80 protein-coding genes and 8 pseudogenes (1 of these 88 running past the window's edge) are annotated in these 115,343 nt (G+C 39.8%); 45 read left to right on the top strand and 43 right to left on the bottom strand.

The window, feature by feature from the left end:
* The 11 genes from V7L20_RS01420 to V7L20_RS01370 form a co-directional block, all read left to right on the top strand.
* A protein-coding gene (locus tag V7L20_RS01420) for a pentapeptide repeat-containing protein (RefSeq protein WP_334742346.1) crosses the window boundary here: on the top strand, positions 1 to 308 show its final stretch. It extends 361 nt beyond the left edge of the window; 308 of the gene's 669 nt are visible here — the last part of the coding sequence; the start codon falls outside the window, past its left edge; it ends in the stop codon at positions 306 to 308.
* Between the two features lie 642 nt (positions 309 to 950).
* Positions 951 to 2,063, top strand: a complete 1,113-nt coding sequence (gene iolE / locus V7L20_RS01415; RefSeq protein WP_334742345.1) for a myo-inosose-2 dehydratase — start codon at positions 951 to 953, stop codon at positions 2,061 to 2,063.
* 218 nt (positions 2,064 to 2,281) lie between these two features.
* Entirely contained in the window at positions 2,282 to 2,671 is a 390-nt protein-coding gene (locus V7L20_RS01410) for a YybH family protein (protein WP_334742344.1), read from the top strand.
* A gap of 198 nt (positions 2,672 to 2,869) precedes the next feature.
* On the top strand, positions 2,870 to 3,877 hold the full coding sequence (locus V7L20_RS01405; RefSeq protein ID WP_334742343.1) for a sugar phosphate isomerase/epimerase family protein: 1,008 nt from the start codon (positions 2,870 to 2,872) through the stop codon (positions 3,875 to 3,877).
* Positions 3,878 to 4,139: 262 nt separating this feature from the next.
* Entirely contained in the window at positions 4,140 to 6,071 is a 1,932-nt protein-coding gene (locus V7L20_RS01400; RefSeq protein WP_334742342.1) for a galactose oxidase early set domain-containing protein, read from the top strand.
* A gap of 82 nt (positions 6,072 to 6,153) precedes the next feature.
* The gene (locus V7L20_RS01395; protein WP_334742341.1) at positions 6,154 to 7,587 is read left to right on the top strand and encodes a Dyp-type peroxidase; all 1,434 of its coding nucleotides are present in this window, start codon (positions 6,154 to 6,156) and stop codon (positions 7,585 to 7,587) included.
* A gap of 176 nt (positions 7,588 to 7,763) precedes the next feature.
* A complete protein-coding gene (locus V7L20_RS01390; protein WP_334742340.1) occupies positions 7,764 to 9,752 on the top strand; it encodes an amylo-alpha-1,6-glucosidase in 1,989 nt (662 codons plus the stop codon).
* 178 nt (positions 9,753 to 9,930) lie between these two features.
* A complete protein-coding gene (locus tag V7L20_RS01385; protein WP_334742339.1) occupies positions 9,931 to 12,711 on the top strand; it encodes an MGH1-like glycoside hydrolase domain-containing protein in 2,781 nt (926 codons plus the stop codon).
* Positions 12,712 to 13,485: 774 nt separating this feature from the next.
* Positions 13,486 to 14,301: a peptidoglycan-binding protein gene (locus V7L20_RS01380; protein WP_334742338.1), complete on the top strand. Its 816-nt coding sequence runs from the start codon at positions 13,486 to 13,488 to the stop codon at positions 14,299 to 14,301.
* Positions 14,302 to 14,451: 150 nt separating this feature from the next.
* Positions 14,452 to 14,883 carry a nucleoside deaminase gene (locus tag V7L20_RS01375; protein ID WP_334742337.1) on the top strand — a complete coding sequence of 144 codons (432 nt, stop codon included), beginning with the start codon at positions 14,452 to 14,454 and terminating at the stop codon, positions 14,881 to 14,883.
* Positions 14,864 to 14,989: a hypothetical protein gene (locus V7L20_RS01370; RefSeq protein WP_334742336.1), complete on the top strand. Its 126-nt coding sequence runs from the start codon at positions 14,864 to 14,866 to the stop codon at positions 14,987 to 14,989. Before V7L20_RS01375 ends, V7L20_RS01370 begins: the two co-directional genes overlap by 20 nt.
* Before the next feature lie 41 nt (positions 14,990 to 15,030).
* Here the strand turns inward: V7L20_RS01370 and V7L20_RS01365 are convergent, their stop codons facing one another.
* Positions 15,031 to 16,155, bottom strand: coding sequence for a metallophosphoesterase family protein (locus V7L20_RS01365; RefSeq protein WP_334742335.1), 1,125 nt, complete (start codon positions 16,153 to 16,155; stop codon positions 15,031 to 15,033).
* Positions 16,156 to 16,500: 345 nt separating this feature from the next.
* Positions 16,501 to 17,808 (bottom strand): right-handed parallel beta-helix repeat-containing protein, encoded by a 1,308-nt coding sequence (locus V7L20_RS01360; protein WP_334742334.1) that lies wholly within the window; start codon positions 17,806 to 17,808, stop codon positions 16,501 to 16,503.
* Between the two features lie 336 nt (positions 17,809 to 18,144).
* On the opposite strand from V7L20_RS01360, the gene V7L20_RS01355 reads away from it, so the two are divergent.
* Both V7L20_RS01355 and V7L20_RS01350 read left to right on the top strand, forming a co-directional pair.
* Positions 18,145 to 19,017, top strand: coding sequence for an S-methyl-5'-thioadenosine phosphorylase (locus V7L20_RS01355; protein ID WP_334742333.1), 873 nt, complete (start codon positions 18,145 to 18,147; stop codon positions 19,015 to 19,017).
* Positions 19,018 to 19,322: 305 nt separating this feature from the next.
* The gene (locus V7L20_RS01350) at positions 19,323 to 20,039 is read left to right on the top strand and encodes a hypothetical protein (RefSeq protein WP_334742332.1); all 717 of its coding nucleotides are present in this window, start codon (positions 19,323 to 19,325) and stop codon (positions 20,037 to 20,039) included.
* Positions 20,040 to 20,334: 295 nt separating this feature from the next.
* On the opposite strand, the gene msrA is transcribed toward V7L20_RS01350, so the two are convergent.
* The 4 genes from msrA to V7L20_RS01330 form a co-directional block, all read right to left on the bottom strand.
* On the bottom strand, positions 20,335 to 21,012 hold the full coding sequence (gene msrA / locus V7L20_RS01345) for a peptide-methionine (S)-S-oxide reductase MsrA (RefSeq protein WP_334742331.1): 678 nt from the start codon (positions 21,010 to 21,012) through the stop codon (positions 20,335 to 20,337).
* A 121-nt stretch (positions 21,013 to 21,133) separates the two neighbouring features.
* Entirely contained in the window at positions 21,134 to 22,150 is a 1,017-nt protein-coding gene (gene egtD, locus V7L20_RS01340; protein WP_334742330.1) for an L-histidine N(alpha)-methyltransferase, read from the bottom strand.
* Positions 22,151 to 22,375: 225 nt separating this feature from the next.
* Positions 22,376 to 23,695 carry a 2Fe-2S iron-sulfur cluster-binding protein gene (locus V7L20_RS01335; RefSeq protein WP_334742329.1) on the bottom strand — a complete coding sequence of 440 codons (1,320 nt, stop codon included), beginning with the start codon at positions 23,693 to 23,695 and terminating at the stop codon, positions 22,376 to 22,378.
* 225 nt (positions 23,696 to 23,920) lie between these two features.
* Positions 23,921 to 24,505: an NADPH-dependent FMN reductase gene (locus tag V7L20_RS01330; RefSeq protein WP_334742328.1), complete on the bottom strand. Its 585-nt coding sequence runs from the start codon at positions 24,503 to 24,505 to the stop codon at positions 23,921 to 23,923.
* 546 nt (positions 24,506 to 25,051) lie between these two features.
* Between V7L20_RS01330 and V7L20_RS01325 the strand changes: the two genes are divergently transcribed.
* On the top strand, positions 25,052 to 25,912 hold the full coding sequence (locus V7L20_RS01325; protein ID WP_334742327.1) for a sulfurtransferase: 861 nt from the start codon (positions 25,052 to 25,054) through the stop codon (positions 25,910 to 25,912).
* A 106-nt stretch (positions 25,913 to 26,018) separates the two neighbouring features.
* On the opposite strand, the gene V7L20_RS01320 is transcribed toward V7L20_RS01325, so the two are convergent.
* The 6 genes from V7L20_RS01320 to V7L20_RS01295 form a co-directional block, all read right to left on the bottom strand.
* Positions 26,019 to 26,477 carry a cupin domain-containing protein gene (locus V7L20_RS01320; RefSeq protein ID WP_334742326.1) on the bottom strand — a complete coding sequence of 153 codons (459 nt, stop codon included), beginning with the start codon at positions 26,475 to 26,477 and terminating at the stop codon, positions 26,019 to 26,021.
* Positions 26,478 to 26,577: 100 nt separating this feature from the next.
* Positions 26,578 to 28,974 carry a glycoside hydrolase family 15 protein gene (locus V7L20_RS01315; protein ID WP_334742325.1) on the bottom strand — a complete coding sequence of 799 codons (2,397 nt, stop codon included), beginning with the start codon at positions 28,972 to 28,974 and terminating at the stop codon, positions 26,578 to 26,580.
* Positions 28,975 to 29,044: 70 nt separating this feature from the next.
* Positions 29,045 to 29,980 carry a cation diffusion facilitator family transporter gene (locus V7L20_RS01310; RefSeq protein WP_334742324.1) on the bottom strand — a complete coding sequence of 312 codons (936 nt, stop codon included), beginning with the start codon at positions 29,978 to 29,980 and terminating at the stop codon, positions 29,045 to 29,047.
* Positions 29,981 to 29,998: 18 nt separating this feature from the next.
* Entirely contained in the window at positions 29,999 to 31,240 is a 1,242-nt protein-coding gene (locus tag V7L20_RS01305) for a permease (protein ID WP_334742323.1), read from the bottom strand.
* A gap of 35 nt (positions 31,241 to 31,275) precedes the next feature.
* Entirely contained in the window at positions 31,276 to 33,402 is a 2,127-nt protein-coding gene (locus V7L20_RS01300; RefSeq protein ID WP_334742322.1) for an amylo-alpha-1,6-glucosidase, read from the bottom strand.
* Positions 33,403 to 33,408: 6 nt separating this feature from the next.
* Positions 33,409 to 34,221, bottom strand: a complete 813-nt coding sequence (locus V7L20_RS01295) for an SDR family oxidoreductase (protein ID WP_334742321.1) — start codon at positions 34,219 to 34,221, stop codon at positions 33,409 to 33,411.
* Positions 34,222 to 34,771: 550 nt separating this feature from the next.
* Between V7L20_RS01295 and V7L20_RS01290 the strand changes: the two genes are divergently transcribed.
* Positions 34,772 to 35,734 (top strand): VOC family protein, encoded by a 963-nt coding sequence (locus V7L20_RS01290; RefSeq protein ID WP_334742320.1) that lies wholly within the window; start codon positions 34,772 to 34,774, stop codon positions 35,732 to 35,734.
* 189 nt (positions 35,735 to 35,923) lie between these two features.
* Here V7L20_RS01290 and V7L20_RS01285 read toward each other — a convergent pair whose 3' ends face one another.
* The 5 genes from V7L20_RS01285 to V7L20_RS01265 all read right to left on the bottom strand — a co-directional run bounded on the left by V7L20_RS01285 (position 35,924) and on the right by V7L20_RS01265 (position 40,413).
* Positions 35,924 to 36,133 carry an SDR family NAD(P)-dependent oxidoreductase gene (locus tag V7L20_RS01285; protein ID WP_334742426.1) on the bottom strand — a complete coding sequence of 70 codons (210 nt, stop codon included), beginning with the start codon at positions 36,131 to 36,133 and terminating at the stop codon, positions 35,924 to 35,926.
* Positions 36,134 to 36,532: 399 nt separating this feature from the next.
* Positions 36,533 to 38,824 (bottom strand): 1,4-alpha-glucan branching enzyme, encoded by a 2,292-nt coding sequence (gene glgB, locus V7L20_RS01280; RefSeq protein ID WP_334742319.1) that lies wholly within the window; start codon positions 38,822 to 38,824, stop codon positions 36,533 to 36,535.
* A gap of 208 nt (positions 38,825 to 39,032) precedes the next feature.
* Complete coding sequence (locus V7L20_RS01275) at positions 39,033 to 39,365, bottom strand: hypothetical protein (RefSeq protein WP_334742318.1); 333 nt, start codon at positions 39,363 to 39,365, stop codon at positions 39,033 to 39,035.
* 14 nt (positions 39,366 to 39,379) lie between these two features.
* Positions 39,380 to 39,592, bottom strand: a complete 213-nt coding sequence (locus tag V7L20_RS01270) for a hypothetical protein (RefSeq protein ID WP_334742317.1) — start codon at positions 39,590 to 39,592, stop codon at positions 39,380 to 39,382.
* A 590-nt stretch (positions 39,593 to 40,182) separates the two neighbouring features.
* Complete coding sequence (locus tag V7L20_RS01265) at positions 40,183 to 40,413, bottom strand: hypothetical protein (protein ID WP_334742316.1); 231 nt, start codon at positions 40,411 to 40,413, stop codon at positions 40,183 to 40,185.
* A gap of 516 nt (positions 40,414 to 40,929) precedes the next feature.
* On the opposite strand from V7L20_RS01265, the gene V7L20_RS01260 reads away from it, so the two are divergent.
* From V7L20_RS01260 to V7L20_RS01245, 4 genes and pseudogenes are all read left to right on the top strand, one after another.
* Positions 40,930 to 41,628, top strand: a complete 699-nt coding sequence (locus tag V7L20_RS01260; RefSeq protein ID WP_334742315.1) for a hypothetical protein — start codon at positions 40,930 to 40,932, stop codon at positions 41,626 to 41,628.
* Between the two features lie 101 nt (positions 41,629 to 41,729).
* Positions 41,730 to 43,562, top strand: a complete 1,833-nt coding sequence (locus tag V7L20_RS01255) for a peptidoglycan D,D-transpeptidase FtsI family protein (RefSeq protein ID WP_334742314.1) — start codon at positions 41,730 to 41,732, stop codon at positions 43,560 to 43,562.
* A 213-nt stretch (positions 43,563 to 43,775) separates the two neighbouring features.
* A pseudogene (locus tag V7L20_RS01250) lies at positions 43,776 to 44,882 on the top strand (iron-containing redox enzyme family protein).
* Positions 44,883 to 45,102: 220 nt separating this feature from the next.
* A pseudogene (locus tag V7L20_RS01245) lies at positions 45,103 to 45,798 on the top strand (SAM-dependent methyltransferase).
* Between the two features lie 1,445 nt (positions 45,799 to 47,243).
* Here the strand turns inward: V7L20_RS01245 and V7L20_RS01240 are convergent.
* Positions 47,244 to 47,444 (bottom strand): hypothetical protein, encoded by a 201-nt coding sequence (locus V7L20_RS01240; protein ID WP_442943493.1) that lies wholly within the window; start codon positions 47,442 to 47,444, stop codon positions 47,244 to 47,246.
* 199 nt (positions 47,445 to 47,643) lie between these two features.
* Between V7L20_RS01240 and V7L20_RS01235 the strand changes: the two genes are divergently transcribed.
* Complete coding sequence (locus V7L20_RS01235; protein WP_334742313.1) at positions 47,644 to 48,939, top strand: chloride channel protein; 1,296 nt, start codon at positions 47,644 to 47,646, stop codon at positions 48,937 to 48,939.
* A gap of 242 nt (positions 48,940 to 49,181) precedes the next feature.
* Here the strand turns inward: V7L20_RS01235 and uvsE are convergent, their stop codons facing one another.
* The 4 genes from uvsE to glf all read right to left on the bottom strand — a co-directional run bounded on the left by uvsE (position 49,182) and on the right by glf (position 54,778).
* Entirely contained in the window at positions 49,182 to 50,138 is a 957-nt protein-coding gene (uvsE, locus tag V7L20_RS01230) for a UV DNA damage repair endonuclease UvsE (protein ID WP_334742312.1), read from the bottom strand.
* A 168-nt stretch (positions 50,139 to 50,306) separates the two neighbouring features.
* On the bottom strand, positions 50,307 to 51,608 hold the full coding sequence (locus V7L20_RS01225) for a ScyD/ScyE family protein (protein WP_334742311.1): 1,302 nt from the start codon (positions 51,606 to 51,608) through the stop codon (positions 50,307 to 50,309).
* A gap of 274 nt (positions 51,609 to 51,882) precedes the next feature.
* Positions 51,883 to 52,527, bottom strand: a complete 645-nt coding sequence (locus V7L20_RS01220) for a hypothetical protein (RefSeq protein ID WP_334742310.1) — start codon at positions 52,525 to 52,527, stop codon at positions 51,883 to 51,885.
* Positions 52,528 to 53,533: 1,006 nt separating this feature from the next.
* A complete protein-coding gene (gene glf / locus V7L20_RS01215) occupies positions 53,534 to 54,778 on the bottom strand; it encodes a UDP-galactopyranose mutase (protein WP_334742309.1) in 1,245 nt (414 codons plus the stop codon).
* Positions 54,779 to 55,522: 744 nt separating this feature from the next.
* On the opposite strand from glf, the pseudogene galK reads away from it, so the two are divergent.
* Positions 55,523 to 56,629, top strand: a pseudogene (gene galK / locus V7L20_RS01210) (galactokinase).
* Here galK and V7L20_RS01205 read toward each other — a convergent pair.
* The 4 genes from V7L20_RS01205 to V7L20_RS01190 form a co-directional block, all read right to left on the bottom strand.
* Complete coding sequence (locus V7L20_RS01205) at positions 56,626 to 57,120, bottom strand: ureidoglycolate lyase (RefSeq protein ID WP_334742308.1); 495 nt, start codon at positions 57,118 to 57,120, stop codon at positions 56,626 to 56,628. The pseudogene galK and the gene V7L20_RS01205 overlap by 4 nt on opposite strands.
* Before the next feature lie 118 nt (positions 57,121 to 57,238).
* Positions 57,239 to 58,258, bottom strand: coding sequence for an RpoD/SigA family RNA polymerase sigma factor (locus tag V7L20_RS01200; protein WP_334742307.1), 1,020 nt, complete (start codon positions 58,256 to 58,258; stop codon positions 57,239 to 57,241).
* Positions 58,259 to 58,982: 724 nt separating this feature from the next.
* Positions 58,983 to 59,156, bottom strand: coding sequence for a DUF3172 domain-containing protein (locus V7L20_RS01195; RefSeq protein ID WP_334742306.1), 174 nt, complete (start codon positions 59,154 to 59,156; stop codon positions 58,983 to 58,985).
* Between the two features lie 201 nt (positions 59,157 to 59,357).
* Positions 59,358 to 59,750, bottom strand: coding sequence for a hypothetical protein (locus V7L20_RS01190; protein ID WP_334742305.1), 393 nt, complete (start codon positions 59,748 to 59,750; stop codon positions 59,358 to 59,360).
* A 617-nt stretch (positions 59,751 to 60,367) separates the two neighbouring features.
* Between V7L20_RS01190 and V7L20_RS01185 the strand changes: the two are divergent.
* The 13 genes and pseudogenes from V7L20_RS01185 to V7L20_RS01125 form a co-directional block, all read left to right on the top strand.
* Positions 60,368 to 60,520, top strand: a pseudogene (locus tag V7L20_RS01185) (IS4 family transposase); the annotation flags it as partial.
* A gap of 1,680 nt (positions 60,521 to 62,200) precedes the next feature.
* Complete coding sequence (locus V7L20_RS01180; protein ID WP_334742304.1) at positions 62,201 to 64,405, top strand: GumC family protein; 2,205 nt, start codon at positions 62,201 to 62,203, stop codon at positions 64,403 to 64,405.
* Positions 64,406 to 64,480: 75 nt separating this feature from the next.
* Positions 64,481 to 65,422, top strand: a complete 942-nt coding sequence (locus V7L20_RS01175) for a hypothetical protein (RefSeq protein ID WP_334742303.1) — start codon at positions 64,481 to 64,483, stop codon at positions 65,420 to 65,422.
* A 268-nt stretch (positions 65,423 to 65,690) separates the two neighbouring features.
* Positions 65,691 to 66,641 carry a glycosyltransferase family 2 protein gene (locus V7L20_RS01170; RefSeq protein ID WP_334742302.1) on the top strand — a complete coding sequence of 317 codons (951 nt, stop codon included), beginning with the start codon at positions 65,691 to 65,693 and terminating at the stop codon, positions 66,639 to 66,641.
* A gap of 113 nt (positions 66,642 to 66,754) precedes the next feature.
* Positions 66,755 to 68,077 carry a flippase gene (locus V7L20_RS01165; RefSeq protein ID WP_334742301.1) on the top strand — a complete coding sequence of 441 codons (1,323 nt, stop codon included), beginning with the start codon at positions 66,755 to 66,757 and terminating at the stop codon, positions 68,075 to 68,077.
* 52 nt (positions 68,078 to 68,129) lie between these two features.
* The gene (locus tag V7L20_RS01160; protein ID WP_334742300.1) at positions 68,130 to 69,059 is read left to right on the top strand and encodes a glycosyltransferase family 2 protein; all 930 of its coding nucleotides are present in this window, start codon (positions 68,130 to 68,132) and stop codon (positions 69,057 to 69,059) included.
* Positions 69,060 to 69,094: 35 nt separating this feature from the next.
* A complete protein-coding gene (locus V7L20_RS01155) occupies positions 69,095 to 70,315 on the top strand; it encodes an O-antigen ligase family protein (RefSeq protein ID WP_334742299.1) in 1,221 nt (406 codons plus the stop codon).
* A gap of 42 nt (positions 70,316 to 70,357) precedes the next feature.
* The gene (locus tag V7L20_RS01150) at positions 70,358 to 71,185 is read left to right on the top strand and encodes a class I SAM-dependent methyltransferase (protein ID WP_334742298.1); all 828 of its coding nucleotides are present in this window, start codon (positions 70,358 to 70,360) and stop codon (positions 71,183 to 71,185) included.
* A 154-nt stretch (positions 71,186 to 71,339) separates the two neighbouring features.
* The gene (locus V7L20_RS01145) at positions 71,340 to 72,611 is read left to right on the top strand and encodes a glycosyltransferase family 4 protein (protein ID WP_334742297.1); all 1,272 of its coding nucleotides are present in this window, start codon (positions 71,340 to 71,342) and stop codon (positions 72,609 to 72,611) included.
* Between the two features lie 24 nt (positions 72,612 to 72,635).
* On the top strand, positions 72,636 to 73,652 hold the full coding sequence (locus V7L20_RS01140; protein WP_334742296.1) for a hypothetical protein: 1,017 nt from the start codon (positions 72,636 to 72,638) through the stop codon (positions 73,650 to 73,652).
* Between the two features lie 391 nt (positions 73,653 to 74,043).
* Entirely contained in the window at positions 74,044 to 74,937 is an 894-nt protein-coding gene (locus V7L20_RS01135) for a glycosyltransferase family 2 protein (RefSeq protein WP_334742295.1), read from the top strand.
* An 11-nt stretch (positions 74,938 to 74,948) separates the two neighbouring features.
* Entirely contained in the window at positions 74,949 to 76,151 is a 1,203-nt protein-coding gene (locus V7L20_RS01130) for a glycosyltransferase family 4 protein (RefSeq protein WP_334742294.1), read from the top strand.
* A 41-nt stretch (positions 76,152 to 76,192) separates the two neighbouring features.
* On the top strand, positions 76,193 to 77,017 hold the full coding sequence (locus V7L20_RS01125; RefSeq protein ID WP_442943492.1) for a WecB/TagA/CpsF family glycosyltransferase: 825 nt from the start codon (positions 76,193 to 76,195) through the stop codon (positions 77,015 to 77,017).
* Between the two features lie 177 nt (positions 77,018 to 77,194).
* Here V7L20_RS01125 and V7L20_RS01120 read toward each other — a convergent pair whose 3' ends face one another.
* Positions 77,195 to 78,370 (bottom strand): endo-1,4-beta-xylanase, encoded by a 1,176-nt coding sequence (locus tag V7L20_RS01120; protein WP_334742293.1) that lies wholly within the window; start codon positions 78,368 to 78,370, stop codon positions 77,195 to 77,197.
* A 568-nt stretch (positions 78,371 to 78,938) separates the two neighbouring features.
* On the opposite strand from V7L20_RS01120, the gene nifJ reads away from it, so the two are divergent.
* The 4 genes and pseudogenes from nifJ to V7L20_RS01100 all read left to right on the top strand — a co-directional run bounded on the left by nifJ (position 78,939) and on the right by V7L20_RS01100 (position 89,276).
* Positions 78,939 to 82,559, top strand: coding sequence for a pyruvate:ferredoxin (flavodoxin) oxidoreductase (gene nifJ / locus V7L20_RS01115; RefSeq protein ID WP_334742292.1), 3,621 nt, complete (start codon positions 78,939 to 78,941; stop codon positions 82,557 to 82,559).
* Between the two features lie 740 nt (positions 82,560 to 83,299).
* Positions 83,300 to 85,915 (top strand): beta strand repeat-containing protein, encoded by a 2,616-nt coding sequence (locus V7L20_RS01110; RefSeq protein WP_334742291.1) that lies wholly within the window; start codon positions 83,300 to 83,302, stop codon positions 85,913 to 85,915.
* A 116-nt stretch (positions 85,916 to 86,031) separates the two neighbouring features.
* Positions 86,032 to 86,335 (top strand): annotated as a pseudogene (locus V7L20_RS01105) (hypothetical protein); the annotation flags it as partial.
* A 370-nt stretch (positions 86,336 to 86,705) separates the two neighbouring features.
* On the top strand, positions 86,706 to 89,276 hold the full coding sequence (locus tag V7L20_RS01100) for a hypothetical protein (protein ID WP_334742290.1): 2,571 nt from the start codon (positions 86,706 to 86,708) through the stop codon (positions 89,274 to 89,276).
* A 281-nt stretch (positions 89,277 to 89,557) separates the two neighbouring features.
* Here V7L20_RS01100 and V7L20_RS01095 read toward each other — a convergent pair.
* From V7L20_RS01095 to V7L20_RS01055, 9 genes and pseudogenes are all read right to left on the bottom strand, one after another.
* Positions 89,558 to 89,645, bottom strand: a pseudogene (locus V7L20_RS01095) (IS1/IS1595 family N-terminal zinc-binding domain-containing protein); the annotation flags it as partial.
* A 144-nt stretch (positions 89,646 to 89,789) separates the two neighbouring features.
* Positions 89,790 to 90,062, bottom strand: coding sequence for a hypothetical protein (locus V7L20_RS01090; protein WP_334742289.1), 273 nt, complete (start codon positions 90,060 to 90,062; stop codon positions 89,790 to 89,792).
* Positions 90,063 to 90,210: 148 nt separating this feature from the next.
* Positions 90,211 to 91,464, bottom strand: a complete 1,254-nt coding sequence (locus V7L20_RS01085) for a M20 metallopeptidase family protein (RefSeq protein ID WP_334742288.1) — start codon at positions 91,462 to 91,464, stop codon at positions 90,211 to 90,213.
* Positions 91,465 to 91,620: 156 nt separating this feature from the next.
* The gene (bioD, locus tag V7L20_RS01080; protein ID WP_334742287.1) at positions 91,621 to 92,301 is read right to left on the bottom strand and encodes a dethiobiotin synthase; all 681 of its coding nucleotides are present in this window, start codon (positions 92,299 to 92,301) and stop codon (positions 91,621 to 91,623) included.
* A complete protein-coding gene (locus V7L20_RS01075; protein WP_334742286.1) occupies positions 92,301 to 94,061 on the bottom strand; it encodes a protein kinase domain-containing protein in 1,761 nt (586 codons plus the stop codon). Before V7L20_RS01075 ends, bioD begins: the two co-directional genes overlap by 1 nt.
* 333 nt (positions 94,062 to 94,394) lie before the next feature.
* Positions 94,395 to 96,020 carry a glycosyltransferase family 39 protein gene (locus tag V7L20_RS01070; protein ID WP_334742285.1) on the bottom strand — a complete coding sequence of 542 codons (1,626 nt, stop codon included), beginning with the start codon at positions 96,018 to 96,020 and terminating at the stop codon, positions 94,395 to 94,397.
* Positions 96,021 to 96,080: 60 nt separating this feature from the next.
* Positions 96,081 to 96,416, bottom strand: a complete 336-nt coding sequence (locus tag V7L20_RS01065; protein WP_334742284.1) for an SMR family transporter — start codon at positions 96,414 to 96,416, stop codon at positions 96,081 to 96,083.
* Between the two features lie 52 nt (positions 96,417 to 96,468).
* Positions 96,469 to 97,053 carry a YqeG family HAD IIIA-type phosphatase gene (locus tag V7L20_RS01060; RefSeq protein ID WP_334742283.1) on the bottom strand — a complete coding sequence of 195 codons (585 nt, stop codon included), beginning with the start codon at positions 97,051 to 97,053 and terminating at the stop codon, positions 96,469 to 96,471.
* A gap of 174 nt (positions 97,054 to 97,227) precedes the next feature.
* Positions 97,228 to 98,202 carry a decaprenyl-phosphate phosphoribosyltransferase gene (locus tag V7L20_RS01055; protein ID WP_334742282.1) on the bottom strand — a complete coding sequence of 325 codons (975 nt, stop codon included), beginning with the start codon at positions 98,200 to 98,202 and terminating at the stop codon, positions 97,228 to 97,230.
* A 628-nt stretch (positions 98,203 to 98,830) separates the two neighbouring features.
* Between V7L20_RS01055 and V7L20_RS01050 the strand changes: the two genes are divergently transcribed.
* The gene (locus tag V7L20_RS01050; protein WP_334742281.1) at positions 98,831 to 99,847 is read left to right on the top strand and encodes a ribose-phosphate pyrophosphokinase; all 1,017 of its coding nucleotides are present in this window, start codon (positions 98,831 to 98,833) and stop codon (positions 99,845 to 99,847) included.
* Between the two features lie 271 nt (positions 99,848 to 100,118).
* A pseudogene (locus tag V7L20_RS01045) lies at positions 100,119 to 100,772 on the top strand (Uma2 family endonuclease).
* 614 nt (positions 100,773 to 101,386) lie between these two features.
* On the opposite strand, the gene V7L20_RS01040 reads toward V7L20_RS01045, so the two are convergent.
* Positions 101,387 to 105,031 (bottom strand): response regulator, encoded by a 3,645-nt coding sequence (locus V7L20_RS01040; RefSeq protein ID WP_334742280.1) that lies wholly within the window; start codon positions 105,029 to 105,031, stop codon positions 101,387 to 101,389.
* 408 nt (positions 105,032 to 105,439) lie between these two features.
* Between V7L20_RS01040 and V7L20_RS01035 the strand changes: the two genes are divergently transcribed.
* Positions 105,440 to 105,637, top strand: a complete 198-nt coding sequence (locus tag V7L20_RS01035) for a hypothetical protein (protein WP_334742279.1) — start codon at positions 105,440 to 105,442, stop codon at positions 105,635 to 105,637.
* A gap of 551 nt (positions 105,638 to 106,188) precedes the next feature.
* Here V7L20_RS01035 and V7L20_RS01030 read toward each other — a convergent pair.
* The 3 genes from V7L20_RS01030 to rsmI all read right to left on the bottom strand — a co-directional run bounded on the left by V7L20_RS01030 (position 106,189) and on the right by rsmI (position 108,664).
* Positions 106,189 to 107,124 (bottom strand): hypothetical protein, encoded by a 936-nt coding sequence (locus V7L20_RS01030; RefSeq protein ID WP_334742278.1) that lies wholly within the window; start codon positions 107,122 to 107,124, stop codon positions 106,189 to 106,191.
* A 57-nt stretch (positions 107,125 to 107,181) separates the two neighbouring features.
* Positions 107,182 to 107,460, bottom strand: coding sequence for a GlsB/YeaQ/YmgE family stress response membrane protein (locus tag V7L20_RS01025; RefSeq protein WP_334742277.1), 279 nt, complete (start codon positions 107,458 to 107,460; stop codon positions 107,182 to 107,184).
* Positions 107,461 to 107,803: 343 nt separating this feature from the next.
* Positions 107,804 to 108,664, bottom strand: coding sequence for a 16S rRNA (cytidine(1402)-2'-O)-methyltransferase (rsmI, locus tag V7L20_RS01020; protein WP_334742276.1), 861 nt, complete (start codon positions 108,662 to 108,664; stop codon positions 107,804 to 107,806).
* A 219-nt stretch (positions 108,665 to 108,883) separates the two neighbouring features.
* On the opposite strand from rsmI, the gene V7L20_RS01015 reads away from it, so the two are divergent.
* From V7L20_RS01015 to V7L20_RS01000, 4 genes are all read left to right on the top strand, one after another.
* On the top strand, positions 108,884 to 109,825 hold the full coding sequence (locus V7L20_RS01015) for a sugar kinase (protein WP_334742275.1): 942 nt from the start codon (positions 108,884 to 108,886) through the stop codon (positions 109,823 to 109,825).
* A 201-nt stretch (positions 109,826 to 110,026) separates the two neighbouring features.
* Complete coding sequence (locus tag V7L20_RS01010) at positions 110,027 to 110,887, top strand: 3'(2'),5'-bisphosphate nucleotidase CysQ family protein (RefSeq protein WP_334742274.1); 861 nt, start codon at positions 110,027 to 110,029, stop codon at positions 110,885 to 110,887.
* A gap of 694 nt (positions 110,888 to 111,581) precedes the next feature.
* The gene (locus tag V7L20_RS01005; RefSeq protein WP_334742273.1) at positions 111,582 to 111,893 is read left to right on the top strand and encodes an RNA recognition motif domain-containing protein; all 312 of its coding nucleotides are present in this window, start codon (positions 111,582 to 111,584) and stop codon (positions 111,891 to 111,893) included.
* A gap of 434 nt (positions 111,894 to 112,327) precedes the next feature.
* Positions 112,328 to 113,047: a hypothetical protein gene (locus V7L20_RS01000; RefSeq protein ID WP_334742272.1), complete on the top strand. Its 720-nt coding sequence runs from the start codon at positions 112,328 to 112,330 to the stop codon at positions 113,045 to 113,047.
* Positions 113,048 to 113,221: 174 nt separating this feature from the next.
* On the opposite strand, the gene V7L20_RS00995 is transcribed toward V7L20_RS01000, so the two are convergent.
* The 3 genes and pseudogenes from V7L20_RS00995 to V7L20_RS00985 all read right to left on the bottom strand — a co-directional run.
* Positions 113,222 to 114,109, bottom strand: a complete 888-nt coding sequence (locus V7L20_RS00995; protein WP_334742271.1) for a hypothetical protein — start codon at positions 114,107 to 114,109, stop codon at positions 113,222 to 113,224.
* 48 nt (positions 114,110 to 114,157) lie between these two features.
* The gene (locus V7L20_RS00990; RefSeq protein WP_334742270.1) at positions 114,158 to 114,667 is read right to left on the bottom strand and encodes a hypothetical protein; all 510 of its coding nucleotides are present in this window, start codon (positions 114,665 to 114,667) and stop codon (positions 114,158 to 114,160) included.
* 247 nt (positions 114,668 to 114,914) lie between these two features.
* Positions 114,915 to 115,343 (bottom strand): annotated as a pseudogene (locus V7L20_RS00985) (photosystem II q(b) protein); the annotation flags it as partial.

Raw genomic sequence — 115,343 nt, 5'->3', positions numbered from 1 at the left:
ATAATGCCTTTCTGAGTAAGACAAAGTTGTTAAACGCGGATTTGACCGGTGCAGATTTAACAGAAGCCATTATCTCTGATGCAGATTTGTCTAATGCTCTGGGGAAAAATGCCAAGCTAAAGGGAGCAATTTTCTCTCGAGCTATTCTATCGGGAGCAGATTTGTCGAATACCTTCATGAGAAATACAAGGTTATCAGAAGCCAAGCTTAATGGAACTAAGCTATCTGGGGCAGACTTATCTAATTCTGTAATGCCTGACGGTACTACCTATAATGGAGATGTCATTAAGTTTGGTGCTTTGCAGTAAAACCTAAGTCTTGCTTCAGTGTGACTTGAAAAGCTGAAAATTCAAAAAAAATGTAGGGTGGGTTAGTACAATTTCATAACCCACCATGCGCGAACATTTTTCTGCAAATTCTCAGACAATAAACTGTTGTTAATTCTTAGCCTTGCCAGACAGGAATTCTCCCAGTTTCCAACTTATTCATCTTCTTGAGTCAATGCGATCGTTACTGTCTACATGGTCAATTCAGTATATTTTTGCAAACTTGAGGTCAAATCTATATCTGAATTCCAATTAAAGATATATTTTTACTGTGCAATAAACTTATTTGAAAATATCAATATTTAGCTATTTTAAATTTTTTATTCAATAGTTATAAATTGAAAAATAGTAAATTACATTTAATAAATGTAAAAAAATATTAAGCTATTATCTGATTAAAAATTTTTCCACTAAAGTGGTTATTAATACTAGAGTAATTTAGTAATTTCAGCAGTAAAAGTTACATTTACACAATAAAATAATTTCTCAGATTAAGAGATAGTAAATAGTTTCTTTCACTTTCACGCTCAATCATCAATTTTAATTTATTTTCGGTTTCATTAAAAATACAGTATTAAGTTGCATAAATGAAACAAGATCGCATACATTTGAGATAACTAAACTATGTTGAAACAACAAGGTAAACTTAAGATGAATAACTCTAAACTTTGTAATCAATTCAAGTCTATTGGTCGATTATTGTTTGTGTTATTGGCATTGGTATTTTTCGGAATTACTTACTTTAATTCTCCGGTCAGTGCCGCTACAAATAGCGACAAAAACTCATATTTAGTCGCTCTGATTCCACCTTCAAAGGTAACACCTATATTCGATCCAGCAAAAGTTTCTTTGGGCATTACGCCCACGGGTTGGAGCAATGGTGACGATCCTAGTATTGATCTCTATCCTCGTATCCCTTATCAGCAGATTCTGAGTGAAATAGCACTATCTGGCTTCAAAGGCTCGCAAACCTCAGGTAAGTATCCAGAAGATATCGGAGTTTTGAAAGGAGAGTTAAAACTTCGTAACTTGACTATTTCTGAACCTTGGGTGGGGACTGAATTCACTGTAGGAAAGACGGATGAAACCTGGGCTGAATTTAAGAAACAAGTGCAATTTATGAAACAAATTGGTGGCAGCAGAAGTATTGTGGTAGCCGAACTGGGTAACGCAGTACATCAACAGCCAGTTGCACCTTTGCCTAATAGACCAAAGTTTACTGACGAGCAATGGAATGCTCTGACTAAAGGATTGAATCAACTTGGTAAAAAAGCAAAGGAGGAAGGTATGCAGATATCCTACCATCCCCATATTGGTACAGGAGTAGAAAACTTGGCTGATATAGATCGCCTGATGGCAAATACTAATTCTGAATATGTTAATTTGCTACTTGATACTGGTCATTTATACTATGCAGGAGTTGATCCTTTAGAAGTGACAAAGAAATATGCCGATCGCATCAAGCACGTTCACCTAAAAAACATTCGTCAGCCTGTTTTAGATGAGTCCATCAAAAATGGTTGGAGCTTTTTAGGTTCGATCAAAAAAGGTGTGTTTACTGTTCCAGGAGATACCAAAGAAGGCGCAATTAATTTTGAACCGATTTTAAATAAGCTTGCTAATGCCAACTATGAAGGATGGCTCATAGTGGAAGCAGAACAAGATCCTAACAAAACAAATCCTTTGCAAAACGCAATATTAGCTCGTACTTATCTACGTAATGTGACGGGCTTATAAACTATTTTAGTAAGTATCAGTAGGTCAATTTAAAATTCATATCTTCTCTGCTTGAATTTTGAATTGCTTTACCTGATTCCTGATGAATTTTTTAGTAATTTAATCAGTAAATTCATTTTGCACTGTCATATTAGCATAAAAATAGAGACATAATGAAATTGCTGAAATTGATCAGATAAAAACAATGAAACTAAATATCATTTCAACGGAGAATAGCAATGAATTTTAGCGATAAAGAAAATATCAGAAGTGTCTTTGAAGAAGTATATGCCGCTAATGTTAAATCTGAAGATTTGTGTGGTTACGGCGAGATGTATAAAGAAGATGCTCTTTGGATGGCGCCGAATGTCCCTGATCGCGTTGGGATTCCTGACATTATTGAAGGGTTTGCCCAGCAGATTGCTAACAACAGTATCGAGCCAATTTTTACTGCTGAAGAAATCGAAGTCATTGGCGATTTTGGTTATGTTGTAGGAACTTCTATTGCCACAATTACCCCAAAAGATGGTAGTCCATCAACACAAGTTAAATTTCGGGCATTATGGTTAATGAAAAAAAGCTATAATCAGTGGAAAATTTATCGCCAGATTTGGAATAAAAAACCCTGATGTAATTGTAGTTTTAAACCTTTTATAAACGATGTTCGATCTCAAAGCTGTCATAGAGAATCCTGAAGGTTTGATTCAGTGGCTTACAAGCAACGGATACTAACTTGACAGCAGTTAATAGCTAGAAAAATTTGTTTAACCTATCAATTCAAAGTTCATAGTTTTTGGATTTAATCAACCATCAACATAAATTTTAACATGAGCAACTCATCATCTTTGCCTGATATTTATCTGAGCTTCTTCCTGTTTACCGCCAATTTGAATCCTGGTGATTCAGAATATCGGCAAACAATTCTAACGCATATAAGAGAGCTTCAAAAGTTTGGTTACACAGGCTTTGAATTTCCTATTGCGCCTAATGAAGATAAAAATTACGAAAAACACATTGAAGATTATGCTAGTTTGCGATACTGTCTGGACTCAGAAGGGTTAGAGGATGTAAAAATTACTACTAATATTGGGGCTACCCGTACCCTCGATCTAAGTTCTCCCTACTATGAACAAAGACAAGCAGCACTAGAGTACCTCCAGTCAAGGATTGACATAACAGCTGCATTGAGAGGTGAAATTATGATGGGGCCGATTGTCATCCCTTATGGTGTATTCCCAACTACTGACTTTAATGCTCCAATTTGGAGCGATCAACTTCAGGAGCATTTAGCAATTCGCTATCGCAATGCTCAGACAATATTTGATGAGTTAGGTCAATATGCAAAGCAACGAAATGTTAAATTAGCAATTGAACCAATTACTCATTGGGAAACCCCTGGCCCTAACAAATTATCGCAATTAATTGAGTTTTTGAATGGAGTTAAAAGTAAACAAGTAGGAGTAGTGATTGATAGTGCTCACGAAACTATGGATGGCGATGGCCCTGAGATATTTAAAGCACAAGTGTTGTCTCTTGCCAAAGAGCAAAGACTTCATTATGTACAAGTCTCTCCTCCCGATCGCGGGGCGCTTCATACAAGTTGGATTCCTTGGCAATCATTTTTAGAACCAATTTTACAGGTCTATGATGGCCCGATCGCGGTGGAGATTTTCAATGCTATTCCTGCTTTTATTAACTCACTTCGTTTGACTCGACGTAAGTTTTGGATTCCTGGAGAAGATTCTGAAAATAAATATCCAAGTGCCTACGATATTGCTGAAAAAGCTATCAAAGCTACTCGAACAGAAGTAGATAAAATCAGGCATTTATGTTAATTAATTATCTAAGATTACTTAGATTTTTCTGTCCAGATTCTCGAAGATATTTATCTTGATTGAGCAATCGTAAAATATTTAGACACTGAAATCGCTGGAAAATTCGATTGTTTATCTTTTCTTTGTCATCAGAAAAAATATCAGAGGTTAAATAAAATATTTGTCATTCAAATATCATTTAACCTTTTATTATATCTTGTGCAATTCATCTCGCATAGGTACTGAAAATTTCTCGATTATTATGCTAGTTAATAAAAATAGGATGGTTTCAGTTTTTCTGGCTTTTATTCTGGCTGTAGCTATTACTATCTATGGTTGGGAACAAGCGATCGCCCAGCCAATAGTCGGTTCAAAAGAAGAAATGGGTGCATGGGAAACCATCCCTATGCCTCCTAAAGATAATCTGATGCAATCTGTCCATACTTTACTGCTTCCCAATGGCAAGGTGTTAAGCGTCAACGGTAGTAGTTTTCGCAACACTGTAGTTATTAACAATGAAAAACACAATCCCACCTTTATAGAAGGAGTCAATGTCACAGATTATGATGTGATCAACAATACTGCCCTTTTAGATCCTGAAACTGGAAAATTTGAGCGCATTGCTTCGCCACCAGTCCAGCAATATGGAGAAATCAACGATTTATTTTGCTCAGGTCATTTGCAACTAGCCGATGGTAATGTTCTTTTTGTCGGTGGTACTGGACGATACTACCCTGGAGGAGCTTTTACAGGCTCTAGACAAGTCAACCTTTATGATTGGAAAACAGGTAAATGGTCTGCTGCGGGACAACTTAAAGAAGGACGTTGGTATCCCAGTTTAATTTCACTAGCAGATGGGAAAATAGTTATTTTTTCCGGTCTAAAATACGAGTCTCCCAACCAAGTTAATCCGAGTTTAGAAATCTACGATCCTAAAACCAAAAAACTCCACTATATTGATCTGACAACTGTAAAGAACAGTCCTTTCAACACCAAACTCACAGATGTTAATGCTTACGATACTATAGACCTGTATCCTCGGGTCTTACCAACTGCTGATGGCAAACTTTTGATAACTGGAGATGATGCAGGAATTGGTGGAGTCTTGGTTACACAATCCAGCAAAAAAAGCTATTTAATGTCTGTCCAAGAGGGCACAGATGGTCAATTATCCGTCAGTTTTGAAGTAGTAGCCGACCGGGGAGAGCCGTCTAAAGCTTATGGAACTGCCGTGCAAGTTCCTAATTCTGAAGATGTTTTATTACTCGGAGGTATCATCGGCACCAACGACATCAACTATGGCCGAGGAGGTAATACAGCAGGTTTTGCAAACTGGTCAAGGGTTTCGACTAGCCTACAGCATTGGACATCCCCCAGTAAAAGTGGAGAAAAGAATGGCAAGTGGGAAATTGTCAATAACTTTCTTGATAAGCCAAGAGCTAACCTCCAAGCAGTGATTCTACCCAATCAGGAAGTATTGGTAGTTAATGGCGGTGAATATCCAGAATACAAGCCAGTCTATGAACCTTTGCTAATGACTCCCGATTCTAGGGCTATAGGGGGTTACATTACCAAATCTATGAATCCTGCTAAATTACCCAGGCTTTATCATAATGGGGCAATTTTGTTACCGGATGCTCGTGTTTTGATTATTGGAGGAAATGCAAATCGAACAGCACGGGAAAAAGATGGCACACTTCACGTTAATATCCAGCGAGAACCGCAGATATATTATTATACGTTTCCCAAACTAATAGATAAATCAGGTAACTCTAAAGAATTCAATCTTGAAGAATATTACCAATCTCCTCAAAGTTATTTTATTGAGGGAGACAAAGAACCTTTCGTTCCTTCTGAAATTTGGCAAGCAGAAATCTTCAGTCCGCCTTATTTGTTTAAGCCAGGTACTCGTCCTGAAATCGTCAAAGCTCCAGAAACACTTAACTATGGAAAATCTAATAGCATCTCAGTCAAGGATGCCACAGAAAAAGGTTCTGTGGTTCTAATTAAGTTAGGTGCAGTTACTCATTCTTTGGATTATGGGCAAAGATTAGCAGATTTGGAAGTTGAAAATGTTGCTATAGGGGACGAATCTGCTATCAAATTTAAAGCGCCGAAAAATGCCAATCTTTACCCACCGGGTTACTACATGATATTCTACCTCAATGAATTAGGAAAACCTTCCCATGCCAAAATGGTAAAACTTGAAGTTTAAGTAGGTTTGATTAAAATAATTTTGACTACAGAATTATTTATTGTTAACAATTCAATCCTAAATTTACAAAAAAAGTTAAGCAATGGCACTAACAGAAGAAGATTTAAAAACCGTTCTAGAAGAGGGTCTCGATCCAGAAAATCCTGGTAAATACGAGACTTTACTGCAAGATTTACAAGGTAACATTCTCAATGGGCATGGACGAGACCATATCGTACATTTATTTTTACAATTTAAATCTGGTCAAGTAAATGCAGTCAAACGATGGATTCAAAACTTTGCCCATAAATATGTCAAATCTGCCGAGCAGCAGTCAAATGAGGCACGTGAGTACCGAACTAAAAAGATATCAGGTGGTATATTTGCTAGTTTATATTTGTCTTGTCAAGGTTATGAATATCTGCAAATAGAACCGTGGAAAATACCTGGAGATCAGCCATTTCGATTAGGTATGCAGAATCTTGATATCAAGAACTTGTTAAACGATCCAGTACCGACAGATTGGGAACCAGGATTTCAACAGAAAGCAGATGCCTTGTTACTTATAGCAGATGATAATTTGACAGACTTATCCAAAGTAATTAACGATATCTGTTCAGAATTGTTTCAGATATCCAAAATACTTCATAGAGAAGATGGTTTTATTCTCAGAAATGCTCAAAAACAAATTATAGAACACTTTGGTTATGTCGATGGTGTCAGTCAACCTCTATTTCTGAAACGAAATATTGCCAGCGCCAAAGCTAATAACTCTGACTTCAGCAAATGGGACCCTCGCGCTCCGCTAAATACAATCTTGGTTAAAGATCCTAACGGTAAGACTGAAGATAGTTATGGCAGTTACTTAGTTTGTCGCAAACTTGAACAAAATGTCAAAATATTCCGTGAAGAGGTGCGGAATTTAGCTAAAAAATTAGGTATTAATGAAACTTTAGCCGGAGCTTTGGTTGTGGGACGGTTTGAAGATGGAACTCCAGTAACCCTCTCAGATTTACCGAGTCAAAGTGCGACATCAACCAATTACAATTACTTTAATAACTTTAATTACGATTTGGATACGGAGGCAACAAGGTGTCCGTTCCACACTCACATCCGCAAAGTTAATCCTAGAGGCGATACAGGTAAGGTAGAGTCTTCCCCTGGTTTTGACGAGGCTTTAAAGGTGGAGAGAAGGCATCGGATTGCTCGTCGTTCTGTCAGTTTTGGAGAGCATGATTGCAGTCAAGAGCCGACAACAGGCTCAGGATTGCTGTTTCTTTGCTTTCAAGCAGATATTGAAAATCAGTTTAATTTTATACAATGTAGATGGGCAAATCCTAAGCATTTTGTTCAAGTCAATGCTGGGCCAGATCCGCTAATTGGTCAACCAGAGGGAATTCAGAAATGGCCGAAAAAATGGGGGAAATCAGAAACAGAAGAATATGCATTTAAACTGCCGGTAAAAATGAAGGGGGGGGAATATTTTTTTGCACCTAGTGTGAGTTTTCTAAAAAATTTGGCAATAACTGAATCGTAGCTTATATAGCAATCTGATTTTATTTCTGAACTTCTTTGCATGGCAGCGAGTAGAAAGTAGGGAATCAGGCTTTTTGAGTTATACCAAGTTTTTTAAAAAATCAAATAGGAGTACTATAAAAGTTATTGATGTGGAAACTAGAATTTAAAATATTGGTGACATAATAAGGCATATTTATGAGCATCAACTTTGGACGTGAAATTTGTGGAAATCTTGATGCAGCAGAGTCGCGTGAGTGGTTAGTAACCAATGGTAGCGGCAGCTATGCTTCAGGTACAGTAGCAGGTTTATCAACACGGGGTTATCACGGTTTACTTGTGGCTGCACTGCAACCACCGTTGCAGCGAACCTTACTACTAGCAAAGCTAGATGATACAGCAGAGTATGAAGATAACTCTTATCCCCTATTTGCCAATCGTTGGTCAAATGGCACAGTTGATCCTCAAGGTTATTGCCATATTGAAAGCTTTTATTTAGAAGGAACAGTACCTGTATGGAGCTTTGCTTGTGGAGGTGCGTTATTAGAAAAACGCATCTGGATGCAACCTGGATCTGATACTACATATATTCATTACTACTTGCGACGAGCAAAGCGATCGCTTAAATTATCAATCGAAGCATTTGTTAATTACCGCGATCATCACAGCAGAACCCATGCTCAAGAATCACCTGCTAAAAATTGGCGAATGAATGTGACACTGATTGAGCATGGAGTCGGTGTGAGAGTGTTTCCAGAAGCGCAACCTTTGTACTTGTTAACAGATAGCGGTAATGCCTCACTTAAGAACGAGTGGTACTATGGATTTGAACTCGCAGCCGAAAAGGAACGCGGACTCAACGATATAGACGATCATCTTCACCCAGCAACTTTTCAAGCCACACTGGAGCCTGGAAGCTCATTTACTTTTGTGGCTAGTACGCAGCAAAATCCTAATTTAAACGGTGCAGTAGCCTTTGACTTACGTCATCAGTACGAACAAAAGCTGATAGCAGACTGGCAATCTAAACGATCGCCACAAGCGCCTCAAGTTCCTGATTGGGTGCAGCAACTTGTACTCGCTGCTGATCAGTTTATTGTTGACCGACAAGATGGAAAAACCATTATCGCCGGTTACCCCTGGTTTACTGATTGGGGTCGGGATACCATGATTAGTCTACCAGGTCTGACCCTTGCCACTAATCGTCCCCAAATTGCAGAGTCCATTCTTCGCACCTTTGGCCAATATATCAATAAGGGAATGTTGCCCAATCGTTTTCCTGACGATAATCAGCCACCCACAGAAGAGTACTACAATACAGTTGATGCAACACTGTGGTATTTTGAAGCCATCCGCCTTTACCTTGCTACGACTGGTGATGACAAGCTATTAGCAGATTTATTTCCCAAACTGGCGGAGATTGTCGAATTTCACCGTCAAGGAACGCGTTACAATATTCGCCTCGATCTCAGTGATGGGTTGCTTTATGCAGGGCAAAAAGGAGTGCAGCTGACTTGGATGGATGCCAAAGTTAATGATTGGGTGGTTACTCCTCGCATTGGCAAGCCTATAGAAGTAAATGCCCTTTGGTATAACACTTTGCGAACAATGTCCCAGTTCGCCCAAAAGTTAGGAAAACCTGAGAAAGACTATGATGCGATGGCTGATGCCACGCAAAAAGGTTTTAATCGTTTCTGGAATGATGCCAAGGGATACTGTTTTGATGTTTTAGACGGCCCAAATGGTAACGATGCCTCTTTGCGACCAAATCAAATCTTCGCCGTATCCTTGCCAGAAAGTCCGCTCACTCCTGAACAACAACGGCAAGTGGTAGAAGCGTGCGAGCGATCGCTTCTAACTTCTCACGGCTTACGCAGTCTTGCACCTGACGATCCGCAGTATATCGGTCACTACGGTGGAGATCAATTTCATCGTGACGGCGCTTATCACCAAGGAACAGTTTGGGAATGGTTAATTGGTTCATTTGTCTTAGCTCACTTGCGTGTGTTTAACAACCCATCCATTGCTCGGCAATTTCTAGAACCGATGCAACATCACCTCTATACTGCTGGAGTTGGAACTATCAGTGAAATATCTAATGGCGATCCACCAATGGAACCTAAAGGTTGTATTGCTCAAGCTTGGTCAGTTGGAGAAGTACTCCGTGCTTGGCTAGCTACAGAGTAATAGGTAGGGAGGCAGGGGGGGCAGGGGAGGCAGGGGGAGAAATTTTATCAAGTTGTTATCATCCCTTGATTCAGAAAAGACACAAATAATATTTAGGTTCGTTTGAAAGTTAATAGCTTATGACTGCTATTAACTATTGCAAATTAATCATCGCAAACATCATAAAAGGAAACGAAAAATGAACAAGATTCTAGAGACAGAAGAAGGAAAAAGATTACTAGAAGACCGCGATCGCAGCCAAAACAAATATTGGAAGCGATGGGGTTCTTATTTGAGCGATCGTCAGTGGGGAACAGTACGAGAAGATTACAGTGCTAATGGCACTGCCTGGGATTACTTTTCTCACGATCAAGCTCGTTCTCGCACCTATCGTTGGGGCGAAGATGGAATTGCTGGGATTAGCGATAATTACCAACGAATTTGTTTTGCGATCGCTCTTTGGAATGAAAAAGACCCGATTCTGAAAGAAAGGCTATTTGGTTTAACCAACAGTGAGGGCAATCACGGGGAAGATGTCAAAGAATATTATTTTTATCTTGACAATACTCCCACACATTCCTACATGAAATATCTTTACAAATATCCGCACCAAGCTTTTCCTTACAGCCAGTTAATTGAGGAAAACAGACACAGAAAATCAACTAATCCCGCAGCATTAGAATATGAACTAATAGATACAGGGATTTTTGATGATAATCGTTACTTTGATGTTCTTGTAGAGTACGCTAAAAATTCTCCAGAAGATATTCACATCCAAATTAGTGTTACTAACCGAGGCTCAGAAACTGCTAAACTGCATCTTTTACCAACTATTTGGCTTCGTAATACTTGGTCTTGGGGGTATGAAAATCAAACAAAAGAATTTAAATACCTGCAAGCTATTAAAGCTGACTCGAATCTAAGCATCATAGAAGCTGTTTATCAAGATAATGATGAAGTTAAAAATTTACGCAAAGGATGGCTTTATAGCGAAGCTGCTAAAGAACTTCTGTTTACAGAAAACGAAACAAACAAGAAACGATTTGGATGGGGTGACAATTCCGGTCCTGTCAAAGATGGCATAAATGATTACATTGTTTCTTTCGGAAATAAAAAAACAGTAAATTCTACTCAAAAAGGCACAAAAGCCGCAGTTCATTACGACTTAACAATTAATCCAGGAGAAACTAAAGTAGTTAGACTGCGGTTAAGCGATCAAAATTTAGATTCTCCTTTTGATAATGATTTTGAAACTGTACTTCAAACTCGCCAGCGCGAAGCCGATGAATTTTATCAAGCTGTTTGTCCTTCTGATATTTCCGAGGATATGCGAAATGTGCAAAGACAAAGCTTTGCTGGTATGTTGTGGAGCAAACAATATTATCACTATGTAGTTTATGATTGGCTTAATGGCGACCCCACTCCACCAAAGCCACCAGAACAACGTAAATTGGGCAGAAACTGTCAGTGGGAGCATTTATTTAATGAAGATATTATTTCCATGCCAGACGCATGGGAATATCCTTGGTTTGCTGCTTGGGATTTAGCTTTTCATACTGTTACCTTGGCACTAATCGATCCAGAATTTGCCAAAAGGCAATTGTATATATTTACGCGCGAATGGTATATGCACCCTAACGGTCAAATACCAGCTTATGAGTGGGCATTTGGTGATGTAAATCCACCTGTTCATGCTTGGGCTGCATGGCGTGTTTACAACATAGAAAAGGACATGTACGGCACTGCTGACAGAAAGTTTTTGGAAGAAATCTTTCAAAAGTTATCTATTTATTTTACTTGGTGGGTGAATCGTAAGGATGTTGAAGGCAACAACCTTTTTCAAGGTGGATTTTTAGGATTAGACAATATTGGGGTTTTGGATAGAAGCAATATTCAGATTCCTAATGCAACCATAGAGCAGTCTGATGGTACTAGCTGGATGGCAATGTACTGTCTAAATTTGCTAAAAATAGCCATAGAACTTGCCAAAGAAGATCCTAGTAGCGAGTCTAGTAGCAAGTATAGGAGGGAGTATGAAGATATGGCTTCTAAATTTTTCCAACACTTTCTACTCATTGCTGATGCAATGAATAAAGTCGGTGGTACAGGCGTAGATATATGGGATAAAGAAGATAAGTTTTACTATGATATTCTTAAAGCTCCTCCAGGTATAGTTGAGGGTGCAAACAGTGAAGGTGTACTGTTAATGAAAGTGCGGTCAATGGTCGGGTTAATTCCACTTTTTGCTGTAGAAACAATTGAAAAAGAGATTGTCGAGAAATATTTATCCTCAGATTTCAAAAAGCGGGTAGATTGGTTTATTAACAATCGCCCCCAACTGACTCAACACGAGAATATTTCTGTCCTCCCCAATCAAAAAGGACTTTATTATTTGTCCCTAGTAAATAAAGATCGACTCAAATCGATTTTGGAGCTTCTGCTGAATGAAGCAGAATTTTTGAGCGATTATGGTATCCGAGCTTTGTCAAAACATCATAAGGATAATCCTTATGTCTTACGGGCAAATGGAGAAGAATATCGAGTAGAATACGAACCAGCAGAATCAAAATATGGAATGTTTGGTGGAAATTCTAATTGGCGCGGGCCTATTTGGTTTCCAGTGAATTATCTTCTTATTGAATCTTTCTTGAAATTTCATGATTTTTGGGGAGATGACATCAAAGTAATATCTTCTACTTCTTCGGGTGAAAAGAAAGAGATGAATCTGCAAGAAGTGGCTAATGAATTAAGCCAAAGACTGATCAAAATTTTCCTGAAAAACCCAACATCTGGTAAGCGGCCTGTTTATGGCAGCTCAGAAAAATTCCAAAACGACCCACATTGGCGTGATTTAATTCTGTTCTATGAATATTTTCATGGTGATATTGGTGCAGGTATTGGTGCTAGCCATCAAACAGGTTGGACAGGTTTAGTAGCTGAATTGATTCAAAAATCAGGGAAAGACTTAGACTGGACATAACGTGAGTTCGGGATAAGAAAAGGGGCAAAATAGGTAGGCTGAAACTGCTAAATTTTTATTTATCTGCTTTCCCTATATTCACTAAACCTCTGGATAAATCAAAAATAAGAACCCCACCCCCAACCCCTCCTGTTCTACGGGAGGGGTTAGCGATCGCGCCTGTAGTCTGACTGATTAACTATAGTTGCAATGATTGCAATGATTTGGCGATCGCACTTGGGGGGATGTGCAAGAATTGTCTACTTATTGTAAAATTGCCAAAATATTAATATCTCCAGAGGTTCTCGTTCAAGCTACTTCTTAGCATCGCAACGCTGAGGGGAAAGTTGAATTAATTACAGATCGATCTCCTATTTATGTGCAGGAATCATTAACCTGTGTTGCGGTTACCAAAATTGAATGATGTGTATCATTAACTATCAAAAAAGCTACTGATTCTTACTACTTTTTACAAAGTCCATAAGCGAATGCCGACTTATAGTACCGAAGCATGTCGGGTGTAGTAAGTAATTGTACAGAAAAATTTACACATAACTTCTTGACTAGATAAGGATTTCAGGTCAAAATTTATATAATTAATTTTGTCATAGGCTTGAATGTATAGCCTCTTGCTGCTATCTTTTGGCATCTCGGTAAGTTTGATGAGCTATACCCACTATGCCCTGTCTTTTTGCAACTTTAGCTAGATTTCTGGAAAAGACATGATGCCAGATGTAGAAAACTTCAGATATTACTTGAAGCTAAAAAAGTTCAAAAGGGAGCTAAAGTAGAATTATGGTATTAGTTAAACAAATAACAGAAGGTAGTACAATTGCAGTTCGTGGATTAGATTTGCAGTTGTTTTGGGAATTAAATCAATTAGTTCCTAATTCATTAGTCAGTATTTCCGACTTAAATATTAACAGAGGTGAAGGACTTTTCCCTTACTGCCAGCTTCCAGCGCGGAATGCCTTAAAAGCAGCTTTGAAAGATTACGCACAACCTTTGACTATTAATAGTGCTTATCGTTCTGTCATTGCCCAAGCAATGCTTTATAGCCAAAAGCAGAGGGGATTAATTAATAATCTGGTAGGATATCCAGGAAAATCTGACCATCAAAAGGGTGCATCTTTAGATATAGAAGAGTGGGCAGATGTGAAATATTTAATGACCAGTCATGGATGGAAATGGACTTATGGCAATAAAGATCCAATGCACTTTGATTGCACATCTCATGACATTAGAGATATTCGCCCCAATTCAATCAAAGCTTTCCAAAAGCTGTGGAACAAAGCAAATCCAAATAAAAAGATTGCTGAAGATGGGGATTTAGGAGAAAAAACCTTAGATTGTATTTATAATTCTCCTGCTGAAGGATTCTCAAACGTGGAATATCCCAGAGTTTTAAAGCTGACAAGCCCATTACAACAAGGAAAAGATGTAGGCGAAATGCAATTAGCTCTTAGAAAAGCTAATATTCAATTACAACAAGCCAATCAGGTATTTGACCAAGCGACAGAACAAGCTGTAAAGGACTTTCAACAGTTAAAAGGATTTTTCCCCGATGGTGTAGTAGGCGAACAAACTAGGAACCTTTTACAGCTAAACTAGTAGTCTGTCAGCCCCTTTCATACAGGACGCACTCGGGTTCAGGGAAGTCAAAAGTTAAAAGTCAAGGCTTCGGCTTCGTTCAGCCTTGACTTTTGGTTTTTGACTTTTGCCTTGCGGTACTAGTTGTTTTGTCATAAAAGAAGAATTAATATGGATGAGTTTATGGAAGCTGCTATTCAAGAAGCAAAACAAGGCAGACAAGAAGGGGGAATTCCCATTGGTTCGGTTCTGGTCAAGGATGGCAAAATTCTCGGCAGAGGACACAATAAACGTGTGCAAGATGCAGATCCTGTCACCCACGCGGAAATCGATTGTCTCCGCAATGCTGGGAGAGTTGGCAGCTACAGAGGTACTACACTCTATTCAACTTTAATGCCGTGCTACCTGTGCGCTGGGGCAGTAGTACAATTTGGAATTAAAAAAGTCATCGTTGGAGAATCTAGAACTTTTCCTGGTGCTAAAGAATTTATGGTATCTCACGGTGTGAAAGTAATTGATCTTAATCTTGACGATTGCGAACAAATGATGAGTGAGTTTATTGAAACTAACCCGGAACTTTGGAATGAAGATATCGGTAATTAGAGACGCGATTAATCGCGTCTGTACAGGAGTTGCCCGCGTCTTGGTGACTTTTTATAGGAAAATTATGGTGGGAGCGATCGCTATCTCAAAATCACCAAGCTTTTAACCAAGTCAAAAAAGTTACCTCCACACGGGCACTGATCACTCTTAACCTAGTAAAAGCGTGCTGTTATTATCAATCAGCGTCAGAGTTCGATTATTAGCCATACCTGGGTTGGGCTGCATCGATGCACCATAGGACTGAATGTAACGCCGCACTTCTAGCGGAAAGTGGGGATAATCTAATACTGCATCTCCATCGGCAATAGTTGCCCAGAACTCGCGCAAACTAGGAGCTAATTTTTTTGCCTGTGATAATGGTAAGTTTAATGGAGAGTGAGTTAGTAGCTTGATTAGGAAAGGAAAAGAGCGATCGCCCATCCACTGCCGCGATGACTGTTGCAAGTCGGGGAACTCTGGTACTGACTCTACCCGATGGGATAAAATTTGCAACGATTCTTTACCTTGGTTATCTCGATGAAACTCTAGCACCCGATAAGGGTGAGGATAGCTCACTAAAGAACCTGTGGTAATATCATATACTCCATCTGAGTAAGCAATATCCTGAACGTGTAAATGTCCCGTAAATACTAGTTTGACTCCGTAACGTCTTAGCAACTGCAATAGTTCTGCTGAATTTGCTAACATATAGCGATTTGCCAGTGGATGGTTCGATTGATTGGGCAAATGCTCCACTACATTATGATGCACCATCACCAGAACTAATTCATCAGCAGATGCCGCTAGCACCTCTTCTAACCACCGTAGCTGTTTGGCATCTAAACACCCTACTTGCTCACCCTGGTCATTAAAGGAGTTAGAATTCAGTCCAATCAGCTTAACTCCAGGCAATAACTGACGGATGTAGTAAATCTGCTGGGGATCTTCGTAGCCAAATTTCCTGTAATAGTAGGGAAAATCCGCAAAAGCAATTGATTGTTGATCGGCTAACAGCACAGGAACGTCATGATTGCCAGGAACAACATAGACGGGAAAAGGTAGTTGGGCTAAATATTGTTGCAACCAAGCGTGGTTTTCTGGTTCGCCGTGCTGGGTTAAATCTCCTGGTAACAACAAGAAATCTAAATCTAGTTGTGTTAAATGTTCTAGTACACTTTGAAACGCCGAGATACTGACTTCTACTAGATGGAATCGGCTGGGATGATCCCAGATTGTATGGGGAAGTGCCAGGTGTAAGTCGCTGACTACCGCAAAGCGAAAATTGAGAGTCATTGATTTATGAAAATGTTAAAAGCAGAGGTTAAAATAAGCCTTTTCTCAAAAGTATAACGCTTGCTTTGTTTCGCTGCTTAATAATGCATCTACTTAATATTTGTATACATTAAGGATAGATTAAACGCTATGGTGACAATTAATTTTAAGGCTGAATATAACCATTAATCTGCAAAAATTATCAGAAATTTGATTGCTAAAACCCGGAAGTCAAACGCTCAATGATTCAGATTTTCTACCCGATATTTCTAAAACGCGCTTCAACCAATTTTCTATTTGTTGAGCAGCAGATAGCATTTCTTGCCTATCGCTTGTTCAGCATAGGAAGAAATGCTGGGTTAGTTATTAAGAATAAGAAAAAGTACTGCCACTGAGGTTGCCAATCCGATTATGATCGTGTTTGGTGATGAATTTACCTACCAGATCATCAGACTTGATAAACTTATTTGAATCCTTTTGCGGTGTGTCAAAGTTACAAGCGATCGTGCTGTAGTCTAATGTGACCGTGGCATCCCTAGAGTTATAGTTGTAAATGCCACCACCCTTGCCAGACTCTTCTCCACCAGAACTGAGTTCGATCCCGAAAACTTTATTGTGCTTGATAGTGCTGTTGCCCACCGTTAAGGTGCCCTCATTGTAGATGCCACCGCCAAGGTGTGCCTGATTGCCACTAATGGTGCTATTGATCAGCGTAAAAGTGCCTACCAAGCTGGAGCTGTGCATAATGCCGCCGCCGTATGACGCAGTGTTGCCACTAATGGTGCTGTTACTCACGGTTATAATATCGGTACTGCTGTTGATACCGCCGCCGCCGAATGACCCAGTGTTGCCACTAATAGTACTGTTACTCACGGTTATAGTGTCATCAAAGCTGTTGATGCCGCCGCCGAATGACGCAGTGTTGCCACTAATAGTGCTGTTACTCACCGATACCGATACAACACTATCAGTGTCGATGCCGCCGCCGTATAACGCAGTGTTGCCACGAATGGTGCTGTTATTCACGGTTATAGTGCCGCCGCTACCGCTCTCGATGCCGCCGCCGTATGACCCAGTGTTACCACTAATGGTGCTGTTATTCACGGTTATAGTGCCGCCGCCATTTATTGCTATGTTAAAAATGCCACCGCCATCCACTGCTGTGTTGCCAGTGATGGTGCTGTTGTTCAGTGTGAGGCTGCCGCCATAGTTGTTGATGCCGCCGCCATTATCTGCTGTGTTGCCAGTGATGATGCTGTTGTCCAGTGTGAAGCTGCCTCCAATTTCAATGGAGATGGCACCGCCTCCTGCCACCTTGTCGATTATATCATTTGAGAGGCCACCGACTCTTCCCGCTTCATTGTAGTTGTCATTGTAGCTATTGGTAATAGTCAGCCCATTGATTGCAGATGTTACGCCATTGCCAATATCAAACACACGGGAAACACTATCATCCTTAATAGTTAGTAAGCTGGGATTTGTGCCTTGAATGGTAAGGTCATCTGTGATACTAAGACCACTACCAGTCAGATTGATAGTATGAGCCAGCCCATCAGTAAACAGTCCACCAAAATTGATTATGTCTTTTCCTGTTAGGGCATTGGCATCTAGAACTGCCTGCCGTAGTGAACCTAGACCACTGTTGTTAGTATTAGTGACGGTAAATGTAGACATTGCTCTTACTCCAATTTTTTCTTCTGTTGTATAAATTTGATATCAAGACTCATGTTGATACTACAACTAATATGCAAGCATTTTTCCTACTGCTCACCCGTAGTAAGAGGTCAACCCCTTCCCTACGGCAGGGCTGTTTCATTCCCTAAAAGGCGCTGATTTACAAGCGTTTCAATTAAGGTAAACTTACAATTAATGAGTAATAATTCAATAGTGTTAGCGACACAAAATGTGTAAGCGTAGCTCATCGTAGACATCGCTTTGTTTCTTGGCTTCTGTGCTACTCTCCTTTTCGCTAGAATAACTGAGCAGATCAGCAAGGAACAGGTTCAGATTATGGCTCAAGCTAGTATTGGGATTATTGGTGGCAGTGGTCTGTATAAAATGGACGCGCTCAAACATATAGAAGAGGTGCATGTCCAAACTCCCTTTGGTTCACCATCTGATGCTTTGATTTTGGGGACTTTGGATGGTACAAGGGTAGCTTTTTTGGCGCGTCATGGCCGCAATCACACGCTGTTACCCTCTGAGTTACCGTTTCGTGCTAATATCTATGCAATGAAGCAATTGGGTGTGGAGTATTTAATTTCAGTTAGTGCTGTGGGTTCCTTGAAGGAAGAGGCAAAACCACTGGACATGGTGGTGCCAGATCAGTTTATTGACAGAACGAAAAATCGGATTTCAACGTTTTTCGGTGAGGGAATTGTTGCTCATATTGCCTTTGGCGATCCGATTTGTCAGAATTTGGCCAGTGTGTTGGTAGATGCGATCGCATCTCTCAATTTACCAGAAGTTACTCTCCATCGCGGCGGTACTTATGTATGCATGGAAGGCCCGGCTTTTTCCACAAAGGCAGAATCGAATCTTTATCGCAGTTGGGGTGCAACAATCATTGGGATGACGAATTTACCTGAGGCGAAGTTGGCCAGGGAAGCCGAAATTGCATACTCAACTTTAGCGCTGGTGACAGATTACGATTGTTGGCATCCAGATCATGACACTGTGACAGTGGAGATAGTGATTGGCAATTTGCTGCGGAATGCTGTGAATGCTCAAAAAGTGATTCAAGAAACTGTGCGGCGCTTGAGCGAAAATCCACCGTCGAGTGAGGCGCATTCGGCGTTGCAGTATGCGATTTTGACACAGTTGGATAAAGCACCAGCAGCGACGAAGGAAAAGTTAGGGTTATTGTTGCAGAAGTATTTATAGTATAAAAATACTGGCAACGAGTATTACAGGCATAGCGATCGCCCCTTGAAAATTCCTCCATCTCTGTTAGAGAAACAAGACCAAATTTTTTTACTCTCATTTAGGATCTGCGATAGATGTATTTACGACGTAACATTGCTATAGAAACATCTCTAAATATTTAACCAGCTTTACAAGGTCATTTTCCTCAAGCAGTAATCAATTATCCAAGTTAAAATTATTAAATTCCCAAACTAGGTTAAAAACACAATTCGCAATTGTGAATAAAATTAGATTTTGTCAGATATTTTTTACCCACAAATATAATGTTTAAACATTTTAATGCTAACTTCACGCGCATCGATGAAATAGTTCCTAATATATATAAGCTTTCTATCTCAAATAATAAAAAGTTTGTTTTCAGTCAATTCCTTATCCTTGATGAGTGCCCTATGCTTATTCATACAGGTCGCTCAAATTGGTTCGAGCAAACTTATCAGCTTGTTTCGTCTGTCTGCGACCCTTCAAAACTTCATTACATTGCTTTATGTCATCTTGAGGCTGATGAGTGCGGAGCGCTTAATCAGTGGCTTGAAGCAGCTCCTGAAGCCAAAACAATTGTAAGTCCTCTGAATCAATCGAACATGGATGACTTTGCATTGCGACCAACAACAGTTCTTAAAAATAACTTTGCTCTTTCTTTGGGCAAAAGAGATATTATACTTGTTGAAACTCCTCATTTTCCTCATGGATGGGAGGGCTGTCTATTCTATCAGCCGCAAGAGGAGATTCTTTTTTGTTCCGATCTTGCTGCTCATCCCGGTCAGTTTGAGGAGCCTCTTACTGAGAAGGATCTTACAGAATCTATCATTGAGTTTCAGCAAAAAGTCGGGTTTATGTGTGAAGGGAAAAGCTTCACGCGAGGAATTGAGGCAATAGAGAAGCTACCCATTAAGTATCTTGCAACAATGCATGGTTCTATTATTCATGGGGAATCCATCTCGAAGCTTCTTTCAAAAATGAAGCAAACCTTTGGTTCTTAACCGAATCTTCGGCTTCTAAACGTGAAACCATTGTCAGGACGCTTGGGTAGCGGTTGTAGATAATAGGGTATAGTAAAAGGGAAACTTCACTCCAAAATTCTCTCCCTTGCACCTAGCAAATAGCCTCTTGCCTGATTTTGCGCCATCCATACTCCTCAAACCGTAGCATTTGGTGATGGCATAGCGCTAATTTTGATCAAACAACATCTAGAGAAGCATGGACGAGCACCTTACAGGGGAGGCTAATTTTTCACTGGTTTAAGGGGATGTTAAAAGTTGAATGCAGTAAATCCCCTTACTTGCTATACATATCAGGGAACTTTGCTTGAAGTTTAGCCAGCTTCGGCAAGTCATTTATTACTACATAGCGATCGCTCGGATGATGTGCTATGTAATTTTGATGGTATGCCGCAGCCTGATAAAAACCTTTTAAGGAAGCTAATTCCGTCACAATCGGCTTGTCGAAGATTTGCGATTTGTTAAGTTGAGCGATATATTCTTGTGCAGCCTGTTTCTGCTCATCGTTAGCAAAGAAGATGACCGAACGATATTGCTTACCTGAGTCGGGGCCTTGTCGATTCAACTCTGTTGGGTCATGCGCTACCAAAAAGTAGACCTTTAGAAGCTGGCTATATGATATTTGTGATGGATCGTAAGTGATTTTCACTGATTCAGCATGATTGGTTAATCCAGCACTTACAATTGTGTAGTCTGCGGTTTTTGCATCACCCCCAGAAAAGCCAGAAACGACATCAGAAACACCTTTGAGATGCTCAAAAACTGCTTCCATTCCCCAATAGCACCCACCAGCGAAAACCGCTACTTGTTTTCCCTTCGGCGCAGCAGTCGAGATATCAGTGGCGGGAGCAGGAAGTATCACACGAGATGCACCGTATAGGAGTATAACAGTCAGCGAAATGATGGACAAGTTACGTAATAACTGGCGGGAGAGAGTAAAGTTATGAATTGACATGAGGTTGTGAACTCCTTTATTTAATAGACTAAGCTAGAGTTATTCAGCTATTTTGTGATTAAATAGTGAGCTTAAAATCCAAGGCGATAAAAACTTTAGACAGAAAAAAGTATTTTTTTGCTTATAGATATTCATGAGTTTTAGACTGACGTTGGCATAATATTAAACCGAACCAATCTTGAGGATCTGACCAGATTTGTAATGGTTGGAGTCCATGATTCTCTAAAACGGAAACTAAAATTGGTAGATGAAACTTGCGGGATATTTCCGTACAAATTGTTTCGCCGGACTGAAAATAAACCTGATAATCTAAAGCTTCTAGTATTACGGTTTGATTTTTGAGACTTCGTAAATGCATTTCAATTTGGTGAGCTACTGGGTTGTAAAAAGCCCAATGTTCAAATTGGTTGATTTCAAAATCACCTTGAAAGCGTCGATTGAGATGGTGCAAAATATTTAAATTAAAAGCTGCTGTTACAGATTGAGAATCGTTATAAGCTGCCTCGATAATCTCTATTGGTTTTTGCAAATCTACCCCAAATAAAAAGAATTCTCCAGGTTTCAATGCTCGTTCAATTTGAGTAAGAAAGTCATTGCATTCTTGCTCATTTAAATTCCCTAATGTACTCCCTAAAAAAATTAACATCCGATTCTCAAATTCAGCAGGTGGAAGCTGTGCTAGCGCTTGTTCGTAAGTTCCTGCCAAACCGCAAAGTTTTAATTTCGGGTACTGCTCAAGCAAATCCAAAGCAGTAGTTTGAAGAATTCCCGCACTAATGTCAATGGGTAAATATTGCAGTTCTTGTTGAAATTGACTATACGCATCTAACAACAGGCGAGTTTTGCGAGAACTACCACTACCTAATTCTATCAAGGTACATAAACCTGTCATTTGAGCGATTTCTAAAGCAGATGTTTCTAAAATTGCTTGCTCGGTGCGAGTTGGATAGTATTCTGGCAGTTTACAAATTTGCTCAAATATTTCTGAGCCTTGGTCATCGTATAAGTAACGGCATGGTAAGGTTTTAGGTTGATTGCTTAGTCCTTGAATAATATCTGTGTCTTCCTGAATTGATAGCTGAGACGAATGCAAATTAATCCAGCGAAAGCGAGAATCTTCTTTCTGTTGAATCCTCAATTTATTGCTCTCCTTAATTTCTTTTTGGATTGAAGTATAGAAAAACTGTAGATACAAACTTATAAGATTCTTACTTGATTTTTGAACAAAATTAGATATTATACTACGTTGAGCAAACATTGATAGTACGCGGGAAACGTGTGCTACTGGTGGAAACGTCGAGTACGTCAGATTTTGAGCGCACGCGATCTTTCCATCGCAAGTGCGGTTATGAAGAAGAATGTATTAAATATCCAACACTAATTTTGCAGTTCCAGGTTGAGAAATACAAATTAACACCGAACCCTTATCCGTTGTTGCAGTTGGTTCTTCTTGGTAAGCAACTACACCTTCGTGGATTTTACACATACAAGTACCGCAAACACCTACACGACAACTAAAAGGTGGATTAATATCATTGGCTTCGGCAAATTCTAAGATAGTGCCATCACTAGGTTGCCATGTCAAAGTTTTGCCAGATTTTGCAAAGACAATTTCTGCAAATTTCTCATCTCTAGTTGTGCTAGGAGTTTGTTTCTCAGACTGACTTTTCATCGGTTTACTAAAAGATTCAAAGAATACTCTACTGTCAGGTATTCCCGATTCCTTTAATCCTTGCATTATAGACTGCATAAAAGATGGAGAACCACACAAAAAATATTCAGCTTCTTGTGGTACTAACTCTTTAATCAGAGTAGCATCAATATAACCACTACTGTGGTATTTAGCTGTATCTTCAGGTGTAGGACGGCTATAGCAAAAATGCACATTCAGATTAGGATTTTGCTCTGCTAACTTTGTCACTTCATCTCGAAAAGCATGGAATTTACCGTCTCTAGCACCATGCACAAACCAAATAGGGCGTTTAGGATTAAGAAGGGTACAAGCTTTCGCCATACTAATCATTGGCGTAATTCCCACACCATTGCTAATCAACACTGCGGGGATAGACTTCTGCACATCCAAAATAAATTTACCGTTTGGTGGTTTTACTGGAATTACTGAACCTTCCTGAATGCGATCGTGCATAAAATTAGATGCTATACCGGCCATGACATCTAATCCATTCGGTGCAGGTTCCCGCTTAATTGAGAGACGATAGTATTCACAGTTTTCAGGATAATCTGAAAGCGAGTAAGTACGAATTACAGGCTTATCCTGTCCAGGAATATCAAGTTTAATAGTTAAAAATTGACCAGATTGAAAGTTGGTAATTTCACGTTTATCTTCAGGTTGTAAATAAAAAGAGGTAATTTCTTCGCTCTCTTTCACCTTACGAACAACGACAAAATTTCGCCAATCTTTCCAAACAGAACTATCTAATGATTTTAGGTCTGAAGTAGGTTTGTTTCCACTTGCTTTGTTTGTATAAACTAAACCAAATACTGCACCACTAGCTATTCCAAACAGTGAGGAGTATACACCAAATTGATACGCTGATTTAGCTTTGGCATTGGTTACTCCAATTATAACAGCAGCAGATAAGGTGATTACCGAACCAACTGTAACTGCTGCGGCCATGCTTCTGACTAATGGATTTTTAATTATTCCCAGACTTTCTAGCATTGTTATCTCCTGTCTAATACTTTTAGTGATGTTGATTAGGTAATTTGTCAGCAGCGAAAGATACAGCAGTGTTCTAGAATCAAGCAAAATTGAAACTTAAGTAACTGGGGTAGCTTTCACTTCACCAGTCTGGGCATTACGACTTACTTTCAGGACGGTATCCATTGTTTCTGCACCCATCCGAGCAGCTATTTCCGGGCAGGGCTTGCTAGCATGGGTGTTAACTTAGATACTATCTTTTTTATCCAAACTGATTTCTTGTCGCCCATATTTGAGGACAGTTGACATCCAAACTAACTCGTTTATAAACCTTTGCATGCGACGAATGTAGGTTGATTTGTCAATCAAATTGCCCGACTCATCAAATAGTTTTTGAACGTTGCTAAAGTTAAGGTTGTAGAAAATAGTTACTAGCCCTAACTCCCGCATCACAGGTAAGAGGTTTTGGATTACCCTTGTACCACCAAAGGGACCTGCGGAAACGCCGCATAGCCTAACGGCTTTATGAATGTATTCTTTGAGGCAGGTGTCAAGTATATGTTTAAGTAAACCTGGATAACCGTGGTTATACTCTGGTACCACGATAATTAATCCATCTGCCCGTTCTATTGTTGCAGAAAATTGAGGGTCTTTGAGTGGTTCACCTGCATCATCATTAGCGATCGCTATATTTGTAATATCGAGCAGTTCGGTTTCTAAGCGATCGCGTAGTGCAACCTGCTCAACTATAAATTTGGCAACGTGTTCACTCTGGCGACCTTGACGAGAAGTACCAAGGATAATTGGAATAAATAAGGATGAATCTGGCATATTTTTTCTCTTTACTGTTCTTGATAGTTCCAAATAAAGGCCCCCACCATAATTTTTGACTTTACACCCAATCCCCAATCCCTAATCCTTAGTAAAGAGTCCGCTTTACAGCTACTAACCTTAGTAACAAAGATTTGGGTGTTCCTCAGTTGCTTAGGAAACGCTATATAATAGCTCTTGGCTTGAACTTTAAACTAATTGTTACTTAAATAATTAATCTAAAAATTATAGATATATAAAGATTGATATCTATAAAACTAATATTTTGCTGAGAAAGTTCTTACAGATTTCTCAGCAAAATTTAAATTTTCAGTTTCTGAGTAACTAAGTGTAAAAAAATACATGTTTTGCTAGTAATCTTCATTTAATTGCCAAAATTTTTACCCATACTACTGAGTAGTTTGCTACTCAATCTTGATTACTGAATCGGTGTTCTAGTTGGAAAAGATGAACATTTAACATTCATTATTCTGTAATTTGCATTTCAAAACGCAAATTTACCAAGGGCGATAATGCCTACTGGTACAATAATAGAAGAATGAAGTTGTGAATAAAAAACTTCTCATTTCTCCTCAAGAACTTGCATCACTGTTAGCAGAAAAGCCATCACAGACTGTCATTATCGATACGCGAAGTCAAGAAGATTATTTTATTTCTCATATTCCTCAATCTATAAATATTAGAGACTTTTTCACCTATCTTTTAGATAATTCTTCCCCAGCAGGATTAAAGGAACTGCAAAAGTATTTTGCAGAAATTATGAGCAGGGTAGGAATATCTGGCGCAGAACAACTAATTGTTTATGAAGATACTTTAAATAAAGGTTATGGTCAATCTTGTCGAGCAGCTTTTTTGCTGAAGTATTTGGGTTGCGCTCAGGTATCTATTTTACACGGAGGATATAGAGCGTGGCTCAAGGCAGAATTACCTACTACCAATGAAGTACCAAAACGTGAAAGCAGCATATTTAGATTGTATCCCAACACTGACATGATGGTGACTACCATTGAGATGTTGCAAGCAATTGGCAATCCAGAAATTATTAAATTAGATGTGCGTGACAGTTCAGAATGGCTTGGGCTGAGTTCTTCTCCCTATAATCCTGATTTCTGTCCTCGCAAAGGTAGAATCCCTAATGCAGTATGGTTAGAATGGCATCATCTGATGAATTCTGAATCAGAAATAACCACGTTTCGATCGCCAGAAGAAATCCGAGAAATCTGTCAATCAATAGGTATTACTTCAAAGTCTATTGTGTATATTTACTGCTTTAAAGGTTCAAGGGCTGCTAATACATTAATAGCCCTTGAACAGGCAGGAATTTCTGCTAGAAATTATTTTGGCTCTTGGAATGAATGGTCTCGTGACTTTTCATTACCCATTGATAGCAGAGTAATCAGCGTGTAAGCTTGCTGATAATTAGCGATGTCTACGGCAGGCTACGCCTACGTAATCTTTTTCAGATTTTAAAGTGCATTTGCCTTGCGCGATCGCTGCTAACCATCATTGTTAGTTACTTAAATCGACAGGATTGCTCTATAGTCGGAGTTTCTTCGAGTTGCACCATTATCAGAACAGCAGGCGCATCGCCTACTGTTCCAGATAAGTGGCCCTTATGACCTTGCGCGTCGGCTTTCGTCCCTTGGTCTTCTCCAAATGAAATTTCGCCAGGACCCATCTCAACTCGCTGGCCATCCATAGTCTCCACAAACCAACGTCCCGACAGAGGAATAACCCATTGAGGTTTAGGGTTCTCATGCCAGTTGCCAACCCATCCCACGGGTAGCACAGTAAAGGTGATTGTGGCACCGGACTGTTTCAACTTAGAAAGCCACTGCGGTGAAGTATCTGGGGCTATGCCTTTTTCAATGAAGTCCTCAATTTGACAACGGGATTGGTGACTTATACCGTCGCGATCTGTCCAGACGTGCCAGTAGTCAATTGTTGGTTTATTTGATGAGTTATTCTGCATAAAAATGGCTCTTTTTTCTTGTGTGAGTAAGGACTAAAGTCCTTATTTTATAACTACTAAAGTGCTTACTAGAAACTCTGAGAACTTGCAATATTTACTACTAATCAACTGTAACTGTATAATTACGTTCTTCCCATTTACTGCTTTCAATCCAGAAAAAGGTAAAGCTGATTGGCTGTTGCTGGTTATTAGAAACAGAAACATCTACAAAATTTATTCCTAACTTTGTGAAAGTAGAAGGCGTATCTTTTACAGTTTGCCAATTATCATTTGACCAATGCAATTGAAAAGATGCTAAAGCGTCAATTCGCAATGTCTGACCTTTTTTAACTTTGTCTACTTGATGGTTAAACTTCCAAATTTCCAATGATTTACACTGCTTTCTTTCGCCTAAATAGCGATTTGCCACCTCTGGAATAAAATCAAACACCTGTCCGTCATGAGTTGACCGTAGCAGCTTGATATACTCTGCGTGTGCCCACATTAAAGGCATGGCCGAACCTGTTGGTTTTCCTAAATACATATAGATATCGGGTATATCTGCCTCATCCCAAACCTGTTCTGGTAGCAAACAAGTGTCTGAAGCAAATCCTTCCATCGCCTTGATATATGTTTTGACATCGCCGTTAGCAGCTAGTTCATAATGTCCTCGTTCTCCTGTCAACAGAGGCCAAGCGCGTCCTTTACCCGAACCGACATAAGGATTTCCATTTTTTTGCTGACCGTAGCCGTCGTGATTGTAACGATGCCAACAAGGCCCAACAGGTGTATCTACTTTCAATACTGCATCAATTACTTTGACAGAATCAACAATAATCGGGTCATCTGGTTTACGAATTCCATAGCGTACTAATTGGAGAAATCCGCCATCGACAATTTCCTTGGCAAGAAATTCTGCTGGTTCACCAGCTGGTCGATTGCTGATGAAAAGAGTTCCTTGGTTAGGATTGTCGTCGGCTTGAGGATTATTAATATCTGAGGGAGTAATTCGGATATAATGCCGTTTGATCCCAGGAACTAAAGTTCCTTCAGTAGTAACTGTCCAAGCTTCAATGTGAGATTCTAAAAAATCTGCGTATTCTTCTATAAACTTTGCTGTTGCTTCATCTCCACGTTGACGAACAAATTGAGCAGCACAGATTAAGGCAGCAATATTGGATGCTAGTGTTGATGGTGAATAACCACTGTTTTCTTCCCAGCGTTCTTGTTGGGTAGCCGGACCGTGACGAATTAAATAACCCGCCGCCCGCAGAACCATCGGATAAATATCGAATTTTAAACAAGTCTTCTGCTGGTGCAATAACCATGCTAACAGAATCGGAAATGCCACCTCATCTAGTTGGATACCTTTCCAGTAAGGTTCACCATCAACCCAGAAATTTTGGGCAAAACCGCCATCTTCCTGCTGACTGGTGGCGAGATAAATTAGCGATCGCACTGCTGTTTCTGTTTCACCAGCAGCCACTAAACCTGATACACTGCTTACCATATCCCGCGTCCAGACAAGATGATATCCTCCTTGGTCTTGGTCGTTTTTGGCTTCACCCCAAGGGATGGCAAGGGATGCAATCAACGCACCTGGATAAACTTTGTCTTCATGTGCTAACAACAAACTAATGCTGTTGTGATACAACTTCCCATCATTGTATGAAACATTTTCTAGCGGTTGGATATTGCGGCGCGATCGCTTCCATTGTTCGTCGTATTGCTGCTTCTGCTGTTCAAAAGGAATATTCAGCGATTGAAATAATGTAGAGATTGCATTGTGCAGGTTTGTACCAAATGCCAGCCCTAAAGTAAACTCTTTAGTGCAATCTAGATTTAGTTTTCCAGTCAGAGCAAGGTTGCCATCTACAGCACTATCAAATTCCCAATCCATCTGGAAATTATCAGCTAAATCTGTCCAGCCATCACTTTTACCGACATAACCACAGGAAAGGCGGGTAAAGGGAATTGTTGCACCCAGCGCCAGCCACGTTCCTTTTTTCTCAGCGATCAGAATCCGATGCCCAGCAACTTCTACAGCGTAACCATTATTACCCATACCTCCAACTTCCAGATGCGGCGCACACAAGGCATATAAATGAAGTTGTGAGATAAAATCGTCCTCTCCTGTTAATTTTGTATGCTGTAAAATACAGGAGAAATGCGGGTCGGCAATCACTTCTTTGATTACGGCATAACGTCCTTGGGGATCGGAATTAGTGATACGGTATCCTAAACCATGAGTCCACATTGGTTCTACTTTGGATTTGAGATGGCGTTTCTCTTCGTGGAAAAAGCTTTTATCATCAGAAATTAGATACTGCAAATCCCGAATTTGAGGTCTATCTACTGTGGGATGGTAGATTTCAGTAACAACACCATTCCAGATAGTAAACCAAACGCGACTAGAGGTAGAGTAAGCTGTTCCGATTCCATCTTTATTCGCTTGAGTCCATCGAGGTTCAATACCTGGCGAACCAAAAGCTTCTGCTTGACCAATAATTTTTGCCATATTTTATTATGTCGATGAGTTTTGAATATTTTTGGAAAATTTTGTCTTTGATATTTATGTGATTAAAAATTTATTGATTTGGTGTAAATTTGCGAACGGCAGTAAAGGATTTTGCTTCAATAAAAATTTGTTTGATTTCAGGATGCTTTTGGCTAATTTTTACTTCTAAACTTTCTACTGTTAATGCTATTTCCTCACCTGTTAAATTTTTATAAAATTGAATTTCTAAGTTGAGTAATACTTCCTGGGGAGCAAGCTGCATTGTTAATACCCGGATAACTTCTTGCACTCCTGGTTCAGTTTTTGACAAAGAGCGGATATTGGCTATAGTTTGAGGATTAGCACTTTCACCAACTAATAATCCTTTACTTTCTCTCGCTAGTACCACTGCTACTACAGCCAAGATAATCCCAATAATAATCGAGGCAATACCATCAAAATAGACATTATTAAACAGGTGTCCTAAAAAGATTCCGATTAAGGCAACGAATAAACCTAAAATCGCAGCAGAATCTTCAAATAATACTGTAAATACTGTAGGGTCTTTACTATTTTTGATTGCTTGCCATAAATTTTCTCTACCCTTGGTCGGCAAAAATTCTTTTAAAGCTACAGTCCAAGAAAAACCCTCTAATAATATTGCAATACCTAAGACAATATAATTCCACTTTGGGTTTTCTAAAGGGCTAGGATGAATTAAATGAGCGATTCCTTCATAAATTGACATACCGCCGCCAATGGCAAAGATCAGGATAGCAACGATAAAAGTCCAGAAATAAAGTTCTTGACCGTAACCAAAGGGATGGCTATCATCTGCTGGCTTTTGACTTCTGCGAATTCCCAGCAAAAGCACCAGTTGATCGCCAGTATCTACTATTGAATGAATGCCTTCAGATATCATGGCGGAACTGCCAGTAATCGAGGCAGCAATAAATTTAGTAATCGCGATCGCTAAGTTAGCGCCCATCGCTGCAAATATCGTTTTATGAGATGAATTAGATGCCATGATTGTAAATATTAGCTTCTAGATAGGTAAGTTGAGCACAGATTTATTTCTCCTCTTTTTCACAGCATAATGCATCATATTATGGTGTTCGCTATGTTCTTGTTCGCTGCCGTTATTCATCATTTTCAGCATATTCGGCCCACCAGTTTTGAAGAACCGTGTAACTAACAAAATTGCCAAAACCAAAAAGAAAATATTCAATACTGTAGTGTAGTTAAATCGAATAGATGCTTCGACTACTTTAGCGTTATGTTCTTGTGGGATTAACCCCAAAATTTGGAACATAATTTCAATGATTAAGGCGGCACTTACCATTGCCGTATAGAAAGCGATCGCTAGAAATATACTAACTTTTAGACTATAATATTTGCGGTAAATATTCAAAATTGGTAGTATAATCAGGTCAGCAAAAATAAACGCTACTACACCTCCAAAGCTAATACCCCCATTCCACAGTACAGCCGCTAGAGGAACATTCCCCACAGAACAAACAAAGGAAAATATCGCTACAATTGGCCCCACAATTGCCCCCCATAACTTCGACCATACAGGATGATCTGTGAGAAAAAATGCTTGCCAGAATTCATTGGGAATCCAAGCAGCCAAAGCACCTGCAATCACTAATCCTAGTGCAATATCTAACCACACCGAAACCCAATCCATTACAAAGTAGTGGCTAATAGCTGTAAACCCTTTATCAGAAAAAATTCTTTGCCAAATAGAACCTTCTGTCACTGACATATTCATATTGGCGTGTCCTTCCATTTTGCCAGAGAGTCCCCGGTTGGCTTGCTGTTTAGCTGCTTTCACCATCTGGGGTTTTAAGAATACTTTAAACAGAAATACTAATATTACAATCATCAACAGCCCACCGATATACTCAGCCAGGGTAAATTGCCACCCCATTAATACTGCTAAGATAATGCCCAGTTCAATGACTAAATTAGTTGAGGCAAACTGAAATGCTATTGCTGCTGTAAAGTTACCGCCTTTGCGAAAGATGGAACGGGCAAGGGCGACAGAAGCATAAGAACATGACGATGAAGCTGCACCCAAACCACAGGCTACTGCGATCGATTTTGGTGACGCATTCGGTAATAGTCGGCTCATTTCTCCTTTAGAAATTACCGCTTGAACAATACCTGATAGTGTAAAACCAAGAATGAGCGCCCAAAGAATTTCCCAGAACATAGAAAATGTCATACTGAGTGCTAAAAAAATTCCATTGATGGGGTCGCTAAAAGGGTTTATAGTATTCATTTTTATCAATTATTATAAAAGTCTTAGACCAATTTCTAATTTGTAGTAGAAATTTCTAATTCACCATTGAGATGGGTAACTTCCCATTTGGTTTGTTCCCCATCATGCCAAAAGCGTAATCCTACCGTAGCGTCTCCTACAGACAAATTTGTCAGTTCTAAATCGGGTAAGAAATCTGGTAGATTCGGCTGTACTTCTAACTGTTGTTTTGAAGCATCAGCTTTCAGTCCTAAAATGGTACGAATGAGTAAGAAAATTGAACCAGCAGCCCAAGCTTGGGGTATATTAGCATCTGGATAGGGAACTGGAAAGTTATCATCTTGGCGTTCAATTCCCGCAAACAATTCTGGCATTCGCCCAGCTTGAAAATAACTAGCAGCAGCAAAAATCCCCTCAGCAATGCGGTTAGCTTCTTGGTGATAGCCATACTTTTTTAATCCAGCCGCAACGATTGAGTTATCATGAGGCCAAACACTACCCCGTTGATAACTAATCGGGTTATATGCCGGATTTTCTGATGAAAGAGTCCGTACACCCCAACCACACCACATATCCGGTTGAAAAAGCCGATTAACAAGTTCTTTTGCTCTCTCCTGTGGTACGATACCAGACCAGAGCAGATGACCAGGATTTGAGGTAATTGATTGAATTTGTTGCTTTTTATCGTCTAATCCTAAACAGTAAAAGCCAACTGAATCCATCCAAAAGCGATCGTTAAATCGTTGATAAAGTTCTTCGGCTTTTTGACGCAGCTTTTTGGCTTGCTCTTTTTCGCCCCACACTTCATAAATTAAGGCTGCTCTTTGCCAAGCGTCATAAACGTAACCTTGTACTTCACACAAAGCGATTGGTGGCTCAACTAACTGGCCATTTGGGTAAACTATTGCATCCCCTGAATCTTTCCAACCTTGATTGCGTAATCCTTTTGACGAATGAGTTAAATACTCAACAAAGCCATCCCCATCAAAGTCGCCGTATTTGTCAATCCAACTTAGGGCCTTTTCCAGTGGCGCTCGACACTCATCCAGCATACTGACATCGGCGTTCCAGTTATAGGCTTCAGCTAAAGTAACAATCCAAAGGATGGTAGTATCTACTGTTCCGTAGTAGGGATGATATGGAAGCAGGTTTAGTGTGGTTAACTCATCGCGCCGCATTTCGTGTAGCATTTTGCCTGGTTGGGCATCGTGCCAATCATCCAACTCAGTTGCCTGGAGTTGAGCCAGTTTCAGTAAGGTGCCACGAGCAAATTCATGATAGACTGCGATCGCTTGCAAGCTAGCAATTATTGAATCGCGTCCAAAAACGGCAACAAACCAGGGAATCCCAGCAGCAGGCATCCAAAATTGATGACCATTGTCATATACATCAATCCGCAGCGCTCCCATATCTACGATCGCTTGCTGATAATATTCGGTAATTTCAGCATTGGACGATTGTAACTTTGTTGCATTAACCAGAAACTCATCCCTAACTTTTCCAGCTTTTGTATTATGAGGTACAGCGCAGGTGTTTTGAGGTTTGAAGACATTTCCATTGGCTTGGGCTGTAAAATTGATGCAAGTGTGCCATGTCTTACCAGAAGCAATGGTAATATCAAACATTAAACGACCATTGGCATAGCGTGGCTCAGAACTAGTACAAGCTGGCTCAATCACAATACCTCTGAAGAAAGAACCGTTTCGATATTCAGTAGTGAGTACACCATTTACCCATCTGGTTTCTGTCTCACCCCGTGTCAATATTTGCTGTGATTTAACATCAAAAATATCCGCAAAATCAGAGCGTACAGCTAACATTAATTGAAACTTAACAGTCTCACTGTGATAGTTAGTTATATCAATATCTTCATGCATACCTTCTACAATGTCGCGCCGAACTGTTACAAGCAAACTACCAGAAGGTAAAGTGCCATTGATAATAGGGAGTTGCGGGTTAGTGAATTGGTAAAGCGCATTATGATGGGTGATATTGCTAGAAGCTAGTAGCGAAAGTGGGTAGCGATTGAGAGAAATTTCGTAGTAAGAAATTAGGCGTGTATCCCAAACAAAAAAACCTTGAGCTAAATTTTCGTCAATAGAACCATCACTAGCTGTTACTAAAAAAGAAGAACCATCATTGATGGTTATCAAACCAGGATTGACAGTAACTTTTGTCGCCATTGTTAATTAACCATTTTCTGTAAAACCTGGATACAAAGTCATGCCGCCATCTACAAACAGTGTTGTACCGTTAACATAATCAGAGTTATCAGAAGCTAACCAAACTGCTGCTTTGGCAATATCCTCTACATCACCTACTCGTTTGGCTGGAATCAATTGTAGTAACTTTGCCTCTGCTTCTGGAGTATCCCAAGCTGATTTATTAATTGGAGTTTTGATTGCACCAGGGGCAATGCTATTAACGCGAATTTTGTGGGGTGCAAGTTCTTGAGCAATACTTTGCATTAACATATTTATACCGCCCTTACTTGCGGCATAATTAACATGACCCGCCCAAGGAATTACTTGATGCACTGAACTCATACAAATAATCTTACCTGCGGCAGATGAAATCTCTGGTTGTACACCTCGACGTAAGAATTCCTTTGCGGCTTCTCTAGCACACAAGAATTGTCCTGTTAGGTTCACCCCAATGACTGTATTCCATTGGTTGAAGTTCATATCTACAAAGGGTGAATCTTTTTGTAAACCTGCATTGTTCACTAAAATATCAATTGTTCCGAAGCGCTCAATTGTCTGGCTAAACATTGCCTTTACTTCATCTTCTTTGCTGACATCTGCTTGTATGGCGAAAGCTTCACCATTGGCAGCTTTAATATCATCGACAATTTTTTGAGCTTCTTGGGCTTCAGAATGATAGTTAATAACTACTGCTGCACCTGATAAAGCCAAATTGCGAGCTATAGCTTCACCAATGCCAGAACTAGCACCCGTTACAAGTGCTTTTTGACCTTTGAGCAGGTAAGGAGAACAGCTCATAATATTTCCTCAGAATGTAGAGCTTAATTGTCTTTGATAGCGAAAACTTACAGCAAAATTCAGAAATGATCAGTGATAACTCAATACTGTTCGGTTCAACCCAAAAAATAACTCCAATATAGGTTGCGTTGAGGAACAAAACCCAACATTTTTAGAGCTTTGTTGGGTAACACTAAAGTTCAACCCAACCTACACCAACATACAAATTTTCAAAACCTACGTAGGATTGAGTGATAACTGATTTGACAGCATCAATCATAAACCAACAACATTTTATATTAAATGTCACAAGTTTATACTTAGCTTAATTACATAAATTTATGAGATTCTGGGATAACTTTAGGGGTTTATAGTGGCGAGCGCTTCTAACTATTGGAGTAATAAATATATCTAACTAAAGAATTAGGTATATTTAATTTTTATTTCATAATTGGATGAAATATTTATATTATAAAGTTAATAGCACTTATTTTTTGATAAAACAATGGATTGTATAAAAATTTAAATTTCTGATATTAGCTTATTTATACAAGTAATAAACTGATTTAAGATGAATACGCCAACTTATAGCAATGTACTGATGCAAAAAATTCGAGCTATTGCCTTAACGGTGACAAACTGCGATCGCTCTTTAGATTTCTATACACAAGCACTTGCTTTTGAACTAGTTTGTGACATCACTGTTGAAGGACAGGATTACAGCGACTTAGAAGATGTGACTGGGGTAAAAATTCGCATTGTTACTTTACGACTAGGTGACGAACTTATCGAGTTGATGGAATATCTTAATATTCAAGGTAAACCCATCCCGAGCGATTCACAAAGTAATGACCTGTGGTTTCAACATTTAGCAATTGTGGTAAGTGATATAGATCGCGCATATACTCACTTGCGTTCATTTCCTATTGAAGCAATTTCCGTTGCACCACAGACAATACCACCTGGTAATAAAGCATCTGGTGGTGTCCGCGCCTTCAAGTTTAAAGACCCTGATGGTCATGATTTAGAGTTAATTTGGTTTCCACCTGATAAAGGAAAAGATAAATGGCATCAAAATAGCCATCGCTTATTTTTGGGAATTGACCATAGTGCGATCGCTATATCTAACACCGAACAAAGTCTATACTTTTACTGCCACCTCCTGGGAATGCAAGTTAATAGCCGCAGTCTCAACTGGCGTGCAACTCAAACTCGCTTGGATAATTTACCAGGAGCCGAAGTCAGAATTACAGCATTGCGACCTATTCAAGATGGTGTAGGAATTGAACTGCTGGACTATATTATGCCTGGAAAAGGTCGTACTATACCGAGTGACTGGAAAAGTTGCGATATTGCGAAGGTGCAAATTGAGCTAGTTGTAAATAATCTTGAGCAGTTAGTAGATAAGCTACAGCGTAATGGGGTTCAGTTTGTATCATCGCGGATTGTGCAGTTTAGCGGCTCATTTCTTTATCGGCAAGGTTGTTTAGTTAAAGACCCTGATAGACATACAATTTTGCTAATTGCAGAATGATCTGAGCATAAAAAAGTCGAACGCCATCATTACAGGTGCAATAGGGCATCGCTAATTATCGTTATGGAACGATCAGTAGTTAGATGATTTCTGATGAAAAAATATCTATGTTAACGAATTTCGACTTCCCTGCGGGACGCCGAGTTGGCGCACAGCATTAGCGACGAGTTGATTGCAAAAGTTCTCATTTTAAATATCGCCTGGAATCGCCACCGCCTTGCGTCCTGCTGCCTTAATCAGTTGGATCACCTCGCGAGCATCTGGCTCTTCGGCGGGCAGATAGTTGATCGCAACATCAGCACCTTCACGCGCAAAAGCGATCACTGCTGCCCGACCAATACCAGAATCGCCGCCTGTGACGAGCGCCTTGCGTCCTACTAGCCGTGGGTATTGTTTAATTCTTTGTTTTAGTTAATTAACAATTAACTATGTATTCTTTTACCTAACCTCTAACTACAGAATGAGATTAGTTTTAAATTATTATTGTGTGTTTCTGAATACAAATGTATTTAAATAAATTGAGAATTACCTCATGGCAAATCTATCTAAAGTAATCCTTAATGAGACTTGGATACAAAACTTTTTGGTGAGTGCTAGATATAATTCCACGGGTAAATGCAGAGCGATCACTAGTTGAGAAATAGACGTTGTACGAACGATTATCGCGCTTTTATTCAGTAAATAGGCTACGTTATAGGGGCACAGCAATGTTCTCTACAATAGATGTAGCTGGAATAAAAGAAAAGTGCTGTAAAGTTTTGATTACTCCTGGGTGGGCGTCTAGCCCACCCTTAATTGTTATTGCAATGCCTCAGCAGTCTTCTTCTCATCCAATTTGAGAATTAACACACCCAAAGGTGGTAAACACAAATCCAGCGAATAAGGACGACTGTGCAAAGACCAATCATCTGTCCACTTACCGCCTAAATTGCCCATATTGCTGCCGCCATACTGACGCGCATCACTATTGAACAACTCAGTATAAAATCCCTTCTTCGGTACACCAATGCGGTAGTGAGAATGGGGTTGCGGTGTAAAATTGCAAACCACGATCGCAAAATCATCAGAATCCTTGTCACGACGCATGAAGGAAACTACACTATGGCGATTATCGCTACAGTCGATCCACTCAAACCCAGGTTCAGCAAAATCTTGGGTGTATAAAACTGGTTCAGAGCGGTAAAGATAATTCAAATCGTGGAAAAACGTTTTTAACTGTTGATGGGCTTCATGCTGCAATAAATGCCACTCCAAATCTGCCCAATCATTCCACTCACTCCACTGCCCAAACTCCATGCTCATAAACATGGTTTTCTTACCTGGGTGAGCAAACATATAGGTAAATAAACAACGCACATTAGCTAACTTCTGCCATGTATCCCCCGGCATTTTGCCGATGATATTGCTCTTACCATGCACCACTTCATCATGGGACAGAGCCAGCATGAAGTTCTCACTGTGGTTGTACCACATACTAAAGGTGATATTGTTTTGGTGAAACTGGCGGAACCAAGGGTCCATACTGAAGTAATCCAGCATATCGTGCATCCAGCCCATATTCCACTTTAAGTTAAAGCCCAGTCCGCCTGTGTAGGTGGGCCAAGATACCATTGGCCAAGAAGTAGATTCTTCAGCAATTGAAAGAATACCGGGGAAATAGCTAAAGATAATGTGATTTACCTGACGCAGAAAATCTGCTGCTTCTAGGTTTTCTCTGCCGCCGTACTGGTTGGGTAACCATTCTCCTGGTTCGCGGCAATAGTCGTTATAAAGCATCGAGGCAACAGCATCGACACGAATCCCGTCAATGTGGTACTTGTCAAACCAGAAGAGAGCATTTGCTGCTAAAAAATTACTGACTTCATGGCGACCATAATTGAACACCAATGTACCCCATCCTTTGTGTTCGCCTTTGCGGGGGTCAGCGTGTTCGTACAGGTGGCTACCATCAAAGAAAGCTAAACCATGTCCATCTTTGGGGAAGTGACCAGGAACCCAATCCACAATTACCCCTATATCATTTTCATGACATTTGTCAATAAAATACATGAAATCTTCGGGTCTGCCAAAACGCGAGGTAGGGGCATAGTAACCAGTTACTTGATAACCCCAAGAACCATCAAAGGGATGCTCCGCAATGGGCAGCATTTCTATGTGGGTGTATCCTAATTCTTTGACATAGGGAATGAGTCGGTCAGCTAGTTCTCGGTAGGTAAGGAAGCGTGCGCCCGGCTTTAGTCCAGAAACGACAATTACTGGTTCAGTTTCACCATTTGGCAGTTTAGCTGGTTCTGCACTCGAAGCGTGTAACCAAGAGCCTAAATGCACTTCATAGACTGAGACAGGTTGGGTAAGCGGGTCAGTATGACGCCGCTTTTCCATCCAGCTTTCGTCATTCCAACTGTAAGCATCTAAATCAGTGACAATGGATGCTGTCTTCGGGCGAACTTCTTGCTGGAAACCGTAGGGATCGGATTTTTCGTAAATGTGTCCTTCAAAATTTTTGATTTCATATTTGTAATGCTCTCCCACACCGATTTCAGGTATAAACAATTCCCAAACCCCGGTAGAGCCTTTACGCATCTGGTGTTTACGCCCATCCCAAAAGTTGAAATCTCCCAACAATGAAACGTTGCGAGCATTGGGTGCCCAAACTGCAAAATAAACACCCTTAACGCCGCCTATTTCCGTGGGGTGCGCTCCCAGTTTTTCGTAAATCCGGTGATGGTTGCCTTCACTAAATAAATGCAAATCAAAGTCTGTCAAGCGAGGAGAACGGAAGGCGTAAGGGTCATAAGTGACACGCTCATGTTCCCCTTCTTTAATCCGTAACTGGTAGTTTGCCAGTTCTGTGGTTTCAATCGTGCATTCAAAAAAGTGGGGATGATGCACTGTTTGCATTGGGTATTCCTTGCGTTGTTCAGGAAGAACGACCCATGCTGCACTTGCATTTGGTAGGTAGGCCCGCACAGCCCAGACAGTTTTGCCATCTTGTTCTATGGGATGAGAACCTAGTATTTCAAAGGGATCGTTATGTTGATTCCAAACGATACTGTTAACGTGTTCAGGGGCGATCGTGGTCATGGACATGAAGCTACCTAAGCGAAATAACTTGACTGACTAAATCTACTTTTTTAACATCTATCTATATTTATATATTCTTTACATTTATTTGCAATTTTTTCGTCACCGTTATCGTACATCAGAATGGGGAATGGGGAATGGGGACTGGGGAATGGGGACTGGGGAATGGGGCTTTGGGCAGAGGATGAATGACTAATGACTAATGACGAATCTATCAAAAATTTAAAAATGGGAAAAACTGAAGTAAGATTTTACGTATACGAAGCAAGAAAATCTGTTCCCGAATTTTGGGGTCTAGTTTTCGGGGCGGGGCAAGTTGGAGCTGCGCTTGTAATTGAATATATTCGGCAGCTGTTAGGGATTTTCCATCAATAGGGGATCGCGCTTCTATAATAATCTTAGTGCGTAATATTTCTTCTGGTATATCCTCTGGTGGTGGTAATGCTATTACTGGCGATCGCCAAGAGCTACTTAACACAAAAAAGGTTCCACTAATCACAATTAAGCTCAATAATTTTATTGCCTTTATCGCTTTAACTCTCCCCATCTCCTAAACTGCGTTCACAACGCAGAATGAAAATCTGTTTTTTCCGCATCCAATACCCCATTCCCCATTCCCAAAATTAAAAATTTTTCCAATAAAAATCTGGCAATATCAAGGGACATCACCAGGTCTGTTCTGATACGAAATACACTACAGGGAATGCCCAAGAGCAATTGCCAGCAGTCGCAATGAATTGTTTTGCCCTCTAAAAACTCAAGAGTTGAAGCCATTCCAAACACCAAACCGGGAAGTACTTTGCCTACAAGATGGCTGACGATTTACAAAATTCAACTCCCTTTGACTTGGAATAAGGTTCAGTCATAGAAGAGGGAAGAGGGAAGGGGGCAAAGGGCAGGGGGAGAATTTCATACTTCGGCTTACCTCGGCTCCGGTTCCATCAAGCGAAGTTGAGATGCTCGGCATAAGTCGCTCAGTAACCATAAATAAATCTAGGGCTGCTTAAGCAAGGATGTATTATTTCTTCTGGTACTTTCCGCTTGAAATAAATATTTAACATTGAGCATAAATAAATTTAGGTGCTTGAAACCCTCTATTGCTAGGAAATTCCAGCATCTTTACTCCTCTGTTCCCCTGCCCTGTAATCACGCGAAGATTTCAAGCAGACACATGGTTGACGAGGTAATCCTCATCACCAGTGTCACTTATTTGTTGCCCTACTTAGCTGATATTTAAGCAAACTCTAGGCTTTGATACACCAGCATAAAAATGCAGGTTTTTACGTGAACCTAATTAATTCAAGCTATGTGGTTGACAAGCGTTGTCACTAAGCTATTTTGGGCATGATTTAAATTAAAGCTGATTAAGGAGTAGCAGTAGTAGTAGGAGTAGGAGTAGCAGTAGTAGTAGGAGTAGGACTAGTAGTAGGAGTAGATGCTCCACCACCAGCAGGTGCATCAGTTGGTTCACCTGTAGCAGCTGGAGTACTAGTAGTACCAGCGCCACCAGCATCACCACCGCCACTGCCTTCACAAGCTCCCAGAATTGTAGCCAGACTTAAGATTACAGCCAAACCAAAGATTCTTGTTTTCATAACTCCTCTTTCACCAATTGTGGCTAGAACAATTTTTCGCCTGTTGAATACGATACCTTATTTATTGCTTTTTTTTAAATGCTACGAGATTACATATTAAAAAAAACAATCCTTTGGGGTATTCTTTTTTTTTATTAGGTGTCATATAGCCATCTGATTGGTTTCTCTTAACTTACGAGCAAAATGGAAATTAGCAAATTTTCTCGCAAATCGAGCTATCATAGCAAAAAATTTATTTTTCCCGGAGTATTGCACCTTGCTGCCCTGCGTTGCCATACTTTAGGTGCAATATCTATAGGGCAAGCTGTCTAGTTGCTAATCGCTGATTGCAAAATTGCACTATCTAGAGAGAGGATGCAATTGGTATAGCTATCTATCGGAACAGTTAAAAGGGTGTAGTCTGTTATGTGTGCTTGCTGCACAGAAGGCGATTTTAACTAAGCAAAAGAGAACTAGGCAAAAAGAGACAATTAAGACAATCAATCTAAAGTACAATATTTTCCATCTAAAAAATTTATGGTAATTGCTCGTAAATCTGCTGTTTCTACAAGAGGTACTTGGTTCGGGCGAGATTCTATCCTTTCTTTAGGGAGGCGACGTTCTGCACGTATAGAATCAGCAGCACAAAGCGCTTCTACACCTGCTACCCAACCTACATTAGTATCCTCTCAAAAACGACAGCGTTCCTTGAAAAATCTAGCGGTTTCTCCCACAAATAAAGCAGTTACGCCCAAATCGGTGAAACAGTTGGGTAAACAACAAGTGCTAAATCTTAATGAGCAGTCGAGTGCAAACCAGAAAACTCTGGGGGTAGGTTTTCTTCGCCTTCCTATAATGCCTAATTCTGGAGCCGCACCTTTGTGGTTACTGCGCTTGTATACCTTTCACCGTTATTCGACAGTTTTGGCGTTTTTGTTAGTAGCATCGACACTTGCTGTTTATGGCTGGACGGTATATTCACAAGAGCTTTGGAGTAACTCATATAGCAGGCTACAAAACCTCCAACGTCGTGAGCGGCTACTAACGACAACCAACGCGACGCTGACAAATAAAATTGCTGAGGAAGCAGAACAACCAACAACAGGACTGGTATCGCCGACTCCTCAAGGAATGATTTTCTTGTCTCCAACGTCTCGTAGTGCTAAACCAGCATCGTCTAACACAACACCAAATCCTGAAATGCAACAGCAAACACTCTCGCCTCTAGGGTATTAAGGTTAAGAGTCATTGGTCATTGGTTATTGGTCATTAGTTATTCGGAACGGACAAATGACAAACGACAAAGGACAAATGACTAATGAAAAAGGACAAACCCAATGCAAAAATCACCAAGCAGAACAAACAGAAAGTTTCGGAATCCAGCATTTAAAAGGCGACAGAAAAGTTCTAAAGAAGCATTATTGGGGACACTTGCCTCTAATATCCAAGACCAAACATCCAACACCAAGTCGCGACTGTTTATAGTATGGGGTGTTTTAATGGCAGCAGGGTTGGGGTTGGGTATTAAATTGTATAATTTACAAATTGTCAAGGGGCCAAAGTTAACAGAGCAGGCACGAAACCAGCAAATGGTGAATTTGCGACCTTTTATGCCTCGTCGTCCGGTGGTAGATCGCAATAGTAATCTGTTGGCAATTGACCGTCCTGTATATACTTTATACGCTCATCCCAAGCTGTTTGATAAGTCTAATGAAGATATGGCAGAGCGACTTGCCCCAATATTGGCAAAAGATACTGCTGAATTGGTAAAAACTTTTCAAAGCAAAAGAAGCGGAATTATACTTGCTCCAGCTCTCCCGGAAGAAACTATTGATCGCATCATCGCTTTGCGCTTAAATGGCCTGGAGTGGGTTCAAAAATACTCTCGATATTATCCGCCAGACGATTTGGTTTCTGATGTAGTGGGCTACGTGAATCTTGACCGCCGTGGTCAAGCAGGTGTGGAATACTCTCAAGAGAAATTGCTAGAACGTCCTGTGCAAACGGTGCGTCTCAGTCGGTCGGGTAACGGGGCCTTAATGCCGGATCATGCCCCTGAAGGTTTTTTGCATTTTGATGATTTGCAACTGCAACTCACTATTGATAGCCGTCTGCAACGAATTGCCCGTGCTGCACTCAAACAACAAATGGATAAATTTGAGGCTAAACGTGGGGCTGTAATTGTCATGGATGCCTTAGATGGTTCCTTACTCGCCCTTGTTTCTCAGCCTACTTATAACCCTAATGAATACGCTAAAGCTAATATCTCGCTATTTAAAAACTGGACGGTGGCGGATCTTTATGAACCAGGATCGACTTTTAAGCCTTTGAATGTAGCGATCGCTCTGGAAAATGGAGTCATTAAACCAGATGATATGTTTAATGACTCCGGTTCTATTCGAGTAGCGAATTACACCATTAAAAATGCGATGAATAATGCTAATGGGCGAATCAGCATCGCTCAAATTTTGCAATATTCCAGCAACATTGGCATGGTGCAAATTATCCAACGCTTAAAACCTTCAATCTATTACAACTGGCTAGAACGCTTGGGGCTAGGACAAAAAGTTGATACAGATTTACCTTTTGAAGTTGGTGGTCGCCTCAAAAGTCAAGAAGAATTTATCGCTTCGCCAATTGAACCAGCTACTACTTCCTTTGGACAAGGCTTTTCCATGACACCCATACAGTTAGTGCAAATGCACGGTGCTTTAGCCAATGGCGGTAAATTGGTCACACCCCATGTAGTTCAAGGGCTGATTGATAGCAAAGGGCAAATGCATGATTCACCTACTCACACCGTCCCCCGCCAAATTTTCTCAGCCGCAACAACCCAAAAGGTTGTGGAAATGATGGAAACTGTTGTTAATGAAGGTAGCGGCAAGGCAGCACAAATTCCGGGATATCGCATTGCTGGTAAAACTGGTACAGCCCAAAAAGCTAGTCCTAATGGTGGTTACATCAAGGGTGCTAGAATGACCAGCTTCGTAGCTATTTTGCCAGTGGAATCTCCTCGGTATGTAGTGTTCGCCCTGGTGGATGAACCAAAAGGAGAAAGTGCTTATGGTTCTACTGTCGCCGCCCCAATTGTGAAGTCGGTAATCCAAGCACTCATTCCTCTTGAGGAGATTCCGCCAAGTAAGGCGGTTGAGCAGCAGAAAGTGCCGTAGGGAGCTTTTTAGCAGGGAGCAGGGGAGCAAGGGGGCAGGGGGAGAATAACTCCTAACTCCTAACTCAGCACTGTTTTGCCCAATCCCTTTTGTTCCTCTAGACTTAATTTTTCTTTATAACCAGGGAAAGAGGTACAGAAAGCTACTCGTGTGGGAGGTTAAGTATTAAAAGTGAAAATAATTTCTCACTTTTTCAATGCTACTGAAGATTCCATGCAAAGCAATTTAGTTATATTTCCTAACGCTGGGACTGCAAAAAAGAGTACGCAAACAGAAGAAAGAACAATTACCAACTAGGATCATGCTGAGGAACAATTTATAGAACTGCTAGCAATGGAGGATTTGGATCATCAATTAGATGTAAAAGCTGCAATAGCTAGTGAGTTTGAACAGGCGCTCTCAAGGTCAATTCGCGCTGCTTACAAAAACGATCACTCTGATGAACAAGCTCATCGCTTTCTCCAACGCATACTTTATCGAATTAATCGGTTAAAGCTGTTTTGGTACGACGATTTGCAGCACTATACCAATGAGCGATCGCTTTACTTGTCCTCATGTCGTGACGAAATTGAAGCTGCTTGGCAAGAGTGGGAACTAGCACAAATCGATGTGGCTGCACTGGAACAATTAAATGTAAAACAAGCTTTAATTGAGCGCACATCTGCTGATTTAGATCCGCTTTTATCGGAAAGTAGCTGCTATATTCGTCAGAAAATGACTGAATCTGGCTATCGTCATCTGTTAGCGATCAGCTCTTTTGATGGTTTGGTTGAAGCTAGTCATCTTTCCCGCATTTTAGGTGGTGTTGCTAATGAAGTGCAGTGTACGCTAATGCGAGTACTAATAGAAGAATACGGCAATGGTCGTTTATCTCGCAAGCACTCTACATTTTTTGCCCAAATGCTTGCTGAGTTTGGAATAAACACTCAACCAGAGGCATATTTCGATTTAGTACCTTGGGAAGTTTTGGCTTCTACCAATCATAATTTTCTGGTGACTGAGCGCAAACGTTATTTCCTGCGTTATAGCGACGGGTTGACCTATTTTGAAGTGGCTGGGCCTGCGGTTTACAAAAATTATATGGTGGCGGCGCAACGACTCAGACTCTCAGAAGTAGCGGTGGGTTATTGGGAACTACACATCAGGGAAGATGAACGTCACGGCCGTTGGATGTTAAATGATGTGGCTTTGCCATTAGCAGAACGATATCCCAATGATGCATGGGAATTAGTGCTTGGGTACGATCAGCAGAAACTCATGAGCGATCGCGCTGGTAGTGCTGTTGTGCAATCAATACGTGAAGCAAAGCAATCCGCTTGACTCATCTAAGATATCTAAAAAATTATAAATTAAAAATTGCAGATTATTTCTGGCTTTTATAATTTCATATTTCTAAATCATTCTATTGCTTATCTCCCTACAATCCAATTTATTTAGTAAGGACTTTTTACTAAATAAACGGTTATTTATTGCCTTTTATTAAGCTAATAAATTACCTCTTGCTACATTGATTATACTTTATATATTGAAGTGCAGTCAAATGAAATATATCTTTTTTTGTCCTGAAGAATCTAATTTATACTCAAACTGTTTAGAAAATTTTGTTCTCATAAATTGTAAAAATTACGAATCTATTGTGGAGTTTGGCTCAGGAGATGGCAGTCCTGTAATTAATTCCTTATTAAGAAACAACTTCGATGGCATCATCCAGGGATTTGAATTAAACACCTCTGCATGGAAAGTCGCAAATTCAACCATCGATGAATATAATCTCACTAATAAATATATAATCTATAATTCATCTTTGTTTAATTCTTCTCAACCCGAAGCCGAGTATCTTGTAGCCAATCCGCCGTATCTTCCTGCACCAGATAATGATATTTATATGCCGCTCTTATTTGGGGGCGTAGATGGAGCCACAGTTACTAATGATCTTTTGTCGTTAGGTTATGAAAATATATTGGTTTTAATCTCTAGTTTTTCTAATCCAACAAGTACTCTGAACATAGCAAAAGAAAATGGATATTGTGTTCAAAATTTCATGGTATTACCTTTGCAGTTTGGATACTATAGCTCCGACCTCAAGGTAAAAAACCATATAGAATAACTCCGAAAAAATAACATGGCATTTTATTCTGGTAATTATTATTTTCTAGCTGGGGTTTTATTTAACAAATGCCAGGATTCTGTAGTTGATTTATCTAATCAATTGGCTCAGGTTATGACTAGTTTGTGAAAATCGAGAACAACTTACCAATGATGTCTCTTAGAGGTAGCAAATTTTTATAAATTTCAACCGCCTATATATATAGATATAGCGGTTCCTATTCAGATGCATTATGACATTACATCACAAGGTGTAGGGGCAATTCATGAATTGCTCCTATAGCGTTTAACTTTGCGTAAGTCCTAATAACCCAAGTTGCGAGTTACAAAATCAGACTGGTGAACTAGTGTCAAAAAGGCAATAAAATCCCCTCCAGGAATAAAAACGGAGGCGAAGATGCTAAACACAATAATTACATAGGACTTACGCACGAGTTAGGGAATAACGAGGCGCAGAGGACACGGAGAAATCAGAGTTTGAGAGATATTTTGCGTAAGTCCTATTACAGCCAAATGAACCACTACAGCAACTTGTCCAAGATACCTTGCGGAGTTCGAGAATATCTTGTGTACCTTTCTACAACCATTCAGCAATAATTCATTTGCTTGACCAATTACCCACAATGACTGAAAGTCAACGTAGTTCCATCAATATAGTTTTGATGAAAATGCTGAGTGCTTGCATTCTTCAAGAAAAGTTCAGACTCGTGCATTCGTGACATATTAAGGCAATCATTTGTATATTGATACCCCCAACCCCCCTTAAAAAGCAGGGCTATTTCATTTGCTCAAATTAGGATTTTGTCAAGAGTATCAACCAGAAATATTGGGAGTCAGCAATCAAAAAATTACTGTTGTTATTTCCGCGTATGCATTTGTTATTTCGGCGTTCATCCTGAAACAACTGACAGATACAGATAAATGGGTATATAGGACTCCGATTTGATTGCGTCAGGACTTACGCAAAAATCGCCGAAAAGCTTAATTTATCGAACCGCCAAGACGCCTTCTCTGCGAGAGGCTCCGCCAACGCGAAGCGTCTCGTAGAGAAGAATTCGTAGAGCGTGCGTAAGTCCTATGCGTGAAAAAAACTCGGTACACTTAATCTTCTACAATCCTATTGCCTGCACTCCCCTGAGCGCGATGCCCTGAGCGAAGCCGAAGGGAGCCTGCTGAAGGGTAGCCGAAGGGCGAAGTAGTCGAAGAAACTTCCAAATATAATAAAGAATAGCAAGTGGTTCGCAATAGTCTATTGCGAACCACTCTTTATTTTCCACATCCCGTGAAAAGTCAGCCCTGCTAACAGTGTTGCAACATATTCCCCCAAACTTTGAAATATTAGCGATTTCAGCAATTGATCAACCTAGTAAATTAGAGATTTATTAGAGATTATTGCTAGCACACCAAGACAATTCAGCAATGATTACTGCACCCACATATCAAGGTAAAATGGGGCATCCATTGTTATCATGAAGAACTGCATAATCTTGGGTGGCAACAGATTACTAACAAAATTCCCGACTTCTTAGAGAAGTCGGGAATCAGAGCATTTCGATTACTCTTTCGCAAACCCAATCAATCATCATTTGGATCATCAATCATTTCCGGTGTTAAAGCTGGGTTACTTTTACGTTCTTCTGGTGATTGCTCCCGAATAACATCGTCTATTCTCCTAGGGTGTTTGATTTTGTCCAGTACCTCTGGATCTAGTTGCGATGGATCGCCTTCTGGACTAGACTTTTCAGCTTGACTAGGAACTGTTTCCTTATTCATCATTATTTCCCCAAACTTATACGCCAAGCTTAAGTTCTTTTGTGATCAGGTACACACTATCTTGAGACTTAATTTCACACAGTGGTGGGTAAGAAAAGCGATAGCCCTTTGTAGATCAAAGATGATTCACTAAGCTAAATAGCTTTTACTATAAAAAACGTAAATATTCTGTATTCTCCGTTTCACAAATAGGAAATAAGCAGTGTTACCAAAAAAGCCCTCCGCTACCAATCAAACTCAACGCTGGACATTTGCTCAACTTTTTGGACTGGTAAAACGTAATCCCTTGATGATTTCGCAGTGGGTGATCTGCTGGGTAGTTGTAGGCATTGCTGGTGGTCTATTTGCTGCGTTGTACTGGAATGTTTTAGAACTTTTAACTCACCATCTGCAACGATTTGAAGGTTTTAGCCTTCTGATAGTAATGCCACTAGCTGGTTTAGTTATCGGGCTGGTGATTCACTTTTTGGGAAATCCCGGTGAAATCGCTGTGATTGTTGATAATATCCATTTTCGTGGCGGACGCCTAGATGCTCGCAAAAATCCCTCAATGATTCTTGCTTCTCTAATTAGCATATCAGCAGGCGGTAGTGCTGGCCCAGAAGCACCACTGGTGCAGGTAACAGGTTCTTTTGGTACTTGGGTTGCCGATCGCTTAAAACTCCAGGGTGAAGACTTTAGAACTATGAGTTTAGCAGCGATGGCGGCTGGCTTCACTGCCTTATTTGGCGCACCTCTTGGCGGTGCAATATTTGCCCTAGAGATTTTACACCATCAGCATATTGTGGAATATTACGAAGCCTTGATGCCAGCCATTGTTTCGAGTTGCGCTAGCTATTTGGTATTTGCAGCAATTACACATTTAGGAATTGCGCCCACTTGGCATTTTCCCCAGTACCACCTAGATAAGATTGATGATTTTGCGATCGCTATCATGTTCGGTATCATCGGGGCGGTGGCGGGATGGATTTTTATCGGCATTTTTCGGGGCTGCGATTACTTGTTTGCCCGAATTCCCGGCCCCACTTACGTACACACAACACTAGCAGGATTCGGGCTTGGCACTTTAGCAGTTTTATTACCCCTAACCCGTTATTTTGGACATGAAGAATTAGAGTCAGTCATCACTACTAGCTTTGGTGCTGTTTTTCTCTTAACTCTTGCTTTTGGTAAAATGGCTGCGATTAGCATTACAGTAACAGGTGGGTGGCGCGGTGGATTTATCATTCCCCTGTTTTTCACTGGTGCTTGTATTGGTAAAGCAGTAGTAATCTTAATTCCGGGGCTTAATCCGGCCCTTGCGATGATTTGTACAATGGCGGCTGTCAATGCAGCCGTAACGCGTACACCTATAAGTACGACTTTGCTACTGGCAAAACTGACTAATTTGAGTCCTTTGACACCAATCCTTTTTGCTAGTTTAATTGGATTTTTTCTCGCGCCCAAAGTTCCCTTGATTGCATCTCAATTGAAGTCTCAGAGAGAAGCTACTGAATAAAAGGGTAGCTAGTAGTGTGTCAAACGAAGTTTGAAGGGTAAAGGAACGAACCGCCTTGGCGAAGCCTCTCGAAGAGAAGACGCAAAGAAGCCAGTGCGTTGGGCGGGTTCCCCGACTTGAAGCAACTGGCGCGACGCAAAGGAAGAAGGAAAGAAGAGAAATTAATGAGTGAGTAAGTTCGTCTTCTAAGCACTAAAGTGCTTACTACAAACCTTCAAAACTAGCTAGGGCATTGTGTTAATTTACGTACAATTATTTTTCATTAGCCAGGAAGAACGCAAAAGTGCGATCGCTTCTTCTTTTTGTTTGGCTTCGACTTCGATCCACGGTGCTTGGTGGTAAACGTTGGGCATATCGGTAATCAAGTCGCTGTGTTTTCTGTCATTGAAAGCTTGCTCACCGTTGGAAATATGGACTAATTGCCAATCTGGATTTGTCCAAGTTTCTCGTGCTGCGTAAAACATTGATGCTACACTCGGATGATCGTAGCTATCTAAATTTTCGTGGCAAATATGGTGATGGGCATCAAATACCATCGGTACGCCTGCTTGCTGACATACTGCTAAAATTTCGTCGGCACTATAGGCGTATTCATCGTTTTCTAGAGTCAAGCGGCTTTTGATATTTTCTGGTAGTTCGGAAATTGCTTTTACTAGTTGTTCAGCCCTTTGAGATTTGCCACCATGAATATTCATCAATGACCAAGGCGATCGCGGTAAGCCCAATAAATCAAGTGTGCGCGAATGTCCTGCTAGATTATTGATACTTGCTTTCACCACATCGGGAGAATCAGAACTCAGCACTACATATTGATCTGGATGCAATACCATTCTTATGCCCAATGCATTTGCTCGTTGACCAATTGTTGCTAAATCAGCGCTCATTGTTTCTAATATACTTGCGCCGATTTCGTCTTCTAAGTCACTTAAGGGAAATATTGCAGAAGACATCCGATAAAGCTGAATTTGATTCTGCTCACAAAAGGAGAGAGCGTCATGCAAGCGCTGTAAGTTATGCCGATACAATTCAGTTAGGGCACTTTGGCGATCGCTAAGAGAAAGTTTTAAATATCGGGTGCGCGTCATTGTCCGAAAGCGCACTTGTTTGTCAGAGGTGATGCAAACTAGTCCTAAATAGGGCAGTGTACTTTTTTGGCACTGCTGTGCATTAGATAAATTTGGAAACTCGATTACGGTCATTAACTAATACTAACTGATGCCTGTTTTGAGCTATTTTTTAATTTAAACAAGTTCTACCACTAGCTTACAACTACCTAAAGAATGAAGTCTTAAGCCTTAGAGGATGTTTAAAAAGTTATAAGGGGTAAAATTTTATGCCAATCGGATCGCCATAATTCAGTTCATAGCTTACAATTTTAAGTTGCCTGAAGGGCTGCGCTTGGTGAATGAACAAACACCTAATGCACCAAACGCTACTAATATGCCCAATATAGAAGTCGGTTCAGGAACTTTTTTTGTAGTCTCAATCCTCAAGACTTGTCCTTGTCCTGGGCGATCGCCTTTATTTGAAATGTAAATAGCACCATCAGGGCCAATAGTCAAGGCAGTAGCAGACTCTAACCCATTACCACTCAGCAGCGTTGTCCGAGTTCCATCAGGGGCTATTTGCACTAAAGAACCATCAGAAATACCTTTCCACTGTGGTTCATTGCCATATTCTAAAGCATACAAATTACTTTCAGCATCAAAAGCCAAGTCACTCAGTTGGGTAAAACCATCAGCGTAAACTGTAGTTTTACCGTCAACTCCAATCCGAAAAATCCTCGCTTTACCTTTTGGAAAAGGGAAACCAGTGTATTCGCTCACATATATTGCACCATCAGGACCAAATGTAACACCTGTAGGTACTGATTGAATTTCAATCTCCTGCGGTGTTTGTCCAGATGGCGGCGCATCAGGAGGTGGTGCTTGTCCTGGCTCAGGAGCAGGGAAAAGGGGATTAGTTATCTTTTGTGTAGGAAGCACAGTTAGTGACTTTAAATCACTTCCATCAAGTCCGACAGTCAAAACGTTGTTTGCAGCCGCATCAACAATATAAGCAGTATCATCCTTAATTGTAAAAGCATAAGGGTTGCTAGCTATTTCACCGCTAACATCAAGCACATCAACCCCATCTGCATTATTGGCGAATTCATATTCTGCTAAATCAGCAATACTTTTCAACGAACCTGTTTTCAGGTCTACTTTATAAAGCTGTCCCCAGCTAGGAGAATTTTTTGGAAAATCGGAAATAGTTGGATTACCACCATACCCAATTAGAAGATAGGGATTTCCCAAGCGATCAAATTGGATATCTTGGGGGCCTTCACCTGTAGTACCAGTAGGTATTAATGCTATTGAAGGTAATCCTGTGATTACACGTTCTTGTTTCCCATCCTTAACTCTAGTCACAGCACCACTTGTACCAGCACATGAAAGCAGACCTTCTAAGCTAGGACCGGGAATACATCGCCCATCTCCCCCCACACCTGATTCTGTAATATAGAGACTACCGTCAGGAGCAAAATTAAGACCACGGACATTATCAAGACCGTCAGCAACTACATTAAATGACACAGCTTTTGCTGGTTTTATTTCAGAAAAAGCGGCAACACAAACACTGAGCAATATAAAACTAACAGCAGATTTATAAATTAAAGATAAAGGCATTGGACAATCCAAATAGAATAAAGGTTTCTTAAATATTTTTATTAATTAATGGTTGCAATAACATGGTGCATTATACCAATGGCCTCTTAGATATAGCGTTTCTCAGTCGCCTAAAGTACAAATTCATTTACAGCATATTTCAGTTGATGAAGTACACAAGCTAAGTCTGTTACCCAGTTATAAAGCGTGTTTTACTCCTGAATTATAAATGCTGTATATTTATTCGTACCTCATTTAAATGAGAACCGCTATATTGCATTTATTACGCTACAGTTCATCGAGCAAATCGACGGTAGCGCCGACGCACAATAAAACTGGCTCCAATCAAACCTATGCTAATCAGTGGCATCACAGTTGTTGGTTCTAAAACTTCTTGAGGAACTTCAATAGAACCGCTTACTAAAGCCTGACCCATCAAAGTAGTAGTTGCTCCCAGGTTAACTATGTCTTTTTCAGAGAATAATAGTGTGCTTGTAGCATTTTTGAATATGCCTTCACCATCGGTGATATTTACGACGCCAGAGCCTTTCGCTGTTAGATTTTCAAAATTCACTGAAGCACTAGCATCACTTGTTCCAAATAACTTGTTAGTATTACTACCAAATACAATGTATCCCTGTGGGAAACCTTGGACACCGAATACCTCTGGATTATTATTAAAAGTCAGATTTCCATTGGCATCAAGCACGGAGTATGTTAAACCCTTATATAGTCCTAAATCATACGGGGCATCATCACTCAAACCTACCTCAGATACCTGTGAAACATTGCCTGAGATCGGCTCAATGTTAACTGTTGTACGATAGTTGCCAGTAAATGGATATATAGTTTGTGCTGTAGCTCTCATTGCATCTGAACAAATGCTAGTGAAAGTGAGAACCAATGGAACTAACCACACCTGAAGTGAACGTAGTATCATTTTAAACTTTTAACCTCAAAAACTATTTATTTTGATAACAAGTCGAATATTCAATTTTCGGAAATATGCTACTTTTACAAAAGTCTTTCAATTTGGGTCAATTGTGTAAATTGTTCTCTAGAGGAGAGAACCTAAAGATTTTGGAACTAAAAAATTAATGTAAACTGACCTTACGGCATATAGCTTACAGGATTTAAAATACAGTTGCAATGAATAATCCTTTGATAAACTTGTCAATTTTTTATTAGTACTTAATACAGCATGGGAGCCAATATATCTGGCTCCTCCTGTTACTAAACTGGTTGACATAATTGGGAATTGGGGGGAGAGAGATTTAGGCACTTATTGATCCCCCCTAATCCCTCTTAAAAAGGGGGAAGAATCAAAGTCCCCCAATTTATCAGGGGATTTAAAGATATCTAAAACTTTTGATACCTACAATAGGACTTTTAAAACATCCTCTAAAACATAGATAGTTGTAGTAAGGAATTTAGTTTTCAAAGAAGCACTAGAGTGCTTACTACAAAATTAATGACATAGACTACTAAATTCTTTCTTCCAAGTAGCAAGAAATTGCACAGTCACATAAAATTGCCAACATGACCGAACAATTCGCACTCTTGCTACGCCTCGCTTCGCTAACGCGTGACGCTCGTTCCTCGCTAACGCAATTCGCTTTTTAAGGACAAAATTGTAAATTGATTGATTCAGGGATACAAGCCCATGCCACTTACTTATTTTGGCTACAAGCCAAGACCGCAGTGGCTCCTCAATTTATTGAGAAAAAAATACGCGGCTATCTTTGTTCAGAGCAAGCGCATCGAAGGCGTGGGGTGTTAATTGCTCTCTTCTCTAGGAGACGCTTTGCGAACGTAGCAAAGTTTAGCAAGAGTGCGAATTGTCAATTGCGAATTGGTCTGACTTGTGTAGAGACGCGATGGATTGCGTCTCCACTTTAAAAAATTGCAGTCTGGGCAGTGCCTGCCCACGATTAACATCAACAAACTCAAGCTTTAACCGCTATTTGTTTGTATGTTGCTAAAGCCTGCGCCACACAATGATCCATATTGAGATACTTGTATGTAGCTAGCCGTCCCACAAAATGCACAGATGATGTTGCCTCAGCCAGGGCTCTGTATTGTTTGTAAATTTCCTGATTTTCAGGACGTGGTACGGGATAATAGGGGTCGCCCTCTGCCTTGGGAAACTCGTAAACAATACTAGTTTTGGAGTGTTCCTGTCCAGTTAGGTACTTAAATTCAGTTATCCGGGTATACAGTTGTTCGTTGGGATAGTTAATCACTGGCGCAGACTGAAACACAGAGGTGTGATGTGTCTCATGTTTGAAATCCAATGAGCGATAGGGTAGTTTACCGTAGCGATAGTCAAAAAACTCATCAACTGGACCAGTGTAAATCATTTCACGGCAAGGTATAGCCTTCTCGATTTCACGGTAATCGGTGTTGAGCATTACCTTAATGTTCGGATGATTTAGCATATTCTCAAACATCCGGGTAAAGCCGTGCAGTGGCATTGCTTGGTAACTATCTGTAAAATATCGGCTGTCACGGTTTGTACGGGTGGGAATTCGGGCAATTACTGTTTTGTCAAGTTCTGAAGGATCGAGTCCCCATTGTTTGCAAGTGTAATTTTTAAAGAACTTTTCGTAAAGTACCTGACCAACTTTACTAATTACTACATCTTCAGAGGTACGAATGTGTTCTCTCGGTTCTGCAACTGACTGAAAAAACTCTTCTGCTTGGAATGAATTGAGGTTCATTCCATAGAGTTTATTGATAGTGTCAAGGTTAATGGGGATGGGAACAAGTTGTCCATCTACGCTGGCTAGAACGTGATGCTCATAAGAACGCCAGGGAGTAAACTGTGAGAGATATTCAAATACTTCGCGGGAACTGGTATGAAAGATATGGGGGCCGTATTTATGTACAAGAATTCCGTAGTCGTCATAATGGTCGTAAGCATTGCCGCCAATATGGTTGCGCTTGTCTACAATCAATACTTTTTTACCGGAATGTCTCGCCAAGCGTTCAGCGATAACGCTACCAGAGAAACCTGCACCAACAATTAAGTAATCAAATATAAAGTCTCTGGTAATGATGCTTGGTGCTTCTGCAATATCTGTTGAAATGGGAGATTTCCTATTTTTATGATTAGTTGTGGTATCTGGTGTGGGTGCGATCGCAGATTCTATCAACTGCATCATAGATCCCCAAGTCCGATCCCAAGACATCTGCTCTGCGATTTAGCTGTCTCGGATGATTTTGCTTCATGTGTTGATGACACAATATGACTTACAACGTTGTTTTCTACTTGCACTTTATTACTTGACATAGAGATTCATTAACTTAACTTGCAGAATGTTGGACTAACAAGTTCTGTTTATCGTAAGAATTTATCTTATTATTTACTTTTTTTAATTACATATCCATCTATCTAAATATAGTAATTAAAAATTACTGTATTATTCTTAAGTATTAAATTTTTAACATTAATAATACTGAATTATATGTCAAATTTAGCTAAATATATAATTAGATATACGCCAAAAGACTTATGTCGGCGTTATTTTTCTCAGTAAAGATTAAAACAAAATAAATTATCAATAAATTAAAGTATAAAAAATCTAGCTTCCTTAAGTATCTCCTACAGATGTTTTATCGTTACTGCTCAGAAATATCTGATGATGACCAGAAAGAAAAAGGTACAGAGCAAGTAAATTTATTTATAGGCTTGGTAAATTTTTGAATGCGTGACTTCCCCGAACGCGAGTGCGTCCCATAGGGAAGCAGGGCTGTTTCATTCCCCCCCCAGAATATAACCCACTCGCACCCACTACAAAACCGGAGTTTCCTACAGAACTTTCCCAGGCTATTCTCAAGGATGGAAAGTTAAAAAATCTGACTTTTGATCCAAATTTTCCTAATGTTGAGGTAGAAGAAAGATTGCGCCCTGTACTTTTATATAATTAAAAAATATGGATTTTCAACAAGTTTTCGGTAAACTACCTGAAACTCAAGCCAGTGCGCCAGGAAGAGTAAATTTACTAGGCGAACATACTGACTATAACGATGGCTTCGTTCTTCCAACTGCGATTCCTCAAAGTACAACAGTACAGCTAGGTTTTAGTAGCGATACCTCCGGCGGGCTACGCCTACGCCAGCATCACTTTTATTCGGAAAATCTCAACGAGTAAGTGAGCATTTTAGATATTAGTCATACACCCTCTGGATTCGCCAGTTATATTTTTGGCTGTATTGAGGTTTTGCAAAAAGCAGGCTATACAACAATACCATCACTTTGTGTGTACGTCAAATCATCGGTTCCTATGGGTTCAGGTTTGTCTAGCAGCGCAGCTTTGGAAGTGGCAACCCTTCGGGCATTACGCCAACTTCTGAACCTTCCTATTGATGATGTTGAAATCGCCCAATTTGCCCAGCAAGCAGAAATTCACTATGCTGGTGTACAATGCGGCATCATGGATCAGATGGCTTCTAGCTTGGCTGATACTGAACATATTTTATTTTTAGATACTCGGACTTTAGAACGCCGGGTGATGCCTTTGCCTAACAACGCTGAGATTTTGGTTATTGATAGCGGTGTACCCCGTACCCTTGCAAGTAGCAGTTATAACCAGCGTCGGGCCGAGTGTGAAGAGGCAGCGCGATCGCTCAAAGTGAAAGCATTGCGAGATATTAGTGATGTTAATGTAACAGAAGCATTACCCGAACCACTACGGCGTCGTGCCCGTCATGTAGTTACAGAAAATAACCGCGTCTTGGAAGTATTGCAGGGAGTAACATCTGAGCGCTTTGGCGAATTAATGAATGCTTCCCATGCCAGCTTGCGAGATAATTACGAAGTTTCAGTGCCAGCCCTAGATAGGTTGGTAGAGATTTTACAGAAAACAGAAGGGGTGTTTGGTGCAAGACTGACGGGTGCAGGCTTTGGGGGGGCAAGTGTAGCTCTGGTTAGATCGGGTGAGAGCAAAAGTAATACAACTCATGTCCTTAAACAATACAACCAAGCAGGTTACAACGGACGAATTTTGGTTCCTTCTTTGGGATTAGGTGATGCAGCCTAAACCATCTTAAACTCTAATTGATGACTCTTGAGAAAATCATGAGTGAAATGATCCACCACATTTGTATCAACTAGTTCCAAATTATAAAAATCTACAGCTTCATGGTCAAAATAGGGACCAGCGTGCCAAGTACCCTCATGTAGCTTGATAAAACAATTCCCCGGAATGAAAAAAGCAGCAATATCTTCTAATGCTGGTTCATTTAGATCATTATTAGGAGGACAAACAGCAATTAACCAATCTTTCCCTTCCAAAGAACCCAGACATTGAGTGCATTGCAAATGGCGAGTAATTTTGTGAAACTTTCGCCCTTTCTTCTGCAACCGCATAATATAAAATCGGGGAATCCCATTTTCCAGCTTTAACTGGGCATCTTCCTGATCATAAGCTTTGCCATCTTGACTTGCAAAAATCACCTGTCCATAACGCCGAAAGTTTTCAGAAGTGACCCATTGTGCTTGCAATTGTTGCACTGTCTTTGATGTACTCATATCAAAACTTTGAAAGAGATTACTTAGGTTTATTTTCTCCCGAAACGACTGAGTTTTATACAGTCATAATGGTGACTTCCTAAGTTTAAATGCTCTACATTATTATGAAAAAATAATCTTAGCTTGCTAGATAACTACGTACTTGTTCTTTTTGCCGTCGGAGAAGGCTGAGAGCTTTCTGCTCTATTTGACGTACCCGTTCTCGACTAATACCCATGCGATCGCCAATCTGTGCTAAAGAAAGTTCATATCCATCAGTCAGACCAAAGCGCAAAGTTAATATTTCTCGTTGCTGGGGAGACAACTTTGCCAACAAGTCTTGTAAGTCTTGGTGCAAAGATTCTTCAACAGCATAGTCTTCGGGAGAAGGGCCATCATCCTCCAGTATGTCCTGCAATTCTGTATCTTGTTGTTCACCAACTCGCGCCTCTAAAGAGAAGGGTTGACGGGCCAAGAACAAACACTCTCGAACTTGGCTAGGTGTCAAAGATAATGCGTTAGCAATTTCAGCAGTAGTTGGAACCCGACCTAACTGTTGAGATAATTCTCGCTGCACCCGTTTAATTTTGTTCAGTTTCTCAAAGACATGGATCGGTAAACGAATTGTCCGTCCTTGTTGAGCGATCGCTCTTGTGATTCCTTGACGAATCCACCAGTAAGCGTAGGTAGAAAACTTATAACCAAGAGCGGGATCAAATTTATCCACCCCTCGTTCTAAACCCAAAGTACCTTCTTGAATTAAATCCATAAATTCCAGGTTACGGTGCTGGTATTTCTTCGCCACAGCTACCACTAACCGGAGATTAGCCTGAATCATTTTTTGCTTGGCTTGATGCCCTAAATTTAGCTGCTGCTCTACCACCTCAACACTTAACTTCACTCGAGCTGCCCATTCTTGCAGCGTGGGTTCGTGGTTTAACTTCACAGCCAATTCTTCTTTAGCAGCTAGTAAATTCATCATCTGCTGCACTTGTTCGGCAAAAATAACCTCTTGTTCACGAGTCAACAAATCTACACGCCCGATTTCTTGCAGATAACTACGCACAATATCATCTGTAGATCGAGGTTTTTTATCTGCCGCTAAACTTTTTTTCTTCGTTTTTTGAACTTCGGTAGGTGGAGATGTTAAGTTGCTCATGGTTATTTGCTCCTCTGTAACCTCATCAATTTATTGGTATCAAGTCTAGATATTTATACCCATACCCATTTCACACTGCTAATCAATCAATTGGCAATACTAATGAATTCTGGTCTATGATACATTACAAGTCAATTCTTGGAGATAATAAACCCAAAATCAACCCACCCCTTAATAATAACATCATCATTAGTGACAAATCAATTGCTTTAAGTATCATCACTGCATTTTTTGAACCTATTACACTGATTTATTATTAATATTTACCTATCTTAAAACCTGATTATTAATTTAATTTGAGAATACACTTGAAAATAATTAAAAATTACCTCAAAAACTATTTGATAAAAAACCTATCTTTATATTAGCCATACTTTCAGATTATAAAACTCCAAGTAATAATTTATCTTAATTTATACTATTTTAGTTATATTTAAATTTAATGAAAATTAAATTTAAACTTATTAAACACAAAATTTCCATCTTTTACCTCTAGTTCTTTACTAAATAATCCAATCGTATTAAGCCAGCTACGTAGAACACTAACCATAAAAAATCAATTATCTAGCCTCCTCTACTTAAAAACAGCTTTCTTAGGATCAGTTCAACTGGCGGTGCACCAACCGCTACAAAGGAACAAACAAGTCAAATCTTTTTCTCTTCTACCTCCAGTAAGACAGCATACCTGCCTTGGTTGTTAAAAGTCCAGTTAAAATACTTGTAACTAGGGATTTAGGACGGCAAAGACGCAAGTATCCATAATAATTGCACTTGTGTCATACTGCACGCAGACATCTGCATTGGGTGCAGTATTATCAATGTAATTACTTTTGGCGACATTTTTTTGACTAAAAGTAGTAATAATGGTCACATTAACATCAAGGATAATACTTGGCAAGATAGCAACACCTTTAGGCTACTATCTCTTGAGCATCTATAGTTACACAGCCTACTGGTGGGTTCGGCTAACATTCAGGCAAAGCCTTTCGGCTTTGAGCTAAAGCAGCCAGCAGAAATATTTCATCCATGTTTTAACATAAATTATCTAGATAGATTACACTACTAATAATTAGTTATCTCTTGCTAAAAAAGTTCTATATCAAAACTTAGTAACTGTTACACTAATACCAGAATCAAGTTTAGGAACCTTGAGATACTCAATTGGCTCAGTACTTTGTGAAGTTTGAGTATTTGTTGGCTTTTGACATTGCTTAAATAAGGCGGCTGGGTTATTGATGAACTCAAGCGGGTTAATTTTTTTGCATCCTCCCTCCTGCACTAGCGAAATTGGTTCAGTAGTGTGTTTGGGATTATTGGTCTGTCCGGTAAAATTACTCCATGTAGTGTTAATTGTGGCCGGTTCCGTCAATAAAACTCCAGCCTGATTGTCATCGCCTCTTATCATGGAAATATTTTCTTGGTTAGCATAGACACTTCGGGGGAGAGCGAGTACACTAATCACAAGCACTAAAGTGATAGAAGATAATTTCATAATTTAATACTTTTTACATTTAATATTATTTTAATAATTAAAACTGCTTAAATACAGAAAGCAAAAAATAGCAGCCTAGTTTTAATACTTCAGGTTAACATAGGTAGCAAGAAGTTTAGCTAAACTCATTAAAAATATAGTGAAGTTTATTTAGTCAGATATAAACTTTTGTCTAAAAGGAGGCAGTTGAGCAATCCATGCTCTAATCATGTCAACTCCTTCCCTACGGGACGCACTCGCGTTCGGGGAAGTCAAGCATTCACGCATTTAAAAATTTACCAAGCCCATAAATAAATTTAGGGGCTTGTAACAAGGAGCAAAGGTAAAGACGCTCCGCCTTTACGCTGTATTTCTTGCGCTGTGCCACTCGTTATACATTTTTTATTTTTCTATAAATAAATTTACTTGCTCTGTACCTTTTTCTTTCTGGTCAGAATTTGAAACTTGTCTTTTCTGTGTTTCCTGCTGCAACTGTGCTAACTCATATTCTTTTAGCCATATTAATAAGTAGGTCAACCAATACCGTTGCCAAAATAAGAGCATGAAGAGGTAGGGCGTTTCGTAGTAGAGTTATTGTCTCTGACAACGACAACTCAAAAACCACTGCCCGCCCATGCCTGAAAGCTTATTACCGTGGTTTTCGATACGTCCATGAAATATTAAAAATACTTCCCCAACAGCCTGACCCTATTTTGTTAGCTCAAATTTTTGCCAAGCTTACTTCTTTAGGACGGATTCATGCCGTTTCCACAGACTTTAGCCCCTCGTAAATTGGCTAAGGTATTGTCAACATAAAACTTTATTCTTGGCATAAAACAGCAGTAAATACGATTGTACCGTAGTTTATCTTTCATTACATAGTGGTTTTATTGTGCAAACTTAGTTACTAGCCATTTATCTCTTCTACGTGTTACCATACAATTACACAGATAAGACAACATATATATTGTTAGATAAACCTTGGAAGGAGTATTTTGTGGCTATTGCAGGATACAAACAAGGCGATCGCAAGTTTGTAGGTAAACCTAAAATACGGGATATAAACTCAAGAGCCGTCACTGTGCTGTCATTTGGTAAGAATTCAGCACTCAAGAGTCAGAAGTCAAAATTTAAAAGGAATACAGTACGAGCGAGAAATTTATGTAAAAAGTATTCTTCTTATTCTTTAACTATTCTGACCAGAGCTTTGGAGTATCCGGCTTTACTCCTGAATTATTACGTCATTTGCATACATCAAGTCACATCAAAAAAGTCTTTCATCAGTCTGGACAAATAAACTAGTTGTGAGTCATTACAAGTTTGATACTCGAATCATACAATTTTATGATGTCAGTCCTATATCGTCCTCAAGATTGATCATTATTCCAAGGAAAAACTAATTATTATCCAAAGTTTTTATGCAGCAGATCATGTCAATATACATCTAGTCTTTCTAAGTGTCTCTTATCACTGTCCGAAGCCTACCTTGAAATCAGTGAACAGTTAATAGGCGTATAGTTTGGGACTTAAATCCTACAATTGAAACTGGTAACTAATAACTGATAACTGGTAATTGATAAAGTCGTTCCATTGCTTGTAGGCTAGCACAGTTGTTTAATTGCTTACTCTTAATACCAATTTAATGTGAAGCTGCACTAAATGAGTAACTCTCTATTCTTAGCGCTCTTCTCTAACGAGAGGCTACGCGTTGATGTACTTGGTTCACCAGCGCTGTAGGCGGGTTTGGCACCGTAAGCGACTGGTGTTAGCGCAGCGTAAAGCCTTGTCTTCTCCTATCAAAGACGCTGCGCAAACGAGACGTTTTGCTCCCGCTTGCTTCCACCGTTCGCAAAGCGTGCCGTAGGCAAGTGGTACGGCATGGCAACGCTATGAGCGACGAAGGAGCGTCACCCGAAGGGCGGTTCGTTTAATATTCTGTGCATCTTCATAAAGAATTGGTACAAGCAATTAATTGCTTTTATCTTTTTAGAATCAGCAAAAAGGTAGCGGATATAGTAGCATTTATATGAATATTTTGTAAAGTTAACCACATCAGGGTTTTGACAGAATATGATGTTGATTAATAGATGATTAATAAATACCTTCATCAGTTGCAAAACAACGCTGATTTAAACAAAAAATTAGTATTTATTTTAGATTTATCAATTAGCTTGATATTTGTATATTTCAGTAAAGGAGTTAAATCGTAGTGATAATGTGTCTATAATTCCAAATAATCGAAATTATGTACTGTTTTCTATTTTGTGCATAAATTTAAGCTCAATACTGTTAGTTGAAAATGTCTACTAATTTACTCTACCTCCTGAACAACTTCAAGAAAAAGGCATTAGCTGACAATCAACGCAGATATTCTCATAGCAAATTAGACTCCAGGGCTAATATCGGTAAAATACTGAGAAATATCTCCTGTATGTAAGTAAATCAACTTATTTAGAAAATTTGTATATATTATGACGATAGAATCTTTACCACACGTTGAAGAAGTAAATATTCAGAAATACTTAGAAGTTATTCAACGGCGTTGGCTACCTCTCGTCGGTATTTTTGGCATAACTGTTACCCTTGGATGCTTGTATGCATTTTCATTAAAACCTTCATACAAAGCAGAAGGAAGTTTGATGATTAAAACAAATCGCTCTTCCTCACTCACAGGTTTATCGGAAGATATAGGACGTTTGGAAGCTTTGAATGTCAACGACAATCCCCTGGAAACTCAGGTGAGAGTTATTGGCTCAAATCCAGTGATTGAGAAGACAATTAATTCCCTCAACCTTAAAAATAGCAAAGGCAAATTGCTCTCGATCCCTGACTTGGCAAAACAACTAAAAATAGAAGGAATCAAAGGCACTGATGTTGTACAAATTTCTTATAAAAGCAGCAATCCGGAACTAGCTGCCAAAATCGTCAATGAAGTTATTGACAATTATATCGAGCTAAATATCAAAGCTAATCAGAATGAAGCACTGATAGCCAAAGATGTTCTCGTAACGGAAGTACCCAAAGCTGAGGAAATTGTCAGAAGAGCCGAATCAAAACTGCGGCTATTTAAAGAAAAGAATAAAGTTGTTGTCTTAGGACAAGAAGCAAGTGCAGCAGTTGATACCATTTCCAAGTTAGGAAACCAAATTTCTCAAGCTTTAGCTCAATTAGATGATGTTAAAGGTCGTTTAGAACAGTTACGCAGTGAAGCTAAGATAGATTCACAGCAAGGTGTAATCGCATCTGAATTAACTCAAGCACCTGGAGTTCAGAAAGTGCTTGCTCAACTCCAAGAAACAGAAAGCCAACTAGCACTAGAACGTACACGTTTTTCACCTGAACACCCAACAATTATTAACTTACAAGAAAAAGTCGTAGCTCTTCAGAGCTTGCTAAAAGAGCGGATCGGACAATTCGCTGGTACAGCGCAGATAACAGAGGGAAGTTTACAGGTTGGACAACTGCGCCAAAGCCTAATAGCAGATATTACTCATGCTCAGGCAGAACGCGTCGGTCTAGAAAGACAAATTGCCACACTTTTGCGACAGCAAGAAGCCTATATCAAACGAGCAAATAATTTACCAAAGCTAGAACAGAGTCAACGAGAGTTAGAACGAAAGCTACAAGCCGCTCAAACGACTTACGAAACACTCTTAAAGAAACGTCAAGAAATTGATATTGCACAGAATCAAAAGATTCCTAACGCTCGTGTAATTTCCTACGCCTTAACCCCCGATAAAGCAGAAGGACCTCGCAAAATTCTGTTTATTGTTGGTGGAGGAGGAGTTGGTCTTTTCTTAGGTATCATTGTTGCCTTTGGTTTAGACTTAATAGACCGCTCGCTGAAGACAGTCAAAGAAGCTAAAGAAGTTTTGAAATACAGTGTTTTGGGAGTAATTCCAACACAAGGTAAAAATATTAAAGATCATTCTTCTATAGCAGGACTTGATAGAGCTATTCCCAAAGTCATTGGCAGAGATATTCCTTACTTCCCTCTTGGTAACGCATACCAAGTACTACAAGTAAACTTGAAGTTTCTCTGTTCTGATAAACCGCTAAAAAGCATCGTAATCACAAGTTCTGTTGCCAAAGAAGGAAAGTCTGACGTATCTGCAAATTTAGCTGTGACTATGGCTCAGGCAGGGCGACGAGTCTTGTTGGTGGATGCAGATATGCGTAATCCCATGCAGCATCATATCTGGGGGTTAACAAATACAACAGGGCTAAGTAATGCCATTGCTGGACAAGTTTCTTTAGATACGGCAATAAAAGAAGTAATGCCTAATCTTGAGGTTCTTACTTCTGGAATTTTGCCTCCTAATCCAGTCGCAATGCTAGATTCTCAACGTATGGCAACATTAATTAGTCACTTTGGAATAGATTACGATTTCGTAATTTTTGATACGCCTCCTTTATCAGGAATAGCAGATGCTGCTGTTTTAAGTACCCTTACTGACGGAATCTTATTAGTCGTTCGTCCTGGAGTAGTTGACTTGAACAGTGCGAATTCAGCTAAAGAGTTTTTAACTCAGTCAGGTCAGAAGGTCTTAGGGATAGTTATCAATGGTGTCAATACTAAAAATGAACCTAATAACTATTTTTATGACAATAAAAAACAGCAAATTGAACAAGATTTAGTATCTAGCAGCTTAACAAAATTCTCCAGAGAACGTTAAGTTCCGCTATAGATGCTGAAAGCAAGCCTGATTACAAGCATCTCAACCAAATTTTTTGACTGGAGGACTAAATTGATGACATTAAGTAAAAATCTCAAGCAATTCGTAAAGTCAAACACTCCATTAGCTAAATGGAAAGGTTCTCTTTACACAAATACAATAATATTCAAAAATTACATACGAAACTATGATATATATCAACAAATTTTATCTAATCAACAAAGTAATGAATTAGTTACTAATGTGATTAAAGATAGTAAACCTTTTATGATCAGCCGCTTTGGTAGCACAGAAGCTTATTGTATACATGAATATCTACAAGGAGATTACAAAAAATCTATTTTTGAGTCAATGTCTAACGATTCTGGGTTTTTCCCAGTAGATAAAAAACATCTAGATCGATTTAGCCAACTTTTTTTAGAATCGTCAAAGTCTATAGATGTTTTAGGAGTATGGTTTCAAATTGGAGAGCCGGAAATTATCAAAAATTCTTGTTTAAAAGCTTCTTTTGTTGAATTAAATACACTTGAGCCTTATTATCACAATGAGCCTTGGAGCAAAAATCTTGGAGGAAAAAAGGTTTTAGTAATTCATCCTTTTGCAGAAACTATTTCATCACAATATAAAAACTATAGAAAATTGCTTTTTTCAAATCAAAACATTTTACCCGAATTTGAATTAATTACCTTAAAAGCTGTTCAGTCTCTGGCTGGAACTCAAACCAAATTTAATACTTGGTTCGATGCTTATGAGTGGATGTGTAACGAGATTAAAAATAAAGATTTTGACATAGCTATTATAGGATGTGGTGCTTATGGACTTCCATTAGCTGCTTACATTAAATCTCTGGGTAAACAGGCTGTGCATCTTGGAGGAGCAACTCAAATTCTTTTTGGAATTAAAGGCAACCGTTGGGATAAAATTCCGTTTTTCCAGTCTCTTTATAATGAATATTGGGTGAGGTGTAGCCCTGAGGATATTCCTACAAGTCCCTCAAAATATCCAGCATATTGGTAATTATAATACTGGGTCAAGCTAACAATGCTTGGATTATATAAAGTAGATGCAAAGCAGCTTGTTACAAGCTACCATTACAGGTACATAAAACACAAATAGCAAGATTTGAAGACTTGGTTTATAGCGTTTTCCAAGCAACTGAGGTACACTCAAATCTTATTTACCAAGCTTAGTAACTTTGAAAACGTACCTCACCAGGTCGCGAACCGCTACACATAAGCGTTGTTGACTTGACAGACTACTAAGTTATCAAAACTATCTTTTTGATATGGATAATAATATAAAAACATCTTGTTTAATTAATAATTACAATTATGCTGAATTTGTACCAGAAGCAATTTATAGTGCTTTGAATCAAACAGTTAAATTTGATGAAATTATTATTGTTGATGATGCATCCACAGACAATTCTGCCGAAATTATAGCTAATTTCACTAAATTCGGTAATATTAAAGTTATTTTAAAAGAAAAAAATAAAGGACAATTATCATCCTTTAACGAAGGGTTCTTAGCTGCAACTGGAGACATTATATTTTTCTTAGATGCTGATGATATTTATGAGCCTCAATATTTAGAAACTGCCTTAACTTTTTATAATAGACGTAGTGAATGTGATTTTCTATTTTGTGCGTATAAAAAATTTGGAGTTGTGGAAGAAACATTTCAAGCTGATACAGTTGATTTAGATTTAGGCTATTCAGTAATCAAAACTTTATATAGTGGTGAATGGATTGGCTCTATAACTTCAACATTATCAATGCGTAGAGAAATAATTAGAAAATTTTTACCTATTCCCAATATAGAAGATTGGCGTGTGAGGGCTGATGATTGTTTAGTATGGGGAGCTTCTTTAGTTGGGGCTAAAAAGTTTTATATATCTAAACCTTTAGTGATGTATAGAATACATCCAAATAACCAATATCATAACAAGAAATTTTTAGATATAGAAGATAGCTATGAATACGAGAGATTTTGGAAACGCAATTCCTTATTTAATTACATAATGCAAAAAAATCATTTTAGTTTCCCGTTATTATTAGCTTTTACATCTCTCAATGAGTTAAAAACAAAACCATGTCCTAAAACTGAAGATTTTATTTCATATTTAAAAATAATATTTTTATTTGAACATAGTTATTTTTGGAAATTCAAGGGTATTATTTTATTAATTAGCTATTTTTTGAGGAATTTTATGGCTGGTAAGCTAAAAATATTATAGAAAATAAATAATGTAAAATTATAATAAATTTACCTCATTTGAGAATTTAATAAATATAAAATGCTTGTCATTTGTATATATAGAAAATGCTACATGATTAATTCATAAAAATAATGTTAAGTAAATTAAAACTTCAAAACTTATCAAAATTTAAATCTCGTTCTGGGCTGCGTGCAATTGTTGCCAATACAGGTTGGTTGTTCGCTGACCGCATTCTCCGTATGGGTGCAAGCTTGGTTGTAGGAGTGTGGATAGCACGTTACTTAGGAGTACAGCAGTATGGTTTGTTTAACTATGCTTTAGCTTTTGTTAGCTTATTTAGCCCAATTTTCACTCTAGGATTAGACGACGTAGTAGTTCGTCATATTGTCCGTCAATCATCAAATAAAGAGGAAATTTTAGGAACCACTTTTTGGCTAAAGTTGTTGGGTGGAGTTGCTTCTGTCTTATTGGCGGTTGGCACTATGTTGTTCTTAGGTGAGAATGAAACGCTGAAGATATGGCTAGTTGCAATTTTAGGAATGGCAGGAGTTTTTAGAGCAACTGATACTATTGAACTATGGTTTCAATCGCAAGTGCAGTCAAAATACACTGTGATCGCTAAAAATATAGCGTTTCTGCTAAATAGTATTATCAAAATTGCACTAATTGTAACAAAAGCACCATTATTAGCTTTTGCTTGGGTAACATTAGCAGAATTTGTAATGAGTGCAATTGGCTTGCTGATTATTTACCAAGTCAAAGGGTCTTCGTTGTGGTTATGGCGTTGGAGTTTTTCTGTTGCCAAAACTCTTATGAAAGATAGTTTACCTTTAATTTTTTCAGGGTTCGCTATCCTGATTTTTATGAAAATAGATCAGGTTATGTTGGGCCAAATGATTGGAAATACTGAGGTTGGGGTTTATTCTGCTGCTGTCAGGGTTTCAGAAATTTGGTACTTTATTCCGGGAGCTATTGTTTCTTCTGTTGCCCCTACAATTTACGTAGCCAAAGAAAAATCAGAAAGTCTTTACTATCAGCGAATAGGACAATTACTCAGTTTAATGACATGTATATCTTTTGGAATTGCTCTGCCAATGACATTCCTATCTGACAACATAATTATGATGATGTTTGGAAGTGGATATGCAGAAGCAGGAGGAATACTAGCAGTTCATATTTGGACTTCTTTGTTTGTATTTATGGGTCTTGCAACATCACCTTGGTTTATTGCTGAAGGTTTAAACCATGTTTCTTTAGGTAAGACTTTATTTGGGGCGATATTAAATATTATTCTCAACTTATTACTTATTCCTAAATATGCAGGACTTGGGGCTGCGATCGCAACAATAATATCTCAAGCTGCTGCTGCTTTTGTGTGCAATGCATTTGATTCAAGAACACAAAAAATATTTCAGATTCAGGTGCGATCACTCCTTCAATTTTATAAATATTGAGCCTTCTGATCTAACCTTTAAATATCAAGGACATTAACTAAGTTAATTAAAGATGGAAACACCAGTAACTTTTATTATTTTCAAACGTCCGCAAGCAACAGAGAAAGTTTTTCAAGCTATTCGCCAAGCCAAGCCAACAAAACTTTTTGTAATTGCAGATGGTCCCCGCACTGACCGCGAAGGCGAAGCAGAAAAGTGTGAAGCAACTCGGGCAATTATTAAAAGAGTTGATTGGGACTGCGAAGTTATCAAGAATTATTCTGATATCAACTTAGGTTGTGCAAAGCGAGTATCTAGTGGTTTAGATTGGGTATTTAATAATGTTGAAGAGACAATTGTTTTAGAAGATGATTGTATCCCTCATCCAACATTTTTTCGGTTTAGTGAAGAACTGTTAGAAAAATATAGAAACGATACCAGAGTTGCCACAATCTCTGCTCAAAATCTTCAATTCGGGCGAAAACGCACAAATTATAGTTACTATTTTTCTCGCTACAATCACTGCTGGGGTTGGGCAAGTTGGAGACGTGCTTGGCAACATTATGATTTGACGATCAAACTTTGGAAAGAGGTACAAGCAGAAAACCTTTTACATGACATTCTTGTAGACCCAAAAGCAGTAAGTTATTGGCGACGAATATTTCAGTCTGTTTATAATAATCCCACAAGTATAACCTGGGATTACCAATGGACATTTGCTTCTTGGATACAGGGTAGCTTAAGCATTATTCCTAATGTCAATTTAATCTCTAATATTGGCGTTGGTGCTGACGCGACTCATTTTACTTCCAACCAAGAATTTTCGTTTATTAATATGTCAATGCAAGCGATGGAATTTCCCTTAAAACATCCACCGTTTATTGTGAGGAGTATAGAGGCAGATAACTTTACACAAAAAACAGTCTATAAAGCAACTGCATTGGATATTTTTAAAGAGGAGCTTAAGAAAAGATTGAATTACTCAACAATAGAAAAATATTGACATATTTAGTAAAGTTATCTAATTAGAAATTAACAATGAATGTAAAACTAATAGAAAGAATATTAACTATTTTGCTATTACTCATTGCTGTAGGAGCATTAACAATACATCCTGCACAAGAAGTTTCTATGTCTACCCTTGGAGGCGATAAGGTAGATACTTTTTTTAATATAATTTCATATCTAATTTTGTGTTATTTTCTAATGTCATACTGGAAAGGTTTTATCTATGTAATTACCAAAAGTCCATTACAGTTTTTTTTACTAGCAATAGTTATATTTTCTATATTATGGTCAGAAGATCTAAGTTCTACCATAAAAGATATAAAAGGTCTAATCCGAATATATTTTATTGCAATCTATTTGGCAATGCGTTATCCCCTTAGGGAACAAATGAGACTAATAGCTTGGCCGCTTGGTATAGCGGCATTACTATCTATGATATTCTCTGCATTTATACCAGGCTATATTCACAGATCGCCTGAATTAGTAGATATGTGGAGCGGAATTTATGGTCATAAAAATGAATTAGGTTACATGATGAATTGGAGCGCAGGAGTTTTTTTACATCTTGCCCTTAGTAGCTCTCGATATCGCTGGTTGATGTGGGCACTATGCGGGTTATCTATATGTTTAATTATTCTCACACGTTCAACAACATCTTTGGCGATTTTATTAACAATGATATTACTCTTACCTTTTTATCAATCTTTTAAAAAAACTAATTATAAATTACAATTTATTATGATAACTTCAGCTTTAATGTTACTCATTATTGTTTCAATATTACTGATTAATAATGCTGAAACTGTAGTTGGTACTTCTGGTAAAGACCTTACCCTGAATGGGCGCTCTGATCTCTGGGAATTAGTGATAGCTAAGGTGTTAGAAAGACCTTGGTTAGGTTATGGATATGCGGGATTTTGGACTAGTAATGCTGCATCTAACCTGAGAGCTACTTATGATTGGGCAAGTAATGCTCACAATGGCTTTTTACAACTATTTTTAGAATTAGGATTTTTAGGTTTCTTGACTTTTGCAGCAGGATTTATCCGGTTCTTCGTAATGGCCCTGACTCGAATTGTTTTAGTAGCGGAAAAACCAGAAGATTATTGGACAATGCAAATGCTAATTATCATTGTTATAGTGAATTTCTCAGAAGCAAGGTTGTTAACTCCCGGTTGGAATTGGTTGATGTATCTCACAACCTATCTATCTTTGACTCTTAGTTCTCAGAGAGTACCAATATATAAATAGATAAATAGTTTACACAGTTGTATAACTAAAAGGAAAGAAAACATGAAAAAGTTGAATTTTGGATGTGGGCATAGATTTTCGTCAAATTGGATAAATATAGATTTTAATTCTGAGCATCCTGAAGTCATTGCTCATAACTTACTCCAACCACTTCCATACCCTAAAGATTATTTCGATGTGATTTACAGCAGTCATGTTTTAGAGCATTTCTCTAAAGACACGGGAGAAATGCTTGTAAAAGAATGCTACAGAGTTCTAAAACCCCAAGGTATTTTACGCATCGTTGTTCCTGACTTAGAGCGAACATGTCGTGAATATTTAAGAATTATGGATAGTCTTGAGAATGAGGAAGCAAGGAAACAATATGAATGGATTATTGTTGAGTTAATCGATCAATTAGTTAGAACAGAACATGGTGGTTTGATGAAAACTTATTGGCGACAATTACTTGAAAATAATGATGAATTATCCATCAGTTATGTACAAGCAAGAACAGGTGTAAATATTGAAGATGAGATAGCAACTCATAATACTAATTCTTTATTACAGAAAGTATTCAGTATTAACCACAATAAACTCAAAAACAAATTTAAATACCTCTATATTGACATGATAAAGAGGTTAATACCACGATATGTCCGCAAGTCTATGATAGATGAAACCTCCCTTGGTGAAAAACATAAGTGGATGTATGATAGCTATAGCATGAAAACCCTCTTTGAAAGAGTTGGTTTTTCGTATATTAAATTTTTGGATGCTCATACTAGTGAGATTCCAAACTTTAGTAATGAAGTCTTAGATCTTAATACTGATGGGACAGTATATCTACCAGGCTCGTTATATTGTGAGGGTATTAAGCCAAATAAATAAGACTGATATCTGCAATATAGCAGTGTGCAGTTCAGTGAAATATAAAAACTTTGCTGAAATGATTTGATAGTAAGGACTTTGATGTTTTCATGCAATCAATAACTGCTATAGGGTAGCAGTATTATCAAGTAGATTTTTGAAAGATAGTAGTAATATGAACGTCCTGCTCCTTAGTACCCAAGATGTGGCTGGTGGTGCAGCTCGTGCTGCATACCGCTTGCACAAGGGGTTACAAAACATTGACTTACAATCACAAATGCTGGTGCAAGAAAAATCTACTGATGACAAAACAGTAATTGCATCTAAAATCAGATTATTTCAAGGTATTGCTAAGGCCAAGTTGACATTTGAAAGCTTACCTTTAAAGCTTTATCCTCAAAAGCAAAATACTCCATTTTTTATTCAATGGTTACCAGATAGAGTTATTTCTCAAGTTGGTCATATTAATCCAGATATCATAAACTTGCATTGGATTAGTGCAGCTTTTATGCAAATAGAAACTCTTGCTAAACTAAAGCGTCCTCTAGTTTGGACAATTCATGATATGTGGGCATTTACTGGAGGATGCAGCTATGCTGGAGATTGTGATCGCTATCAAATTTCTTGTGGAGCCTGTCCTCAACTGAACAGCGAAAAGGGTCGAGATTTATCCCATTGGGTATGGCAACGTAAACTTCAAGCTTTGAAAAATTTGAATCTGACAATTGTTTCGCCAGGTTCTTGGTTAGCCGAATGTGCTAAGTCTAGTTCTCTGTTTAAGAATTTGCGAATTGAAGTAATCCCAAATGGGCTGGATACTCAGAAGTATAAACCTGTTCATCAAGGTTTAGCGCGAGAATTACTGAATTTACCTCTGGATAAACAACTCATTTTATTTGGAGCACTAGATGCAACCAATGACTCTAGAAAAGGTTTTCATTATCTGCAACCAGCACTACAAGAATTAAGCAAATCTGGCTGGAAAGATAAGTTGGAGATCGTTATTTTCGGTGCATATAAACCCAAAAATCCACCTAATTTGGGTTTCAAAACACACTATTTGGGACACTTACACGATGATATATCTTTAGCAACTGTGTACTCAGCAGCTGATGTGATGCTTGTACCGTCTCTTCAAGAATCTTTTGGACAGACAGCCTCTGAATCACTCGCTTGTGGTACTCCAGTTGTGGCGTTTAATTCTACTGGCTTAAAAGATATTGTTGATCATCAGCAGAATGGCTATTTGGCTAAACCTTATGAAGTTAAGGATTTTGCCAGAGGAATTATCTGGGTACTTGAAAATGAACAGAGGCTGCAAAAGCTGTCATTCTATGCTCGTGAGAAAGCTGAACAAGAATTTACTCTGGAACTTCAAGCACGTCATTATTCAGCTTTGTTTCAGGAAATATTGATGAGTGCAAAAAAATCTTCATTCAGTAATTAACTTAGTAAACAAATACTTCATAGTATGTCAATACCGATAGCTTTTATAATTTGTACAGAACCTGGTCGTTTAGAAGGTCAATCTTTGATGCTTGCAGAAAGTATTCGTAAGTTCTGCGGCGAGTTGAAAAATACACCTATATATAGTTTTCATCCTAGAGTAGGTGAACCGATATCAAAGCAAACCCAACAAGCGTTTGAAGGGTTGCAGGTGATTCATCAACAAGTTCCTATAAATCGAGAATTTCATGAATATTATTTAGCCAATAAACCTCTGGTTTGTGCTTATGCAGAAAAAAATATTGATGCAGAAATCTTGGTTTTTTTAGACAGTGACAAATGCTTGTTTTCTGAGCCAAAAGAATTTTTATTGCCAGTAAATTGTAACGTTCGCATACGTCCTGAGTATGGCAAAGGAATTGGTTCTACAGGTCTGCGAGACCCTCAAGAATGGTACTGGCAAAAGCTGTATCAAGTGCTGGGGGTAAAGCGTGAGATGTTTATTGAGACACCAATTGGTAATAAAAGAATCAGAGCCTACTGGAATTCTGGTTTGGTTGCTGTAAGAAAGAGTGCAGGTATATTTACTGCCTGGAAAGAAAACTTTGAGAAGGTAATGCGTATGAATATTACCCCTCCTCAAGGGATTTATTTTGTGGAACAGTCAGTCTTATCTGTGACTTTATGCTCGCTGGAAGAAAATATTTCTCATTTTTCTTCTGCTTATAGTTATCCATTACCTTTACACAATCGCTTATCTAAACAATCACGACTTAAAGCTTGGGATGACATAGTGTCTATACATTATTTCAATTTATTTTTTTATAATGATTGGAATACACAAATTCAAAGCTTAAAAAGCTTTAATCGAAGTTCAGATAAATATCAATGGTTATGCAAAGGAGTTGTCAGACATAAGATGCCGTGCGTATCAGTGATGCACCGATATATGTTGATTGTAAAGAAAATAGAACAAAAGCTACGCGTGTTTAAATTGAATAGTCAAGTGAGTAATTGGATAGAAAAAATTGCGAACTTTTAAATAAGTATTATTATTTTAAAGTTACATGGTTAATTCAGAAAAAGCATTTAAATATTATTTCATACTTTTTCTATTCTTAGTACTCAACTGCTTATTGTTTCCTTGATTAGGGGAGTAGTTTAGAAACAAAGACAGATCACATATCAACCTATACATAAATGCTTTTATCATAAACACATTTTAAAACATATATTTATGTATTATTAAACATCTAAAATGATGTTGTTAATAAAGATAAAAACAACCATAAATGGAATTGAATCAAGAACGCATCAGCTAATGGTAAATGTGTCCTTTTAATAAAAACTATACATTTTTTTAAATTTGTATAGTGTACTTCAACCATCTTTTTTCTCTCATTTAAATAGATGAATCTAATAAAAAAGACTTTATGAAACAACCACAATTAGCAGTAATAATGACTTGTTTTAACAGGCGTGAGACAACTCTGAATTGTCTGCGTGCGTTAGATGAGCAAACAAAGCCTTTTGATGTTTACTTAACCGATGATGGAAGTTCTGACGGTACTTCAAAGGCAGTGAAAGTTTTTTATCCACAAGTCCAGATTCTTCAAGGCAATGGGAATCTATTCTGGGTAGGAGGAATGAGTCTAGCGTTTGCTGAAGCAATGCAAAAAGATTATGACTATTATCTCTGGTTGAATGACGACACAATACTAGAATCAAATACCTTAGAACGCCTATTGACACTTCATCAACAATTATTAGACTCTGGTCAAGAAAATTCAATATTAGTTGGTACGACTCAAGACTCAATAACAAGAGAAGCTTCATACGGCGGTGCAGTGAAATCTTGCAAATGGTACTCTAATAAATATGAATTTTTAGGTTTAACTCAGGTTCTTCAAGAATGTGACACGATGTTTGGTAACTGCGTGCTGATTCCTCGTGTGGTTGTAAAGAAAGTAGGGAATCTTGACGCAGCATTTATCCACAGTTTAGGAGACCTAGATTATGGTTTGAGAGCAAGAAAGAATGGTTGCTCAATATGGGTTGTACCTGGATATATCGGAACTTGTGGTAAAAACTCAATCCGCAACAGTTGGGTAGATACAAAATTATCTGTTTTAGAACGCTTAAGAAAGGTAATTCAAGTCAAAGCATTTCCGCTCAAACCTTGGACTGAATTCTGTCGTCGGCACTCCGGATTTTTCTGGCTAATTTATTGGTGTTTACCTTATCTCCGAGCCATTATTGGTTACAAAAACTTGGCTGCATCTCCCACATTTGCAGAAGAAATTTTACAAAGTAGTTCGCAATCTTAAGGAGTTCCAAAATGCAGCGACGTCTTGGTTTTTTAGCGGCAGCACCTCGGATTTCAACACATGCTGATGCAGAGATGTCTGGACCCCGTTCTCGGGTTTTAGGAATCTTGAAGGGCTTTAAAACACTTGAGTGGAAAATCGAAACATTTATTGTGGGAGATAAAGTTGCAAAAAAATGGTCGACGAATGGTTCTGGTGAATTAATCAGTAAAGGATTTTTTTACACCTTAGCAGTAGATTTTATGCGTCTCGGACTTGGTATTATTAACTCCTGGAAAAGCTACCAAGAACTTAAAAATCAAGTTGATTGGGTGTATGAGTACGCTGCGACTTTACAATGTATAGGGTGGATATTCCAACGTCAGGGAATACCTTGGATTTTGCAAGCTGAAGCATTACTTTTTTATGAAGCAAAGGCAGAAAGAAAAGCATTATTACTGGATAGATTAGCTCAATGGATAGAAATAAAAGCCTATCAAAAATGCGATGTTTTAGCGTGTGTAAGTGAAAGTCTAAAAGAAATTTTAGTCAAAGATTTTGGTATTTCAAGTGAGAAAATTGTTTTAATACCAAACGGAGTTGATATTGATTTTCTCAATCCTGCTCTACATGTTCCAAAGCGAGTATTTTTAGGTTTTACTATAGGTTTTATAGGTAGTTTATATGCTTGGGCTGGTTTAGACTTATTATTAGAAACAATATTTGAATTGCGAGCCGAAGGCTTAGATATTTCGCTGGTAGTAGTAGGCGATGGTGCAATGAAATCTGCTTGGGAAAAGCAGAGTCAAAAATTAGGTATTTCACCTTATGTAGCTTTTATCGGTCGAGTTTCTTGGCAAGAAGTACCCCAGTATATCGGTGGATTTGATGTTGGTTACTCTGGGCAAGTTCAACTACAAATCGGAAAGATGTATCTCTCACCTATGAAACTTTATGAATACATGGCAATGGCTAAACCAGTCATAGCATCAGCTTTTGAAGATGCTAAAAGGTTGATTTCCGATCGCAAAACAGGTTTCCTATTTAAACCAGGTGATAAAAATGATTTAAAACGTACCTTATTGGAAGCTTATCAGAAAAGAGAAGCACTGCCAGAAATGGGACAATTGGCTTGCATTGAGATAGTAAATCATCACAGTTGGGCTGCCAGAGTACAGAACTTAGTTGAAGGTGCTGAACAAATATTGAAAAAACAGCGATCGCATATTCAGTAGTATTAAGCCTTTACTCATACAATTTAACATTAAAAACATTTATGATCCGGACTTCATCTTACAAACTTCTTGGTACTAAAGTGGATGCACTCTCTATCCGCGACTTAAATTTGTTGATTGAAGAATCTATTCAAAAAAAGAAAAAATGGATTATTGCTAATCACAACATGCATAGTCTTTATCTCTTCCATAATGATCCAAGGATGCAAGCTTTTTATGCCAAGGCAGAATATACCCATATTGATGGTATGCCTTTATTGTTTATAGGAAAGCTATTGGGTTTTCCTATGAAACGAGAGCAAAGAGTAACCTATGCTGACTGGGTATGGCCTTTGATGGCAAAAGCAGCTGATAAAGGCTGGCGTGTATTTTATTTAGGTTCAAAGCCAGGAGTCGCTGAAAAAGGAGCAAATATTTTGTGCCACAAATTTCCTGGGTTACAGATTGCTTGCGCTCATGGCTATATTGATATGAATAAAGATAGTCAAGAAAATCTTGCTACTCTGGCTGCAATTAATGCTTACAAACCTCATGTATTGATGGTGGGGATGGGTATGCCACGTCAAGAACAGTGGATTTACGAAAATCTTGAACATATTCATCCCAACACTATTTTGACTAGTGGAGCCTGTATTGACTATGTAGCAGGAGCAATACCTACTCCTCCTCGTTGGATGGGAAAGATGGGCTTGGAATGGTTATATCGCTTACTGTCTGAACCTAAAAGACTTTGGAGACGTTATTTACTTGAGCCTTGGTTTCTAGCCACATTATTTTTACGAGAAATTTGGAGTATGCCAAGTAAACAAAAAAAGAATAGAATCCTGGTATTTCTCAGTACAAAATTTCATAAGTTTCTAATGTAATTGAGTCTCGCCAAGCCTTACCAGTAGGCCGAGCAATTCGCCACTAATTTATAAAATACTGTTTTAAGGCTTGGCTTAATCATTAATTAGTGAATACACCTGATTCAGCTTTTATGCTCATGAATAGCGAAGTATCTCGGCAGATACTTCGCTTTAAATAATACTGAAAAGTGCTATCTAACGTGTGGTTGAAGTATTAGTTGCTTGCCCAAAAGCCTGGGCAATAGTATTGCGGGCAGATTTAGGTTGTAGGTTCTCATCAAAGGGAAGTGGACGCAAAAATTTCCAAAGATTTGGATTGTTCCTAAAGGTTTTTCTTGGCATCCAGTCAGGATGACGTATCCAGGTATGACGGTCGGTAATACCCCATGTAATTACAGTATCAATTTTAGCTGCAAAGCATAGGTCAAGATATCTTTTGTAACTGTCGGCTACCATCTGGTCTAGCTTTTGAATACTATCGGGCAGTGGAGTATCAATAATAATATCTAATTCTGTGATTATTGGTTTAACTTCAAGATCATTAAGCCGTTTTAAGACGGAATTAAATCCTTTTTCGTCAAAAGAATATGCAGTAGAAAACCATAGATGCGATTGAATACCTGCCCCATCAATTTTAACACCGCTATTCTTTAGATATTCGACCATTTTTAAGAAACGGTCTGATTTCCATGTAGCGCCTTCAATCCCAAAATCGTTTAGGTAAAATTTCTTGTTATTATCTACTGAAGCAGCAATTAAAAACAAGTCTCGAATTAATTCTGGTTTTACTCCTTTACGCAAACCGTAGGTAGGGTAGTCAGTTTCATTTTCATTATCAGCAATAATTTCATTGGCAATATCCCAAGACTTTAAAACCTTGCTATTACGATAATGTCCCATGACTCCTTTAACATGCTGTTCGATCATTTTAAGGCTTGGAGGGTAAGGAAGCCAGTCTGGTTTTCCCATGTGCCAGAAAAGAGTATGCCCGTGCATTTCTATATTATGCTTTTGGCAGAAATCAGCGATCGCGTCTGCTGATTCAAAGGTAAATTTTCCTGGCTGTGGTTCAGTGGCGTTCCATTTTAATTCACCATTCGGTGTCACAATCGAACATTCACGAGCAATAAGGTTAGCGTAATCCTGCTCTTTTAGCAAAATATCACTAGAAATTGCTGCGCCATAACGTTTTCCTTTGGTGGCAGCTATTTGCCGAAGAGAAGAATTTAAGTTTGTGTTTGCATAATTTGCTATATTAGCATTCGTGCTATAGCTTTGTTTTTGCTTATCTTTTTGTAAAAAACCCGTAGTTAATAATGCAGAAATGGTTGTGTATCCTGCTCTTTTTAAAAATTTTCTCCGATAAACCATAAATCATATTTAATAATAAACATCTATCTAAATTATATTATAAAATATTTTTTATACTTGCTTCAACCGAGTAAAATTACTAAATTTATTTGTTATATTTAAATCAATCAAATATGCTTTTATATGTCAGCAATAAAGATGCTACTTTAATAGATAAGAAGAAAAGTAACAGGTAAGGCGTAACCCGCCGTAGGCGTTGCTCGTGTTTTAGTCAGCTATCTTAAGATTGTGTTATCTTTATGGATGCGGACGTATTCGCAGTAATTAGCACATTTAGCGATCGCAGTTCAACTAAATGATTTTAGTGAACAACAAGATTCCCGAACCTATACCCCACAAAAAATAATAAATTGCTTGAAAGCTTTATCTCATCAATACTTTGGTTATTGAGTACATGATTAAGACATATTAATAGATGCGCTATTTCGGATGAGATGCTTACATATACAGTATTTGTTTAAAGTTAACTTAAAAGCCCAGAATACATTTTACTTGGCTCTGGTTATTTCTAATTTTCCTATTTACGTGTTCTGATAATGCAGTTTACAGGCGGGGACAAAATCATATTATGAACAAAACCTTTGCAACCATCGACGGGAATGAGGCTGTCGCCCGTGTAGCTTACAAATTAAATGAAGTGATTGCCATTTATCCCATCACCCCCTCTTCAGCAATGGGTGAATGGGCAGATGCTTGGTCAGCCGAAGGTCGTCCCAACCTCTGGGGTACTGTTCCTAGTGTCGTGCAGATGCAGAGCGAAGGGGGAGCCGCCGGTGCTGTGCATGGGGCATTACAAACAGGTTCTCTGAGTACCACCTTCACGGCATCTCAGGGATTATTGTTGATGATACCCAACTTCTACAAAATTGCTGGTGAACTGACTAGCGCTGTGGTTCACGTTGCCGCCCGTTCTTTGGCTACTCATGCATTATCAATTTTTGGCGATCATAGCGACGTGATGGCAGCCCGTGCTACTGGCTTTGCTCTATTTTGTTCCGCTTCGGTACAGGAAAGTCAAGATTTTGCTCTCATTGCCCATGCTGCTACTCTGGAGACACGAGTCTCGTTTATGCACTTCTTTGACGGCTTCCGCACTTCTCATGAAGTGCAGAAAGTAAAATTGCTTTCAGATGACGATTTGCGATCGCTCATCCACGATAACTTAATACTTGCCCACCGCAGCCGTGCCCTGACCCCAGATCGTCCAGTTTTGCGCGGGACTGCCCAAAACCCCGATGTCTACTTCCAAGGACGGGAAGGTGCTAACCCTTACTACAACTCTTGTCCAGAAATTGTCCAGCGCATCATGGATCAGTTTGGAGAACGCACAGGAAGGCATTACCAAATCTATGAATATTACGGCGCTAACGATGCCGAGCGCGTTATCGTTCTTATGGGTTCAGGCTGTGAAACCGTCCATGAAACAGTCGATTACCTTAATCCCTGTGGTGAAAAAGTTGGTGTGGTTAAAGTGCGACTTTACCGCCCCTTTGATGTCCAAAAGTTTGTTGCAGTATTACCAACTAGTGTAAAAGCGATCGCAGTTCTCGACCGCACCAAAGAAGCAGGTAGCGCCGGTGAGCCATTGTATTTAGATGTGGTGGCTGCTATCCATGAGGCGTGGGGAGATAAGAGAGCAGGAGGAGCAGGGGGAGAAAATACTCTCTCATCTCCTAAAATTATTGGTGGGCGTTACGGTCTTTCTTCTAAGGAATTTACTCCGGCGATGGTGAAGGGCATTTTTGATAACCTTGCTCAAGCTAAACCGAAAAATCACTTTACTGTTGGGATTAATGATGACGTTAGTCATACTTCTTTGAGCTTTAACCCTAATTTCTCTACAGAATCAGATAATGTTGTTAGGGCAATGTTTTATGGGCTGGGTGCTGATGGTACTGTTGGGGCTAACAAAAACTCCATTAAGATTATTGGTGAAGAAACCGACAATTACGCCCAAGGCTACTTTGTCTATGATTCCAAGAAATCTGGATCAATAACTGTCTCTCACCTACGCTTTGGGCCAAAACCAATTCGCTCTACTTACTTGATTGACCAAGCTAACTTTATTGGTTGTCATCACTGGGGATTTCTTGAACGCATAGATGTTTTGAAAGCTGCTATTCCTGGGGCAACTTTGTTGCTTAACAGTCCATACAATGCAGATATAGTCTGGGAATATCTGCCAATGAAGGTGCAGCAGCAAATTATCGATAAACATTTGAAGTTATACATAATCAATGCTAGCCAGGTTGCCCGCGAAAGTGGCATGGGTGGCAGAATTAACACTATTATGCAAGTATGCTTCTTTGCTTTGGCGGGTGTGTTGCCAGAGGAAGAAGCGATCGCTAAAATCAAACAAGCCATTGACAAAACTTACGGTAAAAAAGGCGCAGAAGTTGTCCGCATGAACTTGCAAGCTGTAGACAACACCCTAGACAACTTGCATAAAGTAGATATACCACAGACAATTCTCAGTACAGACGCGATTAATCGCCTCTCTACCGACTCTCCACTCCCCATTCCCAAATTTGTCCAAGAAGTTCTGGGCAAAATTATGCTGTGGGAAGGTGATGATTTACCTGTTAGCACACTACCTGTTGATGGCACCTTTCCCGTAGGTACTGCCAAATGGGAAAAACGTAACGTTGCCGAAGAGATACCTGTATGGGAGCCGGATGTCTGCGTTCAATGTGGTAAGTGCGTAATGGTTTGTCCTCACAGTGCCATCCGAGCAAAGGCTTATCAAGCGGATGAGTTAGTCAATGCACCAGCAACCTTCAAGTCAACTGGTGCAAAAGATAAAGACTTTGCCAATCAAAAATTTACCATTCAAGTTGCCCCAGAAGATTGCACAGGATGCACTATTTGTGTAAATATTTGCCCTGCTAAAGATAAATCTCAGCCATTGCGGAAAGCGATTAATATGGCACAGCAGTTGCCATTGCGGGAACAAGAGCGAAAAAATTGGGATTTCTTCTTAAGTTTACCTAATCCTGATAGGCGATCGCTAAAATTAAACCAGATTCGCCAACAACAACTGCAAGAACCTTTATTTGAATTCTCTGGTGCTTGTGCAGGTTGTGGTGAAACACCTTACTTGAAATTATTAACACAATTGTTTGGCGATCGCGCCGTCATCGCCAATGCTACAGGTTGTTCTTCAATATATGGTGGTAATCTCCCCACAACACCTTGGACAACCAATGCCCAAGGACGCGGCCCGGCGTGGTCTAATAATCTATTTGAAGATAACGCCGAATTCGGTTATGGCTTCCGTCTTTCTCTCGACAAACAAGCTGAGTTTGCCGCAGAATTGTTGCAACAGTTGGGGAATGGGGAAATTCACCAATCAATAATTCCTGATAATTTAATTCAGTCAATCCTGAAAGCTGAACAAAAATCTGAGGCTGACATTTGGGAACAGCGCGAAAGAATAGAACTGTTGCAGCAGAAGTTAGATGAAATCGTAACTCTCGACCCTAATCTAAAATCTAAAATCCAAAATCTAAAATCCCTTGCTGATTACTTGGTGAGAAAAAGCGTCTGGATTGTTGGCGGTGACGGTTGGGCTTATGATATTGATTTTGGCGGTATTGATCATGTAATTGCTAGTGGTCGAAATGTGAACATCTTGATCATGGATACAGAAGTGTATTCTAATACAGGCGGTCAATCTTCTAAAGCCACGCCACGAGCAGCAGTTGCTAAATATGCCGCTAGTGGTAAGCCTGCACCTAAGAAAGACTTAGGCATGATTGCCATGACCTACGGAAATGTCTACGTAGCAAGTGTAGCTCTTGGTGCTAGAGATGAACATACCCTGAAAGCATTTTTGGAAGCAGAAGCTTATGATGGGCCATCAATAATTATTGCTTACAGCCATTGCATCGCCCACGGCATTAATATGACTACAGGGATGAATCATCAGAAAACTTTGGTAGAATCAGGTCGTTGGTTGCTGTATCGGCATAATCCAGAGTTGCTTAAACAGGGTAAAAATCCATTGCAATTGGATATGCGTATGCCTCAGCAATCTGTAGAAGATTCGATGTATCAAGAAAATCGCTTCAAAATGCTTACTAAGAGTAAACCCGAAGTTGCCAAGCACTTGTTAGAACAAGCGCAAGCTGAGGTAGATACACGTTGGCAGATGTATCAATATCTGGCAAAGCGCGATGTTGATGACTAATGTCGCGATGTTGATAACTAATGTCGCAATGTTGATAACTAATGTCGCAATGTTGATAACTAATGTCGCAATGTTGATAACTAATGTCGCAATGTTGATAACTAATGTCGCAATGTTGATAACTAATGTCGCAATGTTGATGACTAATATCGCGATGTTGATTACTAATGTCGCAATGTTGATGACTAATGTCGCGATGTTGATGACTAACACTGTGGTTTAAGTTGTGTTAAACGCCATCCTTGAGCCAACAAAGGCACAAATATTGGGTTTCGTTCCTCAACGAAAGTTATAAAAATAGCGCCATGTCTCCGACGGGCGTGGCTGCAACAAAAACTTTACTTGGCAAGTCATAAAATTAACCATAACTTTACCAGAATTACACCCAGCCTATTGACAATGCTTAGATATTATCAGAATATTTAAGTGATTTAACGGTTATCAAAGTAATTTTTGCTTAGAGGTTGTTTGAAAAGTCGTATGTTGTGATTTTAATCGAATTATTACCCCCCTTAATCCGCCCGATATATTGGGGGAAAATAAGAAAATCCGGTTCCCTCCCCTTCTAAAGGGGAGCCACTGCGTTGGGGAGGCAGTGTGTTGGGCGGGTTTCCCGACTTGAACCAACTGCCGTCGGCTCTGCCGACAGCCAAGCAAGTGGCGTGAAGGTCAGGGTGGGGTAAAAAATATTTGATACATCGTCAACAACTACTTAATAACCACATGTGGGAGAGGTGATTATGGCTAATTCATCATTCAATTTCCTTAACCTCTCTGATTTGAATGGCACTAATGGCTTTATAATTAACGGCATTGCAGAAGATGACAATTTAGGCAACTCAGTCAGCAATGCAGGGGACATCAACAACGATAGCATTGACGACCTGATTATTGGGGCACATGGTGCCGACCCCAACGGCATCTCTCGTGCTGGGCAAAGCTATGTAGTGTTTGGGGGGAGGAATCTGGGCAGTAGCGGCAGCCTCAACCTCTCTGAATTGAATGGCACTAATGGCTTTATAATCAATGGCATTGCAAAATATGACGATTCAGGCTTCTCAGTCAGCAATGCAGGGGACATCAACAACGATGGCATTGACGACCTGATTATTGGGGCAAGATATGCCTCCCCCAACGGCATCTCTGGGGCTGGGCAAAGCTATGTAGTGTTTGGGGGGAGGAATCTGGGCAGTGGCGGCGCTCTCAACCTCTCTGATTTGAATGGCACTAATGGCTTTATAATTAACGGCATTGCAGCAAATGACTTTTCAGGCTCCTCAGTCAGCAATGCAGGGGACATCAACAACGATGGCATTGACGACCTGATTATTGGGGCGCCTAATCCCTCCCCCAACGGCATATTATATGCTGGGCAAAGCTATGCAGTATTTGGGGGGGCAAATCTGGGCAGTAGCGGCAGCCTCAACCTCTCTGATTTGAATGGCACTAATGGCTTTATAATTAACGGCATTGCAGCAAATGACTCTTCAGGCTACTCAGTCAGCAATGCAGGGGATATCAACAACGATGGCATTGACGACCTGATTATTATTGGGGCATTTTTTGCCGACCCCAACAGCATCTCTTCCTCGAACGGCAACTATAGTGCAGGGCAAAGCTATGTAGTCTTTGGGGGGAAGAATCTGGGCAGTAGCGGCAGCCTCAACCTCTCTGATTTGAATGGCACTAATGGCTTTATAATTAACGGCATTGCATCTGGTGACTTTTCAGGCAACCTAGTCAGCAATGGCGGGGACATCAATAACGATGGCATTGACGACCTGATTATTGGGGCATATCGTGCCGACCCCAACGGCATCTCTCGTGTAGCGCAAAGCTATGTAGTATTTGGGGGGAGGAATCTGGGCAGTAGCGGCAGCCTCAACCTCTCTGATTTGAATGGCACTAATGGTTTTATAATTAACGGCATTGATAGGGGTGACAATTTAAGCAGGTCAGTCAGCAATGCAGGGGACATCAACAATGATGGCATTGACGACCTGATTATTGGGGCACAGAGTGCCGCCCCCAACGGCATCTTTGGGGCTGGGCAAAGCTATGTAGTGTTTGGGGGGAGGAATCTGGGCAGTGACGGCACACTCAACCTCTCTGATTTGAATGGCACTAATGGCTTTATAATTAACGGCATTGCAAAATATGACTCTTCAGGCTCCTCAGTCAGCAATGGCGGGGACATCAACAACGATGGCATTGACGACCTGATTATTGGGGCAAGATATGCCTCCCCCAACGGCAACTTTGATGCTGGGCAAAGCTATGTAGTGTTTGGGGGGACAAATCTGGGCAGTGGTGGCACCTCTGGCAACCTGACTGGAACTCCTGGTGCAGATACCTTCTTTGGCACACCTAGCAACAACATCGATCGGTTAACTGCTAACGATACCCTGACAGGCAACGGTGGTCAAGATAAATTTGTGTTTCGCCCTGGCGATGGCAATGACATCATCAGCGATTTTGCTGGCGTCGGTAAAGGCTCAAACCCATCGGTAGATGTAATTGCAAATGTTGATACACTGCAATTTATCGGTTCGGGATTGACTGCCGAAAATCTGCAATTAACTCCAATAGGCAACAACTTAGAAGTCAGCTTTGAAAATGTGGCATCCACTAAAGTCACACTGCAAAACTTCCTCTTAGAAAACCTGGATAACGTGCCAGCAACTTCTTCAAGACTTGCACTCGGCAATATCCGATTTGATGGGCAAACCAACATTGCCGACAGCTTTGATGTGATTAATGCCAACTCGACTCAAACTAGTATTTTCAACAAAAACACTGTCACCTTCCTCAATGACTTAAACAATAATATCGCCGGTTTTGATAAATCCAATGATGTGATTAATGGTCAAGGCGGTAACGACATCATTAATGGCAACAGTGGCAATGATTTGCTACGTGGTGGGTCAGGCGATGATATTCTTATTGGTTCAGAGGGCAATGATACTCTTGTGGGTGGATTCGGTAATGATATTCTCGTTGGTGGCGCGGGTGCTGACAGATTCCTTTACAACACCGATGCTGCTTTTGCCCTGAGTAGTGTTGGTCAAGATACCATCGCTGACTTCAACAGTTCCCAAGGTGACAAAATAATATTAGATAAAACTACCTTTAATGCCATTACTTCTGTTGCAGGAACGGGTTTTAGTAACTTGAGTGATTTTGAAATCACGAAAACAGCTGGGACTAGCACGGCAAAAATTGTCTACGATCCTGTGAATGGGCAGTTGTTCTACAATTTTAATGGCAGCGCGGCGGGTTTTGGTAGTGGTGGTCTATTTGCAACTCTAACTGGTGCGCCAACTCTGACGGCATCTGATTTTGTGTTGCAAGCATAGTTTGTCCGAAACACCGAGTTCCATGCTGGGAACAGGAAACTGAATTTTGATTGTAAGCTTTGTAATTCGTGATTAAATTTCCGGCATTAGGAATTAGGAATTACAAACTTGACGCTGGGCGATCGCTGATTATTGCTTACAGCCATTGCATAACCTACAGCATTAAGATGACCACTTTTTATGAATCATCAAAAAACTCTGTAGCTGAAGGTGCTGAAGGTAGTTGGTTATTGTATCAGCATAATCCAGAGTTGCTAGAACAGGGTAAAAATCCTTTGGTTTTTGGATATGCGTATGCCTGAGCAATTCGTAGAAAATTCGATGTATCAAGAAAATCGCTTCAAAATGCTCACCAAAAGTAAACCAGACGTAGCCAAGCACTTATTAGAACAAGCGCAAGCTGAGGTAGATATAGGGTGACAGATTATTTAATTACCGCTATTGGTCAGATGTGGCAGCAGAGAAATACTAAAGAAAGTAAGCGGGTAAATATTAATATATGTATAGCTCAATTTTAGAAGAGAGCAAGCAGGAGCATAGGCGTAGCCCGCACTTCGACATACTTCGACTGCGCCCTTCTCTACGAGAGGCTTCGCCTTAAGCGTAGCTATGCCGCAGGCTTTACGGCTACGCTCAGGACAAGCTCAGTACAAGAAGCTCAGTGACCATCGTAGACATCGCCTGATCTACAACGCAGTAACAAAGCAAGCATATTTCCAGATGATTGCTCACAAAAAATTTTATCAAAGCGCTTAACGCACAAATAACTCATAAAAACTAACACTAGAGAATGATGGCAAATTCAACTTTTAACCTTTCGGATATCAACGGCACTAACGGCTTTGCCATCAATGGCATGTACATCCCTACTAATGACCGATTAGGTTTTTCTGTCAGCAGTGCAGGAGACATCAACGGCGACGGTTTTGATGACCTGATTATCGGTAAATATGATCCTAATCCGTTTTTCTTTGACTACCTCGTCCTTAAACCAAGCCAAAGCTACGTGGTGTTTGGCAGCAAGGGGGGTTTTAGTGCCCAACTCAACGTCTCTACCCTTAACGGCACTAACGGCTTTGTCATCAACGCCATCAATCCAGGTGACTTCTTAGGCTACTCTGTCAGCAGTGCAGGAGACATCAACGGCGACGGTCTTGACGACCTGATTCTTGGGGCATTTCGTGCCAACGGCGAATCAGGGCAGAGTTACGTGGTGTTTGGCAGCAAGAGCGGTTTTGATGCCCAACTCAACGTCTCTAACCTCAACGGCACTAATGGCTTTGCTATCAACGGCACCAATAACAACTTGAGTGACCAATTAGGCTTTTCTGTCAGTAGTGCGGGAGACATCAATGGCGACGGTATTGACGACCTGATTATCGGAGCAGATCGTGCCCCCAACGGCAACAGATCAGGGCAGAGCTACGTGGTATTTGGCAGCAAGAGCGGTTTTGGTGCCAGCTTTGACATTTCCACTCTCAACGGCACTAACGGCTTTGCCATCAACGGCATTAATTCAGGTGACTTCTCAGGCAGATCAGTTAGCAGTGCGGGAGACATCAACGGCGACGGCATCGACGACGTGATTATCGGGGCATCTGGTGCCTCCCCCAACGGTCAGTCTTCAGGGCAGAGCTACGTGGTGTTTGGCAGCAAGAGCAGTTTTGATGCTAGCTTTGACCTCTCCACCCTCAACGGCACTAACGGCTTTGCCATCAACGGCATCAATTCAGCTGACTCTTCAGGCTTCTCTGTCAGCAATGCGGGAGACATCAACGGCGACGGCATCGACGACGTGATTATCGGGACATTTGATGCCTCTCCCAACGGCATTATTGGCTCAGGGCAGAGCTACGTGGTGTTTGGCAGCAAGAGCGGTTTTGATGCTAGCTTTGACCTCTCTACCCTTAACGGCACTAACGGCTTTGCCATCAACGGCATCAATTCAGGTGACACATCAGGCTTCTCTGTCAGCAATGCGGGAGATGTCAACGGCGACGGCATCGACGACCTGATTATCGGGGCATATCGTGCCTCCCCCAATGGCATCACCGCCTCAGGGCAGAGCTACGTGGTGTTTGGCAGCAAGAGCGGTTTTGATGCCCAACTTAACCTCTCTACTCTCAACGGCACTAACGGCTTTGCCATCAACGGCATTGATGAATTTAATAATTCAGGCAGGTCTGTCAGCAATGCGGGAGATGTCAACGGCGACGGTATTGACGACCTGATTATCGGGGCACCAAATGCCGCCGCCAACGGCATCATTGGCTCAGGGCAGAGCTACGTGGTGTTTGGCGGGAAGAATATTGGCACTGGCAGCACTGTTAACCTAACGGGAACTGCTGATGCAGACACTCTCATCGGTACAATTGGAAACAACATCATCGATGGCAAAGCTGGTAATGATACCTTGACAGGCAACGGTGGTCAAGATAAGTTTGTGTTTCACTCTGGCGATCGCAATGACATTATCAGCGATTTTGGTGGCGTAGGTAAAGGCTCAAACCCATCATCAGCAGTGATTGCCAATGTTGACACACTGCAATTTATTGGTTCGGGCTTAACTGCCCGAAATCTCCAACTAACTCAAAATGGCAACAACTTAGAAGTCACTTTTGAAAATGTGGCTAACACCAAAATCCAATTGCAAAACTTCCTCTTAGAAAATCTGGATAACCTGCTAGCAATTTCTTCAAAATCTGGACTCGGCAATATTTTATTTGATGGGCAAACCAGCATTACCGACAGTTTTGATGTGATTAATGCTAACTCCACTCAAACCAGCATTTTCAATAAAAACACTGTCACCTTCCTCAATGACTTAAACAATAACATCACGGGTTTTGACAACTCCAATGATGTGATTAATGGTCAAGGGGGTAACGACAAAATCAATGGCTTGAGTGGCAATGACTTGCTGCGAGGTGGTACTGGCAATGATATTCTTATCGGTGGTGCTGGGAATGATACTCTTGTCGGTGGTGCAGGTGCTGACAAATTCCTTTACAATACCAATGCTCCCTTTGCCTCTTCTGCTGTTGGTGTAGATGTGATCGCTGACTTTAACCACTGCCAAGGTGACAAGATAATCTTAGACAAGACTACCTTTAATGCGTTCCCGCTTCGAGTTGCCGTAGGCATCGCTTCTGGTCCGGGAACAGGTTTTAGTAACAAGAGTGATTTTCAAGTCACGAATTCAGCAGCGACTAGCACAGCAAAAATTGTCTACGATCCTGTGAGTGGACAGTTGTTTTACAACCAAAATGGCAGCGTGGCGGGTTTTGGCAGTGGTGGTCTATTTGCAACTCTAACTGGTGCGCCAACTCTGGCTGCATCAGATTTTGTCTTGCAAGCATAATTCGTTCAAAACACCGAGTTCTGGTTTGAAGTTTCATATTTCAAGCTTAGAAAACGGAGTTGAATCCTTTGCTAACAACTCTGAGTTACTTAGATATGCTGTCGCGCCTAAAAGTTGCACTATTTTCACTGTCAAAAAAAGCTGCAAACCCTCTCCCTTGCTCCCAATAAGAACTGTCCCCCTGCGGGCTCAATGTGCTTGCTTAAATGCTTAACGTACACGTCGATAAATTGGCGTTAGCGTTCGCGTAGCGTCTCGTAGAGAAGCGGGGCGGAACGCACGTCGCATTCATTGCAAATGTGCCCACAGTTTACCTCTTCGCTTTCCGTTCTTCCGAGTCTCCGTAGACCCACAGTATGGACATTGCACAGTAGATAACCTCAATTCATCCCTCTATTATGCAATGCCATTTGTTCAAAGATTGGTTTCCAGATAAATCAACACCTACGAATCCTACATCACAACCAACACCATCATCCCGCACTCAACCACAAAATAGGTAATCATATCAAGTCAACTTAACGTCGCATTTGTTAGATCAGCAGTCGCATTTGTTGCTTTTGCGAGCGCATTTGTTAGATCAGCAGTCGCATTTGTTGCTTTTGCGATCGCATTTGTTAGATCAGCAGTCGCATTTGTTGCTTTTGCGATCGCATTTGTTAGATCAGCAGTCGCATTTGTTGCTTTTGCGATCAGGAAAGTAATTAATTTCAGGTGTTGAACAAGTATAAAATGATAAAGCGGAGTTTTTACCTCCAGTTTTTTATATATAAGACTTACGCACACTCTACGAATTCTCAGCGCTATTGGCGTCTTGGCGGTTCGATAAATTAAGCTTTTTAGCAATTTTTGTGTAAGTCATAATATAGTTATTTTTTATAAAAATTCAAGTAAATTTAACTTGATTAAAAACATCTATCTAATTTACACCTACTCAACTAAAAAACCTCTCTACGCATCTAACAAACATTTCCACACCCATTCCCAAGGCGGCTTCGTCAAAATCAAACCGGGGATGATGATGTGGATATGCCAAATCTTTCTCTGGATTCGCAGAACCCAAAAAGAAATAGCAACCAGGAACCTCTTGCAAGAAGAATGACATATCTTCACCAGCCATAGTTTGGCATTCTGGCACAATACCCAACGGGGTTTCTACCACTTCTTCTGCTACAGTTCGCACCAATTCTGCCATCTTTATATCATTAATTACTGGTGGATAAAGTGACCAGTATTCTAAGTCATAATTCGCACCATGAATTTGACAAATTCCGGCAATAATCTGCTCGACACGCTGGTTAAAAAAGCCTTTCAAACTAGGATTAAAATACCTGACAGTGGCACTCATTCTCGCTGTATCAGCAATCACATTTCCCTTAGTTCCAGCATGAAGTTCGCCCACTGTTACCACAGCCGAATCAATAGGATTAACATTCCGGGCGACAATGGTTTGCAAGGCATTTACAATTTGGGCAGCAACTACAACTGAATCCACTGTTTGATGGGGTAGTGCACCGTGTCCACCTTTGCCCAAAATTGTACAGTTAAAGGACTCCACAGCTGCCATCAACGCCCCAGCCCGCACACCCACAGTTCCCAAGGGCAAATTATTCCACAAGTGCAAACCAATAATCGCCTCAACATCAGGATTTTTCAGAACTCCAGCTTCAATCATCGGCTTTGCGCCTCCTGGTGATTCTTCGGCTGGCTGAAAGATAATTTTTACTGTACCGGAGAAGTCTTGGCGATGCTGTTGGAGATAGTAAGCTGTACCTAATGCGATCGCAGTATGTCCATCATGTCCACAAGCGTGCATTACTCCATCATGCTGCGATTTGTACGGCACTTCGTTGAGTTCTTGGATTGGCAAAGCATCCATATCCGCCCGAATTGCTAAAAGTTTTGGATTTTGGATTTTGGATTTTGGATTTTGGATTGTTTCTAAATCTTGTCCTTTACCTTTGATGGTGGCAACAATACCAGTTTGGGCAATGCCAGTTTGATGCTCAATTCCCCATTCTTGCAGCTTTTGTGAGACAAACTCAGCCGTTAGTTTTTCTTGAAAACCCAACTCTGGTTGTTGATGCAATCGCCGTCGCCACTCTACCAATTGTGGTTGTAATGAACGGATGGCTAGTCGGATGCGAGATAAATCAACAGAAGAGGAATTGGGAAAGGTAGAAACCATTATGACAAACTAGTTTAAGTACAGTTAAGGCAAGTTTATTTTCCCAGTTTATCGTAGGGAATGAGGAAGAATCAGAATCAGAATTTAACTATGATTGCACCAGTTGTAAACAGGGCTTGGGTGTTCGCTACAAAATGCCCAATGCCCAATGCCAATTTAAAATGTCAGTATTTCCCAATCTAAATCTGATGCTACTTGAGCAAGTTTATCTAAATCACCCAGGTTATCTAAATAGGGTAAGCAGCCTAAAACAGGCATGTTAGTAAGTGATTGAATCAATTGGGGTGGTGTCCAGTCGGCTATTTCTGCATCAGTTCGAGGTTGTATGCAGTTGAGCACAATGCCTTTGAGATTGATGCGCGATTGTCTAGCTAATGCTACGTTCGCCACTGCTTGAGCGATCGCACCTAATCTCACTGGTACTACCAATAGCGTAGGTAAACGCCATTCTCCCGCTAAATCGGCTACCGTTAATTCCTCAGTTACAGGCGAACCTAATCCACCCAAGGCTTCTACAAGCACAAAATCACGTTGTGATCGCAGTTTAGACAAAGCTTGCCAAACTACTGCTAAATCTACTTGGCGATTTTCTCGCGCTGCTGCGATCGGAGGGGCTAAAGGTGCTTGAAAGTACAAAGGTGTAATTTCTTCTGAAGATTGTTCTAGTGTAAATAGCTTTTGATACCACTCGCGATCGCCAATCCCCGATTGAATCGGTTTCATGATTCCCCAGCTACGCTGCGGATAATATTTTTGCCAATAGGCTGCTAACGCTGTTGTTAAAACAGTTTTACCAGCTTCAGTATCAGTTCCAGTAATCAGTAGTGTGTTTAACATTAATTTCTTTGGCCAGAAAATGGTTGTGTTCCATCAGCTGGCGGAAAACTTGGCGTTTCACCAGTGGTCGGAATTGGAAAGGGTGTTTGTGTTGGAATTGGGAAGGGTGTTTGTGTAAAAATTGGCGTGGGTATCTCTGTTGGAACTGGGGTAGGTGTCTCTGTCGGAATTGGGAAGGGTGTCTCTGTCGGAATTGGCTGGGGTGTTTCTGTCGGAATTGGGATAGATGTCTGTGTCGGAATTGGGATAGGTATGTCTGTAGGTGTTGGTTTGGCTGCTGTTTCTAATCCAACAGTAAGGCTGTAATTGCTTTCGGCAACTCCTGGAACCAGTGTTAACTCAATAGTATATCTACCAGTAAGCAGTAATGGGCCTTTATATGATGTTACTTGTTGAACATCCCGATCAATTGGTTGTTGATTGGGACTGAAGACTGTTAACAAAACACTGCTTCCTGGGTCAATAAACGTAGTTAAATTGTCACCTTTATTCCCAAAAAAAGTATATCGGATAATTTGATTTGTTTTAAGAATATCTGTTACCGTGGTTGGGTTAGATGCTTTAAGATTAAGCCGCCTACTAGATATAATCGGTTGTTCGGGGGTGGGTGTGGATGTGAATGTAGTACCACCAGAAATAACTGGTGAAGGGAAATTTTGTGGAAGCGTCTGTGTTGGTGATGGTTTTGACTGACTGCGGATGGAACTTACCAATGCCCAAGAACCAAATCCCGCTACGATTACTACAGCAATGCTAATTGCTGCGATCGCTAAGGGATTATCCAAGACTGAGCTAGCCGAACTTGGTGGAATCACAGGATTGGGTTGTTTCTTGGGCGAAGCTGCTGCTGGTACTGAGTCAGGGCGGCGACCAACAGCGATTGTTTGCAAGTTAGACGTATTTAAGGGCGGAAGATTTACTTGCTCTAAAGATTGTAGTGCTTGAGATACACTAGCAGCACTTTGATAGCGATCGCTCGGTATATGACTTAACATTCGATTCAACACTATAGCAAATCGCGGATTAACTGTTGCCCACCGTTGCCAATTCCAAGTTAGTTGGTTTTGGTCAAATAGCTCCCTTGGTTGTTTACCAGTCAGCAAAACAATTGCACTCACTGCTAATGCATACAAATCACTACTAGGATAAGCTCCCCCTGTTTGCATTTGTTCACTAGGGGAGTAGCCTAATTTTCCTACAGTGGTTTTTGGCATTGCACTCTCTGGCGATCGTAAACGAGTTGCCAGTTCTTTTACCACCCCAAAGTCAATTAACACAGGTTTAGCGTCACTATCTCGCAAAATAATATTTTCTGGCGAGATATCTCGGTGAATAATCCCTCGACTGTGAATATGCTCTAAAACAGGCAGCAACAACTTTATCAACTGCAATACTTCAGCCTCTGTGAAGGTTTGACCCACAGCTTGACGTTCAGCCAGTAGAACTTGGTACGTTTGACCTGCAACGTAGTCCTCCACCAAAAATAAACGTTGGTCTTGCTCAAATCTTTCCCGGAATTTCGGGACTTGCGGGTGTTCAATTTGATATAAAATGGCAGCTTCTCGGTGAAAAAGTTCTTGTGCCTTTTCCCTAGCCAAAACCTCCGTTGCTGTTGAAATCAATTCCTTGATCGCACAAAGTTCGTTAAAGCGCCTTTGGTCTTCTGCCAGATAGGTTCTACCAAATCCTCCTTGTCCGAGAATTTGAATTATGCGATAACGGTTTTGCAAGACAGTGCCAACTGTAAGGGGTGGTTGCATGATCGAATGATTGAGTATAGTAGCAACTGAGGAGCAAGTCAACAAGAGGCAGGGTGTAAGGGGAAGGGAGCAAAGGGGAAGCAAAAAAAGAATTCGAGCAGCCTGCAAAGAGCAGGGGAGAAAGTTTCCTCTTTTTTGTCTGCTTTTAGGTTTCCTGCTTCTTCATTTTCCCAAGTTCCCCGCTCCTCTGCTTCTTCAGTCACCTACAAAGATTTAAGTCCAAGAGGCGACGGACAGTTACCTGCGGCAATATTCTACTATACCCAATGGGTAAACCCCCACCAGAGCTAGGTTATTTCGTAGTCCATAACTTAACAGCCCCGAATTCTCACTTCAATTTATCTTCTTATGAAAACGATAGATTGTAAAATATGAAAAATTAACTTTAGAATCCAGGTTATACAAATCGCTCATCTGTTTTTCCATCAATCCTTTGGGAAATAGATGTTCACGATTAATTACCATCAAAACTGTATCTGCACGATTCGTTAAATTTTCAATTTTTTCTGCAAACTTTTCATCAGTAATCCTCTTCCTTAACTGATTCCCTAATTTCTGTGCATTCACAGTTAGAGGGTCACCATAGTATCTAAATAATCTGAGATTACCAAATAGAACTACAGATTTTGTCGAAGATGAACGATTTTTTATAATGTATTGGATTGCAGAGCGGTAGTCATCTTTCCTATAGCGATCATTGAAGTAGTAGTTAAAAATAGAATAAATATTCACAAATATTAGAGATATGACAGCTATTTGACCAAACTGAGACACTCCATAGCGCTTTGAGCTAATACTAGTCCTTTGACTCAAAACTGATGGAATAAGGATAGCAAGTAGTAAGGAAAGATAATAAGAGTGACGCGGTACCCAATTAAATTTAGTGACTATAGCTAAAAGCAATCCTAGTAAAAATGCCATGACAAAAACAGAAGCAAAGAAGTAATCAGGATGCTGCTCTCTATTATTTTTTTTATGTTTAAATAAAACTTTTACTAAAGCCAGAAAAAGTACAGTACTGACAATCACTAATAAAAGTATGTGAGGCCAGTAATGAACCACAACCTGTACTTTATCATCACCACGCAATTGCTCAGTTGAAGGCCCATACGTTGTCCCCACTAAAATTCCATATAACACAAAAATCATATTTTGAATTACGGGCAATCCTAAGCGAGAAACTTCAATGCTGTCTGGCTCAGTTGCTCCAGGTAGAGTCAGGTAATATAAAACTGGCGGTAAAGATAAAAACGCAGCAGGAATCCACCATTGTAGCCATTGCCTTAAATTTCTATAGATAGCAATATGAGAGAGACATAAAGCTACAGTGGAAAAGCAGAAATTAATATTAGTAAAAACTCCTATGGCAGTAAAGATACTAAATAGCCATATTGAAAGACCTCGATTATCTTCATTTTTAACTAATGCTGCGCTGAAGAAATATAGTTGAAGTGAAGAAATAAAAATTGCTAAAGCATAAATTCTTGCTTCTTGGCTGTAGTAAACACAGAAAGAACTGAATGTTATGATTACCAGAGACCATAAAGCGTGCTTTTTTCCATATATCCGCAAAGCAGTAAAGTAGATAGCGATAGTTGAGCCAATTCCTAAAATAGCAGAGAGTGAACGAAGGGCAAATTCACTTTCACCAAACATCTGACGCCAAAAATATAGAACTATAAAGTATAGTGGTTGAAATCTATCACTATTTTTTACAGTTCTGACGTTTGCAATGCTTTCTTGAAATGTCGAGGCATCAGTAAGACTTAAGGTCAAACCCTCGTCAAACCAAAGACTCTGTTTTGACAACAGAAAAAAGCGCAGGAAAACACTCAAAATAATCACTATTAAAACAAATAGATAATATTTCGACCATTTCTGGTTTAAAACTTTAATCATAATTTTATTTCCTCTTGATGAAACTCCAGCAATCACTGCTGCACACTTTATTTCAATCAAACTTTCAAAACCAAAAATTAAGTAACTGCTTCAAATCAATGTAATCAGTTAAGCATAGTCTTACTGCTTACCTAAAGCAATTGCCCCGATTCCGCTCAACATCAAACCCGCTCCTAACCATTGCAAAACTAAGATTTTTTCTCGCAAAAATACAGCACCAGTGATCATTGTAAATATAATTGTTAATCCTATTACTACTGGATAGGCAACAGATAAATTCAACTTTCCTAAAACTACTATATAAAAAATCGTACTCAGTCCATAAGTACAAATCCCTCCTAGTAAATAGATATTTAACGGATTTTGTCCTGCTCCTAGTTTCAATAGATTTTGAGCCAGTGTATTTAACCCTACTGTAATTAGAATCAGTAAACTAAAAATTATCTGGTTATTCATAGGGGAAATTTAGTTACTTTATAAGGTAAATTTTTTTGAGTAAAAGAGCAATTTATAAGAAGCTTTCATAGCCAGTAGCATTGTCAAAAGCCCAAAGTTCTCCTCCAGATGGATAAGGTATCTGTACCCATTTGCCAGCTAGTTTTTCCCACCATCGGGGCGGGTGCGGTAGACTGGCAACCTGGATGTAGCCACATCCACAAAGTAGTGAGCCAATAAAATCTGTATGTAAACTATCACCAACGACGATTACATGTTTTGCGGGTAGGCGCATATAAGCTATTGCTTGTCGAAATGCAGGGCGAAAGGGTTTTTTCGCTGGACTAAGTGCTGGAATATCAAGACGATGAGACCAATATTTGACACGATAGCGACGTTTTCCATTTGAAAGGATAAAAAATTGTAATCCAGCTAACTTTGCTTGTGTAATCCAATCTTCTGCATAAGGAGATAAGTAGCGATCATCTTCCGAAACAATTGTGTTATCTAAATCGAGAATAATTCCTTTAACGCCGCAAATTTTGATTTTGTCAATTTCTATCTGAGCTAATGTATGGACATGTGGTGGAAGTTTATGGCGTTTCTCTTTAAAACTCAATCTGCGCCACTTCATCAAAAAAGCTTTGAAGTTTTTCATCCAAAAATTCCCTTGCTGAAAACTCTTGTATTAACTCATTTACTAGATTACGCCTTATGTGAATTCAAAATTATCAAGCAATATCAAAGGTTTCAGCCTTAGCTTAAATTTTAAACTCTAGCCTTATGAATGAGACTACATTGTTTCAGCCTTCAACTCACATAAGCCGTAGATTTATTCGATCAGCCCTTGATGTTTGAGCAAGAGAATCGCAAAGCAAGTGATCACCCAACCAAGAACAGTTAATAGGATGGGTAAATCTTTTAATAAAACTTCTTCTGGTCTTTCACTGCGTCCACCCTGTTCAATAGTGTCATTACTGTAACTAGTAATTTCTTGAGGATCACTCAGCAGTTGATAGCGAAAAATTCCATATAAAACAAATGGCAAAGTGAGTAGCATCCAAGAGGTACGTGCCCCATGCAAGTAAGGGCCTGCACTCCAAAGAGTATAGGTGACAACCGTACATGTAGTGACGACATTTTCCATGCGAGCCAGTAGGGGCAAGGAATAATATTTGAGCACAGAACGAGGCTTGTTACCTTTAATTTGTGCTAACCGTAGTTCTGCTTTGCGCTTTTCAATACCCAAGAATAGCGCCAGCATTGCAGTGCAGATTAAAAACCAATTAGATAAAACAATGCCAGTAGCAGCAGCACCGGCATAGGCTCGTAGGACAAATCCGGTAGCGATCGCTCCAATATCCAAAATCACTATTTTTTTGAGTCGCAGATTATAGGCAATCTGCAACAGGGCGTATGCAGTTATGGCTGCACCCAACTGGGGCGATCGCAACCACCCAAAAATCAGAGCACTACCCAACAGCACCAATGCCATAACACTAGCAACACGGGTGCTAACCAATCCAGCAGCAATTGGCCGCTTACATTTTACAGGGTGCTGACGGTCAGATTCAACATCCGCGATATCATTGATTAAGTAGAAGCCACTTGATGCACAACAAAATAATACAAATGCCAATAGGCTACCTAGTATAGATTGCACATTGATGCTAAATGCAAACAAGGGCGCCGCAAACACCACCAGGTTTTTTGTCCATTGTCGCGGTCGCATAGCAGCTAGATAGTGCCCCGACTTCTTAGAACTAGTTAAAGATTTTTCTACTACTGAATTACGTCGAGAGTCCATAAGTATTTCCCACTTTTATGTCTCAGGAGAATTTAGATTGAACAATTTTCCCAGATTTTATTAATTTTTTTAGTAAAAATAATTACAAATCTTTACCTAGAGTATATTACTCTTGTTGAGTAATGTTTTGATATCACAAAGAATGTTTTTATGAAATCTTTATTTAAAATTTATTGAATCTTTATCTAATAATTTAATTGTGCGTGAATACGTTGTGTAACTGGTATCGTTTTACAATTCATGTAATGCCCGTTTTTGTCAATGCGTAATGCATTGAATAATAAGATACTATTTGAGTACTTAATTACAGGTGCTATACTGTATGAGAACAAGCTTCAATATCACTTAAGTTGTAAAGGCTTTAGTGTTAACTATAAATGAGGTAGTTAGAAGAACTTGCTACACCAATGTTTACCTCAACCAAAAATTTGAGCTATAGACCTAGTGAACGGACTAAATCTCCGTTAAGCTATCAATAGTTTGCTTCACAAAAAAATTAGCCAGTTAGCCAATGATAATTTTATGTAAAAATGTTTAAATTTTGTATGGAAGATTCAATAAAACTCACAGATGTTTTTTTAGGCGATTTCTCGGTTAAATCTATTAAATCTTTAATGATAATATTGCTATGAATGCACATAGAGGATCTGCTGTGCTCAGTTCTGCAACTTTTAAAGTGCAACCATCTGCAAAAGGACTGAACGATAATCATCGCCTGCGGCTGTTTTCTGGCTCTGCCAATATACAACTGTCTCAAGAAGTTGCTCGTTATCTGGGCATGGACTTGGGGCCAATGATTCGCAAAAGATTTGCGGATGGAGAACTTTACGTTCAAATCCAAGAATCGATTCGGGGTTGTGATGTCTATTTAATTCAGCCATGTTGTCAACCCGTGAACGATCATTTAATGGAATTATTGATTATGGTTGATGCCTGTCGTCGAGCTTCTGCGCGACAGGTGACAGCAGTAATTCCCTACTATGGCTATGCCCGTGCCGATCGCAAAACGGCAGGAAGAGAGTCAATAACTGCCAAGCTAGTTGCTAACTTGATTACCGAAGCAGGGGCTAACCGCGTTCTAGCAATGGATTTGCACTCGGCTCAAATTCAAGGCTATTTCGATATTCCTTTTGACCATGTTTACGGTTCGCCAGTATTGCTGGATTATCTAGCAAGCAAAGAACTGCCCGACCTTGTGGTTGTTTCCCCTGATGTTGGCGGTGTAGCGCGAGCCAGAGCATTTGCGAAAAAACTAAATGATGCCCCACTGGCAATTATTGACAAACGTCGTCAGGCCCATAATGTTGCCGAAGTGTTAAATGTCATCGGCGACGTTAAAGGCAAAACGGCAGTTTTAGTGGATGACATGATCGACACTGGAGGCACGATCGCAGAAGGAGCGCGATTACTACGTGAAGAAGGAGCGCGTCAAGTATACGCCTGTGCAACTCATGCAGTGTTCTCTCCACCAGCGATGGAACGGTTATCCAGTGGTTTGTTTGAGGAAGTCATTGTCACCAATACAATTCCCATACCAGAAAACAATCGCTTTCCCCAACTAGTGGTGCTGTCAGTAGCTAATCTCTTAGGAGAAACTATCTGGCGGATTCATGAAGATACTTCAGTCAGTAGTATGTTCCGCTAGGCAATAAAAGACTGGTCATTGGTGTTCCACATATAAATTACCCACACTGTCCCCTTGATCGGGTGTAGTGTGGGCTTTTAGTTATTACTCTCTTTCTTTAAGAACCTGAACCTTGAAAAATAAATACTGTAATCTTGCTAACCTCTTCTAGTCCATTGTGATGGTATCCAACAAAAATGGATCGCTATGTACAGTAGTAAAATGGATGCAGCACTGCCAAGTTAGAGTATTTTGATTTAGTTTAGACAATTTGGCTAAAGAGGACGAAAGGATGGTTACAACTCCTAAAAAAGTAATTTCAGTTTTACCTCTGGAAAATGGTGATCGCTTATCTCGCTACGAATTTGAGCGTCGCTATCAGGCAATGCCGCATTTAAGAAAAGCTGAACTGGTTGAAGGAGTTGTGTATATCATGGCATCGCCACTGAGAATTAAAAGTCATGGCGAACCACATGGAAACCTGATCGGGTGGTTGTGGAATTATAAAACGGCAATGCCTGGCGTTGTTATGGGAATTGAACCTACAGTGCGTTTAGATGCGGATAATGAACCACAGCCTGATGCGGTATTATTCATTCCGGGTAGACAGGCATTGATTAGTGAGGATGATTATATTCAAGGCGCACCCGAACTGGTGATCGAAGTGGCAGCAAGCAGTGCAGCCATAGATTTACATGATAAAAAACGCATCTATAGACGGAATGGAGTACAGGAGTATGTTGTCTGGCGAACATTAGATAATCAGTTGGATTGGTTTAAGCTGCAAGCGGACGAGTACGTTTTGCTACCAACAGATGAGTAGGGAATTATTCGCAGTCAAGTGTTTCCGGGGTTGTGGTTGTCGGTAGTTGCCTTACTCTCAGGAGAAATGGCAACAGTGTTATCTGTGTTACAAACAGGTTTAGCTGCCACTGAACATCAATAATTTATGCAAAAGTTGAATGAGACTATCGAAAAGCAATAATAGATATGTAGTGAGTTTTTTCAAAAATCAAATAGGAGTCCTATATGTTCCTGAAGAAGTTATAGAAAAGCTTTGTTGCACGAATCAGGAAAATGATGAAGACGAAATAATATACTTATCCAAGGGTGTCAGGTGAAGTAGCGCAACTGCCCAATACTGAGAAAGGAATTGATGATTGAGTGGTGGCTGGTGGCAAGCTGGTTTACAAAAAACTCTTTCTCTGTGCCCCTACGAGGCTTTCTTCGTTCTCATAAGAAGTTAAAAATATGAAACCTAAAAAAGTTAAAATTAAGACTAGAATTGGGATCACTGATGAGCTTATTCATGATGAACTTACGCAGTTCGGTTTAATAGAAAATCATTATATTTAGGGTACACCTAAATTAAACATTGGGATCATATATTATTTATAATTTGACAATTTTATTGTCAAATTTTTAATTGAAGACGATCAAATTAATGGAATATATATAAGGGATCTTGAAAAAATAGGAGTTCCTGTTTTTGAGGATTCTTTAGAATGTGATGAGTATGGAAAAGCCCTCTTAGAAAAGGCTAATAAAAAAGATAACTCCTTACCGATACAACCAAACCCGAAGTAGAGAAAGCAGCTGCTCAGTATCTACAGGCTTGGTAATGTAGTCAGAGGCTCCAGCTTCGATGCACTTTTCGCGATCGCCTGGCATGGCTTTAGCAGTTAAGGCAATTATTGGTAATGAACGAAACTGTTGTTGCTGGCGGATGGCGCGGGTGGTTTCGTAACCATCCATTTCCGGCATCATAATGTCCATCAAAACTATATTAATGTCAGGATTAGTTTGCAGCCTCTCTATACCGTCTCTGCCATTTTCGGCAAACAGCACTTGCATTTGATAGCTTTCTAAAAAGCTAGTGAGGGCAAAAATATTTCGTAGATCATCATCGACAATTAAAATTGTCCGATTAGCCAGCACCGGGTCATTTTGGTGTAGTCGCTCTAGTATTTGCCGCTTTGGTTGAGGCAAATTTGCTTGCACTCGATGCAAAAACAGGGCAGTTTCGTCTAACAACCGCTCTGGCGATCGCACATTTTTAATGATAATTGTCTCTGCTAGTCCTCTGAGTTGTGTTTCTTCTTGTCGGCTGAGTTCTTTGCCGGTGTAAACGATAATCGGCAGTTTCAAAAGCCTGGGTTCTTGCTTTATCTGCTCAATTAGTGCAAAGCCACTCATGTCAGGCAGTCCGAGATCGAGTACCATACAATCAAAGTGATGCGATCGCAAAATCGAGAGAGCTTCTGCCCCCGTACCCACTGCTGTACTCTGAACATCACTATTACCGATTAGTTCGATAATACTTTGGGCTTGTACGGGGTCATCTTCTACGATCAGGAGATTTTTTACCTGACGTTCAATAAAGCCTTTAATCTCAGTTAAGACCTGAGTTAGCGCTTCTGGAGAAACGGGTTTTTGTAGATAAGTAATTGCTCCTAGTTGTAATCCCCGTTGCTGCCTTTCATCAACAGAAAGTATATGTACTGGTATGTGTCTGGTGTCTGATTTATGTTTCAGACGATCTAGCAGTGTCCACCCATCCATCTCTGGCATGTGGATATCTAGCATAATTGCATCGGGCTTAAACTGTTGCGCTAGTGCTAGACCTTGTTTGCTCTGTAAGGCAACAATAGTTTTAAAGCCCTGCTCACGGGCCATATCTAATAAGATGCGGGCAAATTTATCATCATCTTCGATAATTAGCAAAATGCGATCGCCCGGTTGAATGATTTCCCGGTCATCTGGGATATCCTTAGCAAAGGTGGGAAGCACTTTCGCCGATGGAGAGGTGTCTTGAGTTATGGGTCTGTTTTCGACTAGAGGCACTTCTTTTATGAGCGATGCCGCGCGGATAGAGGTGATTGGCAAAGAAGGTGATGGAGTGAGAGTATTTTGATCCTTCCCTTCATGTCGCCTCGGCAAGTAGAAAGTGAAAGTGCTTCCCTGCCCTGGTTGGCTGACTAGTTCAATTTTCCCGCCCAACAGTTGAGCCAGTTCGCGGCTAATGGACAAGCCCAAGCCAGTTCCCCCGTATTTGCGGCTGGTTGTGCCATCTGCCTGCTGAAATGCCTCGAAAATAACCTTTTGCTTCTCGTCTGGAATACCTATACCTGTGTCGCTAACTGCAAAAGCAATCATGGGATTATCAGCTTCGCCTGCCTTAGTTGCTATGGCAATTTGTAACTTCACACCTCCTTGTTCGGTAAACTTAAAGGCGTTAGCTAGGAGATTTTTTAGCACTTGTTGCAGACGTTTGGAGTCGTTATAAATTGTTGGTGGTAACTTTTCATCTCGTTCAATAGTAAAGCTGAGTTGTTTATTGTGGGCAACTTGCTGGAAAGTCTGCTCTAAATATGTCTCCAAATCTACAAGAGCAATTTGCTCAATATCAAGCGACATAGTACCCGACTCAATTTTTGCCAAATCTAGAATGTCATTGATCAATTCCAGCAAATCAGTCCCAGCCGAGTAGATAGTCCGGCTGTACTCTACCTGTTTGTCGGTTAAGTTGTTAAGGGAGTTATCTGCTAGCAGCCTTGCTAAAATTAACAGGCTATTTAGCGGTGTCCTTAATTCGTGGGACATATTCGCTAAAAATTCTGACTTATATTTGGAAGACAAAGCCAGTTGTTCAGCTTTTTCTTCAAAAGACTGCCTCGCCTTTTCAACTTCCTGGTTCTTGTGGGCAACTTCCCGATTTTGGACTTCTAACAATTCTGCCTTTTCTTCTAGCTCCTCATTTAGTTGCTGCAATTCTTCGTTAGACTGCTTGACCTGAAATTGCGATTCTTCCAATTGCTGCGCCTGTTCTTCTAGGCGTTGATTGCTCTGCTGTAGTTCTTCTTGCTGGTTTTGCAGTTCTTCTGTTAAAGCAACAGACTGTTCAAGTAGTTGCTGGGTTTGCAATTGTGAGGCGATGTTATTTAAAAATACACCCAGAATTTCACTCAATTGCTCTAAAAATGTCAGATGCAGATGGCTGAAAGGCCCAAAAGAGGCAAGTTCAATTACAGCACTCACCTGCGTCTCAAACAGTATAGGCAAAACAATAATATTTAACGGTGGAGCTTCTCCCAAGCCAGAACTGATGCGGATATAGTCACTAGGAACTTCTGTTAACAGAATTCTTTGTTTTTCTAAGGCACATTGTCCCACTAATCCTTCACCCAAACGAAACTGGTTTGCTAGATTTTTTCGCTCTTTGTAAGCATAACTACTCAGTAGTTTCAGTACAGGCTCGTTGTCTATTGAGTCCATGAAATAAAAAACGCCCTGGGATGCCCCAACCATTGGTGCTAAATTGGACAATATCAGGCCAGACGCAGTTTCTAAATTTCGATGCCCTTGGAGCATCTGGGTAAATTCAGCTAAGTTAGACTTTAGCCAGTTTTGCTCGTCATTTTTTTTATTTGTGTTTCGCAGATTAACGATCATCTGGTTGAAGGTGCGTGTCAAGACACCAATTTCATCGTGGCGATCACTATCTGGTAAACTCACCAATAAATCCCCATCCGCCATTTTTTCTGCCAAATCAGAAACTTGCTTTAGCGGTGCTGAGATATGTCTAGTTAGGATAAATCCGATTAAAGCTAAGATTAAAGAAAATAAGGGAATAGTATATACAATGCTGGCGATCGTTTTTTGAGCAGCAGCTTGTGCCTTTTCAGAGCGCTGTTTCAGTAGCGTATTCTCCTCAGTTTTCATCGCCTGGATAACTTTGCTAATCTCAGCCATCAGTTGCTTGCCTCGGTCTGTCAAAACCACCTTCTGGGCAGCTTCAAAACTTTGGTTCTGACGCAAGTCAATGGTTTGTTTCAGTTCAGCCAGCTTTTGATCGATTAGTGACTGTAAAATATCAAGCCGACTCTGTTGGTTGGGGTTATCTGCTGTTAACCTCTGAAGTTCGTTAACTTTTTGATTCAGTACTTGAATGGCAGTGTTATAAGGTTCTAAATAGCGCTGTTCTCCAGTAATAAGGTAACCACGTTGCCCAGTTTCAGCATTTGTCACTTGCAAGTTGAGGTCTTCAAGCTGACTTAACACCTGGTAAGTATGGCTTTCTTGGCGCGAAGTTTCAATTAGCTCATTGGTACTTTGGTAGGAGATTAGACCAATAGTGGTCAGAGTTGCCAAACTCAGAGCAAAACTAATTCCAATTTTGGTTCCAATCTTCAAACTTTTCAACATTCTTCCAGGCAGATATTCTAATGATTTCTATTTATTGCACTATTCAAATTATGTTTTAGCTATACATTTTTTAAATATTTACTTTATATTGTATATGTCTAATTTTTGCACCCTTAATATTAGGAATTTCCTTTTAATATTCTTAGAGAAAATGTTTATTTTTATAAATTCAATTTTTTATAAAAATATACTGGAATTATATACATTTTGACATTTCTCTATTTATACACAACTTATATATGGAAATAGTATAACTTATTTCAGAAGAAGTAGCCACCAATTTTTTGAATTTAATCTGGTGATAGTTAATTAAATTATGATTAGATAGATTATAAATTCAATAATATAGTTTCGCTAAAGAATGGTGGTTTTTATGAACGCAGTAGTTCACCCAACAAGACCAAAATTTTGCAAAGGACAAAAGTAGAATTTATCGGTGGATTGGGAACCATAATACAATACTCTCCTAACTCTGGATACTGGTCATACCTTATAGAAATGGAAATAGGTTCAGAGCCAGAAATGGGTAGGATTGGTTATGAAACTTTAATTTTACTATTTGAAACAGATATTATTTTACTCCAAGACGAACCTCTTGCAGCTTAAGTTTCAGTATCAAATGCTCTTTTTAGTAAAAAAATGATTAGATAATATTAAATAATTTAACAATCGTTAGATTATTTTTTATAATGCTTAAACAGCTTTTATAAATGATAAAAACTATTATAATTTACCTAAAATCTGTAATTAATAATTCACTATGGTTCGCAGAAAGCAGTAGTATTTTATAATAGTCAAATTATATATAAAATTTAAGCTAACATTAGTTTAACCCTAACTACTTAGATAAATTGAACTTAAAATTTTATCTTATTTTTAATATAGGTCTAACTAATTAATTTTAGTTATTTAAAACAGTATTTATTTTGGATTTTTGTGAAAGCTTAAAATATAACAAGGTAACTTATACTTAGATATAAATGATTATGTTATTTCTAGTAAAAACAGTATATATTCCTAAAAAGTATCGGGAATATGTAGAATTCAGGTATAGTGTAAAATCTCTTAAGATTGGATTTGATCTTTAGGTAATGCTATCATCATAAAATCCTTATTTGAGAACAATTCAGATTCAGATATTAAGCTAAACATATTAACTAAGAACCTGGCGAGCGATCGCTTATACTCGGATTAACTACAGATGGGCTATAGATACAAAATTTTTCAATTTTGTGATTTTCTAAAATAGCTCTTGCACCTGCCATGTAAATATCAGTACTATTTAGGATTAATAAGTAATTACCAAGGCTAACTTGATATTCATAATATCTGGCTAGTTCTTCAGAAACTCCTAAAGTAGTATAGTTATCTTTGGAACTGCTGATATCTACCTCGGTAATACCATTGAGTGTGTTTGTATCTTTAGCGATCACTGAAACTTGAGCCATAGGAAAGCCAGCGATTTTTAGTTCAATGAGTGCTTTTTCTGTGTCTTGGCGTGTAGAAAAAACACCAACTGCATTTTTATAGCGGCTATTTGGGGTCAAGTATGGCTCATAAATGCTCCATTCTTGAAGATCGCGGCGATTAAAAATCCTTTTAGCAAGACGAATCTCTACATCTATACCGGTGACTATCATTAAATAGTAACCTTTGCAAATTAGATTACCGTAACCCTGTCCTTGCTGTTTAGGAATTCCTAAACCTAATAGGACACTATGCAAATCACCTGCGGTTGCACTAATCGCACTACCTCTTAAAGTAGCAGCGATCGCAGTTGCTTCTGCCCCGGCTATAATGATTCGTCCTATACCAGGAATTACCCAGAAGACTAAATTGACTAATAAGCCAGTAATACTCCCTAAAATACCCTTTGCGTTTATAAAGGTTTCAGCACCTTCTAAGGATGTAGTATTGCCAGTGCGATCGTTAACTTCAACACTAGCAATATCACTTTTTTCTTCTACATTCCGTGCAATTATAGAAATTTTGTGCATAGGAAAATTAGAAGTTTTTAGTTCTTTAACTACTAATTGTATATCGGAACACTTAGCGAAAACTCCTATAGTTGTTCGCTCTTTTTGTAATGTCATTTTATCGGTTTATTGCAGCTTTAAGCAATTCCCAAGAGTGTTAGGTGATATGAGTAACTACACAGCTCGTCGAGTCAGTAAACCCCAAAGGAAAATTAGTAGCATAGCTCCAAGAACAGCAAATAAAATGCTTCCAAAGGAGAAAGCTCCAGCAGATGCAGCTGCTGCCGAACCACTTCCTAGTAATACTTGACCCAAATAACCCCCAACTACTGCTCCAAGTATTCCTAATACTATAGTGGAGACAATACCGCCACCTTGGGTTCCTGGATAAAATAACTTAGCTAACGCACCCGCAACTAAACCCAAAACCAGCCAAGCAATAATATTACCCATTGAATTTCTCCTTTGTTAAGAATCTTATTTATTTCGACTATTTCATATTAAAGTTTTCCTTCAAAATTCCTGATCTATCTAGAGAACTAATATCAAAAATCTTTAGATATCATTTGAATATTCACTTCTTTGTCTTTGAGGATGAATATATAAATTTAGTACCAGTACAGTAAGCACGGAAGTAAACATACTATTATAAATAGCGCAAGAGCTTAGAATATAATTATTTTGACTTTTGACTTTTGACACTTCGACTACTTCGACTATGCTCAGTAGAAGTCCGCTCAGTGTTAACTTTTAAATTCCCTGTAAAGGTTGACTTCTGCCTTGCGATACTAGTTGCTCACAACTCAGGAGTGAGGACTATAGAAAGAGCTAGTTGATAAAGTTGGCGACGGGGAAGGGAAGTAAATTTTGCTAACTGACGGCTAGCTTGTGATCGCGATATCCCCTGACTAATTAACTGTTTCAATTCGGCTTTCAATTCTTCTTCTGTCAGTTGGGGCTGGTTAGGTGGAATTCCTGCCACTACTAATGTATATTCACCTTGGGGTTCTCGTTGGTTATAGTGAGCGATCGCCTCGGCAATTGTCCCCCGCCAAAATTCTTCATACAATTTAGTTAACTCCCGCCCTAACACAATTTGGCGATCACTTTCCCAAACCTCTGCTAAGTCTTGTAAAGTATCTCGCAAACGGTGGGGCGATTCGTAGAAAATCAATGTGCGAGATTCTGTTTGCAGAGATTCTAAATGTTCTTGTCTCTGTTGACTTTTAGCAGGAAGAAAGCCTTCAAAGACAAACCGATCCGTTGGTAATCCAGCTGCACTCAATGCCGTAATTGCTGCACTAGCACCAGGAATGGGAACTACTGCAATTCCCGCCTCAATGCAGGCTTTTACCAGTTCATATCCAGGATCGGAAATTCCTGGCATTCCAGCATCGCTTACCAGAGCAATCGCTTTATTGTTAACTAAATGCTCTAATAATTCTGGGATGCGGCTGGTACGATTGTGTTCGTGGTAACTCATCTGGGGAGTTTTAACTTGAAAATGCTGTAATAGTTTCCCTGTGTGACGGGTATCTTCTGCAGCAATGATATCTACAGTTTGTAAAATTCTCACCGCCCGAAAGGTTATATCTTCCAAATTGCCAATTGGTGTGCCGACAACGTAAAGTGTTCTTGGTTTTGGATCGGTTTGCATGAGTAAGAGTTAGGAGTTAGGAGTTAGAGACGCGACGCCAGTCGCTACAACGGGGAGCCACTGCGGTCTTCTCCCAAAGGGAGAGGCTAGCGCCAACCAAGGGGTTTCCCCAAGTGGAGCAAGTGGCGTGGGAACCCCCACAACGCGCTGGCTCATTAATCGCGTCTGTACAGGAGTTAAAAATAATAATTTATGCACCTATACGAAAATATATGACAAATGGATAATCTAAAATCCAAAATCGCTCAACTGAGTGTAGCCGAAGTCCAAAATCGCTCGACTGAGCCTAGCCGAAGTCCAAAATCGGATCGTGGGTTATTTGTAGGTTTAGTAACTTTAGATTTGATTTACCTTGCTAACTCTGCTCCTAAGAATAATCAGAAGATTGTTGCTACTGACTATACTGTGGCAGCAGGGGGGCCAGCTACAAATGCAGCTGTGACTTTCAGCCATTTAGGAAATCAGTCTACAGTTTTGGGTGTAGTGGGTTCTCACCCAATGACGCAGCTAATTCGGGGCGATTTGGCAAATTACAAAGTTGCGATCGCAGACCTTGAGCCTACCACTGATTTAGCACCGCCTGTCTCCTCAATCATTGTCACCCAAGCCACGGGTGAACGAGCTGTAGTTTCTATCAATGCTGTCAAAACTCAAGCCAACAGCGCATCTATCCCGCCAGATATTTTGCAAAATGTCGATATAGTACTGATTGATGGACATCAAATGGCGGTTAGTTATTCCATAGCCCAAATAGCTAAAGTCAACAATATCCCAGTAGTAATTGATGGTGGGAGTTGGAAGCCTGGATTTGAGCAAATTCTACCTTTTGTAAATTACGCCATCTGTTCGGCTAATTTTTATCCCCCTAACTGCCAGACTGGAGAAGACGTTTTTACTTATCTTGGCGGATTTGATATTCCTCACATCGTTATTACCCACGGACAAAAACCAATTGAATACTTAAGTGACACTAAAACTGGTATCGTAGATGTACCGCAGATTCAAGCGGTTGATACCTTAGGGGCAGGAGATATTTTCCACGGTGCTTTTTGTCATTACATTTTAAAAGCAAGCTTTACTGATGCACTGACACTAGCAGCTAATATTGCTGCTGATTCCTGTAAATTTTTTGGCACTCGGCGCTGGATGAATTTAAAATAATTCGTAATACTCGCCTCCGGCGAGAAGCAAGCTACGTAATGGGCTACGCCCCGCTACGCTCTAAGCAAAGCTATGCCGCAGGCTTTACGTAATTCGTAATTTAAGACTTGAATTACGAATTAAAAATTAGTAATTAGTTAAATTAAGTATTGCTGTACCTCCCGAATCACGTTATACATATTTTTAATTCAGGTCAAATTAATGAAAGACTTACAAGAAATATTAGCGATCGCTCGTGAGATAGGTTGGGGTGCAGCAGAGATACTGCGATCGTATTATCACGGGACTGCAAAAGACCCTAACTTAGAAGTACAATATAAACAAAATGAGCCTGTTACTGTTGCCGATGTAGCTGTGAGTCAATACATTTTGCAGAGACTACAAGCAACTTTGGGTAATGAAGATTTTGCTTATATCAGCGAAGAAACCTATCAATCTCCAAGTGGTGTAGCACAGCCTTCCACCCCTTGGGTATGGATAATTGATCCTTTAGATGGCACACGAGACTTTATCGAAAAAACTGGAGACTATGCAGTTCATATTGCTTTAGTCAAGGAAACACGCCCAGTTTTGGCAGTAGTGGCAGTACCAGAGGCTAAAAAGTTATATTATGCTACCAAAGGCGGCGGTACATTTGTAGAAACTCGTGATGGTTCTGTTCCTTTACAAGTGTCGTCAGGCAAACGAATTGAAGATTTAACCTTAGTCGTTAGTCGCTCTCACCGCAACCAACGCTTAGATTATTTAATACAAAACTTACCCTGTCAAAGTCAGAAAGCTGTGGGTAGTGTAGGTTGTAAAATTGCCACCATAGTCGAGCAGCAGGCAGATATTTACATTTCCCTTTCCGGCAAGTCTGCGCCCAAAGATTGGGATATGGCAGCACCAGAACTGATTTTAACAGAAGCTGGCGGTAAATTTACCCACTTTGACGGCACTCCGTTGCAGTATAACACTGGTGATATCAATCAATGGGGAGGTTTGCTAGCTAGTAACGGTGAATATCACGAGATGCTGTGTAAAGAAGCAGAAAGGATTTTAGCAAAGTTCGAGCATAGCTAAATGGGGTATTTGAAGATGAATATTTTTAAATTTGCTTTTAAGTAAAGTTAGCCATGTTATGATTAGCCTGACTACCGATAATAATCTTACCCCTTAGTCCACAGTTTAGTTTTCAAAACACTAAATACCAGGGCGATCACTAGTACCGCAACGTGGAAGTCACGCATTTATAAGTCAAGGCTTCGGCTTACCTCGGCTTACTTCAACTACGCTCAGTACAAGTCGCTCCGCACAAGTCGCTCAACCTTGATCCTGAGCGCACTTGTACGCTCGCTTGTCCTCTTGGTAGTCGTAAAGCCTGCGGCATAGCTACGCTTGGGGCACAGCCTTTCCAAGAGTTGGGCGTAGTCGAAGTAGTCAAAAAGTCTAAAGTCAAAAAGCTTACATTATTAACTCTTCCCTGATTGTGAATGGTATCTCTATTTACGCCGTACTGTACTACTTGATTCCGATTTACTGTTAAAAGTGTAACTTTTATAGTGCAAGCAAAAAAAGCCAGTCTTTGAAAAGTTTACAAACCTACCCTTAAGGTTTGATTTGTGAATAAAATTCACAATAAGACGAGATTCAAAGGCTGAAGGCTGTGCTAGACTCATGGATATAAAGATTATTTTCGGTTGAGTAACTCGTTTTGATTTCTAAAAAGTGTCTCTCCGAATTTAACTATCTACACTCCCTGAATTCGGAGATTTCTATGTCAATTTACGTCGGAAACCTGTCCTATCAGGTTACAGAAGATGACCTAAAGCAGGCTTTTGCAGAATACGGAAAAGTAAATCGTGTTCAACTCCCCACAGATCGGGAAACAGGCCGGCCGCGTGGGTTCGCTTTTGTGGAAATGGAATCAGACACACAAGAACAAGCTGCCATTGATGCACTTGATGGTGCTGAGTGGATGGGACGTGATTTGAAAGTGAATAAAGCTAAACCTCGTGAGGAAAGAAGCAACTCCTCTCGTGGTAACTGGGGTGGCGCTAATCCCCGCCGCAACAATAATCGCTACTAAGTCGATTCCTAAAAATTTCACATTTAGAATCTCCAGCAGATAAAGCCAAAGGCTGCACTCTGCTGGAATATTTTATAGCTATACTATATGACTCTCGCCAGATAAAGATTTAGAACCCTTTGTTGTAATTAGTTTTTATAAATCTAAGGTTAGGTTGAGTTAACGTCTCTACACACCACAATACCTAACCAATAACCTTAACCGAACCGTATTGCTACCCAACCTACATTGAAGTTATTTTTTAGGCTTAACGAACATTATTGAAACCCAACCTACAACTTACAAATATTTTATTTTTTCAGAGTAATAAAGAGCGATAGTTTGTTGAGTTTCATTTGCGGAACTTGCAGCAATATAAATGTATCTTCTTATATATCCATAAAGTATTGTAGATATCGTTAGTCTGCAATCCTTGGCTCTGGATTTTCAAGAAGATGTTACGACTTTATCATTTATTATTAGGTCTTATTTTGCTGATGTTAATACCAGTGGGAGCAAAATTTATTCTCCCTCAATTTTCTGCACCCAAAGTAGTAAAATTCCCTGCCGTTGCGGAACTTCCTAACCCTAATGAAGGAAATATCTGGCAGAAAATCCTGGGAAATACTGCTGCTCCAACGAACTGGCAAGTTGTTCCTTGTAAGGGAAATGCGCCTTTATTGTGTGTGTCGTCTAAAGGAGAACTTTTGGGTACAGTTGAGATTAACGTTTACCCATTAGCAAACAACGAGGATTTTCAAAAGAAACTCATAGCAGTCGGGATTCCACCTGGTTCCCAAGTGGACTATCAAAGTTCCAAATACCAAGCCAAAGTATTAGCAGCACTCAAGGCTTGGGTTGCAGACCATTACGCTGCTTTTGCCAAAGATCGTCAGGGTGAATATGGAAAAGAGATTACTTTGTTAACCTACCCACCCCAACCAGTACCCATTGGTAAGCTTCAGGGAATACGCTATGGGTTCGCCGGACTCAAGCAAAAAGGTGGAGTAAAAGAGCAACATATTGGTCATATTGCTTTTGATGGCAATAAACTTTACGTAATTACCACTGCCTTTGACCCAAGTTCGCAAACAGGTAAGTTTGATAAATTGGAAAACCTGGCTATTTTTCAACCTTACTTATATGCGATCGCAGCAGATTTGCGTTTACCTTAATTGGTATTGGGAATTGGCTATGGGGCATTTGCACTGAGCTTGTCCTGAGTTCAGCCCGAGCGGAGCCGAGGGGCGTAGCCGAAGGGCGTAGTCGAAGTATTGAGCATTGGTCAATAATTAATAGTTATTCTCCCCTACTTCCCCTGCTCCCCTTACTCCCCACTCTCAATCAACCTAAATCTCAGCTACCGCCCGTTCAATCAAGCGACGTGCTAAAGTTTGTGTGCCAGTGTGTTCATAATAATTTGTTGCTACATCTAGGAATGCCGCGAGGTAATCTAACTTGTCATCGGCAATATCTACAAAATTTTGCAAGTTGCGGACAACCTTTTGTGGCGTTAAATTATTCGCGCTGACAATACCACTCATCCAACCTTTAACTGAGTCAAAGCTTTCGCCAATAAAGTTGAGTTTACTACCAGCATTGTTCCCTGGAATCACATCTTTGATGTTTTGAAAAGTTGAGTTTTGTTCTAACTCGTGTGGATTTGTTTGATTAAGCCCAGATATTGCTTTGCTGATAAAGTCTGGGCCCAGAGGGATCAAACCATCAACGCAAATTAATGCCACCATGCGGATGAGCGATTCACCACTATACTCACCTAAAGAGGCGACAAAATCCCTAATACTATCTCCGGGAATGCCGTTAATTTGACAGAAGGCTACTAACTCAGCGACTAATTTTAATGTCAAATCAATGGTTTGGGCTTTGTCTGGTTTAGGAGTGACAGAGTTTAAAAAACCCAATAATGGAATTTTCTCGCCAACTTTGTTAGCTAAAGCTGCTGCACCAAGTGCTTTATCTGTACCATCAACGGTTTGATATAACCATAAGGCTGTTTGGTATCCTTGAGATTTATCGTTAAATAGATAAATTGCTCGTTCACCAATTTGCTGAATTAAACCTTCGTCGTCTTCCCCAGTTACAGTCTTAATGGTATTGACAAAGCCGACGGTATTGTGCCATTGGCCAGGAGCAACAAAATCGAGAGAATTCAATATAGAAATGGTCAAGCCACCGGTTGGCAATTGATCAACTAAATCAACAATTGATTTGCTCACAAAAATCTCCTTATTTAGGTTTTGTTATCTGAATATTCGTAGTACAAATCATTTCAGTTTAGCCAGACCATTAAGATTAAACTTCTCTAGCCAATCTGCACGCTCGCTAGCTGTAAATGACGGATCGCGGGAAAGTGCTTTTACTTGGTACTTACCTACCAAAATTGCAGTTTGCGTCTTACCAATTTCTACTGCGGGATAACCGCCAATTTTTTTGGTGCTTTTCGAGAACTTTGCTACTGCACTAGGTGTGCTTGTCGTATCAGAAATAGACAGCAAGGCTATATCTTTACCGCCTTTTTTCAACTTCGCTTCCGCAAAGCCTTTTTTCTCTTGAGTATAGACGCGCTGGTAGCCATCGCCTGCATCAGGGAAAAGTTTATTAAATTCGCTACCCTGAGTTGCGGTCTTAGACACCGATTGACCGCTTCTTTGTTGAGTGCTTTCTTTTTGCGCCTGGTCAAAACGTCCAGGTGTTTTGGGTGTACAGGCTGTTGTCAGTAGTACCACTGACAGCAACAAAGCAGCTATTACCCTACGCCCACGGTGTAAAATCATTCCTGGCTTCTCCTTATACTTGAGCTTTGAGGCAATTATCTGCGCTGCTAGCAATTATTACCCGTAAAATTTACTTTTTGATAATTATTGCCTAAGTTTTGAACTATAGCGGTCTAGTTTTGATGCAACACGAATCATTTTGCAGTTCAAAAAAACGTACCAATTAACCCAATGCAAAAACGCCCCCCCTTTCGGGAGAGCGTCTTTTACTTATAGATAATCGTGAAGATTGTATCTCAGATTAGAATTAACCGTTGATAAGAGGAGCGCTCATTGCAACAGGAGCAACATCACCTGCGGCCAAATCTAAGGGGAAGTTGTGAGCATTACGCTCGTGCATTACTTCCATACCCAAGTTAGCCCGGTTGATTACATCAGCCCAAGTGCTGATGACGCGACCACTTGAATCAATGATTGATTGGTTGAAGTTGAAACCGTTCAAGTTGAACGCCATTGTGCTTACACCCAAGGCAGTGAACCAGATACCGACTACAGGCCATGCTGCTAAGAAGAAATGCAGTGAACGGCTGTTGTTGAAAGAAGCGTATTGGAAGATTAACCTCCCGAAGTAGCCATGTGCGGCAACGATGTTGTAGGTTTCTTCTTCTTGACCGAATTTGTAACCGTAGTTTTGAGACTCGGTTTCGGTGGTTTCACGAACTAGTGAAGAAGTTAC

The sequence above is a fragment of the Nostoc sp. genome (assembly GCF_036916735.1).
GTDB lineage: Bacteria > Cyanobacteriota > Cyanobacteriia > Cyanobacteriales > Nostocaceae > Nostoc.
This window is presented reverse-complemented; position numbering and strand designations above follow the sequence as displayed.

What these genes read in the sequence shown, in the direction of transcription:
- V7L20_RS01400 (WP_334742342.1), top strand. Translation starts at nt 4,140, where the DNA reads ATGGTTTCAGTTTTTCTGGCTTTTATTCTGGCTGTAGCTATTACTATC.
- V7L20_RS01310 (WP_334742324.1), bottom strand. Translation starts at nt 29,980, where the DNA reads ATGGCATCTAATTCATCTCATAAAACGATATTTGCAGCGATGGGCGCT.
- V7L20_RS01385 (WP_334742339.1), top strand. Translation starts at nt 9,931, where the DNA reads ATGAACAAGATTCTAGAGACAGAAGAAGGAAAAAGATTACTAGAAGAC.
- V7L20_RS01055 (WP_334742282.1), bottom strand. Translation starts at nt 98,202, where the DNA reads ATGGACTCTCGACGTAATTCAGTAGTAGAAAAATCTTTAACTAGTTCT.
- V7L20_RS01295 (WP_334742321.1), bottom strand. Translation starts at nt 34,221, where the DNA reads ATGAGCTGTTCTCCTTACCTGCTCAAAGGTCAAAAAGCACTTGTAACG.
- bioD (WP_334742287.1), bottom strand. Translation starts at nt 92,301, where the DNA reads ATGTTAAACACACTACTGATTACTGGAACTGATACTGAAGCTGGTAAA.
- V7L20_RS01180 (WP_334742304.1), top strand. Translation starts at nt 62,201, where the DNA reads ATGACGATAGAATCTTTACCACACGTTGAAGAAGTAAATATTCAGAAA.
- rsmI (WP_334742276.1), bottom strand. Translation starts at nt 108,664, where the DNA reads ATGCAAACCGATCCAAAACCAAGAACACTTTACGTTGTCGGCACACCA.
- V7L20_RS01175 (WP_334742303.1), top strand. Translation starts at nt 64,481, where the DNA reads ATGACATTAAGTAAAAATCTCAAGCAATTCGTAAAGTCAAACACTCCA.
- V7L20_RS01380 (WP_334742338.1), top strand. Translation starts at nt 13,486, where the DNA reads ATGGTATTAGTTAAACAAATAACAGAAGGTAGTACAATTGCAGTTCGT.
- V7L20_RS01410 (WP_334742344.1), top strand. Translation starts at nt 2,282, where the DNA reads ATGAATTTTAGCGATAAAGAAAATATCAGAAGTGTCTTTGAAGAAGTA.
- V7L20_RS01390 (WP_334742340.1), top strand. Translation starts at nt 7,764, where the DNA reads ATGAGCATCAACTTTGGACGTGAAATTTGTGGAAATCTTGATGCAGCA.
- V7L20_RS01060 (WP_334742283.1), bottom strand. Translation starts at nt 97,053, where the DNA reads ATGAAAAACTTCAAAGCTTTTTTGATGAAGTGGCGCAGATTGAGTTTT.
- V7L20_RS01010 (WP_334742274.1), top strand. Translation starts at nt 110,027, where the DNA reads ATGAAAGACTTACAAGAAATATTAGCGATCGCTCGTGAGATAGGTTGG.
- glgB (WP_334742319.1), bottom strand. Translation starts at nt 38,824, where the DNA reads ATGTCCATGACCACGATCGCCCCTGAACACGTTAACAGTATCGTTTGG.
- V7L20_RS01200 (WP_334742307.1), bottom strand. Translation starts at nt 58,258, where the DNA reads ATGAGCAACTTAACATCTCCACCTACCGAAGTTCAAAAAACGAAGAAA.
- V7L20_RS01220 (WP_334742310.1), bottom strand. Translation starts at nt 52,527, where the DNA reads ATGATACTACGTTCACTTCAGGTGTGGTTAGTTCCATTGGTTCTCACT.
- V7L20_RS01405 (WP_334742343.1), top strand. Translation starts at nt 2,870, where the DNA reads ATGAGCAACTCATCATCTTTGCCTGATATTTATCTGAGCTTCTTCCTG.
- V7L20_RS01320 (WP_334742326.1), bottom strand. Translation starts at nt 26,477, where the DNA reads ATGCAGAATAACTCATCAAATAAACCAACAATTGACTACTGGCACGTC.
- V7L20_RS00990 (WP_334742270.1), bottom strand. Translation starts at nt 114,667, where the DNA reads ATGATTTTACACCGTGGGCGTAGGGTAATAGCTGCTTTGTTGCTGTCA.
- V7L20_RS01150 (WP_334742298.1), top strand. Translation starts at nt 70,358, where the DNA reads ATGAAAAAGTTGAATTTTGGATGTGGGCATAGATTTTCGTCAAATTGG.
- V7L20_RS01155 (WP_334742299.1), top strand. Translation starts at nt 69,095, where the DNA reads ATGAATGTAAAACTAATAGAAAGAATATTAACTATTTTGCTATTACTC.
- V7L20_RS01375 (WP_334742337.1), top strand. Translation starts at nt 14,452, where the DNA reads ATGGATGAGTTTATGGAAGCTGCTATTCAAGAAGCAAAACAAGGCAGA.
- V7L20_RS01360 (WP_334742334.1), bottom strand. Translation starts at nt 17,808, where the DNA reads ATGTCTACATTTACCGTCACTAATACTAACAACAGTGGTCTAGGTTCA.
- V7L20_RS01260 (WP_334742315.1), top strand. Translation starts at nt 40,930, where the DNA reads ATGGTAATTGCTCGTAAATCTGCTGTTTCTACAAGAGGTACTTGGTTC.
- V7L20_RS01130 (WP_334742294.1), top strand. Translation starts at nt 74,949, where the DNA reads ATGCAGCGACGTCTTGGTTTTTTAGCGGCAGCACCTCGGATTTCAACA.
- V7L20_RS01050 (WP_334742281.1), top strand. Translation starts at nt 98,831, where the DNA reads ATGAATGCACATAGAGGATCTGCTGTGCTCAGTTCTGCAACTTTTAAA.
- V7L20_RS01125 (WP_442943492.1), top strand. Translation starts at nt 76,193, where the DNA reads ATGATCCGGACTTCATCTTACAAACTTCTTGGTACTAAAGTGGATGCA.
- V7L20_RS01110 (WP_334742291.1), top strand. Translation starts at nt 83,300, where the DNA reads ATGGCTAATTCATCATTCAATTTCCTTAACCTCTCTGATTTGAATGGC.
- V7L20_RS01300 (WP_334742322.1), bottom strand. Translation starts at nt 33,402, where the DNA reads ATGGCGACAAAAGTTACTGTCAATCCTGGTTTGATAACCATCAATGAT.
- V7L20_RS01395 (WP_334742341.1), top strand. Translation starts at nt 6,154, where the DNA reads ATGGCACTAACAGAAGAAGATTTAAAAACCGTTCTAGAAGAGGGTCTC.
- V7L20_RS01370 (WP_334742336.1), top strand. Translation starts at nt 14,864, where the DNA reads ATGAAGATATCGGTAATTAGAGACGCGATTAATCGCGTCTGTACAGGA.
- V7L20_RS01120 (WP_334742293.1), bottom strand. Translation starts at nt 78,370, where the DNA reads ATGGTTTATCGGAGAAAATTTTTAAAAAGAGCAGGATACACAACCATT.
- V7L20_RS01065 (WP_334742284.1), bottom strand. Translation starts at nt 96,416, where the DNA reads ATGAATAACCAGATAATTTTTAGTTTACTGATTCTAATTACAGTAGGG.
- V7L20_RS01075 (WP_334742286.1), bottom strand. Translation starts at nt 94,061, where the DNA reads ATGCAACCACCCCTTACAGTTGGCACTGTCTTGCAAAACCGTTATCGC.
- V7L20_RS01330 (WP_334742328.1), bottom strand. Translation starts at nt 24,505, where the DNA reads ATGCCAGATTCATCCTTATTTATTCCAATTATCCTTGGTACTTCTCGT.
- V7L20_RS01160 (WP_334742300.1), top strand. Translation starts at nt 68,130, where the DNA reads ATGGAAACACCAGTAACTTTTATTATTTTCAAACGTCCGCAAGCAACA.
- V7L20_RS01365 (WP_334742335.1), bottom strand. Translation starts at nt 16,155, where the DNA reads ATGACTCTCAATTTTCGCTTTGCGGTAGTCAGCGACTTACACCTGGCA.
- uvsE (WP_334742312.1), bottom strand. Translation starts at nt 50,138, where the DNA reads ATGACCGTAATCGAGTTTCCAAATTTATCTAATGCACAGCAGTGCCAA.
- V7L20_RS01000 (WP_334742272.1), top strand. Translation starts at nt 112,328, where the DNA reads ATGTTACGACTTTATCATTTATTATTAGGTCTTATTTTGCTGATGTTA.
- V7L20_RS01165 (WP_334742301.1), top strand. Translation starts at nt 66,755, where the DNA reads ATGTTAAGTAAATTAAAACTTCAAAACTTATCAAAATTTAAATCTCGT.
- V7L20_RS01335 (WP_334742329.1), bottom strand. Translation starts at nt 23,695, where the DNA reads ATGCTAGAAAGTCTGGGAATAATTAAAAATCCATTAGTCAGAAGCATG.
- V7L20_RS01030 (WP_334742278.1), bottom strand. Translation starts at nt 107,124, where the DNA reads ATGACATTACAAAAAGAGCGAACAACTATAGGAGTTTTCGCTAAGTGT.
- msrA (WP_334742331.1), bottom strand. Translation starts at nt 21,012, where the DNA reads ATGTCAATTCATAACTTTACTCTCTCCCGCCAGTTATTACGTAACTTG.
- V7L20_RS01255 (WP_334742314.1), top strand. Translation starts at nt 41,730, where the DNA reads ATGCAAAAATCACCAAGCAGAACAAACAGAAAGTTTCGGAATCCAGCA.
- V7L20_RS01015 (WP_334742275.1), top strand. Translation starts at nt 108,884, where the DNA reads ATGGATAATCTAAAATCCAAAATCGCTCAACTGAGTGTAGCCGAAGTC.
- V7L20_RS01275 (WP_334742318.1), bottom strand. Translation starts at nt 39,365, where the DNA reads ATGGGGAGAGTTAAAGCGATAAAGGCAATAAAATTATTGAGCTTAATT.
- V7L20_RS01350 (WP_334742332.1), top strand. Translation starts at nt 19,323, where the DNA reads ATGTTTAAACATTTTAATGCTAACTTCACGCGCATCGATGAAATAGTT.
- glf (WP_334742309.1), bottom strand. Translation starts at nt 54,778, where the DNA reads ATGTCTTGGGATCGGACTTGGGGATCTATGATGCAGTTGATAGAATCT.
- nifJ (WP_334742292.1), top strand. Translation starts at nt 78,939, where the DNA reads ATGAACAAAACCTTTGCAACCATCGACGGGAATGAGGCTGTCGCCCGT.
- V7L20_RS01225 (WP_334742311.1), bottom strand. Translation starts at nt 51,608, where the DNA reads ATGCCTTTATCTTTAATTTATAAATCTGCTGTTAGTTTTATATTGCTC.
- V7L20_RS01265 (WP_334742316.1), bottom strand. Translation starts at nt 40,413, where the DNA reads ATGAAAACAAGAATCTTTGGTTTGGCTGTAATCTTAAGTCTGGCTACA.
- V7L20_RS01270 (WP_334742317.1), bottom strand. Translation starts at nt 39,592, where the DNA reads ATGGCTTCAACTCTTGAGTTTTTAGAGGGCAAAACAATTCATTGCGAC.
- V7L20_RS01240 (WP_442943493.1), bottom strand. Translation starts at nt 47,444, where the DNA reads ATGATGAATAAGGAAACAGTTCCTAGTCAAGCTGAAAAGTCTAGTCCA.
- V7L20_RS01290 (WP_334742320.1), top strand. Translation starts at nt 34,772, where the DNA reads ATGAATACGCCAACTTATAGCAATGTACTGATGCAAAAAATTCGAGCT.
- V7L20_RS01205 (WP_334742308.1), bottom strand. Translation starts at nt 57,120, where the DNA reads ATGAGTACATCAAAGACAGTGCAACAATTGCAAGCACAATGGGTCACT.
- iolE (WP_334742345.1), top strand. Translation starts at nt 951, where the DNA reads ATGTTGAAACAACAAGGTAAACTTAAGATGAATAACTCTAAACTTTGT.
- V7L20_RS01145 (WP_334742297.1), top strand. Translation starts at nt 71,340, where the DNA reads ATGAACGTCCTGCTCCTTAGTACCCAAGATGTGGCTGGTGGTGCAGCT.
- V7L20_RS01170 (WP_334742302.1), top strand. Translation starts at nt 65,691, where the DNA reads ATGGATAATAATATAAAAACATCTTGTTTAATTAATAATTACAATTAT.
- V7L20_RS01190 (WP_334742305.1), bottom strand. Translation starts at nt 59,750, where the DNA reads ATGAAATTATCTTCTATCACTTTAGTGCTTGTGATTAGTGTACTCGCT.
- V7L20_RS01140 (WP_334742296.1), top strand. Translation starts at nt 72,636, where the DNA reads ATGTCAATACCGATAGCTTTTATAATTTGTACAGAACCTGGTCGTTTA.
- V7L20_RS01085 (WP_334742288.1), bottom strand. Translation starts at nt 91,464, where the DNA reads ATGGTTTCTACCTTTCCCAATTCCTCTTCTGTTGATTTATCTCGCATC.
- V7L20_RS01135 (WP_334742295.1), top strand. Translation starts at nt 74,044, where the DNA reads ATGAAACAACCACAATTAGCAGTAATAATGACTTGTTTTAACAGGCGT.
- V7L20_RS01025 (WP_334742277.1), bottom strand. Translation starts at nt 107,460, where the DNA reads ATGGGTAATATTATTGCTTGGCTGGTTTTGGGTTTAGTTGCGGGTGCG.
- V7L20_RS01005 (WP_334742273.1), top strand. Translation starts at nt 111,582, where the DNA reads ATGTCAATTTACGTCGGAAACCTGTCCTATCAGGTTACAGAAGATGAC.
- V7L20_RS01315 (WP_334742325.1), bottom strand. Translation starts at nt 28,974, where the DNA reads ATGGCAAAAATTATTGGTCAAGCAGAAGCTTTTGGTTCGCCAGGTATT.
- V7L20_RS01355 (WP_334742333.1), top strand. Translation starts at nt 18,145, where the DNA reads ATGGCTCAAGCTAGTATTGGGATTATTGGTGGCAGTGGTCTGTATAAA.
- V7L20_RS01305 (WP_334742323.1), bottom strand. Translation starts at nt 31,240, where the DNA reads ATGAATACTATAAACCCTTTTAGCGACCCCATCAATGGAATTTTTTTA.
- V7L20_RS01100 (WP_334742290.1), top strand. Translation starts at nt 86,706, where the DNA reads ATGATGGCAAATTCAACTTTTAACCTTTCGGATATCAACGGCACTAAC.
- V7L20_RS01040 (WP_334742280.1), bottom strand. Translation starts at nt 105,031, where the DNA reads ATGTTGAAAAGTTTGAAGATTGGAACCAAAATTGGAATTAGTTTTGCT.